114 protein-coding genes (2 of these 114 only partly in view) are annotated in these 113,759 nt (G+C 65.6%); 25 read left to right on the forward strand and 89 right to left on the reverse strand.

The genetic code is table 11. The features are described 5' to 3' along the window. Nucleotides 1-516 carry the 3' portion of a hypothetical protein gene (locus tag N2K98_RS12830; protein ID WP_255865072.1) on the forward strand. Its footprint begins 111 nt before the window's first position, so 516 of the gene's 627 nt are visible here — the last part of the coding sequence; its start codon lies beyond the left edge, outside the window; the stop codon is at nt 514-516. Nucleotides 517-923: 407 nt separating this feature from the next. On the opposite strand, the gene N2K98_RS12835 is transcribed toward N2K98_RS12830, so the two are convergent. The 5 genes from N2K98_RS12835 to N2K98_RS12855 all read right to left on the reverse strand — a co-directional run bounded on the left by N2K98_RS12835 (nt 924) and on the right by N2K98_RS12855 (nt 6,539). Continuing rightward, nucleotides 924-2,165, reverse strand: a complete 1,242-nt coding sequence (locus tag N2K98_RS12835) for a hypothetical protein (RefSeq protein ID WP_255865071.1) — start codon at nt 2,163-2,165, stop codon at nt 924-926. Nucleotides 2,166-2,532: 367 nt separating this feature from the next. Beyond that, complete coding sequence (locus N2K98_RS12840) at nt 2,533-3,099, reverse strand: hypothetical protein (RefSeq protein WP_146361237.1); 567 nt, start codon at nt 3,097-3,099, stop codon at nt 2,533-2,535. A gap of 352 nt (nt 3,100-3,451) precedes the next feature. Continuing rightward, nucleotides 3,452-4,537 carry a redox-regulated ATPase YchF gene (ychF, locus tag N2K98_RS12845; RefSeq protein ID WP_255865070.1) on the reverse strand — a complete coding sequence of 362 codons (1,086 nt, stop codon included), beginning with the start codon at nt 4,535-4,537 and terminating at the stop codon, nt 3,452-3,454. A 21-nt stretch (nt 4,538-4,558) separates the two neighbouring features. Further along, nucleotides 4,559-5,644: a 4-hydroxy-3-methylbut-2-enyl diphosphate reductase gene (locus N2K98_RS12850; protein ID WP_255865069.1), complete on the reverse strand. Its 1,086-nt coding sequence runs from the start codon at nt 5,642-5,644 to the stop codon at nt 4,559-4,561. A 67-nt stretch (nt 5,645-5,711) separates the two neighbouring features. Continuing rightward, nucleotides 5,712-6,539 carry a hypothetical protein gene (locus N2K98_RS12855; RefSeq protein ID WP_255865068.1) on the reverse strand — a complete coding sequence of 276 codons (828 nt, stop codon included), beginning with the start codon at nt 6,537-6,539 and terminating at the stop codon, nt 5,712-5,714. 146 nt (nt 6,540-6,685) lie between these two features. Here N2K98_RS12855 and xseA point away from each other — a divergent pair, with 146 nt between their 5' ends. Further along, entirely contained in the window at nt 6,686-7,954 is a 1,269-nt protein-coding gene (gene xseA / locus N2K98_RS12860; protein ID WP_229949866.1) for an exodeoxyribonuclease VII large subunit, read from the forward strand. Nucleotides 7,955-8,024: 70 nt separating this feature from the next. Next, nucleotides 8,025-8,261, forward strand: a complete 237-nt coding sequence (locus N2K98_RS12865) for an exodeoxyribonuclease VII small subunit (protein WP_229949868.1) — start codon at nt 8,025-8,027, stop codon at nt 8,259-8,261. A 32-nt stretch (nt 8,262-8,293) separates the two neighbouring features. Here the strand turns inward: N2K98_RS12865 and N2K98_RS12870 are convergent, their stop codons facing one another. From N2K98_RS12870 to N2K98_RS12905, 8 genes are all read right to left on the reverse strand, one after another. Beyond that, nucleotides 8,294-9,511 (reverse strand): pyridoxal phosphate-dependent aminotransferase, encoded by a 1,218-nt coding sequence (locus N2K98_RS12870; protein ID WP_255865067.1) that lies wholly within the window; start codon nt 9,509-9,511, stop codon nt 8,294-8,296. Between the two features lie 86 nt (nt 9,512-9,597). Further along, nucleotides 9,598-10,548, reverse strand: a complete 951-nt coding sequence (locus tag N2K98_RS12875; RefSeq protein ID WP_255865163.1) for an ABC transporter substrate-binding protein — start codon at nt 10,546-10,548, stop codon at nt 9,598-9,600. Then, entirely contained in the window at nt 10,548-11,309 is a 762-nt protein-coding gene (locus tag N2K98_RS12880; RefSeq protein ID WP_255865066.1) for an ABC transporter permease, read from the reverse strand. Before N2K98_RS12880 ends, N2K98_RS12875 begins: the two co-directional genes overlap by 1 nt. A 2-nt stretch (nt 11,310-11,311) precedes the next feature. Further along, nucleotides 11,312-12,079 (reverse strand): ABC transporter permease, encoded by a 768-nt coding sequence (locus tag N2K98_RS12885; RefSeq protein ID WP_255865065.1) that lies wholly within the window; start codon nt 12,077-12,079, stop codon nt 11,312-11,314. 1 nt (nt 12,080) lies between these two features. After that, nucleotides 12,081-13,193 (reverse strand): ABC transporter ATP-binding protein, encoded by a 1,113-nt coding sequence (locus tag N2K98_RS12890; protein WP_255865162.1) that lies wholly within the window; start codon nt 13,191-13,193, stop codon nt 12,081-12,083. A gap of 171 nt (nt 13,194-13,364) precedes the next feature. Further along, on the reverse strand, nt 13,365-13,802 hold the full coding sequence (locus N2K98_RS12895) for an NUDIX hydrolase (protein WP_255865064.1): 438 nt from the start codon (nt 13,800-13,802) through the stop codon (nt 13,365-13,367). After that, the gene (locus tag N2K98_RS12900) at nt 13,792-14,772 is read right to left on the reverse strand and encodes an N-acetylglucosamine kinase (protein ID WP_255865063.1); all 981 of its coding nucleotides are present in this window, start codon (nt 14,770-14,772) and stop codon (nt 13,792-13,794) included. Before N2K98_RS12900 ends, N2K98_RS12895 begins: the two co-directional genes overlap by 11 nt. Nucleotides 14,773-14,808: 36 nt before the next feature. Continuing rightward, nucleotides 14,809-16,056: an MFS transporter gene (locus N2K98_RS12905; protein WP_255865062.1), complete on the reverse strand. Its 1,248-nt coding sequence runs from the start codon at nt 16,054-16,056 to the stop codon at nt 14,809-14,811. A 133-nt stretch (nt 16,057-16,189) separates the two neighbouring features. On the opposite strand from N2K98_RS12905, the gene N2K98_RS12910 reads away from it, so the two are divergent. Beyond that, nucleotides 16,190-16,666, forward strand: coding sequence for an Lrp/AsnC family transcriptional regulator (locus tag N2K98_RS12910; RefSeq protein WP_229949877.1), 477 nt, complete (start codon nt 16,190-16,192; stop codon nt 16,664-16,666). 18 nt (nt 16,667-16,684) lie between these two features. Here the strand turns inward: N2K98_RS12910 and N2K98_RS12915 are convergent, their stop codons facing one another. The 4 genes from N2K98_RS12915 to galU form a co-directional block, all read right to left on the reverse strand. Next, a complete protein-coding gene (locus N2K98_RS12915; protein ID WP_255865061.1) occupies nt 16,685-17,884 on the reverse strand; it encodes a phosphotransferase in 1,200 nt (399 codons plus the stop codon). 68 nt (nt 17,885-17,952) lie between these two features. Further along, on the reverse strand, nt 17,953-19,026 hold the full coding sequence (locus tag N2K98_RS12920) for a hypothetical protein (protein ID WP_255865060.1): 1,074 nt from the start codon (nt 19,024-19,026) through the stop codon (nt 17,953-17,955). An 81-nt stretch (nt 19,027-19,107) separates the two neighbouring features. Beyond that, the gene (locus N2K98_RS12925) at nt 19,108-19,722 is read right to left on the reverse strand and encodes a GNAT family N-acetyltransferase (RefSeq protein ID WP_255797066.1); all 615 of its coding nucleotides are present in this window, start codon (nt 19,720-19,722) and stop codon (nt 19,108-19,110) included. 8 nt (nt 19,723-19,730) lie between these two features. Then, nucleotides 19,731-20,636 (reverse strand): UTP--glucose-1-phosphate uridylyltransferase GalU, encoded by a 906-nt coding sequence (gene galU / locus N2K98_RS12930; RefSeq protein WP_255797065.1) that lies wholly within the window; start codon nt 20,634-20,636, stop codon nt 19,731-19,733. A gap of 66 nt (nt 20,637-20,702) precedes the next feature. On the opposite strand from galU, the gene N2K98_RS12935 reads away from it, so the two are divergent. The 3 genes from N2K98_RS12935 to cpaB all read left to right on the forward strand — a co-directional run bounded on the left by N2K98_RS12935 (nt 20,703) and on the right by cpaB (nt 22,611). Further along, the gene (locus N2K98_RS12935) at nt 20,703-21,320 is read left to right on the forward strand and encodes a 5-formyltetrahydrofolate cyclo-ligase (protein WP_255865059.1); all 618 of its coding nucleotides are present in this window, start codon (nt 20,703-20,705) and stop codon (nt 21,318-21,320) included. A gap of 54 nt (nt 21,321-21,374) precedes the next feature. Then, entirely contained in the window at nt 21,375-21,674 is a 300-nt protein-coding gene (locus N2K98_RS12940) for an FmdB family zinc ribbon protein (protein WP_255865058.1), read from the forward strand. Nucleotides 21,675-21,867: 193 nt separating this feature from the next. After that, the gene (gene cpaB, locus N2K98_RS12945; protein WP_255865057.1) at nt 21,868-22,611 is read left to right on the forward strand and encodes a Flp pilus assembly protein CpaB; all 744 of its coding nucleotides are present in this window, start codon (nt 21,868-21,870) and stop codon (nt 22,609-22,611) included. A gap of 69 nt (nt 22,612-22,680) precedes the next feature. Here cpaB and N2K98_RS12950 read toward each other — a convergent pair whose 3' ends face one another. The 11 genes from N2K98_RS12950 to groES all read right to left on the reverse strand — a co-directional run bounded on the left by N2K98_RS12950 (nt 22,681) and on the right by groES (nt 37,460). Continuing rightward, nucleotides 22,681-23,046, reverse strand: coding sequence for a hypothetical protein (locus N2K98_RS12950; RefSeq protein WP_255865056.1), 366 nt, complete (start codon nt 23,044-23,046; stop codon nt 22,681-22,683). Nucleotides 23,047-23,049: 3 nt separating this feature from the next. Next, nucleotides 23,050-26,943, reverse strand: coding sequence for a DUF4011 domain-containing protein (locus N2K98_RS12955; protein ID WP_407079988.1), 3,894 nt, complete (start codon nt 26,941-26,943; stop codon nt 23,050-23,052). Nucleotides 26,944-27,042: 99 nt separating this feature from the next. Further along, nucleotides 27,043-28,632: a glutamine-hydrolyzing GMP synthase gene (gene guaA, locus N2K98_RS12960; RefSeq protein WP_255797061.1), complete on the reverse strand. Its 1,590-nt coding sequence runs from the start codon at nt 28,630-28,632 to the stop codon at nt 27,043-27,045. 82 nt (nt 28,633-28,714) lie between these two features. Continuing rightward, nucleotides 28,715-29,131 (reverse strand): DUF3817 domain-containing protein, encoded by a 417-nt coding sequence (locus tag N2K98_RS12965; RefSeq protein ID WP_227918609.1) that lies wholly within the window; start codon nt 29,129-29,131, stop codon nt 28,715-28,717. Further along, nucleotides 29,128-29,958 carry an SURF1 family protein gene (locus tag N2K98_RS12970; RefSeq protein ID WP_255865054.1) on the reverse strand — a complete coding sequence of 277 codons (831 nt, stop codon included), beginning with the start codon at nt 29,956-29,958 and terminating at the stop codon, nt 29,128-29,130. Before N2K98_RS12970 ends, N2K98_RS12965 begins: the two co-directional genes overlap by 4 nt. 67 nt (nt 29,959-30,025) lie before the next feature. After that, nucleotides 30,026-30,532: a PTS sugar transporter subunit IIA gene (locus N2K98_RS12975; protein ID WP_255865161.1), complete on the reverse strand. Its 507-nt coding sequence runs from the start codon at nt 30,530-30,532 to the stop codon at nt 30,026-30,028. A 74-nt stretch (nt 30,533-30,606) separates the two neighbouring features. Then, nucleotides 30,607-32,331 carry a glycerol-3-phosphate dehydrogenase/oxidase gene (locus N2K98_RS12980; protein WP_255797059.1) on the reverse strand — a complete coding sequence of 575 codons (1,725 nt, stop codon included), beginning with the start codon at nt 32,329-32,331 and terminating at the stop codon, nt 30,607-30,609. Nucleotides 32,332-32,395: 64 nt separating this feature from the next. Then, nucleotides 32,396-33,535 (reverse strand): GuaB3 family IMP dehydrogenase-related protein, encoded by a 1,140-nt coding sequence (locus N2K98_RS12985; protein ID WP_255797058.1) that lies wholly within the window; start codon nt 33,533-33,535, stop codon nt 32,396-32,398. Between the two features lie 203 nt (nt 33,536-33,738). After that, a complete protein-coding gene (gene guaB / locus N2K98_RS12990) occupies nt 33,739-35,256 on the reverse strand; it encodes an IMP dehydrogenase (RefSeq protein WP_230021053.1) in 1,518 nt (505 codons plus the stop codon). Between the two features lie 214 nt (nt 35,257-35,470). Then, complete coding sequence (groL, locus tag N2K98_RS12995) at nt 35,471-37,081, reverse strand: chaperonin GroEL (protein ID WP_255797057.1); 1,611 nt, start codon at nt 37,079-37,081, stop codon at nt 35,471-35,473. Between the two features lie 82 nt (nt 37,082-37,163). Next, complete coding sequence (groES, locus tag N2K98_RS13000; RefSeq protein WP_146361179.1) at nt 37,164-37,460, reverse strand: co-chaperone GroES; 297 nt, start codon at nt 37,458-37,460, stop codon at nt 37,164-37,166. A 335-nt stretch (nt 37,461-37,795) separates the two neighbouring features. On the opposite strand from groES, the gene N2K98_RS13005 reads away from it, so the two are divergent. From N2K98_RS13005 to N2K98_RS13020, 4 genes are all read left to right on the forward strand, one after another. Further along, the gene (locus N2K98_RS13005) at nt 37,796-38,737 is read left to right on the forward strand and encodes a siderophore ABC transporter substrate-binding protein (protein ID WP_255865053.1); all 942 of its coding nucleotides are present in this window, start codon (nt 37,796-37,798) and stop codon (nt 38,735-38,737) included. A gap of 67 nt (nt 38,738-38,804) precedes the next feature. Next, nucleotides 38,805-39,845 (forward strand): ABC transporter permease, encoded by a 1,041-nt coding sequence (locus N2K98_RS13010; protein ID WP_255865052.1) that lies wholly within the window; start codon nt 38,805-38,807, stop codon nt 39,843-39,845. Next, nucleotides 39,838-40,854, forward strand: a complete 1,017-nt coding sequence (locus N2K98_RS13015) for an iron chelate uptake ABC transporter family permease subunit (RefSeq protein ID WP_255865051.1) — start codon at nt 39,838-39,840, stop codon at nt 40,852-40,854. Before N2K98_RS13010 ends, N2K98_RS13015 begins: the two co-directional genes overlap by 8 nt. A 37-nt stretch (nt 40,855-40,891) precedes the next feature. Beyond that, entirely contained in the window at nt 40,892-41,650 is a 759-nt protein-coding gene (locus tag N2K98_RS13020) for an iron ABC transporter ATP-binding protein (protein WP_255797053.1), read from the forward strand. On the opposite strand, the gene N2K98_RS13025 is transcribed toward N2K98_RS13020, so the two are convergent. The 4 genes from N2K98_RS13025 to N2K98_RS13040 all read right to left on the reverse strand — a co-directional run bounded on the left by N2K98_RS13025 (nt 41,647) and on the right by N2K98_RS13040 (nt 45,169). After that, entirely contained in the window at nt 41,647-43,020 is a 1,374-nt protein-coding gene (locus tag N2K98_RS13025) for a hypothetical protein (RefSeq protein ID WP_255865049.1), read from the reverse strand. The genes N2K98_RS13020 and N2K98_RS13025 overlap by 4 nt on opposite strands. Continuing rightward, nucleotides 43,017-43,406, reverse strand: coding sequence for a hypothetical protein (locus N2K98_RS13030; protein ID WP_255797051.1), 390 nt, complete (start codon nt 43,404-43,406; stop codon nt 43,017-43,019). The genes N2K98_RS13025 and N2K98_RS13030 overlap by 4 nt, the downstream gene beginning before the upstream one ends. Nucleotides 43,407-43,493: 87 nt before the next feature. Next, a complete protein-coding gene (locus N2K98_RS13035; RefSeq protein ID WP_255797050.1) occupies nt 43,494-44,804 on the reverse strand; it encodes a hypothetical protein in 1,311 nt (436 codons plus the stop codon). After that, nucleotides 44,804-45,169: a DUF6507 family protein gene (locus tag N2K98_RS13040; protein WP_255865160.1), complete on the reverse strand. Its 366-nt coding sequence runs from the start codon at nt 45,167-45,169 to the stop codon at nt 44,804-44,806. Before N2K98_RS13040 ends, N2K98_RS13035 begins: the two co-directional genes overlap by 1 nt. Nucleotides 45,170-45,408: 239 nt before the next feature. Between N2K98_RS13040 and N2K98_RS13045 the strand changes: the two genes are divergently transcribed. Continuing rightward, nucleotides 45,409-45,711, forward strand: a complete 303-nt coding sequence (locus tag N2K98_RS13045; protein WP_255797048.1) for a hypothetical protein — start codon at nt 45,409-45,411, stop codon at nt 45,709-45,711. 10 nt (nt 45,712-45,721) lie between these two features. Here the strand turns inward: N2K98_RS13045 and N2K98_RS13050 are convergent, their stop codons facing one another. Next, a complete protein-coding gene (locus tag N2K98_RS13050) occupies nt 45,722-46,111 on the reverse strand; it encodes a hypothetical protein (protein WP_255865048.1) in 390 nt (129 codons plus the stop codon). A 53-nt stretch (nt 46,112-46,164) separates the two neighbouring features. After that, a complete protein-coding gene (locus tag N2K98_RS13055) occupies nt 46,165-47,340 on the reverse strand; it encodes a MalY/PatB family protein (protein WP_255865047.1) in 1,176 nt (391 codons plus the stop codon). Between the two features lie 54 nt (nt 47,341-47,394). Between N2K98_RS13055 and N2K98_RS13060 the strand changes: the two genes are divergently transcribed. Continuing rightward, a complete protein-coding gene (locus tag N2K98_RS13060) occupies nt 47,395-48,624 on the forward strand; it encodes a THUMP-like domain-containing protein (RefSeq protein ID WP_255865046.1) in 1,230 nt (409 codons plus the stop codon). A 30-nt stretch (nt 48,625-48,654) separates the two neighbouring features. On the opposite strand, the gene N2K98_RS13065 is transcribed toward N2K98_RS13060, so the two are convergent. Then, nucleotides 48,655-49,467 (reverse strand): shikimate 5-dehydrogenase, encoded by an 813-nt coding sequence (locus N2K98_RS13065; protein ID WP_255865045.1) that lies wholly within the window; start codon nt 49,465-49,467, stop codon nt 48,655-48,657. A gap of 160 nt (nt 49,468-49,627) precedes the next feature. Between N2K98_RS13065 and N2K98_RS13070 the strand changes: the two genes are divergently transcribed. After that, nucleotides 49,628-50,773 carry a glutamate--cysteine ligase gene (locus N2K98_RS13070; RefSeq protein WP_255797043.1) on the forward strand — a complete coding sequence of 382 codons (1,146 nt, stop codon included), beginning with the start codon at nt 49,628-49,630 and terminating at the stop codon, nt 50,771-50,773. A 107-nt stretch (nt 50,774-50,880) separates the two neighbouring features. Here N2K98_RS13070 and tsaD read toward each other — a convergent pair whose 3' ends face one another. The 13 genes from tsaD to uxaC form a co-directional block, all read right to left on the reverse strand. After that, the gene (gene tsaD / locus N2K98_RS13075) at nt 50,881-51,963 is read right to left on the reverse strand and encodes a tRNA (adenosine(37)-N6)-threonylcarbamoyltransferase complex transferase subunit TsaD (RefSeq protein WP_229949924.1); all 1,083 of its coding nucleotides are present in this window, start codon (nt 51,961-51,963) and stop codon (nt 50,881-50,883) included. Continuing rightward, on the reverse strand, nt 51,960-52,445 hold the full coding sequence (rimI, locus tag N2K98_RS13080) for a ribosomal protein S18-alanine N-acetyltransferase (protein ID WP_255865159.1): 486 nt from the start codon (nt 52,443-52,445) through the stop codon (nt 51,960-51,962). Before rimI ends, tsaD begins: the two co-directional genes overlap by 4 nt. A gap of 23 nt (nt 52,446-52,468) precedes the next feature. After that, the gene (gene tsaB / locus N2K98_RS13085) at nt 52,469-53,137 is read right to left on the reverse strand and encodes a tRNA (adenosine(37)-N6)-threonylcarbamoyltransferase complex dimerization subunit type 1 TsaB (RefSeq protein WP_255797041.1); all 669 of its coding nucleotides are present in this window, start codon (nt 53,135-53,137) and stop codon (nt 52,469-52,471) included. A gap of 221 nt (nt 53,138-53,358) precedes the next feature. Continuing rightward, a complete protein-coding gene (locus N2K98_RS13090; RefSeq protein ID WP_255865044.1) occupies nt 53,359-53,700 on the reverse strand; it encodes a hypothetical protein in 342 nt (113 codons plus the stop codon). A gap of 206 nt (nt 53,701-53,906) precedes the next feature. Beyond that, nucleotides 53,907-54,434 (reverse strand): tRNA (adenosine(37)-N6)-threonylcarbamoyltransferase complex ATPase subunit type 1 TsaE, encoded by a 528-nt coding sequence (gene tsaE / locus N2K98_RS13095; protein ID WP_255865043.1) that lies wholly within the window; start codon nt 54,432-54,434, stop codon nt 53,907-53,909. Continuing rightward, a complete protein-coding gene (gene alr, locus N2K98_RS13100; RefSeq protein WP_255865042.1) occupies nt 54,431-55,681 on the reverse strand; it encodes an alanine racemase in 1,251 nt (416 codons plus the stop codon). Before alr ends, tsaE begins: the two co-directional genes overlap by 4 nt. Further along, nucleotides 55,678-56,202: a GNAT family N-acetyltransferase gene (locus N2K98_RS13105; RefSeq protein WP_255865041.1), complete on the reverse strand. Its 525-nt coding sequence runs from the start codon at nt 56,200-56,202 to the stop codon at nt 55,678-55,680. Before N2K98_RS13105 ends, alr begins: the two co-directional genes overlap by 4 nt. Continuing rightward, nucleotides 56,203-57,249 carry an L-glyceraldehyde 3-phosphate reductase gene (gene mgrA / locus N2K98_RS13110; protein ID WP_255797036.1) on the reverse strand — a complete coding sequence of 349 codons (1,047 nt, stop codon included), beginning with the start codon at nt 57,247-57,249 and terminating at the stop codon, nt 56,203-56,205. It lies immediately after the preceding gene. 27 nt (nt 57,250-57,276) lie between these two features. After that, entirely contained in the window at nt 57,277-58,281 is a 1,005-nt protein-coding gene (locus tag N2K98_RS13115; RefSeq protein ID WP_255865040.1) for a sugar kinase, read from the reverse strand. Then, entirely contained in the window at nt 58,278-58,997 is a 720-nt protein-coding gene (locus tag N2K98_RS13120; RefSeq protein WP_255865039.1) for a bifunctional 4-hydroxy-2-oxoglutarate aldolase/2-dehydro-3-deoxy-phosphogluconate aldolase, read from the reverse strand. The genes N2K98_RS13115 and N2K98_RS13120 overlap by 4 nt, the downstream gene beginning before the upstream one ends. Further along, on the reverse strand, nt 58,973-60,496 hold the full coding sequence (locus N2K98_RS13125) for a UxaA family hydrolase (RefSeq protein WP_255865038.1): 1,524 nt from the start codon (nt 60,494-60,496) through the stop codon (nt 58,973-58,975). Before N2K98_RS13125 ends, N2K98_RS13120 begins: the two co-directional genes overlap by 25 nt. Beyond that, nucleotides 60,493-61,719 carry a D-mannonate dehydratase ManD gene (gene manD, locus N2K98_RS13130; RefSeq protein ID WP_255865037.1) on the reverse strand — a complete coding sequence of 409 codons (1,227 nt, stop codon included), beginning with the start codon at nt 61,717-61,719 and terminating at the stop codon, nt 60,493-60,495. Before manD ends, N2K98_RS13125 begins: the two co-directional genes overlap by 4 nt. A gap of 37 nt (nt 61,720-61,756) precedes the next feature. Then, on the reverse strand, nt 61,757-63,187 hold the full coding sequence (gene uxaC, locus N2K98_RS13135; protein ID WP_255865036.1) for a glucuronate isomerase: 1,431 nt from the start codon (nt 63,185-63,187) through the stop codon (nt 61,757-61,759). A gap of 216 nt (nt 63,188-63,403) precedes the next feature. Here uxaC and N2K98_RS13140 point away from each other — a divergent pair, with 216 nt between their 5' ends. From N2K98_RS13140 to N2K98_RS13165, 6 genes are read left to right on the forward strand one after another with little or no spacing between them, the layout of a single operon-like run. Beyond that, a complete protein-coding gene (locus N2K98_RS13140; RefSeq protein ID WP_255797211.1) occupies nt 63,404-64,456 on the forward strand; it encodes a LacI family DNA-binding transcriptional regulator in 1,053 nt (350 codons plus the stop codon). Next, nucleotides 64,443-65,666 (forward strand): extracellular solute-binding protein, encoded by a 1,224-nt coding sequence (locus N2K98_RS13145; RefSeq protein WP_255797030.1) that lies wholly within the window; start codon nt 64,443-64,445, stop codon nt 65,664-65,666. Before N2K98_RS13140 ends, N2K98_RS13145 begins: the two co-directional genes overlap by 14 nt. Then, nucleotides 65,663-66,796 (forward strand): ABC transporter ATP-binding protein, encoded by a 1,134-nt coding sequence (locus N2K98_RS13150; protein WP_255865035.1) that lies wholly within the window; start codon nt 65,663-65,665, stop codon nt 66,794-66,796. Before N2K98_RS13145 ends, N2K98_RS13150 begins: the two co-directional genes overlap by 4 nt. Beyond that, a complete protein-coding gene (locus N2K98_RS13155) occupies nt 66,793-67,728 on the forward strand; it encodes an ABC transporter permease (RefSeq protein ID WP_255865034.1) in 936 nt (311 codons plus the stop codon). Before N2K98_RS13150 ends, N2K98_RS13155 begins: the two co-directional genes overlap by 4 nt. Then, on the forward strand, nt 67,728-68,609 hold the full coding sequence (locus N2K98_RS13160) for an ABC transporter permease (protein WP_255865033.1): 882 nt from the start codon (nt 67,728-67,730) through the stop codon (nt 68,607-68,609). Before N2K98_RS13155 ends, N2K98_RS13160 begins: the two co-directional genes overlap by 1 nt. Then, nucleotides 68,599-70,137, forward strand: coding sequence for a mannitol dehydrogenase family protein (locus N2K98_RS13165; protein ID WP_255865032.1), 1,539 nt, complete (start codon nt 68,599-68,601; stop codon nt 70,135-70,137). The genes N2K98_RS13160 and N2K98_RS13165 overlap by 11 nt, the downstream gene beginning before the upstream one ends. Nucleotides 70,138-70,193: 56 nt before the next feature. On the opposite strand, the gene treZ is transcribed toward N2K98_RS13165, so the two are convergent. The 6 genes from treZ to glmS form a co-directional block, all read right to left on the reverse strand. After that, complete coding sequence (gene treZ, locus N2K98_RS13170) at nt 70,194-71,936, reverse strand: malto-oligosyltrehalose trehalohydrolase (protein ID WP_255865031.1); 1,743 nt, start codon at nt 71,934-71,936, stop codon at nt 70,194-70,196. Next, nucleotides 71,933-74,269, reverse strand: coding sequence for a malto-oligosyltrehalose synthase (treY, locus tag N2K98_RS13175; RefSeq protein ID WP_255865030.1), 2,337 nt, complete (start codon nt 74,267-74,269; stop codon nt 71,933-71,935). The genes treZ and treY overlap by 4 nt, the downstream gene beginning before the upstream one ends. After that, the gene (glgX, locus tag N2K98_RS13180; protein ID WP_255797023.1) at nt 74,266-76,446 is read right to left on the reverse strand and encodes a glycogen debranching protein GlgX; all 2,181 of its coding nucleotides are present in this window, start codon (nt 76,444-76,446) and stop codon (nt 74,266-74,268) included. The genes treY and glgX overlap by 4 nt, the downstream gene beginning before the upstream one ends. Before the next feature lie 74 nt (nt 76,447-76,520). Next, nucleotides 76,521-78,053, reverse strand: coding sequence for an NAD(P)H-hydrate epimerase (locus tag N2K98_RS13185; protein ID WP_255865029.1), 1,533 nt, complete (start codon nt 78,051-78,053; stop codon nt 76,521-76,523). 10 nt (nt 78,054-78,063) lie between these two features. Then, nucleotides 78,064-78,414, reverse strand: coding sequence for a holo-ACP synthase (locus N2K98_RS13190; RefSeq protein WP_229949943.1), 351 nt, complete (start codon nt 78,412-78,414; stop codon nt 78,064-78,066). A gap of 13 nt (nt 78,415-78,427) precedes the next feature. After that, complete coding sequence (gene glmS / locus N2K98_RS13195; RefSeq protein ID WP_255797021.1) at nt 78,428-80,314, reverse strand: glutamine--fructose-6-phosphate transaminase (isomerizing); 1,887 nt, start codon at nt 80,312-80,314, stop codon at nt 78,428-78,430. A gap of 123 nt (nt 80,315-80,437) precedes the next feature. Here glmS and coaA point away from each other — a divergent pair, with 123 nt between their 5' ends. Beyond that, complete coding sequence (gene coaA, locus N2K98_RS13200) at nt 80,438-81,418, forward strand: type I pantothenate kinase (RefSeq protein ID WP_255797020.1); 981 nt, start codon at nt 80,438-80,440, stop codon at nt 81,416-81,418. A gap of 40 nt (nt 81,419-81,458) precedes the next feature. On the opposite strand, the gene glmM is transcribed toward coaA, so the two are convergent. From glmM to N2K98_RS13375, 35 genes are all read right to left on the reverse strand, one after another. Continuing rightward, on the reverse strand, nt 81,459-82,829 hold the full coding sequence (gene glmM / locus N2K98_RS13205; protein WP_255797019.1) for a phosphoglucosamine mutase: 1,371 nt from the start codon (nt 82,827-82,829) through the stop codon (nt 81,459-81,461). A 393-nt stretch (nt 82,830-83,222) separates the two neighbouring features. Continuing rightward, nucleotides 83,223-83,720 (reverse strand): 30S ribosomal protein S9, encoded by a 498-nt coding sequence (rpsI, locus tag N2K98_RS13210; protein WP_227918696.1) that lies wholly within the window; start codon nt 83,718-83,720, stop codon nt 83,223-83,225. 39 nt (nt 83,721-83,759) lie between these two features. Beyond that, a complete protein-coding gene (rplM, locus tag N2K98_RS13215; RefSeq protein WP_227918698.1) occupies nt 83,760-84,203 on the reverse strand; it encodes a 50S ribosomal protein L13 in 444 nt (147 codons plus the stop codon). Nucleotides 84,204-84,523: 320 nt separating this feature from the next. Then, complete coding sequence (locus N2K98_RS13220; RefSeq protein ID WP_255797001.1) at nt 84,524-85,453, reverse strand: tRNA pseudouridine synthase A; 930 nt, start codon at nt 85,451-85,453, stop codon at nt 84,524-84,526. Nucleotides 85,454-85,491: 38 nt separating this feature from the next. After that, a complete protein-coding gene (gene rplQ, locus N2K98_RS13225) occupies nt 85,492-86,055 on the reverse strand; it encodes a 50S ribosomal protein L17 (protein WP_255865028.1) in 564 nt (187 codons plus the stop codon). 65 nt (nt 86,056-86,120) lie between these two features. Continuing rightward, complete coding sequence (locus N2K98_RS13230; RefSeq protein ID WP_146361126.1) at nt 86,121-87,131, reverse strand: DNA-directed RNA polymerase subunit alpha; 1,011 nt, start codon at nt 87,129-87,131, stop codon at nt 86,121-86,123. 181 nt (nt 87,132-87,312) lie between these two features. Then, the gene (gene rpsK, locus N2K98_RS13235; protein ID WP_049829160.1) at nt 87,313-87,714 is read right to left on the reverse strand and encodes a 30S ribosomal protein S11; all 402 of its coding nucleotides are present in this window, start codon (nt 87,712-87,714) and stop codon (nt 87,313-87,315) included. A 66-nt stretch (nt 87,715-87,780) separates the two neighbouring features. Next, nucleotides 87,781-88,158 (reverse strand): 30S ribosomal protein S13, encoded by a 378-nt coding sequence (gene rpsM / locus N2K98_RS13240; protein ID WP_227903828.1) that lies wholly within the window; start codon nt 88,156-88,158, stop codon nt 87,781-87,783. A gap of 201 nt (nt 88,159-88,359) precedes the next feature. Beyond that, a complete protein-coding gene (gene rpmJ / locus N2K98_RS13245; protein ID WP_012397712.1) occupies nt 88,360-88,473 on the reverse strand; it encodes a 50S ribosomal protein L36 in 114 nt (37 codons plus the stop codon). An 83-nt stretch (nt 88,474-88,556) separates the two neighbouring features. Beyond that, entirely contained in the window at nt 88,557-88,778 is a 222-nt protein-coding gene (infA, locus tag N2K98_RS13250; protein WP_055239372.1) for a translation initiation factor IF-1, read from the reverse strand. 300 nt (nt 88,779-89,078) lie between these two features. Next, the gene (map, locus tag N2K98_RS13255; RefSeq protein ID WP_255797000.1) at nt 89,079-89,903 is read right to left on the reverse strand and encodes a type I methionyl aminopeptidase; all 825 of its coding nucleotides are present in this window, start codon (nt 89,901-89,903) and stop codon (nt 89,079-89,081) included. 45 nt (nt 89,904-89,948) lie between these two features. Further along, nucleotides 89,949-90,521: an adenylate kinase gene (locus tag N2K98_RS13260; protein ID WP_255796999.1), complete on the reverse strand. Its 573-nt coding sequence runs from the start codon at nt 90,519-90,521 to the stop codon at nt 89,949-89,951. Next, entirely contained in the window at nt 90,518-91,828 is a 1,311-nt protein-coding gene (gene secY, locus N2K98_RS13265) for a preprotein translocase subunit SecY (RefSeq protein WP_255796998.1), read from the reverse strand. Before secY ends, N2K98_RS13260 begins: the two co-directional genes overlap by 4 nt. A 245-nt stretch (nt 91,829-92,073) precedes the next feature. Next, nucleotides 92,074-92,529, reverse strand: a complete 456-nt coding sequence (rplO, locus tag N2K98_RS13270; RefSeq protein WP_227918714.1) for a 50S ribosomal protein L15 — start codon at nt 92,527-92,529, stop codon at nt 92,074-92,076. A 1-nt stretch (nt 92,530) separates the two neighbouring features. After that, on the reverse strand, nt 92,531-92,743 hold the full coding sequence (rpmD, locus tag N2K98_RS13275) for a 50S ribosomal protein L30 (RefSeq protein ID WP_146361114.1): 213 nt from the start codon (nt 92,741-92,743) through the stop codon (nt 92,531-92,533). Beyond that, a complete protein-coding gene (gene rpsE, locus N2K98_RS13280) occupies nt 92,743-93,423 on the reverse strand; it encodes a 30S ribosomal protein S5 (protein ID WP_227918719.1) in 681 nt (226 codons plus the stop codon). Before rpsE ends, rpmD begins: the two co-directional genes overlap by 1 nt. Nucleotides 93,424-93,452: 29 nt before the next feature. Next, complete coding sequence (gene rplR / locus N2K98_RS13285; RefSeq protein ID WP_229949992.1) at nt 93,453-93,836, reverse strand: 50S ribosomal protein L18; 384 nt, start codon at nt 93,834-93,836, stop codon at nt 93,453-93,455. A 2-nt stretch (nt 93,837-93,838) separates the two neighbouring features. Then, nucleotides 93,839-94,375 carry a 50S ribosomal protein L6 gene (gene rplF, locus N2K98_RS13290; protein ID WP_227918724.1) on the reverse strand — a complete coding sequence of 179 codons (537 nt, stop codon included), beginning with the start codon at nt 94,373-94,375 and terminating at the stop codon, nt 93,839-93,841. Nucleotides 94,376-94,393: 18 nt separating this feature from the next. Then, the gene (rpsH, locus tag N2K98_RS13295) at nt 94,394-94,792 is read right to left on the reverse strand and encodes a 30S ribosomal protein S8 (RefSeq protein WP_146361106.1); all 399 of its coding nucleotides are present in this window, start codon (nt 94,790-94,792) and stop codon (nt 94,394-94,396) included. A 90-nt stretch (nt 94,793-94,882) separates the two neighbouring features. Next, nucleotides 94,883-95,452 (reverse strand): 50S ribosomal protein L5, encoded by a 570-nt coding sequence (gene rplE, locus N2K98_RS13300; protein ID WP_227918727.1) that lies wholly within the window; start codon nt 95,450-95,452, stop codon nt 94,883-94,885. Beyond that, on the reverse strand, nt 95,452-95,811 hold the full coding sequence (gene rplX / locus N2K98_RS13305) for a 50S ribosomal protein L24 (RefSeq protein ID WP_227918730.1): 360 nt from the start codon (nt 95,809-95,811) through the stop codon (nt 95,452-95,454). Before rplX ends, rplE begins: the two co-directional genes overlap by 1 nt. A 3-nt stretch (nt 95,812-95,814) precedes the next feature. After that, the gene (gene rplN, locus N2K98_RS13310; RefSeq protein ID WP_055239356.1) at nt 95,815-96,183 is read right to left on the reverse strand and encodes a 50S ribosomal protein L14; all 369 of its coding nucleotides are present in this window, start codon (nt 96,181-96,183) and stop codon (nt 95,815-95,817) included. Nucleotides 96,184-96,565: 382 nt separating this feature from the next. Then, nucleotides 96,566-96,871, reverse strand: coding sequence for a 30S ribosomal protein S17 (rpsQ, locus tag N2K98_RS13315; protein WP_279326965.1), 306 nt, complete (start codon nt 96,869-96,871; stop codon nt 96,566-96,568). Further along, nucleotides 96,868-97,197, reverse strand: a complete 330-nt coding sequence (gene rpmC / locus N2K98_RS17235; protein WP_146361098.1) for a 50S ribosomal protein L29 — start codon at nt 97,195-97,197, stop codon at nt 96,868-96,870. The genes rpsQ and rpmC overlap by 4 nt, the downstream gene beginning before the upstream one ends. Before the next feature lie 2 nt (nt 97,198-97,199). Beyond that, the gene (gene rplP, locus N2K98_RS13325; RefSeq protein WP_055239353.1) at nt 97,200-97,616 is read right to left on the reverse strand and encodes a 50S ribosomal protein L16; all 417 of its coding nucleotides are present in this window, start codon (nt 97,614-97,616) and stop codon (nt 97,200-97,202) included. Then, nucleotides 97,617-98,459, reverse strand: coding sequence for a 30S ribosomal protein S3 (gene rpsC / locus N2K98_RS13330; protein WP_227918732.1), 843 nt, complete (start codon nt 98,457-98,459; stop codon nt 97,617-97,619). Further along, nucleotides 98,460-98,825, reverse strand: a complete 366-nt coding sequence (rplV, locus tag N2K98_RS13335) for a 50S ribosomal protein L22 (protein WP_227918735.1) — start codon at nt 98,823-98,825, stop codon at nt 98,460-98,462. 38 nt (nt 98,826-98,863) lie between these two features. Beyond that, nucleotides 98,864-99,145 carry a 30S ribosomal protein S19 gene (gene rpsS, locus N2K98_RS13340; protein WP_104052734.1) on the reverse strand — a complete coding sequence of 94 codons (282 nt, stop codon included), beginning with the start codon at nt 99,143-99,145 and terminating at the stop codon, nt 98,864-98,866. Between the two features lie 12 nt (nt 99,146-99,157). Continuing rightward, a complete protein-coding gene (gene rplB / locus N2K98_RS13345; protein WP_146361090.1) occupies nt 99,158-99,997 on the reverse strand; it encodes a 50S ribosomal protein L2 in 840 nt (279 codons plus the stop codon). A gap of 30 nt (nt 99,998-100,027) precedes the next feature. Then, nucleotides 100,028-100,333, reverse strand: coding sequence for a 50S ribosomal protein L23 (rplW, locus tag N2K98_RS13350; protein WP_104052736.1), 306 nt, complete (start codon nt 100,331-100,333; stop codon nt 100,028-100,030). Next, a complete protein-coding gene (gene rplD / locus N2K98_RS13355) occupies nt 100,330-100,944 on the reverse strand; it encodes a 50S ribosomal protein L4 (RefSeq protein WP_227918737.1) in 615 nt (204 codons plus the stop codon). Before rplD ends, rplW begins: the two co-directional genes overlap by 4 nt. Nucleotides 100,945-100,948: 4 nt before the next feature. Next, the gene (gene rplC, locus N2K98_RS13360) at nt 100,949-101,605 is read right to left on the reverse strand and encodes a 50S ribosomal protein L3 (RefSeq protein ID WP_229947286.1); all 657 of its coding nucleotides are present in this window, start codon (nt 101,603-101,605) and stop codon (nt 100,949-100,951) included. A gap of 17 nt (nt 101,606-101,622) precedes the next feature. Further along, nucleotides 101,623-101,931 carry a 30S ribosomal protein S10 gene (gene rpsJ / locus N2K98_RS13365; protein ID WP_146361073.1) on the reverse strand — a complete coding sequence of 103 codons (309 nt, stop codon included), beginning with the start codon at nt 101,929-101,931 and terminating at the stop codon, nt 101,623-101,625. 509 nt (nt 101,932-102,440) lie between these two features. After that, the gene (locus N2K98_RS13370; RefSeq protein ID WP_255796997.1) at nt 102,441-102,572 is read right to left on the reverse strand and encodes a hypothetical protein; all 132 of its coding nucleotides are present in this window, start codon (nt 102,570-102,572) and stop codon (nt 102,441-102,443) included. Between the two features lie 324 nt (nt 102,573-102,896). Further along, a complete protein-coding gene (locus N2K98_RS13375; protein ID WP_255865017.1) occupies nt 102,897-108,032 on the reverse strand; it encodes a hypothetical protein in 5,136 nt (1,711 codons plus the stop codon). Between the two features lie 191 nt (nt 108,033-108,223). Here N2K98_RS13375 and N2K98_RS13380 point away from each other — a divergent pair, with 191 nt between their 5' ends. The 4 genes from N2K98_RS13380 to N2K98_RS13395 form a co-directional block, all read left to right on the forward strand. Continuing rightward, a complete protein-coding gene (locus tag N2K98_RS13380) occupies nt 108,224-108,394 on the forward strand; it encodes a hypothetical protein (protein ID WP_255865016.1) in 171 nt (56 codons plus the stop codon). Between the two features lie 637 nt (nt 108,395-109,031). After that, nucleotides 109,032-112,097, forward strand: a complete 3,066-nt coding sequence (gene aroA, locus N2K98_RS13385) for a 3-phosphoshikimate 1-carboxyvinyltransferase (RefSeq protein WP_255865015.1) — start codon at nt 109,032-109,034, stop codon at nt 112,095-112,097. Beyond that, nucleotides 112,094-113,332: an acyl-CoA dehydrogenase family protein gene (locus N2K98_RS13390; protein ID WP_255865014.1), complete on the forward strand. Its 1,239-nt coding sequence runs from the start codon at nt 112,094-112,096 to the stop codon at nt 113,330-113,332. The genes aroA and N2K98_RS13390 overlap by 4 nt, the downstream gene beginning before the upstream one ends. A gap of 7 nt (nt 113,333-113,339) precedes the next feature. Beyond that, nucleotides 113,340-113,759: the beginning of an oxidoreductase gene (locus tag N2K98_RS13395; RefSeq protein WP_255865012.1), read on the forward strand. It continues 1,593 nt past the right edge of the window; 420 of the gene's 2,013 nt are visible here — the first part of the coding sequence; its start codon is at nt 113,340-113,342; its stop codon lies off the right edge, out of view.

The raw sequence follows: 113,759 nt of genomic DNA on the forward strand, positions 1-113,759 counted from the left end.
CTCGGTTCGCTGTTCACCAGCAGTTCGAGCGAACGCGATTCGCAGGTGGTTCAGTCCGTCACGCAAATGCAAGAGGTTTCCCTGCTGAGCCTTCACATCGAGGGTATCGCCAGACAGGAAAGCAATCGCGAGATTTTCGGCGTGGCCGTACCCGCGAGCGAGAAAACGACGCTGATCCAGTACGAGTTCGACGCAAAATTAGGCATCGATGGGTCACAGGTGAAGATCGAGCCCACCGGCCCAGGGTCGTTTCTCGTGACTATCCCTGAATTCATCGACATCGGCTTTGACGATCCCGTGTTCAAGGACGCCCTCGAGGACAACAACGCGCTTAGCTGGCTGACACCGCCAGCGGTTCAAACTCGCATGATCAACAACATTCTCAGTGACGAGAACAAGCAGAAGTACATCAGCGAAAATGAAGCAGAATTGAAAGACCAGGCCAAAGTGACCTACTCCGGGATCATCGCAAGCGTCGATCCCGAGATCACCGTCGCCTTTGAGTTCGCAGGGTAGATGCCCGCAGCGCCGCGTCCTTGTTTAAATTAGGTTTTTCGGGCGCCTGCGGGGCGAGAAATCCTGGTTGGTGGTGTAAGCATCGTTGGCAAGCAGTCGAAGGTAACCGACTGGCGCCTGCCGGAATAGACACTTATCAAAGCTTGCCCCCGATATAGAAATGCCGCCCCACATTTGCAGGGCGGCATTTCTGCTGGTTCAGGCGAAAAATCTATACATTAAATCTAAACTCCACCACGTTCGGTAACCGAATAACCTTTGCTGATGCCATTCAGAGTACGCAGGAACGGCCATCCGCGGCGCCTCGGTGTGGATGAAGCACAACTAGGCGCGCTAGGCATCGGCGGGTCCGTGCACCCAAACGGAATGGCGTTGGTCAGTCAGACCAGTGAGCGCTTGTTGTCTGTCTAGCCGTGATGACCACTCTCCGAATCCAAGAGTCGCTCCGACTGAGTCTTGGCACCATCTCGACGCAGCGCCGCAACCAAGGCATCGAGGGAGGTGAAGACCGTTTCGTTTCTTCCAAGCGCTCTTTGGGCTTCTCGCAGTTGCGTTCCAGTGTGGTTCTCAGCGCAGACGTAGTCGGCGTACCCAGCCGCGCTAGAGAGATGGAAAATGTCAATTAGATCATTGCGCCGCCATTTATTCTGACGGTCTGTAAACCGACGCACAAATAGTTCAGACAGCAAACCCACCATCGGGGAAATCGACAGTAAGTTGGTCAACTCCCGATCACTGAACGTGGGGAAATCGGGGGAACAGGTTAATTTGCGGTACGGAGGAGTGTAAAAGCCGATATTTTCGTTCCAGTACCGCCGCTGGGCTAGTTGGCGGCGTCGCTTCTTTGGAAGGTTCTCTGCGTCCATCCGCGAGGTGATGCGGGTATGGTGGTCGATCCACATCGTGAGTGGATGCTTAGGCATTGGCTCTGGATCAATTAGAGACCCAAGGATGACATTTGGCATCGTGAGCATGGCCATGAGTATGGCGGTATCTGTCGCCTCCTTGGCGATTCCCAATTTAGTATCCGAGCCGAATAGCGCACCCGGCTCAGTCACGATGGGGTAAATACGTCCGACGATGGGAAGCCCAAGGTGGTCCCGGATAGTTAGTTCGGCTTCTTGCTTCCATAGGTCGAGTGGGTTCCGTATTTGCCATCCACCAGCCAGGGAAGCCATAGCTAGGCCCACTTCATAGCGCCGTTCATTGTGGAGGCCAGCTGTTTCCAGCATGTGGCCCATAGATAACGGCAAGACGATGCCCCCATCGAGGGCCAGTTGGATCAACTCTAGTGCGGCTCGACGCTCTCCAACATCGGCAACCCTCTCTGGATCGTGTAGCGCGTCAGCCACCGTCCGCCAGCGATTCTGGTCGAGATAGACGGTTGAGCGGCCATTGAGTGGAGGCGGAGAATCCGGATTGAATCCCTCAGTGATGATCCGGTGGCCACGCGTCGTTGTCGAAATTATCCACCATTTCTCCCAATCGAATGTCGAGCTGGCTATTTGGGAATTCTTTGGTGAAAACTCTGACGGCAGTGCCTCTTCTAGAATCTGGCCATCTTGGCAAACGATCTTAACGCGGCGCCTCTGGAAGTCGAGATGCCAGTATCTATATAACTCCGCCGATAGCACGACCGCTTCACCCATGTGAATAGGCTAGCCCGCTGGAGCAAAGCCAGTGCCGAGCCGATCTCACCCGCGCAAATAAAAAGGTACCGCCCCGACGTCACGCGGGGGCGATACCTTTACCAGAATCAGGCCCTGAGACTAGACGTTAAACCTAAATTCGACCACGTTCCGTAGCCAATCAACCTCTTACATTCGCAGTCAGATTACCTTCGAGGTAGGGGAAGCCGAGCGTTACGTCCCGGTTGATCTGAGGAATGTCTCCGGCGGCGGCAGCATGGGCCGCTGACGGAACCCCGCTCCCGCGCCGGAGGTCCTGCCGCCGGCGCGCGGCACCGGACCCTGCCAGCGGCGCCGCCGTCCTTTGCCACCTGGGCGCTTCTTGGTATCAGCGACTGGTTTGGAGTGCCTCAGTGTAGAGTTTCGGGTCGTTCCTGGTTTCAGCTGAGATGACAAGATGACTGCCGTTGAGACGCTGCGCAAAGTACCCCAAATAGGGCAGTACGATGATCGTCGTGAGCCCGTCTTGCCATGCCTTAACCAGCGCCGGAAGGCTATCTTGTTCGGACCGGGAAGGAAAGTTCGGCGTTGTCTGTTTATCCCACGTATTGAAGGCCACCAGATCTACCCCATCCTCGCCGTATTCGACGGGCCAGAACGGTGGCACAATCGGGTGGAGTTCCTGTCCAGGGCTCGAGAGTTTTTGCATCTCTTCCTGTGAGATCGGTTCGTTTTGAACTGTGCTTACGTTGAACCAGTCCCAGCTGCGGTCCCATTGCTGCTTCCAGCGTTCATCCCATACCTCACGGCTTGCTGACGCCGGGATCTTCGATGCACCCGTCGCAGGCACAGGGCTGAGTTCCGGAATTTCGATGTCCTGGGCGATCATCCATGCCTGTCGGATAAAGAGAAGCATCTTCAGGTTCTGCGCGTGGTCATCAATCCGGATGGTCATTTCCTTTGGCCAAACAGCCCGCCGTCTAAGCCCCATTCCCCACATAGTGACTCCTTGATTTGTCGGCCGGACGGAGAACAGCCGTTGGTGCCAAGCATCGCATTCGACCTGCCTTCAGTAAATGGTTCGCTCAAAGCTACAGGCCCCAATCGGAAATGTCCGCTGGGATCGGGGCCTCCGGAGGCGAACTAAGTCGTGACCCGTGTTGGCTATTCCTCTTCAAAGGCTCGTGGGCGGTACCGCACGAGATCCGCGAAGGCTGGTGACGATACAACCCTCGATCCGTAAACAAGAAATGCCGCCCTCAATGTTTCCGGTGAGGGCGGCATTTCTATTGAATCAGACGAAGAATCTATACATTAAACCTAAACTCGACCACATCGCCGTCGGCCATAACGTAGTCCTTGCCTTCGATGCGGACCTTGCCGCGGGACTTGGCCTCAGCCATGGAGCCGGCGTCGACCAGGTCGTCGAAGGAGACAACTTCGGCCTTGATGAAGCCGCGCTGGAAGTCGGAGTGGATGACGCCGGCAGCCTGGGGTGCGGTGTCGCCCTTGCGGATGGTCCAGGCGCGGGTTTCCTTGGGGCCGGCGGTCAGGTAGGTCTGCAGGCCGAGGGTGTGGAAGCCGACGCGGGCCAGCTGGTCCAGGCCGGATTCTTCCTGGCCGTTCATTTCCAGCATTTCGCGGGCTTCTTCTTCGTCCAGCTCCACCAGGTCGGCTTCGAGCTTGGCGTCGAGGAAGATCGCGTCCGCCGGTGCCACCAGTTCGCGCAGTTCGGCCTGGCGGTCCGGGTTGCCCAGCACGGCGTCGTCGACGTTGAACACGTAGATGAACGGCTTGGCGGTGAGCAGGCTCAGCTCGCGCAGGTGCTCCATGTCCAGCTTGTCGCTGGCCACGGAGGAGAAGATTGTGTCGCCGCGTTCCAGGACGGTGCGGGCGGCCTCCATGGCCGCCAGCTGCGCGGCGTCGCGCTTCTTGATCTTGACTTCCTTCTCCACCCGCGGGATCGCCTTTTCCAGCGTCTGCAGGTCAGCCAGGATCAGCTCGGTGTTAATGGTTTCCATGTCCGAACGCGGGTCCACCTTGCCGTCCACGTGGATGACGTCGGGGTCATCGAACACGCGGATAACCTGGGCAATGGCTTCGGCTTCGCGGATGTTGGCGAGGAACTGGTTGCCCAGCCCTTCACCCTCGGAAGCGCCCTTGACGATCCCGGCAATGTCCACGAAGGACACCGTGGCCGGGAGGATGCGCGCCGAACCGTGGATTTCGGCCAGCTTGGCCAGCCGCGGATCGGGAAGGGACACGACGCCGACGTTCGGTTCGATGGTGGCGAACGGATAGTTCGCCGCCAGCACGTTGTTGCGGGTCAGCGCATTGAACAGGGTTGATTTGCCGACGTTGGGCAGGCCGACGATGCCAATAGTAAGAGCCACGTTAGTAAATGATACCGGGCGCTAGGACTCGTCGGCACGACGGCGGCCGCCCAGGCCGCGGGAGGAGTCCCCCATGGCCTTCAGGGTGGCGCGGATTTCCTTCGGCAGGGAGAAGATGATGTCCTCTTCGGCCGTGACTACCTCTTCGACGTCGCCGTAACCGTACTGGGACAGCAGGTGCAGGACATCCTGGACCAGGTTTTCGGGAACGGAGGCACCGGACGTGACGCCGACCGTGGCCACGCCCTCGAACCAGCTTTCGTCCACCTCGTTGGCGAAGTCCACCCGGTAGGAGGCCTTGGCGCCGTACTCCAGCGCCACCTCCACCAGCCGGACGGAGTTGGAGGAGTTCGCCGAACCCACCACCAGCACCAGGTCCGCTTCCGGAGCGATCTTCTTGATGGCCGCCTGGCGGTTGGAGGTTGCGTAGCAAATGTCATCGCTGGGCGGGTCCTGCAGGGAGGGGAAACGTTCGCGCAGCAGGTTGACGGTGTGCATGGCTTCATCCACGCTCAGCGTGGTCTGGGAGAGCCAGATGACCTTGTCCGGGTCCCGGACGGTGACCTTGTCCACGTCTTCGGGACCGTTGACGATCTGCATGTGCTCCGGCGCTTCGCCGTAGGTGCCTTCGACCTCTTCGTGGCCTTCGTGGCCGATCAGCAGGATGTCGAAGTCGTCACGGGCAAAGCGGACGGCTTCGCGGTGCACCTTGGTGACCAGCGGGCACGTGGCGTCGATGGTCTGCAGGTTCCGGTCCTTGGCGGACTGGACGACGGCGGGTGAGACGCCGTGCGCTGAGAAGATCAGCCGCGCTCCCTCGGGGACCTCGTCGGTCTCATCCACGAAGATCGCACCCTTTTCCTCCAAGGTGGAGACCACGTGGAGGTTGTGGACAATCTGTTTGCGGACGTACACCGGGGGCCCGTAGGCTTCCAGCGCCTTTTCAACGGCAATGACCGCCCGGTCCACTCCGGCGCAGTAGCCGCGCGGTGCCGCAAGCAGCACGCGCCGCGGACCGAAAACGGGAGCGGCAGCTGCCACTTCCTCGGGGGTGCGGCGCCGCCGGGGCACGGTGGGCATAGGCACGGAGATAACTGTGCTGGTCATGCACCTATGCTATCGGCTGGGACTTGCGATCCCGTCCCCGTGGACGGTGGGTACGCTCACAGCAGACCTACCGCCGGGAGCCCGCCAGGACCCGCGCCAGCATCCCGGCCACGAAAGCGGCGGCCCCGGCCAGCATCAGGCCGATGGTCCAGGTGCGCAGGCTTGCCGCGGCTTCCCCGGCAAAGGCCTCGGCGAACGCGGATGCCACGGGACTGCTGAACTGCTGGGCAGAGACCTGGCCCGGCAGCATCCCCGCTCCCAGCCACAGCACTCCCCCGGCGAGCGCCACGCCCAGGCCGATCAGCGCAAAGGTGGTGGACCGGCGTCGTGCGGCGAGCAGCGCCAAGAGACCGGCGACGGCGGCAGCGAGCGCCAGCACGGGCCAGGCCTCGCCCGCCCGCCCGGCGTTTCGCAACAGCTCCGCGTGCCCGGCCCCGCCGATTTCCACGGGTACCTGCTCCACGGCCGGCACATCCACGGACAGTTCGTCCCCCACGCTGCCCGTGACAAGCGCGACCAGGGGTGCGACGTCGAGTGTCAGCGCCGCTCCCGTCCCCTCCGCGGCGTCCCCGAAGGTGAGCGCATGCGAGCGGCGCAGCGTTTCGCTCCACGCCTCGGGGTATTCCGGCAGAGTCTGGACCTGTTCCACGGCCGAGGTGATCAGCGGCTCCACCACAGAGGCCAGCGGAGCAGGCACGTCCACCGCCCCGACGGCCTCCGCGGACAGGGCCGTGGCAAGTTCCTGCTGGAAGGTCTCGTCCCGGGCCAGCGATTCGCCGAGCGAGGCAAAGCCGTTTTCCGAGACCACGTTCGTGTTCAGCCACGCCCCGCAGAAGGCCGCCGCGGTAAGCAGGACGGCGAGCAGGCCGAAGACGGCTGAGACGAATGTGCGCATAAAGAAGTTCCTTGTCCGATGGGATCCACAGGCGTTGAGGACGGCCTGCGGAACCGGACCGGGGGAAGCACCTGATAGACATTAAGTCTGGGCCGGTTCCTCCGCCGGCCCGAGAGCCAGTTCCAATCCACCGCGGGAGCATCTTCATGCAAGACGACAGCGGACCGTTGAGTCCCGAGAATACCCCGGAGCAGTCCACCCTGCCCGCCACTGCCGCGCAGACGACCCCGGAGAACCCCTGGCCGCTGGCGCTGCTTTCGAAGAACCTCAAGAGCTACATTGACCGTGCCCCCGCCACCTGGGTGGAGGGCCAGGTGATCGAGCTGAACCGCCGGGCCAACGCCTCCTACATCACCCTGCGCGACGTCGACGCCGAGGTCTCGCTCTCCCTGACGGCGTGGAGCGCGGTCATGAACCGGCTGGAGCTGCCGCTGGAGCGCGGTGCGCGGGTGGTGGCCCTGGTGAAGCCGGACTTCTGGGTCAAGACCGGACGGCTGTCCATGCAGACCCGCGACATCCGGCCCGTGGGGCTGGGCGACCTCCTGGCCCGGATTGAACGGCTGCGGCACGCCCTCGCCGCGGAAGGCCTCTTCCGGGAGGACCGCAAGCTGCCGCTGCCGCTGCTGCCGGGCCGGATCGGCCTGATCACCGGGCGGAACTCCGATGCCATGAAGGACGTGATGCGCAACGCCGCCCTGCGCTGGCCCGCCGTCGAGTTCGAGGTCAGGGAGGTGGCGGTCCAGGGCGTGAACGCCGTGGCCGAAGTGAGCCGCGCACTGGCGGAACTCGACGCCATGCCCGAAGTGGATGTCATCATCATTGCCCGCGGCGGCGGCTCGCTGGAGGACCTGCTGGCCTTCAGCCATGAGGACCTGGTCCGGGCGGTATCGGCCGCATCCACGCCGGTGGTCAGCGCCATCGGGCACGAAGCGGACCGTCCCCTGCTCGACGACGTGGCCGACCTGCGTGCCTCCACGCCCACCGACGCCGCGAAGCGGGTGGTACCGGATGTCGGTGAAGAGCTGGCCCGGATCCGCCAGTCCCGTCAGCAGCTTCGCAGGGTCCTCAACACCCTGGTGGGCAGGGAAACGGACCGACTGAACCACATCCGGTCGCGTCCCGCCCTGGCGGCGCCGCAGTCCATGGTGGAGCGGCGCCAGGAAGAGATCTCCCGCCTGCGCTCCCGGGCCATGTCCGCCATCACCGCAGAGGTCCGGCGGGACGCTGACCGGATCGGGCACCTGCGCGCCCAGGTCCGCGCGCTTTCCCCGCAGAACACCCTGGACCGCGGTTACGCGGTGGTCCAGTTGCAGGACGGCTCCGTAGTGCGCGACGCCGGCACGGTGCCGGCCGCCGCACAGCTGCGGATCCGCGTCGCCGTCGGTGAACTGACCGCCACCGAAGGCACCCGGTAGCCCGCGTCCCCGCCGCTCCCCTACTTACCAACCCCGCTTACCAACCCAGCAAGCCCGTAAAGGACAAGACATGAGTGAAACACCGGCAGTACCCGCAGTACCCGCAGACATCGAGGCCATGAGCTACGAGCAGGCCCGCGACGAACTCCTCACCGTTGTAGGCCGGCTCGAAACCGGCGGCGCCAGCCTGGAGGAATCCCTGGCCCTGTGGGAGCGCGGCGAGCACCTGGCCAACCGCTGCGAATCCTGGCTCGAGGGCGCCCGCCAGCGCCTGGATGCTGCCCGCAGCTCAGCCACCGGCGAGTAGTCCAGTCAGGGCAGGGGAGAGCCCGCCGCCCCTTACGGCTTGTAGCTGGCCAGGAACTCGCCCAGCCGCGTCATGGCGTCTTCGATGTCCTCGACGTTGGGCAGGGTCACCATCCGGAAGTGGTCCGGCCGCACCCAGTTGAACGCAGTGCCGACGGACACCAGGATCTTCTGCTGCTTCAGCAGGTCCAGGGCGAACTGTTCGTCGTCCTTGATCGGATAGACCTCGGGGTCCAGGCGCGGGAACAGGTACAGGGCACCCTGCGCCAGCTCACAGCTGACGCCGGGGATGTCGTTGAGCATCTGGTGCGCCTTGTCGCGCTGGGCCCGCAGCCGACCGCCGGGCAGGATCAGGTCATTGATGCTCTGGTACCCGCCGAGCGCGGTCTGGATGGCGTGCTGGGCCGGCACATTCGCGCACAGGCGCATGTTTGCCAGGAGGTTGATGCCTTCGATGTAATCCGCTGCGTCCTGTTTCGGACCGGAGATGGCCATCCAGCCGCTGCGGTAGCCGGCTATCCGGTAGGCCTTGGACAGGCCGCTGAATGTCAGGCACAGGACGTCGTCGCCGGTGACCGTGGCCGCGTTGACGTGCACGGCGTCGTCGTACAGGATCTTTTCGTAGATTTCGTCCGAGAAGATGATCAGGCCGTGCTTGCGGGCCAGGTCCACGATCGACTTCACCACGTGCTCCGGGTACACGGCACCGGTGGGGTTGTTCGGGTTGATCAGGACAATGCCCTTGGTCCGGTCGGTGATCTTCGAGGCCAGGTCTTCCACGTCCGGCCACCAGTGCTCGGATTCGTCGCACATGTAATGCACCGCCGTGCCGCCGGCCAGCGAGACCGAAGCGGTCCACAGCGGATAGTCCGGGGCGGGAACGAGGATCTCGTCGCCGTTGTTCAGCAGCGCCTGCAGCGAGAGCGTGATCAGTTCGCTGACCCCGTTGCCCAGGTACACGTCGTCGACGTCGATGTTGTTGATGCCGCGGCCCTGGTAGTACTGCACCACGGCGGTGCGGGCGGAAAAGATGCCGCGGGAATCGCTGTAGCCCTGGGCCTTGGGCAGGTGCCGCATCATGTCCACCAGGATCGCTTCCGGCGCTTCGAAGCCGAACGGCGCGGGATTGCCGATATTCAACTTGAGGATCCGGTGGCCTGCTGCTTCCATCCGCTGCGCGTGTTCGAGCAACGGTCCACGGATGTCATACAGGACGTTGTGGAGTTTATGCGACTGCTTGAATTCTGCCATTTCCTTAGGATGCCACAGGGCGGCGCCCTCGCAGCGTATGTTTCGCTGCGAGGGCGCCGCCGCCGTTCAACCGTTCCTGCCGCAGGTCAGGCCAGGCCCTTTTCCTCCAGCCAGTCCTGGGCGGCGTCGGCCGGGTCGAGTTTCTGGTCACCGCTGACTGCCTGGTTCAGGGCAATCAGGTCCTCCGTGGTCAGCTGCGCTGAGACCTCGTTGAGCACGTCCCGGGCCTCGTCGCTCACGCGGTCATCGGCGATCAGCGGGATGACCTGCTGGGCCGGCCAGTTCTGCTTCGGGTCTTCCAGGACCACCAGTCCGTTTTCCTCGATGGCGGGAGTGGTGGTGTAGATGTCGGCCACCTGCACGTCGTCGTTCAGCAGGGCATCAACGGTCAGGGGACCGCCGCTGTCGCCGATGGCGGTGAATTCCTTGAACTCGCAGCCGTACTTCTCCTTCAGCCCGGCCAGCCCCTGGGTCCGCTCCGCGAACTCGGCAGGCGCGCCGAGGGTCAGCTCACCGCACACCTTCGCCAGGTCCTCAATGGACTCGAGCTGGTACTTCTCGGCGGTGGCCGCGGTGACCACCATGGCGTCCTTGTCCTCGGCCTCGGAAGGCTCCAGGACCACCAGGTTCTCCGGCAGCTTCTCCCCGAGGGAATCCACGATCTCGCCGGCGTCCACCAGGTCCGTTTCCGGGTCCGCGTGGACCAGCAGGGCTCCGGTGTACTCGGGAATCAGGTCGATCGAGCCGTCCTCCAGGGCCGGGACATAGACCTCCCGCGACCCGATGCCGAGGCGGGTCTCCGCCTCGATGCCGGCCGCGTTGAGGGCCCCGGCGTAGATCTCGGCGATGGTGCTGCTCTCCGGGAAGTCCGCCGAGCCCACCACCAGCGTCTGCTCGGTGCTGCTGCCGGAGGCTTCCGCCGTGGTTTCATTCTCCAGCGGATCCCCTCCTCCGCTGCAACCGGCCAGGGCCAGGGCCATTCCGCCGGCCAGGACGGCCAGGGCCTTCCGCCGTGCATTGGGACGCGGGTGCTGCATCATTGTTTTCCTCCTTGTGCGCCGACGGCGGGGACTCCGCTGCCGGTCGGTTTGCCGGCCGCTTCTAGGCGGCCGAGTCCTGACGGGATCAGAAAGCGTGATCCCAACGCAATCACGGCATCCACGGCGAGCGCCAGCAGGGCAATGATGACCGCTCCGCCGAAGACCCGCCCGTAGTCCCCCACCGCCAGGCCGTCGATCAGGTAGCGGCCCAGCCCGCCCAGGTTGATCGTTGCCACCACGGCCGCCGTCGCCACCACCTGCAGGGTGGCCCCGCGCAGCCCGCCCAGGATCACCCGCATCCCGTTGGGAACCTCCACCCGGAACAGCACCTGCAACTCGCTCATGCCCAGGCTGCGGGCGGCGTCGACGACGGTCCGGTCCACCGAGGCGACTCCGGCGTAGGTGCCGGCCAGCAGGGGCGGGACAGCCAGGAGGACCAGTGACCAGATGGGCGGCATCAGGCCCAGCCCGGCCAGCAGGACGAACAGGGTGAGCATGCCCAGGGTGGGCAGTGCCCGCAGCAGCCCGGAGACTGCCACAACGGCCACCTGCCCGCGGCCGGTGTGCCCGATGAACAGGCCCAGCGGCACCGCGATGAGCGCGGCGATCAGCAGGGCCAGCCCGGTGTACTGCAGGTGTTCCAGGGTCCGTACCGGGATGCCGGCCGGGCCGGCCCAGTTGGCCGGATCCATCAGCCATCCCCAGCCCTGCCCGAGGGGGTTGGTGCTGGTGTAGTCGGTGCGCGGAATGCCGACCATGCCTATGCCCCCTTCAGTGCGACGTCGGGTGCGGCCGCCACCGGCGCCGGCCGGGCGCTGGGTGCCGGGCCTCCGCCGTCCGTGCCGCCGTTGCAGTTGGCGCGGCTCCGCCCGGCCCGCCCGGCGCGGCCGGATACACCGGCGCGGGTCCAGGGCGTGAGCAGCCGCAGCACCAGGACCAGGAGCAGGTCCATCAGGAAGGCCAGGACGAGGGTGGCGATGATCCCCACCACGATCTCGGTGAGGAAAAAGCGGCGCAGGCCGTCGGTGAAGAAGAACCCCAGGTTTTCGACGCCGATCAGGGCACCCACGCTGACCATGGAGATGTTGCTGACCGAGACCACGCGCAGCCCGGCGATGAGTACCGGAACGGACAGCGGCAGGTCCACCGTGAGGAACCGGCGCAGCGGCCGGTAGCCCATGGCCACCGCGGCTTGCCGGACGCCGTCGTCAACGGAGTCGAACGCGTCGATGCCCACCCGCAGCATCAGGGCCACGGCATAAATGGTCAGGGCCACGATGATGTTGGCGAGGTCCAGGATCCGGGTGCCCAGGATGGCCGGGAGGGTAACGAACAGGGCCAGCGACGGAATGGTGTACAGCAGCGAGCCTGCGGACAGGACGAAGCCCCGGACCTTCCGCCGGCCGCGCACCAGCTGTGCCAGGGGAAGGGCAATCAGGACGCCGAGAACCAGGGGCAGTACCGACTGGTAGAGGTGCAGCCCGCCGAGCCGGAAGACGTCGTCGGTGTGGGCCAGGAACCATTCCATCTCAGCTCCCGGTCCGCTGCAGGCGGGCTGCCTCGATCAGGGCCAGGATTTCCGTGGCCTGTACGACGCCGGTTACGCGCCCGTCCGCGTCCACGGCCACGCCCAGCCCGGACGGGGAGGACAGGGCAGCGTCCAGTGCGCGGCGCAGGCTTGTGCCGGCCGGGTAGAGGGAGCCGCCCGGCACCAGGTCCGCGGTGGTGGTGACTGCGTGGCGGCGTCCGGGCGGCACCCAGCCCAGCGGCGCGCCGTCGGCATCCACGCACAGCGCCCAGCCGCCGTCGGCCGCTGCACTCCGGTCCGCACTCCGGTCCGCCAGCCGGTCAGCGGCAATCACCTGCACCGGATGCAGGGGCACGGCGTTTCCGTCCTGGAAGGAGAGGTGCCGGAAGCCGCGGTCCCGCCCTACGAAACCCGCCACGAAGTCATCGACCGGCGCCCGGAGGATCTCCTCGGGAGCGGCATACTGGGCGAGCCTGCCGCCGGTGGCGAAGACGGCCACCTTGTCCCCCAGGATGGTGGCTTCGTCAATGTCGTGGGTGACGAAGACTATGGTCTTGGACAGTTCCTGCTGGAGCCGCAGGAGCTCGTCCTGCAGCTCGGCCCGGACCACCGGGTCCACGGCGCTGAAGGGTTCGTCCATCAGCAGTACCGGCGGATCCGCGGCCAGGGCACGGGCAACCCCCACGCGCTGCTGCTGGCCGCCGGAAAGCTGGGCGGGATATCTGGTCCCGAGGCTGGACGCGAGTCCGACGACGTCGAGCAGTTCCGCGGCCCGGCGCCGTGCGTCCCGCCGCGGGGTGCCGTTGAGGCGCGGCACGGTGGCCACGTTGTCCAGCACGGTGCGGTGCGGCAGCAGGCCGGAGGACTGCATGACGTACCCCATGGAACGCCGCAGCTGCGCGGCCTTGACGGTGGAGATGTCCTGGCCGTCAACTTCGATGGTGCCCGACGTCGGCTCCACCATCCGGTTGATCATGCGCAGGGAGGTGGTTTTCCCGCAGCCGGACGGGCCGACGAAAACCGTAATGGAACCGCGCTCAATGTCCAGGTCCAGGTTCCGGACCGCCGGCGCAGCATCGCCGTAGGTCTTGGTCACCGAACGGAACCGGATCATCGGCTGTCCGGCAGCGCTGGACCGCGTGCCGGGTTCGGTTCGTTGGCGGGTAGCGGGTTCTCGCGGCTCAGTCATGGTGCATGCCTTCCGTGGGGGCTCCGGTGTGCAGGGGCAACTCGCGACGTGCCGTGAAGCATCACGGTATTTCACACGTGCGGCGGTAGTCCAGCGTCAAGAGGGTCCGGCGTCCAGCAAGCGCAGTCCCGTATCAACCAGTTCGGTCCGGTCCAGGGCAGGAACCTGGTCCAGCGGTATCCAGGCGGCCTCGTCCGTGCTGCCGCCTAGTTCGTGGCGCAGGGAGCCGCCGGTGAGCGTGGCCCGGTAAATGATCCGCAGGGCATGCAGCATGCGGGGTTCGCCGCGCATGCGCTTTTCCGCGGGGATGAAAATGCTGTCCACTCCCAGCAGCCCTTGGAGCTGGGCCTCGTAGCCGGTTTCCTCCCGGACCTCCCGTACTGCCGCTACCGGGGCAGTCTCACCCAGTTCCAATCCGCCGCCAGGGAGGGTCCAGCGCCGGTTGCCGTGCTGGTTCCAGTGCGCCAGGAGCAGCTGCCCGTCACGGACGATCACCGCGTACGCCCCGACGCGGACGTCAAAGTCAGCGGCCATTGCCGTTGCCTGTGCCGGCGGCGCCGCGGCCCGCGGAACCGGGGCGGAGAGAGTCGGCGGAACCGTTCCCCAGCAGGTAAGCCACTCCGAAAACGGGATCGGCAGTGAGGAAGCGGATGTCCGTCAGCCCGGCTGCGGAGAGCCGGCCGGTCAGCAGTTCCTGCAGCAGCGGCTGGTGCATGCCAAGCCCGCCGCCGATCACTACGGGGCCGCCGATGTGCAGCAGACCGGCCACGTCGAGGATGAGCCCGGCCAGGTGTTCCGCGGACTCGTTGACGATCTCGATGGCCGGCTGGTTTCCTTCCAGCGCCGCCTTGAAGACCAGTCCCGCCTTCCCGGCCCAGTAGCGGCGGTCGGTGGCGCCGTGGAACAGGCCGATCAGCGCGTCGGGGTCCGCGACGCCGCAGGCGCTCAGCAGGGCAAGGCTGAGGGAATCCGGCGCGATTTCCAGGTTGCTGCGGCGGAGGGTGTGGCGGGCGGCTTCGCGGCCAATCCAGTAGCCGCTGCCCTCGTCTCCGAGGAGATAGCCCCAGCCTCCCGACCGGGCCTGCCGCCCGGAGCCGTTGATGCCCCAGGCCACGGAGCCGGTGCCGGCAATGACGGCAATGCCCTCCGAGGCTTGCCCTGCCGCGAGGATCAGCCGCGTGTCATGAATGACGTCCACGACGGCGCCGGGGACGTGCTCGGCGATGAGTGCGCGCAGGGCGGCTGCATCCTGCGCGGTGTCCACTCCCCCGGACCCGGCGATTACCCGGCCGACGCCGTCGGTTCCCAGCGCGGCGAAAACTTCCGCAAGGCACTCCCGTGCCGTCTCCACCGGGACGTTCTGCACGTTGGCGCTGCCGGCCACGAAGTCGGCTTTAACGGTGCCGCCGTGCAGGCGGATGCCGTGGGTCTTGGTACCGCCGATGTCGAGGCCGATGGTGTCGGGGCCGGCGTCGTTGGTGGCCGGAGGAGGGAATGCTTGCATTCGTCCACCCTACTTTCCCGCGGCCGCCGGGCGAACCTAGCCGGCGGTGCTCCGGCGCCGGTTCCGCCGCAGGCTCAGGACGGCCAGGGTCAGGCAGGCGGCGGTGATCAGTCCCGAGAACCAGGCCACCGAGACGTCCAGCCCCCAGATCCCGCCTGCCGCTCCTAGTCCCAGCACCGGGATGGCGCTGCCGAGGTAGGTGATGACATAGACCGTGCTGATGATCCGGGCGTGTTCGGCTGCCTCCACGGCTGCGGCCACTTCGTTGAAGACCACGCGGAACGCCATGCCCTGCCCGAAGCCGGCCATCAGGCAGGCAACGGTCAGGAGCACGAGGCTTCCGGTGGCACCGGCCACCGGAATCAACGCGATGCCGGTGCCCATGGCTGTCAGTCCGACGGGTGCCGTGTACCGCCCGCGGATCCCGGTGAGCTGGCTGACCGCGGACGCTCCGAGAGCAAGGGCGGCCAGCAGTCCGATGGCGGGCCGCCACGTGGTGCCCGCGATGGAGGAGAAGTAGGTGGGTGCCAGCGACAGGCAGAACCCGAAGGCCGCGAAGCTGAGGAACCCGGTGGTGGAGGCAATCCAGAACTGGCTGCGTGCGCGGTGGGAGACTGCGGGCTTGCGCGGACGCAGCATGGCCAGCGGCCCGCCTTCCGCCAGGGAAATGGCCGGGCGGGCCTTCAGCATGCAGAGCGGAATCAGGAGCACTGCCAGGACCGCCGAGTGGATCAGGAAGGGCGTCATGGTTGGCGCGGGCAGCAGGGACAGGAGCCCGCCGATGACCGGCCCGGCCGCCACGCCTCCTGCCGAAACCAGCAGGGTAAAGCGGGTGGCCCATTCCGGCCGGTGCGGCAGCAGTTCCCGCAGCGCAGCCGAGCTGGCTCCGGTGGCGAGGGCAACCGAGGCGCCTTGCAGCGCCCGCCCGAGCATCAGGGTGCCGACTCCGGTGGCGGTGCCGAAGATCAATCCGCCGGCAAGGGAAACAACGGCGGCCAGTACCATTGCGGCGCGGCGGCCGATGTAGTCGGACCAGTGGCCCACCAGCAGCAGGCCGGCAACCAGGACCAGGACGTAGGACGTGAACGCCATCGTCACGCCGAAGTAGGACAGGCCCAGGGACTGGCCGAGCAGCGGATACAGCGGGGTTGCGAGGTTGGCGCCGATCAACAGCGTGCTCATTACGGCCAGCGTCAGGAGCAGCCGGGGGCGGATGGCCGCGTCCCACTCCTTCCGCCTGGTGCGGGCGGCGGGCTGCATGCGCAGCTCACTGAGCACTGTCACGGGGCACTTCCATCCTATTTGTAGCTAATGCCTCTACAGGATGAAGTGTCTCGGAGCAGGGTAGGCACATTAGAGTGTTCTTTTGAGCGAATTGTTCAATATCGTTACGAGCAGCTGACAGGAGATGCGCGAGATGGCCAATCTGGACCCGCTGGACCGCAGACTGCTGCTGGAACTGGTGCGCGATCCCCGGGCACAGATCAGCGACCTCAGCGAGCGGCTCGGTGTGGCCCGCAACACCGCCCAGGCCCACGTCCGGCACCTTCTGCGGGCCGGGGTCATCCGCCGGTCGGGGCGCGACGTCGATCTGACGCAGTTGGGCTATGACGTGCAGGCATTCGTCACCATCGAGGTGAACCACCGTGAACTCGACGGCGTCATCTCCGGGCTCCGTACCCTCCCCCAGGTTTTGGAAGTGCATGAGATCTCCGGCCGCGGTGACGTGTGGTGCCGGTTGACCGCCACGGATACCCAGCAGCTGCAGCAGGCCCTGCGCTCCGTCCTTCGGATCAAGGGCGTGATCCGTACGGAAACGGTCCTGGCCCTGCATGAGCACATCCCGTACCGCACCGAACCGCTGCTGGAAAAACTGGTCCCGCCGGCCCCCTGAGTCCGGCGGCTGCCGCTGTTATCGATCAGCGGCACGAAGCAGTTGCTGCGCCGCTTCGAGCCGGATCCCGGCATTCCGTGTCCGGCTTCTGCCGTTCGCGGCGCGGGCACCGGACACGAGGGTCAGTACGACGCCGGCCGTCCTGGCGTTCAGCGCGGCCGGGTCCGCCGCGTCCTCGAAGACCCGGCGGAAATCGGCGAGTGCCCGTCCGAGCTGCGGGCGTGTTGGATTGGCTGCCGCCAGGACTGCCAGGTGCCCCAGCAGGCAGGCCAGATCGTCGACCCGGCGGCCGGGGCCCAGACCGTCAATGTCCAGCAGCCCGGTGACCCTGCCCCCGCTGAGCAGGAGGTTTCCCTCATGGAAGTCGCCGTGGACCGGCACCAGGGGGCCGGCCGGGGCCGATTCCACCACGCCCCGGATGCGCCGCGCCAGATCGAAGATACTGTTTTGCTCCCCGGGGAGGACTGCGGCGGCGGCTGCGGCATAATCCTCGGCCCGGTCGGCCCAGGACCGGCGCAGCGGCAGGTCCAGCGCACCGGACGGCAACGCCTCCAGCAGGTCCAGCAGGGCTTCGGGCCGCACCGCGGCTTCGGTATCCTCAACCAGCAGCCGGAAGAGGGAGGTGCCGGGCAGCGGGCTGAGGATGACCGCCTCACGGTCCGGGCCGGAAGCGCCGGGCAGGAGCCGCGGAGCCGGCACGCCGCTGCCCTCGAGGAGCCGGTGGCGCCGGCGCAGGGCAGGCAGTTGCTCCCGCGGGAGGAGCTTCAGATAAGCGGCTTCGTCAAAGTGCTGCGCCCGGATTACTGCCCGTCTCAGCGGCCGGTAGGCAACGAGCGATAACCTCGCCGGTTCGCCGGTACCAAACACGTCCCTCGCCACGGCATCGGCGTCGGTGGCCCAGGGCAGGGACCTAAGTACGGGGTCATGCGGGTGGAACCACAGGCGCAGGTCCAGCCCGGCAATCCGTGCCGTGGCGACGTCGGGTCCGGCGGCGACGTCCCCTGTCGTGGCACCGAGGTGCAGGGTCAGGGCGTCATCGGCTGCCGGTCCCGGCCCCGTCCGGCGGCACTGCACCCGGTAAAGGGCCGAGACAGCTCCTCCCGGCCGGTGGTGGCTCCGCAGGTGTTCCCAGCGTTGAAGCGCCAGCCCGTGGGACCGAAGCAGGTCCTGCAGGGGTCCCCGCATCGCCGGGCCCGCCAGGACGGCGACAGCTTCCACGGCCCGTCCGCGGCCGGACCTGGGCTCGACTGGCACGGCGGCGGGTGCCGTGGCCTGCGTCTCGGCGCCTAGGCCCGCCGGCGCGACAGGACGTCGTCGAGGTTGATCTTGCCGGTTTCCGGGCGCGCCTGCTGCGCATGCGCGGTGGCGGGAGCGGGTGTGGAGGCGGGACGCAGCGGTGTCTTGGTCAGGGGCCGGGGGGTTTCAGGAAGGACGATCGGTTCGGGCGCCGGTCGCTCTGCCTTGGGCGCATCTACGTAAATGGGTTTCGGGAGTTCTACGGGCTGCCACGGCGTGGTGCTGGGCTTGGCCGGGGGCTGGACGGGGGCTGCAGCCACCTTCAGGGCCTCCGTGCGCAGTTCCTCGGCAGTAACGCGGGCAGGGGGCGCTGTGCTTTCGTCAGGTACGGCAGCGGACTCGCGGTCAAACAGAACGGTTTCAGGCTGCGGCTCAGTTTCCGGTGCCGCGGGTGCCTGCACGTCGTCGGGCTCCGCGGCGGCCCGGTTCTGCGTATAGCGGGGCTCCGGGCCCATGGCGGCACGGAAAGCGTCTTCCACCCGACGCCTGCGGTCCCGCAGGGCGAGCGAGCGGAGCATCGCAACCACCGCGGCCACGACTGCCAGGCCGGCTACGGGAAGGAACCAGGATACGGAGGTGAAGGCTGCCAGCAGTGTGCCGACTACAACGGCAAGGATGCCAAGAAGGCCGCTGGCCGCCAGGACGGTCCGGCCGGTGCGGATCCGGAAAGCAGGTCCCGGCTGCTCCGGGCGAACGTCCGGCTGCTCCTGGCTCTGGAACTGTGCTGCCCCGCCCCCGCTGGGTGTAGTGCTGATGTTGTTCATGATGATCCCCTGGGACCCCTTGTCCGGTGAGGCGGGCGGGCGGATGGTGTTGGCGGCTGGACGGTCGGCGGTAACTGCCGCCCGTGCCGTAGACGGTGCTGCTGTCTGTGTTGTTGCCTGTGGTGCTGCTGTCTGTGCGATTGTCTCGGCCGCGGAAGTAGCTGGACGACGGAGGAAATACGGACCTACCCAAACCAGCCACAGTGCAACGGCCAGTGCCAGCACGAGTGAGCTGTTCAGTGAGCTGTTCAGTGACCCGGTCAGCGACCCGATCAGTGAGCTGTTAATAGGGAAGTCCACACTTACGACCGTAGAAGCTCCGGGCGCCCGGCACGTGCATTACGTCCGGTGTGTCGGCGTGTCTGCTGTGAAAGTTGTTGCCTAACGTGCCCGGCGGGACTTCCAGCGGTTCAACAGACCCTCGGGCACCTCCTCCGCGGTGAGCGCAAAGCTCCGGTGGTCGGCCCATTTTCCGTCGATATGCAGGTAGCGCTCGCGCAGTCCCTCGTCCCGGAATCCGAGCTTTTCAACCACCCGGAGACTCGGCCCGTTCTCCGGCCGGATGTTGATTTCCATCCGGTGCAGGGCCAGGGCCTGGAAACAGTGGTCCGTTGCCAGCGCCACCGCCGTGGGCACAATTCCGAGCCCTGCCCTTGCCTGGTCCACCCAGTATCCGAGGGTCGCCATGCGCGCCGATCCCCACACGATGGTGGACACGGTCAGCTGCCCCACAATTGCCGGCGGCCGCGCAGGATCCTGCCGCTCGGTAATGAGGAACGGCAGGGCAGATTCCTGCCGTGCCTGGCGGTTGAGGCTGCGCACCATGTCGCCGTAGGTCGGCGGTTCGCCGCCCGGGACGGGATTGCTGGCCTCCCACGGCCCTACCCAGCGGGCGTTCCGGGAACGGACCTCCGTCCATTCCCGCCGGTCCCGGTGCCGGATGGGCCGGAGAATGACATCGTCACTCTCCAGCGTCACCGGCCATGAAGCCCGCATGGGGGGAATTAATCTTCGAGCGTGCCGGTGAAATCCTTCAGCCAGTCCCGCAGGGCCGGGCCGAGGTCTTCACGTTCGGAGGCCAGGGACACCACTGCCTTGAGGTAGCTCAGCTTGTCACCGGTGTCGTAGCGGCGGCCGCGGAAGACCACACCGTAGACCCCGGCCCCTTCGCCGTCGGCTGCGGCCAGCGTCTGCAGCGCGTCCGTCAGCTGGATTTCGCCGCCGCGGCCGGGGCCGGTTTCTTCGAGCACTCCGAAGACCGAGGGGTGCAGCACGTAGCGGCCGATCACGGCGAGGTTGGAAGGTGCGTCGTCGACGTCGGGCTTCTCGACGAGTTTGTTGACCCGGACGTAGTCCTCGCCCTCGACAACGGAGATGTCCGCACAGCCGTAGGCACTGATCTGTTCCGGATCAACCTCGATCAGGGCAATGACTGAGCCGCCCGTCTTTGCCTGGACCTCGACCATCTTGCCCAGCAGCTCATCACGGGCGTCGATCAGGTCATCGCCCAGCAGGACGGCAAAGGGCTCGTCGCCGATATGCAGCTTGGCACGCAGCACCGCGTGGCCCAGGCCCTTGGGATCGCCCTGGCGGAGGTAGTGGATTTCGCCGAGCTCGGAGGCCGCCCGCACCATCGCAAGCTTCTCGTGGTCGCCCTTGTCTTCCAGCGTCTTCTCGATGAAGGGGACGCGGTCGAAGTGGTCCTCGAGGGAGCGCTTGTTCCGCCCCGTGATCATCAGGATGTCCGGCATGCCTGCATTAACGGCTTCTTCAACCACGTACTGAATCGCTGGCTTGTCCACCACCGGAAGCATTTCCTTCGGCATTGCCTTGGTAGCTGGGAGGAAGCGGGTACCCAGACCGGCTGCGGGGATTACGGCTTTGGTTATGGAGGGGCGTGACGTCGTCATAGTCGTAAGCGTACCTAAGAGGTCTTTGATTGCACCAAATAGGCACGCTTATAGACAATGGGGGCTATGTGTGCGCGTGCAAAGGACCAGGCCCGAAAGGACTTCCTGCGGCTGCGGCGGGAGTTGACCGCGGAGGACAGGGCCGAAGCCGCCCAGGGGCTGGCCCGCGTCGGACTACAAGGGGTTCAGCAGCGGGTACCCCGCGGCGGAACGGTGGCCGGCTATCTCTCCGTGGGGAGCGAACCGGGCATGGACGCGCTGCTCCCGGGTCTGGTAAAGGCCGGGTACCGTGTGGTGGTTCCGGTGTGTGAACCCGAATGGCAGCTGTCGTGGTGCGACTGGACACCGGAGACAGAGCTGGTGCCCGGGATGCATGGCTCCCTGCTGGAACCGGCCGGACAACGCTACGCCGCCTCCGACCTGCCGGAGCTGGGCCTTGTCCTTGTTCCCGCGCTGGCCGCCGATTCCGCGGGCGGACGGATGGGCAAGGGCGGCGGCTACTATGACCGGTTCCTGGCCAGGCTGCGGGCGGACGGCAATCCTGCCGCTGCCGTCGCTGTGGTGTTCGAGCACGAATACGTCCCCGTCGGCACCTTCGAAACCACTTCCCTGGATGCGCCCGTGGACGCCGTGCTTACCCCCGAAGCCTGGCGGGCGGTGCCGTCGGAGCACATGTATACTTAGCACTCAAGGCTTGAGAGTGCCAGCTTTGAGAGTGCCCCAAGGAGGATTACCAGAGTGCCCACGTATGCCTACGCCTGCAAGGATTGCTCCCATTCGTTCGATATCCAGCAGTCCTTCAGTGAAGACTCCCTGACGGTCTGCCCCGAGTGCGGCGGCCGCCTGCGCAAGAAGTTCAACAGCGTCGGAGTCGTCTTCAAGGGCTCCGGTTTCTACCGCACCGATTCACGCGACGCTGCCTCCACGGTTCCTGCTGCCCCCGCCAAGACCGAGAGCTCCACGGCACCGGCAACAACTTCCGGCAGCGGGACGTCCGCGCCTGCAGCCACCGCGAACTCAGGCGGCGCACAGTCCTAAGCCGTGCCGCCGGGCTTATGGCCCGCCGTCGCAGTTTCCCCTTCAGGCCTGCGGACCGGCGTTTTACCGGCCCGGGCTAACCTCGCACCCACTTTCCCTCCACACCGCCCCTTCCCACCGGGCGGCCCACGTGCGGGCTAAGGCCTGCGAAGCGCCGCCCCGGTTGCGCAGCGCCTGCGGCTAGCGTCGTGCCATGCCTTTTCGCCGCCTCTCAGCCAAGGTGTCCCCCGCCACCGCTGCCTACCGGGGACAGCCGTCAGTGTCCGGCAGTTCCTTCTCGAGGATGCGCCGCTTTATTGTCCGCCACCGCCGCCTCCTGGCTGCCCTGGCGTGTTGCGCTGCCGTCGGGTCTGCGGTCGAAGCGCTGGTACCGGCGGCGGCGGAACGGACGACGATCGTGAGTGCCTCCCGGGATTTGCCGGCCGGTACGGTGCTGGAATCCGGAACGCTGGAAACAGTACGCCTACCGGCTGAAGCCGTCCCTCCGGGTGCCCATGGACAGCCGGACGCACTGGTGGGCCGGCGGCTCGCTACGCCGCTGTTGCGCGGCAGCCCGGTCACGGACATTTCTCTGGCCGGTCCCGGTCTGCTGGCCGGTGCCCCGCCCGGTTCCGTGGCCGTGCCGCTGCGCCCGGCCGACCCCTCCGTCCTCGGTCTGCTGGGGCCCGGACAACTCGTCAACGTTATTGCGGGTGCCGACGCGGCGTGGACGGGCGGGGAGCCGGGACAGACCGCGCAGGACGGCAGCACCGCGGTGGTGCTGGCCTCCTCGGTACCGGTGCTGTGGGTGTCCGGCGGAGAGCCCACAGGAGACGGCTGGCCGGGCAACGGCGGCGGTGAGGGCCTGGTGGTGGTGGCTGCGGATCGAGAGAACGCAGCCCGCCTCACGGCGGCTTCCGGGAACGACGGGATCTACCTTGTCCTGACGGACGGCTAGCCGTACTGGGACAGGATTTTAGTTACACCGCGGCGCTAGTGCTCTACCTCCATAGCCGCGGGATGCCGCCTACCCCCAGTGCGGAGGACGCTGCTCCCGCAGCCAGGACTCGCTGTCTTCCGTGCTGTCGCCCCACGCCCGGGGGTCATCTTCCTTGGCGATGACGGGCAACAGCCCGGCAGGCCCGCCGGGTCCGGGCGAAACGGCCCGGCGGTTTCCACGCCTACGGGTGCCGTGCGTGGTGCCGTTTGTGGTCCCGTCCGTGCTGCCGTCCGTGCTGCCGTCCGTGGACGGATGTTCCCCCGCTGCTGTGACCTTGCCGGTCCCCTCGGCCGCCTTGCCGGCCCCCTCGGCCGCAGCTGCCGTTTCGCGGCTCCGCTCGGCCGCGGCGGTTTCCTCCGCCGCGGCCTTCCCGGGAACGGGTTCCTCAGTCATCGCTCACTCTCCTGCTGCGTCGTCCGGGACGGATCCCGACCTCCGTTCGCGCATCCGGCTGCTTCCGTGCGGAGTCACGGTTACCCGCGGAGCCGGGCCGGCAGCCTCATCCGTTTCCGTCTCTGCGGTATCCGTGCTGCGGGGAACGGGCTTCTGCCCCACAGGAGGATCCGGCAGCTCGAGGAAGCGGCTCACGAGGTCGGCGCAGGCGGACGGGTCGCTGAACACCTCGATGGTCCACAGCGGCATATACCGCCAGCCACGCCGCTCAAGCAGCTGCGGCCGGAGCCGGCTGCGTTCACGGACGGACATGGCACGGTACCGTTCGGTGCCGTCGGACTCGATCGCCAGCGGGGCCGGCGTGCCGGTCGGACCGGCCGAGTGGGGAGCCGCAGCGACAATGTCGATCGCGCCGTCGTAGTGGTCCCAGACCTTGGCGCCGCGTTCCCGCAGGCGGCCCACCAGATCCGCGACCAGCGGATCCTCCTCCATGATGCCTCCGGCAGCCGGGATTTCCTCCCTGGCGGCTTCCGGATCGAGCTCCCGCTTGATGAGTTCGTAGAAGTCCAGGGCGCCGTAGCCCAGCCGCGTGCGGTCCAGGTCTGCCGGCTGGAAGCAGGTCAGCACATGCTGCTTGTAACGTGCCCGGGTCATGGCCGTAACGAATTTCTTGCGTCCGTCCGGTGCCGACAACGGGCCGAAGTTATGCAGGGCACGCCCGTGCGGGGTGCGCCCGAACCCGAGGGAGAAGATCACGCTGTCCCGGACCATGCCCACGGCACGGTCCACCGGCACTACCCGGAAGGACTCGGACTTCGCCGTGAAGAAGTCCGCGGCCCAGGGGAAGTTGGCCATCTGGACGCGGATGGCCTCGGCTACCCGCACGGCGTGGCGCGGGCTGGCGGTGATGACGCCGAGGGACTGGTGCGGGCGGCGGCGGATGTGTTCGAAGACCAGGTCAACCACACGGTTGACCTCAGCTGCGACACTTTCCACGCCCTCATGGTCTGCGCTGGGCATACCGGTTCCGTCCGGCAGGTATTCCACGGAGAGTGCGCGGTGGCCGGTGGTGACCTCGTCTGCACTCGGGACCATGGAAAGGCGCCCGCCGTAGAAGGAGTCGCTCAGCTGGCGCAGCAGTGCCTTGTCGGTGCCGCGGTAAACGGTGGACAGGCAGCGTGTGGGCAGGACGCGTTCAAGCGCCTCGAAGGCGCTGAGCAGCTCGACGTGCTGCTGTGCTGCACCGGCCGGTTCAACACCGATGGTGAACGGTCGCGGTCCGCCCAGGCAGCTGTCACCGAAGGCAACAACCTGCGAGGCACGGGCCAGCGCCGGGACTGCGGACTGCAGGCTGGTGGACTCGGCATCGAGGAGGACCACGGTGTCGAAACGGCGGTGTTCGGGCAGTACCATCGGCAGCACCAAGGGGCTCGCAGCCCACACCGGCAGCAGCGAGGACACGAGTTCCTCGGACTGCAGGCTCAGGCTTTCCAAGGACAACTCGCCGTCCTTGAGCAGCTCGCGCAGGTCTTCGGCAGCACCCTTCGCTGCCTGAACGCCTGAGCGCCAGCGCGAAGCCAGGCTCCAGCGCAGCCGAGCTGCACCCGAGGCAATGTGGGCGTTGTCCGCCAGCCGGTACTCCGCTTCCAGGCGGCGCAGGCTGTTGCCGTCGGACATGGCAAGGTAATCGTCGCCGCTGATCATGGCTTCGAGGGCGGACTGCCACCATGCCAGTTCCAGCTCGTAGCCCACGTGGCGGGGCTGGACCTCGCGTGCGCTCAGGTCATCCAGCAGTTCACCCAGGCCCTGGGCCCGCATCTCGTCGAGCAGCAGGGTCCGTTCGGGCAGCGTTTCGAGGGTTTCCCGGTCCCCCGCCAGCTGGCTGAGCTGCTTCTCGAGTTCATCGAGCTGCAGGGATGCCAGGTCGGGGTGGAGCGGCGTCTCGGCCAGGATGCCGGTCAGGGTATCCAGCTGGCGCTTGACCAGCAGGTAGGAACGGTTGATCTCGGCCAGGCCGGTGGGCACCGAGGGGTGACGCTGGGTGGTGGCGTAACGGGTCCAGACGGCACGCTGCTGCTGGACCTCGGCCAGGGAGGCGTGCAGGTCGGAAATATGCACACCGGGCCGGACGTATTCCTTGGCCACGCGCCGCAGGCGGGAACGGGTCATGGAACTCATATCGATGCCGCGCTCCCGCCGCCAGGACGAAGACGCGGTTGCCGAGATCAGGTCAGTCACCGGGCGGTCGAAAATGTCCGGGGTGAACTTGTCCAGGCTTTCCCGCACGGCCACCAGCAGTTCCAGCTGTTCACCCCACTGGGCGAATGTTTCGCCGAGGCGGATTTCGGAGTGCTCGGCCACGTCCTGGACCTTGGCGCGCAGCGCAGGCAGGTCCGCCGCAAGGGTCTGGGTCAGCGCGTAGGCTTCTTCCGTTTCCTTGCGGTTGAGCAGCTTGGCTCCGTACCACGGGCTGGTGGTTGCTGCCCGGCTGAAGCTGCCGAGTTCGGCGGCCCGGCGCAGGCGGCCGGAGAGTTCGGTGCGGTCGGTGATGCTGTCCAGGACGCTCCGCTTGAGCCGGACCGTGGTGGCCGGCGCCGGGTTCATGGAGGTCAGCTCGGCCAGGGACTGCATGGCCTGGTAGGGCGAGCACCCCCAGCGGCGGCGGACGTTGTGCAGCGACTTCACATGGTCGCGGAGCTGGTGGCGGTTTTCGAGCAGGACCTTGTGCAGGCTATCCAGTTCGGGGGCCTGCGCCTTTTCGTTGCGCACGATGGCGCGGACCAGCTGGTCCTTCAACTGCTGCTGTGTGAGGCCGGCGTTGGCCTGCAGGACCAGGGAGCCCAGTTGCATCGCGTCCAGCTCGGAGACGAACTGGTTCAGGGTGCTGCGACGTTCCGCCACTACCAGGACGGACTTGCCGGCGTTGGCCAGCGCGGCAACCGCGTTGAGCGCCGTCTGGGTCTGGCCCGTACCGGCCGGAGCGGAGACGACCAGCGACTGGCCCGCGTTGATCAGGTCCAGGACTTCCTGCTGCTGGCGGTCGGCGTCGAGGATGAGCAGTTCATCCGCGGGATCCCGCTCGTCCAGTGCCGGCAGGTCCAATGGCTCGGGGATGGCCGGACTGGCAGACCCGTCCCGGGCGGCGTCGATCAGTGCGCGGAGGATCGGATGGGCCGGGTCCAACGCCGGATCCTCGGACAGGTCGGACAGGTCGGCGAAGGTGGAAACCAGCAGCCGGTGTTCAATGTTGATTCCACGGACGCTGCCGGTGACGGCGCGGAGCTTTTCCAGCACGGGGTGGGGATCAAAGCGGGCGGTGCCGTAGGCGAGGCGGGTAAGCGCGTCGACGTCGATGTCCAGGCCCTGCTCATGCTGCAGGTGGCGGACCAAAGCGGGGTTCAGCGCCGCCTTTTCGGTCAGCTGCAGCTCATAGTCATCCTGTGAGGCGTGGACCGTCAGCGCAACGGGCGTGAGCAGCACGGGAGCCGTCAGGGACTCGGGGCGCAGCGCTTCATCGGAGGCGTAGCGCCAGGATGCGGTACCCGCGGCCATATAGCCGACGTCGATGCCGCGGTCGGTGCCCAGCTCGTAGATCTTTGCGCGCAGCAGGCGCCCGGCCTTCATGGCGGCGCCGTACTGGTCCGGGTCCCGCAGCAGGGTCGACAGGCGGGTACGCCGGCCGGCGAGCAGCTGGGCCAGGCCGGACGGGTGCGCGTGCGTCAGGTCGATGCTGTTGGCGGCGGACGGCGTGAAATGGAGCAGTGTGTCCGTTCCGGCGTGCTGTCCCAATTGTCCCAGCCACGGCAGCAGGAAGTCCGAGGGATTCTCCCCGGTATTCTGCTCAGACACTAGTGCCCTCTTTTCTGCACTTCCGCGCGTTCTCGACCAAATTGGCATACCTTCAAAACTATCGCGTCGGGGAAGGTTTCCCGAACATAGCAACGCGGGGGACAAAACCGAGGACGGCCGAAACGGCCGTCCTCGGTCCCCTTTACGCTATTCCCACTCGATTGTTCCCGGCGGCTTGCTGGTTACGTCCAGCACCACGCGGTTGATTCCGTCCACCTCGTTGGTGATGCGGTTCGAAATCCGGGCCAGCAAATCGTACGGAAGCCGTGACCAATCAGCTGTCATCGCGTCTTCGCTCGAGACCGGACGCAGCACGATGGGGTGTCCGTAGGTACGGCCGTCGCCCTGGACGCCGACGCTGCGGACATCGGCCAGGAGCACTACCGGCATCTGCCACACTTCGTCGTCGAGGCCTGCACTGGTCAGTTCGGCGCGGGCGATGGCGTCCGCGCGGCGCAGCAGTTCCAGCCGCTCGTGGGTAACTTCGCCGACGATGCGGATGCCCAGGCCGGGGCCGGGGAAGGGCTGGCGGCCGACGATCTCGGCCGGCAGGCCGAGCTCGGCGCCGACCGCACGGACCTCGTCCTTGAAGAGCGCCCGCAGGGGTTCCACCAGTTCGAACTTCATGTCCTCCGGCAGGCCGCCCACGTTGTGGTGGCTCTTGATGTTGGCTGCGCCTTCACCGCCGCCGGATTCCACGACGTCCGGGTACAGGGTGCCCTGCACCAGGAAGCGGATCGGCTCGCCCTCGGCTTCGGCCTTGGCCATGATGGCCCGCTCGGCTTCTTCGAAGGCGCGGATGAACTCGCGGCCGATGATCTTGCGCTTGGTCTCGGGATCGGAGACCCCGGCCAGGGCGCTCAGGAAGCGTTCCTGCTCGTTGGCGACGTAGAGGTTGACGCCGGTGGCTGCCACGAAATCGCGTTCAACCTGCTCTGCTTCGCCTTCGCGGAGGAGCCCGTGGTCAACGAAGACGCAGGTCAGCTGGTCCCCCACGGCCCGCTGCACCAGGGCGGCAGCCACGGCGGAGTCGACGCCGCCGGACAGGCCGCAGATCACGCGGGCGTTGCCTACCTGGGCACGGATGCGTGCAACCTGCTCTTCGACGATGTTGCCGGTGGTCCAGCTGCGTTCGAGCTTGGCGCCCTTGAAGAGGAAGTTTTCCAGGACGGCCTGGCCGTGCGCGGAATGCTTGACCTCGGGGTGCCACTGCACGCCGTAAAGGCCTTTTGCCTCGTTGGCGAAGGCAGCGACGGGTGCGCCGGCGGTGCTGGCCAGGACGTCGAAGCCCTCGGGTGCTTCCTGCACGCTGTCGCCGTGGCTCATCCAGGTGTTCTGCTCGTCCGGGGTGCCTTCCAGGATGGACCGGGCGCCGCCGACGACGCGTGCGTCGGTGGAACCGTACTCGCGCAGCCCCGTCTTGGCGACCTTGCCGCCCATGGCGGCAGCCATGGCCTGGAAGCCGTAGCAGATGCCGAAGACCGGAACACCGGATTCGAACAGCTCTGCATCAACCTTGGGGGCGCCTTCGGCGTACACGCTGGAGGGTCCGCCGGAGAGAATAATGGCAGCTGGGTTCTTCGCGAGCAGCTGCTCGGTGCTGTAGGTGTGGGGAACCACCTCGGAGTAGACATCGGCTTCGCGCACCCGGCGGGCAATCAGCTGGGCGTACTGCGCTCCGTAGTCCACAACGAGGACGGGCCGCTCTTCAATGGGGTCTGTCGCGGGATTAGTCACGTTTCAAGGATAGTCGGCCCGCCCCCGGCCATGCACACCGGGCCAGGGTCCGCCGGCGGCGCGCAGCCGGCGGACCTCTCCCCTAGTAGCGCTTGGCCGCTTCAGGATGCGCTTCGAGCTCCGCCAGGACCTGTTTGTGGATCCGTCCCTCGACCACAAAGGAGAGGAACGGCACAACGCCGCCGAGCGCAATCAGGATGAACTTGGAGAACGGCCAGCGCATCAGCTGCCACAGCCGGAAGTCAGAGAGCAGGTAGACCACGTACATCCAGCCGTGCAGGATGAGCACGCCGATGGAGAGGTTGACGCTGCCGACGATGATCTCCGTGTCAAAGCCGTACTTGGCGATCATCTCCACGACGAGTGCGAGCAGCAGCACACCGGTCACGTAGGAAAAGACCTTGTAGAACTTCAGGGCCGAACGAATCTGGGCGTGGGTACCGCCGAACCGGCGCTTCTTTTTCCTGGGTGCCTTAGCGGTGCTTGCGGATTCGCTCACTTGGTTACCTCGTTGCTGGGATGGTCGTTGTCGGGTTCGGTTGCGTCGGTGGACTCGTCGTCGTACTCGTCGTCGTACTCGTCCTCATATTCGTCGTCCTCGAGGCTGCGGTTGTGCTCGTCGGCGACCAGGCGCCACCACAGGAAGACGGAGAAGCCGGCGAAGACGATCCACTCCAGTGCGTAGAAAATGTTGAGCCAGTTGACCGGGGTTTCCTCTGGCTGGGCACTCACGTCCAGGGTTTCCATGCTGCCTGCGTCGGCCGGGGCGCCGTCGACGGTGATTTCCGTAGCCGTGACGAACGCCGAGTAGGCGGGCGCGTCCCAGAGGTTGATCAGTTCGGCGGTGGAAAGCGCAGTAACCCGTCCGTCCTCCGGGGTCGCGGGCAGCGGTGCCTCGGAAGGCAGCAGGCGCCCGACGACGGCGGCCTCGCCGGCCGGTGGCTCCGTGACGTCTTCCGGGTCGGAGACCCAGCCGCGGACCACCGGGATGAATTCGCCCGCGGGTGCGCCGTCGACGTTGAAGGCAGTAACCGCCCAGTAGCCCATGTCGCCGTCCTGGAGCCGCTCCTTCACGAGGACGGACCGGTCCGGATCGAAGGACCCCGTGAAGGACACCATCTGGTCCGCTTCGGTTTCGTACATCGGCTTACCCGGGGTGAAGGCCTCTGTCAGCGGCCGGACGTCCTCGGTGGCCCGGGGCTCGCCGGACTCCTCCGATTCGGCACTGGAAAACTGCCATTGGCTCAACAGCACAAAGACCGTCGAGATGACCAGGGCAAAAAGCAGGCCGGCGATCCAACGCGGCTGCAGGGCAGTTTTGAGCACTCGTTAACGGTACTTCGTCAAGCTGTAGAAAACCCAATGCCGGTGTGCGGCCGCTCAGTGGTCAAACTCAGTGGTCGAAAAAGACCAGGGACGAATTGATCAGCTCGGCAATGACCTCTGCGTCATTGGCCCGGCGCAGGGAATCACGGAAGGAGGGCCGGAACAGGGACCGGGCCAGGGTGGCAAGGACTTCCAGGTGCTGGGAGAAGGAGGCCGCCGGCGTGGCAATGAGCAGGACCACTGTCGCCGGCCCGTCGGCTGCTCCGAAATCGACGCTGTGGCCGTAGCGGGTGATGCCTACTGCGATGGAGGTTTCGCGGACGTATTGGCTGCGGGCGTGCGGGAGACCGATCCCGCCCGGCAGGCCGGTGGCCATTTGGTGCTCCCTGGCGCTGACCTGTTCGAGGAACCCCTCGAGATTGCTGATCCTGCCGGAACGGTACAACCGCTCGGCCAGCTGCGCGGCGGCGTCGTATCTGTCTGCCGCCTCCATACCGAGGATCACCAGGTCGGGTTCGGTCAGCACCGCCCCGGCTTCGTTAAGGGTGAGTTCTTCATTCCGCGGTGGTTCCAAGGGGTGTTCAGCGTTCGGTGACAGGTGTTCGTTCAAGGGGCTTTTCTGCATTTCCGTTGGTCCGTGCTGCCGCACTAGATGCGCGGTGCTATGTCCTCGGCCGCCAGGCGGGCGGCGTCGGCACTCTTGTCATCCGGTTGTTCCTGGCTGCGGCGTTCGGCGTCGACCCGAGCAAGGTAGTGGGCAACTTCGCTTTCCACGCGTTCGAGGTCCCAGCCCAGCAGCGGCGCCATCAGTTCGGCGACCACCGGCGCGGCCGAGACGCCCCGGTCAAAGGTTTCAATCGAGATGCGGGTCCGCCGGGCGAGGACGTCCTCGACGTGCCGGGCGCCTTCATGGGTGGTGGCGTACACGACTTCCGCGCGCAGGTAGTCGTCGGCGCCGGGCAGCGGTTCCGCGAGGGACGGGTCCGCCTTGATGATCTCGAGCAGGTCCTCGCTCATGGAGCCGTAACGGTTGAGCAGATGCTCCACCCGCACCACGTGCACCCCGTACTCGTCCGCGGTGCGGTGCCGGCGGTTCCATGCCGCCTTGTAGCCCACGGCTCCCAGGAGGGGAATGGTGGAGGTGCAGCTCTCGGGAACCTTTTCATCCAGCGCCCGGGCTGCCTCATCCACGGCATCCTTGGCCATCACCCGGTAAGTGGTCCATTTGCCGCCCGCAACCACCACGAGTCCCGGTACCGGGTGGGCCACCACGTGTTCGCGCGAAAGTTTGGCAGTGGAATCGTTTTCCCCGGCGAGCAGCGGCCGCAGTCCCGCATAGACACCCTCAACGTCCTCGCGGGTCAGCGGCGTCTTCAGCACCAGGTTCACATGCTCGAGAATGTAGTCGATGTCCGCCGAGGTGGCCGCCGGGTGGGCCTTGTCCAGGTTCCAGTCGGTGTCGGTGGTGCCGATGATCCAGTGCCGCCCCCACGGGATCACAAAGAGTACGGATTTTTCCGTCCGCAGGATCATGCCGACCGTGGACTGGATCCGGTCCTTGGGAACCACGAGGTGGACGCCCTTGGAGGCGCGGACCTTCAGCTGCCCGCGGTCGGTCACCATGGCCTGGGTTTCATCGGTCCACACGCCCGTGGCATTGACCACCTGGCTTGCGGCGATGTCGAACTCGTTGCCGGTTTCCTGTTCGCGGACGCGGGCCCCGACCACGCGTTCGCCCTCGCGCAGGAAGTCGACGACGGCGAGCCGGTTCACCACTGCGGCACCGTAATGCGCTGCTGTGCGAACCATGTTGGCCACGTACCGGGCGTCATCCACCTGGCCGTCGTAGTACCGGATGGCACCCACCATGGCGTCATCCTTCAGGCTCGGGGCCATCCGCAGTGTCTGGCTCCGGGTCAGGTGCTTCTGCCTGGGCACCCCGCGGGAGTTTCCCGACGTCATGCCCATGGTGTCGTACAGGAAAATGCCGGCGCCCACATACGGCCGCTCGACGAACCGCTTCGTCAGCGGATACAGGAACGCCACGGGCTTCACCAGGTGCGGAGCAATCCGCTGCAGCAGCAGCCCGCGTTCCTTCAGTGCTTCCTGGACCAACGCGAAATCGAGCATCTCCAGATAGCGCAGGCCGCCGTGGATCAACTTGGAGGACCGCGACGACGTTCCCGACGCCCAGTCCCGGGCCTCCACCATGCCGACCTTCAACCCGCGCGTCACCGCGTCCAGGGCCGCGCCCGCCCCGACTACGCCGCCGCCGACGATCAGGATGTCCAGCTCATTGCCCGGGGCGGTGGTCGCCCGGAGCTTATCCATGGCATCTATGCGGTACTCGGGGCTCAGGGCGTCTGCAGTCATGGTCCAGGTTCCTCTCTAGGGTCCTGCCGTAGCTGCGTCCACTCTAGGGGCTGGGCGCCGGTATTTACAGGTTGTACTGGTAGGGCGACACCAGCACTTCAATGCGCTGGAACGCCTTCAGGTCCGAGTAGCCGGTGGTGGCCATTGCCCGGCGCAGCGCACCCATGAGGTTGGAGGTGCCGTTGGCGTGGTGGGACGGGCCCCAAAGGACCTCCTTCAGCGGTCCCACGGTGTCCAGCCGGACCCTGTCGCCGCGCGGCAGCTCGCTGTGGTGTGCTTCCTGTCCCCAGTGCCAGCCCTGGCCGGGCGCCTCTTCGGCACGGGCCAGCGCGGAACCCAGCATCACGGCGTCGGCACCCATGGCGAAGGCCTTGATGATGTCGCCGCTGGTACCCATGCCGCCGTCGGCGATTACGTGCACGTAGCGTCCGCCGGACTCGTCCATGTAGTCCCGGCGGGCCTCGGCGATGTCGGAGATGGCAGTGGCCATGGGGGCGTGGATGCCAAGCGCACGGCGGGTGGTAGTGGTCGCGCCGCCGCCGAACCCTACGAGCACGCCGGCCGCGCCGGTGCGCATCAGGTGCAGGGCCGGGGTGTAGCCGGCGGCTCCGCCGACGATCACCGGAACATCGAGTTCGTAGATGAACTGCTTCAGGTTCAGCGGTTCCACGGTCTTGGACACGTGCTCGGCCGAAACGGTGGTGCCGCGGATGACGAAGACGTCGACGCCGGCGGCGAGGACGGTCTTGTAGAACTCCTGGGTGCGCTGCGGGGTGAGCGAACCGGCAACCGTCACGCCGGCGTCGCGCATTTCGGCCAGGCGGGAGCTGATCAGTTCGGCCTGGATCGGTGCGTTGTAGATTTCCTGCAGGCGGCGGGTGGCTGCGGGATTGAAGTTGTCGCTGCCGAGGGCGGCGATTTCGTCCAGCAGCGGTTCCGGATTCTCGTACCGGGTCCACAGGCCCTCGAGGTTCAGCACACCGAGTCCGCCGAGCCTGCCCAGGGCAATGGCAGACGCCGGAGACATCACCGAGTCCATCGGGGCGCCGATGACCGGCATCTCGAACTGGTAGGCATCGATCTGCCAGTTGATGGACACATCCTGGGGGTCGCGGGTGCGCCGCGAGGGCACAATCGCTACGTCATCCAGGGAGTAGGCTCTGCGCCCATGCTTGCCACGGCCAATTTCTATCTCGTTACTCACGTTCCCTAGGTTATCCCAGTGCGCGGCGTCGGCCCGAAAGTCCCCGGTACCGGACGGCCGCCGAAAGTACAGATAACGGGCCTGTCGCCGCCGCATAGACCCGTCAGCTGTACTTTCAATGCCCAAAACCGCAGGGCCCTTAACCCCGAAGGGCAGCCCCGCTGCGCAGTACGCAGGGGCTGCCCTTCGGCGGGTAAGCCGGGTTAGCGGCGTCCGTAGTTCGGCGCTTCAGCCGTCATCATGATGTCGTGCGGGTGGGATTCCTTCAGCCCGGCCGGGGTGATCCGGACGAACTTACCCTTGGCCTTCAGCTCTTCAATGGTGCGTGCACCCGTGTAGAACATGGTCTGGCGCAGGCCGCCGACCAGCTGGTGGGCCACGGCGGAAAGCGGTCCGCGGTAGGGCACCTGGCCTTCAATGCCTTCCGGAATCAGCTTCTCGTCGCTGGGGACGTCGGCCTGGAAGTACCGGTCCTTCGAGTAGGACGTGTTCTTGCCCCGGGACTGCATGGCCCCGAGCGAGCCCATGCCGCGGTAGGACTTGAACTGCTTGCCGTTGACGAAGACCAGGTCGCCCGGGCTTTCCGCGGAGCCGGCCAGCAGCCCGCCAAGCATTACGGTGTCGGCCCCGGCCACGATGGCCTTGCCGATGTCGCCCGAGTACTGCAGGCCGCCGTCGGCAATCAGCGGGACGCCCGCCGGGATGGCTGCCTTGGAGGCTTCGTAGATGGCGGTGATCTGCGGGACGCCCACACCGGCAACTACGCGGGTGGTGCAGATGGAACCCGGCCCCACGCCTACCTTGATGGCGTCGGCGCCGGCGTCGATCAGGGCCTGGGCGCCTTCGCGGGTGGCTGCCTGGCCGCCGATGATGTCCACGTGCGCAGCTGCCGGGTCCTTCTTGAGGCGGGCAATCATTTCCAGCACGCCTGCACTGTGGCCGTTGGCGGTGTCCACCACGAGAATGTCGACGCCGGCCTCGACCATGGACATGGCCCGCTCGTAGCCGTCGCCGAAGAAGCCGATGGCAGCACCGACGCGCAGGCGGCCCTCGTCATCCTTGGTGGCCAGCGGGTACTGCTCGGCCTTGTCGAAGTCCTTGACGGTGATCAGGCCCTGCAGCTTGCCGGCGTCATCCACCAGGGGAAGCTTCTCGATCCGGTTCTTGCCCAGCAGTTCCATTGTTTCCGCGGCGCTGATGCCCACCCGGCCGGTGATGAGCGGCATGCGGGTCATGACCTCTTCGACCTTGCGGCTCGGGTAGTCGGCACGCGGAATGAAGCGGGTGTCGCGGTTGGTGACAATGCCCAGCAGGGTGTTTTCGGCATCCACCACCGGCAGGCCCGAAACGCGGAAATGCGCGCAGAGGTCGTCGAGTTCCTGCAGGGTGGCGTCGGGGGAAATCGTCACCGGGTTGGTGATCATGCCGGATTCGCTGCGCTTGACCCGGTCAACGTGCTCCGCCTGGTCCGCAATGGAAAGGTTCCGGTGGATCACGCCGAGGCCGCCCTGCCGGGCCATGGCGATGGCCATGCGGGATTCGGTCACAGTATCCATCGCGGCCGAGAGCAGCGGTGTCTGCACGGTGATGCGCTTGGACAGCCGGGAGCTGGTGTCGGCTTCAGAGGGAATGACATCCGTCGGGCCGGGCAGCAGGAGGACGTCGTCGTAGGTCAGGCCGACGAAGCCGAACGGATCGTGTTCTGGGTACTGCTGACTCAAAGCTGCGCCTCTTTCGGGGATGAGAGGAAGGAAAAGGCCCGATTTAGCCTGTACCTATCGTAAAACGAAAGCGGGCCCGCCCCTATTCCTCCCCGAGGGTATCTACCGCCTGTGAGGGATGCCACGGCCAATAGCAAAGGCCCCGCTCCCGGAAACTGGTTCCGGGAGCGGGGCCTGGGCCGATTTCCGCACGCACGGCGCGGATCAGGGCTGATTAGTGCTGGTGACCGTGGTCGTTGTCCTCTTCGGCCGGCTTCTCCACCACGAGGGCTTCGGTGGTGAGCACCAGCGAAGCGATCGAGGCGGCGTTGCGCAGGGCCGAGCGGGTGACCTTGACCGGGTCGATGATGCCGGCGGCAATGAGGTCTTCGTACTCGCCGGTGACGGCATTGAAGCCGTTGTTGACTTCCAGCTCACCGACCTTGGCGACGACGACCATGCCTTCGGAACCGGCATTCTCGGCGATCCAGCGCAGCGGCTGTGCCAGTGCACGGCGGACCAGGCCGACGGCGGTGGCGGCGTCGCCTTCCAGCTTCGTCACCTCCGGATCGGTGTCCAGTGCGCGGGCAGCGTGGACCAGTGCGGACCCGCCGCCGGCCACAATGCCTTCTTCAAGGGCAGCACGGGTGGAGGAAACAGCATCTTCGATGCGGTGCTTCTTTTCCTTCAGCTCCACCTCGGTGGCTGCGCCGACGCGGATGACGCCGATGCCGCCGGACAGCTTGGCGAGGCGCTCCTGCAGCTTCTCGCGGTCCCAGTCCGAATCGGTGCGCTCGATCTCGGCACGGATCTGTGCCACGCGGTCGGCGACGTCGGCTTCTGAGCCGGTGCCGTCAACAATCGTGGTGTTGTCCTTGGTGACCGTGATGCGGCGGGCGGAGCCCAGCACCTCAAGGCCAACCTGGTCCAGCTTCAGGCCGAGGTCGGGGCTGACCACCTGGGCGCCGGTGAGGGTCGCGATGTCCTGCATCATGGCCTTGCGGCGGTCGCCGAAGCCCGGAGCCTTGACGGCGACGACGTTCAGGGTGCCGCGGATCTTGTTGACCACCAGGGTGGACAGGGCTTCCCCGTCTACGTCTTCGGCAATGATGAACAGCGGCTTGGAGGTCTGCAGAGCCTTTTCCAGCAGCGGCAGGAACTCGGCGACGGAGGAGATCTTGCCGGAGTTGATCAGGATCAGCGCGTCTTCGAGGACGGCTTCCTGGCGCTCCGGGTCGGTCACGAAGTACGGCGAGAGGTAGCCCTTGTCGAACTGCATGCCCTCGGTGATGGCCAGTTCGGTCTGCGTCGAGGAGGACTCCTCGATCGTGATCACGCCGTCCTTGCCGACGGTGTCGAAGGCCTGGGCCAGCAGCTCGCCGATCTCGGTGCTCTGCGCGGAGATGGCCGCAACGTGCGCAACCTGGTTGCCTTCAACTTCCTTGGCGTTCTCCAGCAGGCGCTTGGCGACGGCGTCAACGGACACCTCGATGCCGCGCTTGAGCTGCCCCGGGGCGGCACCGGCGGCAACGTTGCGCAGGCCTTCCTTGACCAACGCCTGTGCCAGCACGGTGGCCGTGGTGGTGCCGTCGCCGGCAACATCATTGGTCTTGGTGGCTACTTCCTTGGCCAGCTGTGCGCCGAGGTTCTCGTACGGGTCTTCCAGCTCAACTTCACGGGCGATCGTCACGCCGTCGTTGGTGATGGTGGGAGCACCCCAGTTCTTGGCCAGGACGACGTTGCGGCCGCGCGGGCCGAGGGTCACCTTGACCGTATTGGCGAGCTTATCGACGCCGGCTTCCAGCGAGCGACGGGCGGAGTCATTGAACTCCAACTGCTTTGCCATGTGTGTGTCCTTTCCGACAACTACATCTGCACCTACATCAGAAAACCCCGGCCAGAATCGTGGCCGGGGTTTTCCAGGGGAACTACTTTACGACGACGGCCAGCACGTCGCGGGCGGACAGCACCAGGTATTCCTGGCCGCCGTGCTTGACTTCGGTTCCGCCGTACTTGGAGTAAATGACTACGTCGCCTTCGGCAACGTCAACCGGGATGCGGTTGCCGTTGTCATCAACGCGGCCGGGTCCAACTGCAACTACTTCACCCTCCTGGGGCTTTTCCTTTGCAGTGTCCGGGATAACGAGGCCGGAAGCAGTGGTCTGCTCGGCTTCGAGGGGGCGGACAACAATACGATCCTCAAGGGGCTTAATCGAGACCGACACTCGGGCTCTCCTTTGCGTAGTTTCTAACGGAATGGGGCCGTTGGTCTGGCGCTGGCCGTCGTCGCGGTGCCGGTTCGCGCTTTCCCTTCGGGAGTTAGCACCCTCACGTTCGGAGTGCTAACTCAGACTTTATGCAACGGTTAGCACTCGGTCAAGGTGAGTGCCAGTGCGCACCCCGTCCGCACCCCTCTCCCCCGTAATGGCAGGCAACCGAATGAGACAGGGGATTTGCTTAGGTTGTCCTAACCGGGATAGTTTTCATCTGCGCGCACCATTAGAAAACATTTCTGTGTCCTAATCCCCCGATAGGCACATCGAGTCTCACCGGAGCCCCCATGATCACCAAGTCCCGCCTGCTGGCCGGAACCGCCCTTGTGTCCCTCCTCGCCCTCAGCGCCTGCTCGACTGAAGCAGCAGATGCCGACGTCCAGTCCGCACAGGCCTCAACCATGACGGTTGAGCATGCCCAGGGAAGCACCGAAGTTCCGGTGAACCCGGAGACCGTCTACACCTTCGACCTCGGTGCCCTCGACACGATGGATGCCCTCGACATTGACGTCGACGGCGTGCCTGCCGCCAACTTCCCGGACAGCCTCTCCCAGTACGGCGCCGAAGAGATCACCAAGATCGGGAGCATGAAGGAGCCCGACTTCGAAGCGATCAACGCCGGCGCTCCGGACCTGATCATCATTTCCGGCCGGGTTGCCGATTCCTACGAGGAACTGAGCAAGATTGCCCCCACCATCGACCTCAGCGTCGACAACGCCGATTCCTGGAACTCCTTCAAGGAAAACACCCAGACCATCGGCAAGATCTTCGAGAAGGAAGACCTGGTTGAAGAGAAGCTGGGTGCCCTTGAAGGCAAGGTCGAGGACACCAAGGAACTGGCAGCCGACGCCGGCAACGGCCTGATCGTTATGACCAGCGGCGGGGAAATGACCGCCTACGGCGCGGGCTCCCGCTTCGGCATCATCCACGACGTCCTGGGCCTGGAACCGGCCGCCGAGGTTAAGGGCGAGGGCAAGCACGGCGAATCTGTTTCCTTCAACTACATCGCGGATACCAATCCGGACCACCTGTTCGTCATTGACCGCGACGTAGCCGTCGGCACCTCCGGCGAAGCCGCCTCCGCCGTGCTCGACAACGAGCTGGTCAAGAGCACCAAGGCTGCACAGAACGAAAACATCACCATGCTGGATTCCGCCAGCTGGTACCTGGTCGGATACGGCCTGAACAACGTGGACACCATGGTTAATACCGTCCACGACGCTCTCTAGCCGCACTTCTGCGCTCCGTGGCCCGGCACCGCTCGTGCCGGGCCACGGAGGAACTGGATACCGATATATGACTGCCCCCGCCGTGCCGGCTGAAAAGCCGGCCCCCGCGTCCGCCGCCGCTCCCCTGGAACGGCGGCGCTTTCTGCGTTCCACCGCAGCACTGGTCCTAGGGGTCTGCGTTGTCGTCCTGCTGGCGGCCGTGAGCCTTTTTGTCGGCGTCGGCGACCTTTCGCTCTCCTCGCTGATGTCCGGGGATCCCACCACGCACATGCTGTTCTGGGTCAGCCAGCTGCCCCGCACGCTCAGTATTGTCCTGGCGGGCATGGCCCTGAGCGTGGCCGGACTGATCATGCAGCTAATGGCCCGGAACAAGTTCGTGGAACCCTCCACCGTCGGCACGGTGGAGTCGGCCCAGCTGGGAATCCTGGCGGTGACCGTGCTGCTGCCGGGCGCCTCCATGTTCCTGAAGATGTCCACCGCTTCGGTTTTCGCCGCCGCAGGAACCGCACTCTTCCTGCTCATCCTGCGCCGGATCCCGCTGCGCAACACACTGATCGTGCCCCTTGTGGGCATCATGCTCGGCGGCGTGATTTCCGCCGTCACTACTTTCTTCGCCTACCGCACCGACCTCCTCCAGACGCTGAACAGCTGGATGATCGGCGATTTCTCCGGCGTCCTGCGCGGCCGCTACGAACTGCTTTGGATTGTCGGTGCCCTTACCCTGATCGGCTACCTTGCGGCGGACCGTTTCACGGTCGCGGGCATGGGGCAGGACTTCACCACCAACCTCGGACTGAACTACAACCGGGTCATGGCGCTCGGACTGGTCATTGTCTCGCTCATCAGCGCCGTGGTGGTGGTCAGCGTCGGCTCCATCCCGTTCCTGGGGCTGATTGTGCCCAACCTGGTGTCCCTGCTGATCGGTGACAACGTCCGCCGGGCGGTGCCCTGGGTCGCCGTTTTCGGAGCGGGCTTCGTCCTGCTCTGCGACATCATCGGACGCACCATCCGCTACCCGTATGAAATCCCCGTGGGCGTAGTGGTCTCCGCCGTTGGCAGCGTCATTTTCCTGTATCTCCTCCTACGCAAGCGCGGTTCCCATGCCTGAGACATCCACCAGCGCACTGCCCGCAGCCCTTACCGAGCACCGCAGGCGTCCCGTCCGGACCGTTCCCGCCGGGTTCTGGATCATCGTCCTCGGCGTCGTCGCGGCAGCACTGGTTGCGGTGTTCATGACCATTGAGCTGCGCGGGAACCTCGGCTATGCCCTGCCGCGCCGGGCTGTGAAGGTAGGCTCCATGATCCTGGTGGCGTACGCCGTCGGGGTCTCCACCGTCCTGTTCCAGACGGTCACCGCCAACCGGATCCTCACGCCGTCGATCATGGGCTTCGATGCCCTCTATGTGCTGATCCAGACGGTCCTGGTGTTTGCCTTGGGCGGCGGTGCCCTGCTGTCGCTGGGCGCGCCGATCCGCTTCTGCCTCGAAGTGCTGCTGATGGTCGGCTTCTCGTTCCTGCTCTACCGCTGGCTGTTTACCGGCGGCGGGAAGTCCCTGCACCTGATGCTGCTGGTGGGAATCGTCTTCGGCACCATGTTCCGCGGCTTCTCCTCGCTGCTGCAGCGGCTGATCGACCCGAGCGAGTTCATCATCCTGCAGGACCTCTTCTTTGCCAGCTTCAACAATGTCGACGCCGCCCTGCTGGGCTACTCCGCCGCCGCCGTCGCGCTGGTCAGTGCCGTCGCCTGGCGGATGCGCCACTCCTTCGACGTCCTGGCCCTGGGCCGCGAGACCGCGGTCAACCTGGGGGTGGACCACAAGCGGGCGGTGACCGCCACGCTGATCATCTGCTCGGTGCTCGTTGCGGTGTCCACGGCCCTGGTCGGACCGGTGACCTTCTTCGGGCTCCTCATTGCGTCCCTGGCGTACCAGCTGTGCGCGAAGTTCCGGCATGCCTCGGTGCTGCCGATTGCCGTTCTGCTGGGAATCATCGCCCTGGTGGGCGGGCAGCTGGTGCTGGAGCGGGTCTTCGACTTCGACACCGCGCTGAGCATCGTCATTGAGTTCGTGGGCGGCATCGTGTTCCTCATCCTGCTCCTGAGGGGAAACGTGAAATGACCCTCCTCCCCCTGCACCGCGCGAAAGGCCCCTCTTCATGATCTCCGTCAACGGCGTCACCAAGCGCTACTCCTCCACCGTCGTCGTGGACGGGGTGAGCTGCGAGATCAAGGAGGGCGGCATCACCTCGATCATCGGACCCAACGGTGCGGGCAAATCGACGCTGCTCTCCATGATCAGCCGGCTGCTGCCCATGGACTCCGGCTCAGTTGCCGTGGACGGGCTCGACGTCGTTTCCACCCCCGGCCGGGACCTCGCCCGGAAAATGGCGATCCTGCGCCAGGACAACCAGCTCACCGTCCGCCTGACCGTTCGGGACCTGGTGGGCTTCGGCCGCTACCCGCACAACGCCGGCCGGCCGGGACCCGAAGACAAGGTCCACATCGAGCAGGCAATGGCCTATCTGGACCTGACGGCACTGGCGGACCGGTTTGTGGACGAGCTCTCCGGCGGTCAGCGCCAGCGCGCGTTCATCGCCATGGTGCTGGCACAGGACACCGACTACCTGCTGCTGGATGAGCCGCTGAACAATCTGGACATGAAGCACTCCGTGGAAATGATGCGGCTGCTGCGCCGGCTCACGGACGACTTCGGGAAGACCGTGGTGCTGGTCATCCACGACATCAACTTCGCCTCCTGCTACTCGGACGACATCATTGCCATGTGTGACGGCCGGCTGATCCACCAGGGACCGCCGGCGGCCATCATGCAGCCGGACGTGTTGAAGGATATCTACGAAATCGATATCCGGATCGAAGAGATCGACGGAAACCGGATCGGCGTCTATTTCGCCTAGCCGTTGGTGCTGAAGTCCGGCAGCTCCGGCAGCATGAGGGGAATCCCCTCCACCGAGGCATGGATGAACCGGACCAGCACGTCCCAGACCACGTCCGAAGGCATAGGCTCCAGGCGGACGTTTTCCCCCGGACCCGGCGTCAGCCGATACTGACCGGCAGATCCGGCGTTCACCCAGCCGAACCATGCGCCTGTACGCTCCTCCAGCACCTCCCACTGCGTCCACGGCTGCTCCCACATCCGTGTTCCGGCCTCGTCCAGGTCCTTGGGCGCGATGGTCCGGGCGTCCTCAAGCCGGTCCAGATAATGCTTCTTCGGCAGGATCAGCGCCTGGTGCGGGAGGCTCCAGGCCGGAGACAGACCCGCCCAATCCGCTATCAGCTTCGGTACGGCATTGGCCTGCGTGAGGCGAACGAACAGTTCGTCGGACCCCAGCTCCGCATCGGACGGAAGAGAAGCAGAAAACAGCGACGGCGCCGTGGTGACTTTCGCAAGGCCGCCTCCGATCCACGCCTGCATCACGGATCCCCCGGCTGCACCCGAGGCTTCGATCAGGAACGCTGCTTCATTTCCCCGGGTGGGTGTCAGGAACTGCTCGCCGGCGGAGGTCAGCGTGCCGTCAGCGGTGAGCAGTCCGGCCGACTGCAGCTCCAGCGCGGCGGCGTCCTTCCGCTGGAACCGGCCCAGCCGGGTCCTGTCCGCGAGGGTGTCGAGCAGCTCGAGGGAGGCAATGGAAAATACATCCCCGGATTCACGGTACGGCTGCGCACCGGAGATCCCGGCCAGGTCCTCGACGTCGGCTCCCATCCAACGGGAGGCGAACTCGTCGCGCCGAGGTTCCTGCGGGGCGATGCGGTCCAGTTCAGGCTGTTGCCCGCTGTAGAGGCCGCCTTCCGGTACTGAGCCGTCGATTCTGATATCTGCGACCATGTGCTCGAACAGCAGCTTCATTCCGATGTGCTGGTCAACGGTGTAGCTGGCAGTTGCCTCGAGTGCGTATCCGCCGGCCAGCCAGATCCAGCGGTCCACGCAGACAGGATGAGGGCCTACCTGATGGACAAACCGCTGGCGGCGGCCCGTGACAGACGTACCGTCTGCCGTGGACTCCCAGAGATCATGGGAAACGATCCGCACATCCTCAAACTGTTCCAGGGTTGAGGCGAGAGCCGCTGTCGCGTACCGGGCAACCGACGCCCGCGCGGCGGGTGCCCACCTCAGAACCATATTCGGTCGGAAGGTTCCCGCCGGGACAGGTGGATGTGCAACAGCCAGCATGCCTCCCGGAGCCTCGATCCGCTCCCAGCCGTCCGGGCGCGGCAACCCAAAAGAATCGAGCAGCTCATAGCTGAAGCCCTCGGTGTCCATACTCATGATTTCCCTTCCCCGTTCAGGAACTCTCTGGTGAACCGGTCCTCCCCGCGGGCCATGAGCCGGTCCACTTCCTTCATCCACTCCGGTTGCATGAACTTGGGCATCCAGAGCCAGCCGAGCATGCCGATACCCTGGCAGGCAAACATGAGGAGGGTATAGGGAACCGACACCGCTTCGTTGTCCGGCACAAAGTGCAGGGCTGACACCAGCATCAGCCATGCGCCCAGATAGGTGGAGGCGAGGGAGGGCTTACCGGGGAAGAAACCGTCGAGGACAATCATTCCCACGAAAATTTTCCGGTAGACCAGGATTCCGCCCACAAAAAGCAGCAACCCGAACGGAAAAACGATGGCAAAGAATGCCCAATAGTTGGTTTCTGTTTCCAATGCCGTCCCCTATCTCGCCGCGCGGCAGCCCGTCACGTGGGTCTGCCGCCGGGTTGCATTGAAGTGCTCCCCATCACAAACTACCGGCTATTTGCCGAAAAGCTTATTCCAACAATCCCCTGCAGCTTCCGCGACATTGTCCGCTGCCTTGCGCGCAGCCTTGCCGGCATCAGACTTCATCAGGTCCGACTCCATGAAGTCATCGGCCGCATTCATGATCCCGTCTGCCGCGACATCCTTAATCGATTTGCCGCCCAGGAAATCAAACTCCACCGAAGTGATAACCGAAATCCCGATACCTATGGCGGCCCCCGCCACTGTTCCCACCGGTCCGCCTATGGCAGTGCCGATCATTGCACCTGCGGCAGCTGCGCCAAGGTCAATTCCCGCCTTGGTGCCGCCTTTCACTGCACCCATGGCGTCCGCGCGCTTGTCCAGTTCATCAGGGTCCATGCCGGGATTTGCCTGCAGGAGTTCGTTATAGGCATCCTGCCGCTCGTCCTTGACGGTCAAACCGGCCGTCACGAGAGTCAGCGCACCGCCGCCTATTTTGAAGCCCTTGGCACTGTTGGTCAGCTCTGAGAACTTACCCGGGGTGGTAGCCCATTTGGACGGGTCCGCATCCACCCTGTTCTTGTAGCCGTCCCAGGTGTTGTACAGCAGCTTGCTGGGTTGGGGCCTGAGCTCGAACGTATTCACGGAGGTGAGCTTCCATATCCCGTCGCTGACCCACCGTCCTCGTGCCATGTGCCGAATCCGCTCGGCGGACGTCTCGTAGCGGACGTAGACAGGCTTGGCTGTGGGAACTTTTACGACGGTCTGGCGTGAGGTCGCGAGCTTGGCAGCGGCACCCACAAATCCGGTCACGGCGGTGCCCCATTTATTAGTGACCTCATTGACGAACGCATCATCCCCGAGGACGACAGTGAGCAGTTTTGCCGCTGTTTCCTCCTCAAGTGCCCGATAATCGTTCGTGAGCGCCGCCACCTCGGCCGGCAGCAGCAGGTCGACCGGCGGCGACGGGGCGAGAGGGTCAGCGGGCGCCAGGCATTGGGTTGCTTCCTGCTCGGCACGGGAATCGGCCGCTTCCACCCGCACCATCAACTGATCCCGGCGGATTTGGAGCCAGCGGATGCCTGACGCGAAGGCCAGCAACGTATCGCCTGCTTCTTTGGCGGTCTGCTCCAGCAGCTCCGCGTGCGGTGTGACCGTCCTGAAGACGTCCACGATCTCGGCCGCGCCGTCGCCCTCGTAATGCGCGTTCAGCTGCCGCCAGGTGTCCGCAGCGTCTTCGACGCTCTGCAGGTAGGACGTGCCTCCCTTGCCGAGGGCCGGCGCGGCGCCTTCAATGGCATCCGGAGACGCCCATCCGAAGAGTCCGGAGGTATCGATCGACATCAGTTCCCGCCCTCCGGCTCAGGAGCCTGGAAAATACCGGACTGTGCTTCGGCAAGGCTTGCCCTGGCGGCGTCCGCCATTGACGCATCCGCTTCCGCGATGATGGACACAGCCTCGCGGACACCCGCCACGGCGTTGCCGATCCGGGCTTCTGCTGCCTCGGCCTGCAGCGCGAGGGTGTTCAGCCACAGCTCCCCCAACGCCTGGGCCACGGCGCCCGTGCCACCGGGTCCGCAGGCCGTCTGGGCGTCCGCCACTGCGTTCTGCAAAGCTGTCAGTGCCGCCGGGCGCCCCGGATCGCTTTCCACCTGCCCAAGAACCCGGGCGCACCCCTCCGGATTCACGTCGTAGCCGCTCAACGGCATAATCCCCACTCCCCCGTTATCCCGTAATGCTGAAGACTTCTGCACCCTAAGGTACAAGAAATAAAACATTGCGCCCATGGGGAGAACTACCCATGGACGGCCGGGGTTCCGCCGGAAAAAGAAGCGCGGACCAAACTGCGCCCGGGACGCAGCCAATATGGACCGGCCCCGTTGCGCCCTGCCGGAGGGTTCTCCTACGTTGAGAGACCCACACACCGGTCTCTTGGGAAGGACCTGCGATGGAGTCCAAACTGCGCGTAGCTGTCCGGCTTGATCTGGACGCGCGTCAGGCATGCCTTGAGGTGCATGGGCGGGTCACCGAGCAGAACTGCAGGGTCCTGTACGTGCTGGCCAGACGTGCCAACGCTGCCCTTCCCGGCCTGTTCGTGGTTTTGGACCTTCAGAAAGCCTCCGCAACCGACGGGGCACTGGCGGCACTGTCGCACAGTTCGGAAACCGGGCACCTGCCCGTGCTGACCGGCGGGCTGATCCAGGGAACGTTTGCACCCCGCCAGTTAAGCGTCCTCGCCCCGGCTGCATAGCCCCCGCCGGTTACCTACCGCCTCCGCTGGCCTGCCTCGCCGCTTCTTCCATGCGCCGACGCCGTGCGGCTCTCTTTTCATCTCGTATCCACTGCGGCTGGAGGAACGGCGGCATCCAGAAACTGCCCAGGACCCCCAATATTCCAGCAATGAACATCAGAAGGATCAAGAACATGGTCACCAGCGCGTTTAGCCCACCGTCCATGGCGAACTGCGTCAGCGGCATCAGAATAAAAGCCGCACCAAGGTACGTTATGGCAAGCGCCGGCTCCCCGGACATCACAATGTTGAGACCGGTCCGATAGTGGCGGAACCTGCCGTTGTAAACGAGGAGACCGCAAAGCATAAGAATGATTCCCATCGGAATCAGAATCAATGCCACGAGAGTATCGGCGTTCATCTATTCAGCACTCATTCAATTTGTTGTAACTCCAGGAGACACACGTGCGCGGGTCAGCCTAATATATTCCGCCGGCCCGCCTGGCCTGCCACTGCGGCGAGCCGCCCCACGGCCTCGGCCAGCACCTCCGGGGAGCAGGCGAAGTTCAGCCGGACAAATCCGGCGCCCTGGTGCCCGAACCGCGGCCCCGGCTCCAGCGCCACCCGTGCCTGTTCCAGGGCCACCGCCGCGGGATCGTCTCCCCAGCCCAGAGCCCGCAAATCCAGCCAGGCGAGGTAGCCGGCCGACGGCGGGCGGTACCCCACGCCCGGCAACCGCTCCGCCAAAAGCTCAGCCAACAGGCGCCGGTTCGCGGCCAAGGATTCCATCACCCCGGCAAGCCAGGCACCGCCGTCGTTATAGGCCGCCGCCGTGGCATGCAGGCCGAGGATGCTGGTGCGGGCGGAGACTTCCTCGGGCATGGACGCCAGCATCAACCGGGTCCGGTCGCTTTGGCCGATCATCACCGCGCACTTGGTACCGGCAATATTCCACGCCTTGCTGGCGGCCGTGACGCAGAGGCCGTATTCCCGTGCGTTCTCCGAGACGGTGAGGTACGGAGTGAACTCCCCGGGCGCGTAGGTCAACGGTGCGTGGATCTCGTCGCTGATCACGGCCACGCCGTACTTCGCTGAGAGGTCCGCGAGCGCCCGCAGGGTCTCGGCCGAGTGAACCAGTCCCAGCGGATTGTGCGGGTTGCACAGCAGCAGGGCGTCCGCGCCGCGGGCAAAGGCCCGCTCCAGCCCGGGCAGGTCCAGTTCCCAGCCCTCACCGTTCAACAGGAGCGGAACCTCCACCACCGAGGAGTCCGCTTCCAGCGGCAGCTCAAAGAACGGCGGGTAGACCGGCGGAGTGATGACCACGCTGCCTTCCGCGGGTACTGCCCGCCGCAGGCATTCCACAATCGCCACGCTCACATCCGTGGTGCTCCGCACGTCATCCGGATCCACCGCCCAGGCCCAGGTCCGGGCGGCAAACCCCGCGAAGGCCTGCGCCACCGGCGCAGGCCCGGCGATATACCCGGTGTCCGAGGCCAGCACCCGGTCGATGATGGCCCGCTGCACCGGTTCCGCCAGCGGGTAATCCATTTCGGCCACGAACAGCGGCAGCACGTCGGCCGGATAGGTCTGCCATTTGTAACTGGTGCGTGCCCGCAGTGCAGCCAGCGGCTCGGCGGCGATCTTCGTCATGCCGCCCAACCTACAGCTAACGTGCCCGCGGGCAGAACAACTAGGCTGGAGGGCATGCCCGATACTTCCCTTGCCCATGTTCTGACCCCCGAGGGATGGCAGCTGCTGAACTCGCTTCCCCCGTATCTCGAATCCGAGTCCCTGAAGCTGAACACGGATCTGCGCAAGGCCGGGCATTCCCCGGAGCTGGTGGCCGCTGTGCTGACCCAGGCGAAGCTGCGGATGAAGGCCCGGGCGAAGTTCGGCCCGTTCGCCGAGCACATGGTCTTCACGCAGCCCGGCCTGGAGCAGGCCACCCGGCTGAACGTGGCCGCACTGCACGCCCGCCGCTATCAGGAGGCCGGACTGGAGAAGGTGGCGGACCTCGGCTGCGGAATCGGTGCCGATTCCCTCGCCCTGGCTACCCTGGACCGGCAGGTGACCGCCGTCGAACTGGATGAGATCACCGCTGCGGCAGCCACCATCAACCTCATGCCCTGGCCGGAAGCAACGGTGGTCCAGGGCCGCGCCGAGGAATTCGACCTGACCGGGTTCGACGGCGTGTGGCTGGATCCGGCGCGCAGGACCACGTCGACGTCGGGCACCACCCGCATCTTCGACCCGGAGGCCTTCTCCCCTCCCCTGTCCTTTGTGGAGTCCCTGGCGGATTCCGGCCTCCCCGTCGGCGTGAAGATGGGTCCCGGCATCCCGCACGAAGCAGTGCCGGCCGGCTGCGAGGCGCAGTGGGTGTCCGTGGACGGCGACGTCACCGAGGCGACCCTGTGGTTCAACGCGCTGCGCCGCGAGGGCGTCCGGCGTGCCGCCCTGGTGATCGGTTCCGGCGGCGCAGCCGAGCTGACCTCCCCGGTGGACTACGACGCCGCCGCCCAGGACGTGGGAACCGGCCCCGCCGAGGGCTACCTGTACGAGCCCGACGGCGCGGTGATCCGGGCCGGGCTGGTGGCCGACGTCGCGGCCACCCTGGACGGGCATCTCCTGGATCCGCATATCGCCTACATCTGCGCCCCTGAACTGCGCGATACCCCGTTTGCCCGGGCCTACCGCATCCTCGAAGTCCGCCCGTACAACGTGAAGGCGTTGAAGGCCTGGGTCCGGGAAAACCGGATCGGTGTGCTGGACATCAAGAAGCGGGGAATGTCAGTGACGCCGGAGGAGCTGCGCAAGGCCCTGCTCACCGGCTCGGGGAAGGGGGGAAACCGGGGGGAAAAGAAAGCCACGCTGGTCCTCACCCGGATCGGCGAGGACCGCGTGGCCCTGGTGGTGGAACCGGTTCCCTCCGCATAGGCGGTGCGGGCGCCGGCTCGGCAAAACGGGTCAGGAACGGGAGAACTCGCTGGCTTCGCGCACCTGCTCCGGCGTCGGGCGCACCCCCGTGTAGAGCACGAACTGTTCCTCGGCCTGGATGGCAATGACTTCCGCTCCGGTGATCACCGGTTTTCCGGCGGCGCGGGCGGCAGCGATCAGCGGGGTTTCCGCGGGCAGCGCGACGACGTCGAACACCACCCGTGCGGCGGCCACGGCGTCGTCGCCGAAGGACTGCACGTCCTCGTCCTGCCCGGACATGCCCAGCGGGGTGACGTTGATGAGCAGATCCGCCGTGGACGTGCCGGGCTCCGCCTGCCAGGCGAAGTCGTAAAGGTCGGCAAGCGCACGGCCGGTGGCCTCGTTGCGGGCAACCACCGTGACATCGGAGAACCCCGCGTCCCGCAGGGCTGCGGCCACCGCCTTGGCCATGCCGCCGGATCCGCGCAGCAGCACCGAGTGCGTGGCCGGCACCCGGTGGTCCCGCAGCAGCCGGGCGATGGCCAGGTAATCGGTGTTGTAGGCGGTGAGCACGCCGTCGTCGTTGACTATCGTGTTCACCGATTCGATGGCCTTCGCGGACGGATCCATCCGGTCCACGAGCGCAATCACTTCTTCCTTGTACGGCATGGACACGGCGCAGCCGCGGATCGGCAGGCCGCGCACCCCGGCAATGGCCTGTGCCAGGTCCGCGGGGGCGAACGCCTTGTACACGTAGTTCAGGCCCAGCTGGTCATACAGGTAGTTGTGGAAACGCGTACCGATGTTGCTGGGCCGCGCGGCCAGGGAAATGCACAGGGTCATGTCTTTGTTCAGGATCGGCATTCCCCCATTATGTCTGCGGCTGCCCGCTGCGTTCGATTTCCCGGCGTGTTCGGGGCCGAGGCCCGGAGCAGGCGTCGCGCGGCTATAGGATTGGTACGGTTCTCAACGCAAAGATGCGGGTCCGAGTACTTCAGTGGTAACGCATAAAGCAGGAGACAGTTTGGAAATCGAGTTCGCCAAGTCGGCCCAGTCAACATTGGGAGTCGAGTGGGAGCTGGCCCTTGTGGACGGCACTACGGGAGACCTGGTCTCCGTGGCGGATGAGGTGCTGCGCGGCGTGAACGTCAATGACCCCGCCCTGCATGAAGATGACGAACATCCGCACATCAAGCAGGAACTGCTGGAAAACACCGTTGAACTGGTGACCGGGATCTGCGGCACCGTCGCGGAGGCCAAGGCGGATCTTGCCCGTTCACTCGCTGCGGTCCGGCGGGTGACCGACCCGATGGGCGTCGAACTGTTCTGCGCAGGTTCCCACCCGTTCAGCACACCGCGTTCGCAGCCGGTCACGGACAAGGAACGCTACGCCAAACTCATTGACCGGACCCAGTGGTGGGGCCAGCAGATGCTCATTTACGGGGTACACGTCCATGTGGGACTGGACAGCCGGGACAAGGTGCTGCCCGTGCTGGACGGGCTGGTGAACTACTTCCCGCATTTCCAGGCCCTGTCCGCCTCCTCCCCGTTCTGGTCCGGGGAAGACACCGGCTACGCCTCGCAGCGCGCCCTGATGTTCCAGCAGCTGCCCACCGCGGGCCTTCCGTTCCAGTTCGGCTCCTGGGCCGAGTACGAGTCCTACGTCCAGGACATGTTCACCACCGGTGTCATCGACTCGATCAGTGAAATCCGGTGGGACATCCGGCCCGTTCCGGGGCTGGGCACCATCGAGATGCGCGTCTGCGACGGGTTGGCGGACATCCAGGACGTGGGGGCCATCGCCGCACTCACGCAGTGCCTGGTTCACGAGTTCTCCTCGATCATCGACGCCGGCGGCACCATCCCCACCATGCCGCCCTGGCACGTCCAGGAAAACAAGTGGCGTGCGGCGCGGTACGGCCTGGAAGCCATCGTGATCCTCGATGCCGAGGGCAACGAAAAGCTGGTCACCGACCACCTGCTCGAGGACGTCCTGCCCCGGCTGGCACCGATCGCCGCCGAACTGGGCTGCAGCGCCGAACTGGCCGACGTCCGGACCATCATCGAGCGCGGCGCCGGATACCAGCAGCAGCGCCGGGTAGCGGAAGAGAACGACGGCGACCTGCGCGCCGTCGTCTTCGACGGTATCCGCCGGCTGCGCGGCGCCTAGGCTCCGTTTCCTGCGTACGAAAGGGCCCCGGCGGTATTCCGCCGGGGCCCTTTCGTCGTCAGGCGCCGGAAGCGTACGTCAGCCGCCGGACCCGCCGGACCCGCCGGTCAGGCGCCGGCCGCCGCCACGTGAATGCTGGTCACCGGGAGTGACGGATCCGTGCCGAAGCCGATCCCCGAGGGTTCGCCGCCGGCCATGACCACCTGCGCGCCGAGCGCGGCCACCATGGCGCCGTTGTCGGTGCACAGGGAAATCGGCGGGACCCGCAGTTTGATGCCCGCCGCGGAGCAGCGTTCCTCGGTCAGGGCGCGCAGCCTCGAGTTGGCCGCCACTCCCCCGCCCAGGAGCAGGTTGGTAATACCGTGCTCCGTGCAGGCCAGCACCGCCTTGGCGGTAATCACGTCCACCACGGCTTCCTGGAAGGACGCGGCAATGTCGGCCACCGGAAGGTCCTGCCCGGCTGCCTCATACTGCTCCACGCAGCGGGCCACGGCCGTCTTGAGCCCGGAGAAGGACCAGTCGTAGCGGTGCGGCCCCGGCGCTTCGGCAGTGCCCATGTACTTGGGCTGGGTCAGTCCGCGCGGGAAGCGGATGGCCTTCGGGTTGCCTTCCCTCGCCAGCCGGTCAATGGCCGGTCCGCCGGGGTAGCCCAGCCCGAGGATGCGGGCCACCTTGTCATAAGCCTCGCCCGCGGCGTCGTCGATGGTGGAACCGAGCAGTTCCACATCGCTCGTGAGGTCGGCTACGCGAAGGATCTCGGTGTGCCCGCCGGAGACCAGCAGCGCCCCGAGGTTTTCCGGCAGGGCGCCGCCGTCGAGCACGCCCACCCCCACGTGGGCCACCAGATGGTTGATGGCGTAGAGCGGCTTGCCCGTGGCCAGGGCCAGAGCCTTCGCGGCGCTGACCCCCACCATCAGTGCCCCGGACAGGCCCGGGCCGGAGGTAACGGCAATAGCGTCAAGGTCGGCGAGCGTCACGCCCGCTTCGGCCAGGGCCGCCTGCAGTGCCGGGACCATGGCGTCCAGGTGCGCGCGAGAAGCAATCTCGGGGATAACGCCGCCGAACCGCACGTGTTCCTCCATCGAGGAGGACACCGTGTTGGTCAGCAGATCGGTCCCCCGGACAATTCCGATTCCCGTTTCGTCGCAGGAGGATTCGATGCCGAGCACCAGGGGGTCGGTGCGGTTCATTTACTGTCCTTCGTTTCTGTTGCAGTCCCGGTAACCGTCGGAGCGCCGGACCACTCGGCCAGGGGCAGGCGCATGATCAGCGCGGAGGCGCCGTCGCGGTAATAGCGCGGCCGGACATGGATCTGTTCGAAGCCGAACCAGCGGTACAGGCGCTGGGCGCGCGGGTTGTCGTCCCGCACTTCCAGGAGCACGTCCTCGGCGCCGCGCTGCTTGGCTTCGTCCACCAGGGTGGTGAGCAGCCGCGAACCGATGCCGGATCCTTCGTTTTCGGGCACGACGGCGATGGTCTGGACGTCCGCGATCGGCAGCACACACATCAGGCCGGCATAGCCGATGACGGTTCCGGCCGGGTCCACCGCCACGTAATAGGAGCGGGTGGACGTCTGGGCCAGCTCGTCGTGGAACATCTGCAGCGGCCACGCGTCGACGGGAAACAGGCGGCGTTCCAAGGCATCGACGGCGGGAATGTCGTCGACGTCCATCTGCCGGATGCGCACCGGCCCGGTCACAGTGCGCGCTTCCGCGGGCCGGGGACCTTGGCGTCGGATTCGCGCAGGTAGAGCGGGGTGCTGGGCAGCAGCGGCAGCCCGCGGACCAAACGGACGACGGCGGTGCGTCCCAGTGCGGCGGCGGTGGGCTGCGCGTCGGCGAAACCCTCCACGGCGTGCAGGGTGTCCGGGTACAGGCCGGCTCCTGCTCCGTACACGGGGAGCGCGGGAACCTCGCCGGGGGCGGTCACGTGCGGCCCGTCCAGCAGTTCCGGCGTGCCGCCGGTGCTGCGGTAAGCCGCCCAGTAGACCTCTTTGCGCCGGGCATCGGTGGCGACGGCGAACTCGTCAATGCCCAGGCGCCAGGCATCCAGGGCTGCGTCCACGGCAATCGCGTCCAGGCTCATCACCCCGTGCAGCGGCTTGTCCCAGGCGAAGGCGAGGGTTCGGGCGGTGGCGATTCCGGCGCGCAGGCCCGTGAAGGGGCCGGGACCTACCCCTACGACCACTGCATCCAGGTCCTGCCCGGCCATCCCGGCTTCGGCCAGCAGGCCGGCGATGCCTGGGGCGAGGACTTCGGCGTGGGAGCGGGTGTCTTCGGTGGCGAACGACGCCAGGATCTCTCCCTCCCCGCTGAGCAGTGCCGCACTGGCGATGGCGGAGGTATCAATGGAGAGAATCAGCACGGTTCCTATTCTACGGCGCTGCCCGGCTTACCTTTTTTCTGCTGCCGGCCGGGTGGGAACCGGAGCCGTCACGCCCGCCAGGGCTGCCACGAGGGTGCGGTACATGGCACCCGCCGGCCACGCCCAAAGAACCGGACCCGATTCGCCGCGGGTGCTGCCGCACCGTCCCTCCGGTGTTTTCCCAGCCGGCCGGAACAGGCGGTTGCAGCGTCCGGTGTCGATCATGGCCGAAGTCCGTTCGCCCGTTCGGCGGCTTCCACCCAGCGTGGCACCATGAACCGGGGCAGCCAGAAAACGCTGATCAGCAACGTCCAGATGCCGGCAAGGAAGATCATCATCAACACAGCCAGGACCGGCCGCGGCAGGGAATCGGTGTCTGCTTCCACCAGGACAGTGCCCGCCAGCAGGCCGATTCCCCCGTAGAGCATTCCGAGCATGGGGTAGGCGCGGAGGCGGGGTAAGAGCCCTGGGTAGCCGATCCAGGTACGCCACCGGCCCGTGTACGCCCGCCAGCCCTGGAAAATCGTGGCCAGGCTCAACGCGAGTCCCAGAAGGAATCCCATATTTCCTGAACCTTCTCTCCACCCCTTCACCGCAAGCGGTCACGTTTCCCCAGTGTGCTCACCGCGGCAGCGCCCTGTGGTACTGCCGCGGCCGAGGTGTCTCCGTGTACTACCCCGGAACACTACCCTGACCCGGCTCCTTTGCCATGGGCAGAACTACCCATGGCCTGCACCGCGTCCGGCTGCCCCAGCCCAGGTGCAGGTTCTCAGCCCAGGTCCGGGGCCTTCGCCCAGCGCGGACCGTAGCCGGCCACCCGGATGGTGCGCTCTTCGTCGGTATCCTCGTCGGAGTAGTCCGTGCCCGGGGCACCCGGAGCGTCACCGCCCACGGCGCGGACCAGGGTCACTTCCAGCCGGCTGTCGGAGAGGTGCTCCACCAATCCGTGCCCCCACTCAACCACCGTGACCGAGCGGTCCATTGAGGCTTCGAGGTCGATGTCGTCCACCTCTCCTTCGGACCCCAGCCGGTACGCATCCACGTGGATGAGGTCAGGTCCGGTCCCGAGGTTCGGGTGTTCGCGGACCAGGACGAAGGTCGGCGAAATGATGCCCGGCCGCACCCCCAGCCCGGCACCGAGGCCCTGGGTGAAGGTGGTTTTACCGGCGCCCAGTTCGCCGGTAAGCAGCAGCAGGTCCCCGCGGCGCAGGACGCGGCCGAGGCGTTCGGCGAGCGCCTGGGTCTCTTCGGCACCGTTGGTCCGGAATTCAGCTTCCCAAGCAGGTTCCTGCGTCACTTGGCCTGTACCGCCTGTGCCTGTTCGCCTTCTGCATCCTGCGCTCCGGGCGCTGCTTCCAACGCGATGGGCGGGGCGGATGCGTCGTCGTCCGCTGCGCTGTCCACATACACGCGCTGGACCCGGCCGCTGATCCGGGTGATGATCTCGTAATTGATACTCCCGGCCGCAGACGCCCATTCATCGACGCTCGGCTGGCCCTCGCCGCCGAAGAGAACGACTTCCCGGCCCTCGAAGGAATCAGCTGTGCCGGCAATACCGGTCCGGTGCAGGTCAATCACCATCTGGTCCATGGCGATGCGTCCCACCACCGGGTACGTCTGTCCGTCCACCTGGACGGGTGCGCCGGTGGCAACCCGGGGGATGCCGTCGGCATAGCCCAACGGGATCAGGGCCAGCGTGGTCGGCTCCTTGGTACGGTAGTGCAGCCCGTAGGAGACTCCCTGGCCGGCCGGCACTTCCTTGCACGCAGCGATGGTGGTCTTCAGGCTCATGGCCGGGCGCAGGCCCAGCTCCGCGGAGGTCTGTCCGGCGAACGGCGACAGCCCGTACATGCCCAGCCCGATCCGGACCAGGTCAAAGTGGGCATCCGGGCGGGACAACGCCCCCGGGGTATTGGCGATGTGCCGTACCTCGCGGTCCACGCCGGCGTCTTCGGCCACGGCGACGGCCTCGCGGAACTTCCGCAGCTGCTCATCGGTTTCCGGACGGTGGGGTTCGTCCGCGACGGCGAAGTGGGAGAAGATCCCGACCACGCGCAGCAGGCCCTCTTCCTGATAGGCCAGGGCCCTCCCCACAAAGGCTTCCCAGAGGTCCTCCGGGCAGCCGTTTCGGCCCAGCCCCGTGTCTATCTTCAGGTGCACCCGTGCCGGCATTTCCAGTTCCCGGGCGGCTGCGACCACGGCGTCCAGATCCCAGCCGGAAACCCCGAGATCCACGTTGGCCCGGATGGCTTCGCCGAATTCGGCATTCCGCGTATGCAGCCAGGCAAGGACCGGTTCAGTGACGCCTGCGGCCCGGAGTGCCAGCGCTTCACTGATGTGCGCGACGCCCAGCCAGGCCGCGCCGGCCTCGACTGCGGCACGCGCGGTCTCGACGGCGCCGTGCCCGTAGGCGTCAGCCTTGACTACTGCCATGACGCGGGCGGGGCTGACCACGTGGGCCAGGTGGCGGACATTGTGCCGGATGGCAGCCAGGTCGATTACGGCAGCACGTTCGGCCGGAGGCCGGAATTCAGGGTAGTTCACGTCCCTATTCTTTCACTCCCCTCCAGGTCCAGGGTCCGGTGCATGATGTGCAGGCCGGTCAGCCCTTCGACAGGATGCCGGAAGGCTTCGGGCACGGTGGCGAGGATCGAAAAGCCGAGGGACTGCCACAGCGCCACTGCCCGGATGTTGGTTTCCACCACGGCGTTGAACTGCATTGAGCGGTAACCGCGGCGGGCTGCCTCGGCCAGCACGTGCTCGCCGAGTGCCCGCGCAACACCCTGGCCGCTGAACTCCGAGGCAGTCATGAAGGAGGCGTTGGCCACGTGGCTCCCGTTGCCGGACTTGTTGGGGTGCAGCTGCGCGGTCCCGGCTACGCTGCCGTCCTTCAGGGCAACGAACACCACCGTGGGAGCAGGCTCCAGCCACAGCTGCCGGGCCTGCTCCTCGGTGGTGCCGGTGTCCCAGCAGTAGGTTTCTCCGGCACGCACGATGGGTTCCATCAGGTTCCAGACGGCAGGCCAGTCACCGGGCCGGGCCTCCCGGATGGTCAGTGCTCCCATTTACGCGTCGAGGGCTGCTGCCCACAGGTTGATCTTGGAATCGACAGCGTATTCGTCGATCCGGCGCAGCTCGTCCGCGGTGAACTCCAGATTGTTCACGGCAGCCAGCGAGTCTTCCAGCTGCTTCACGCTTGAGGCGCCGATCAGGGCCGAGGTAATGGACGCACTGTCGGGCCGGCTGCGCAGCACCCAGGCGATGGCCATCTGGGCCAGGCTCTGGCCACGTGATTCGGCGATGCTGTTGAGCCCCCGCACCCGTTCCAGGTTCTCCTCCGAGAGCTGGGACTGGTCCAGGGACTTTCCGGCAGCCGCACGGGAGTCCTCCGGTACGCCGTTGAGGTATTTATTGGTAAGCAGCCCCTGGGCCAGCGGCGAGAAGGCAATGGAACCTGCACCTACTTCGTCCAGGGCCGCGAACAGGTCCGGCTGGCCGTCTTCCACCCAGCGGTTCAGCATGGAGTAGGAGGGCTGGTGGATCAGCAGCGGGGTGCCCATCTCGCGGAGAATCCGGGCCGCTTCGATGGTCTTTTCCGGCGAGTAGGAGGAGATGCCTGCGTAGAGGGCCCGGCCGGACCGCACTGCCGTGTCCAGGGCCCCCATGGTTTCCTCCAGCGGCGTTTCGGGGTCCGGGCGGTGGCTGTAGAAGATGTCCACGTAGTCCAGGCCCATGCGTTCCAGTGACTGGTCCAGGGAGGAGAGCAGGTACTTGCGGGATCCCCAGTTGCCGTAGGGGCCCGGCCACATGTCGTAGCCGGCCTTGCTGGAGATCACCAGCTCGTCACGGTACGGACGGAAGTCGTCCCGGAAGTGCCTGCCGAAGTTCGTTTCGGCGGAGCCGTAGGGCGGGCCGTAGTTATTCGCCAGGTCAAAGTGGGTGACGCCAAGGTCAAAGGCCCGCCGCAGGATGGCCCGCTGGGTTTCAAAGGGCTTGTCATCGCCAAAGTTGTGCCACAGTCCCAGCGAGACCGCCGGGAGCTGGAGTCCGCTCTGTCCGACGCGTCGGTAAGGCATGGATTCGTATCGGTTGTCCGCAGCAACATAAGTCATGGGCACCATACTGCCACTGTGTCCCGTTTACCGCTGAACACCTTCGGCAGCATCCAGCAGGCCGAGCTCGTTCCTGTGCGGCAGGCTCTCCCAGTCGCCCGGACCCAGGCAGGCAAAGGCACCGGTCCGGACAGCGGTCTGCAGCCGCGCCTTCGGCCCTTCCCCGGCAAGGAGTTCAGCCAGGTAACCCGCTACGAAAGCGTCACCGGCACCTACGGTATCGACCGCCTGGATCTGCACGGCGTCCTGCGCGTATTCGCTGCCGTCGATCAGTCCCAGGGCGCCCTCCGGCCCGAGTTTCAGCAGCACCTGGTCCGGCCCCATGCCCGCCAGCAGGGCAGCCATCCGTTCCGGCCGGTGCGGAGCACCGAGGGCAATGGCGGCCTCGTCCAGGCCGGCGAACAGTATGTCGGCGTCGGCTACCAGCTTCCGCAGCACCGGTGCGGCCTGCTCCGGGGTCCACAGGGCCGAGCGGTAGTTGAGGTCCAGTGATACCTGGGTTCCGGCGTCGTGCGCACAGTCGACGGCGAAGCGGACCGCCTCGGCAGCGGATGCGGAGAGCGCCGGCGTAATCCCCGTAATGTGCAGCAGGCGTGCCCCGGCGATGGCCTCGGCCGGCACATCCCCGACAGTGAGCCGGGAACCGGCGCTGCCGTTGCGGTAGTACCAGACTTTTACGGTCTCCTGCGTCCGCCGTTCCTTGATCATCAACCCGGTGCGTGCTTCGGGATCGATACGGGCCAGCACCCGGAGTCCTTCAGCCCGTAATTCCCTCAGCACCAGCTCGCCAAGGCTGTCAGCACCAACCCTTCCAACCCAGGCGACGTCCACGCCGAGCCGGCGAAGCCCGATGGCGACGTTGCTCTCCGCACCGCCGATGCCCGTGTCCATGCTGCGGGCATGGGCCAGCGGTCCCGGATGCTGCGAACGCAGCACGGCCATGGTTTCGCCCAGCGTGACTACCTCCGCGGGCTGGAATTCCTCCGGCCCCGCTGCGGCGGCGACCGGTCCGCGGGATGAAGGCGTGCTCACTGCCCGGTCCCGCTCCCGCGCGCTGCTGCCACTGCGGCAACGAGTTTCCGCGAGCGCTCCTTCAGTCCCGCCAGGCTGCCGCCGGCGAAGGCATCCTGGACCAGCGGACCGCCCATGCCCACGGCCAGGGCTCCGGCCCGCAGCCACGCATCAGCTTCCTCCGTTCCGATACCCCCGGACGGAATCACCTGGATATCCGGAAACGGTCCGCGCAGCTGCGAAACGTAGCCGGGCCCGACCAGCGACGCCGGAAACACCTTGACCGCCGGCGCACCCGCCTGCCAGCCGGCGTAAAGCTCAGTGGGAGTCAAGCCGCCGGGAACCACGGGAATGCCGGCGGCCGTGGCGGTAGCCACCACCTCAACGCTCATCACCGGGGTGACGAGGAATCCCGCTCCGGCCCCGATCAGGGTGCCGGCGGATACTGCATCCGTGACCGTGCCGACGCCGATCCTCGCGTCCGCGCCGTATTGGCGGACAAGGTCCCCCAACGCTTCCAGCACTCCGGCGGTGCTTAGGGTCAGTTCCACGTGCCTCACTCCGCCTTCCAGCAAGGCTTCCATCACCGGGGCGTACTCCGAGGCGTGCCGCGCACGGAGGACCACGATGAGCGGGGAAGCTGCCAGTTCAGCCAGCCAGGCCCCGGCATCCGGCGCCGGACGCCGCAGCGGCCCTGCGCTTCCCGCGGCGCTCACGTAACTGCTCCCAGCTGCCATGGCACAAACTCCTCTTGTCCGAGTTCCAGTTCTTCACTCACCGTCTGCCGGCCGGAAGCTGTTTCAAGAATCCGGGCGAAAATCCGGGCGCCCATTTCCTCGACACCCACACCTGAATCGATGATTTCGCCGCAGTTGATATCGATGTCTTCCGGCATCCGCCGGAAGAGTTCCGTGTTTGTGCCGAGCTTGATGCTGGGGGCGGGCCGGCAGCCCAGAACGGAACCCCTCCCCGTGGTGAAGCACACTACGTTCGCTCCGCCGGCGACAATGCCGGTGACTGAAACGGGGTCGTAACCCGGAGTATCCATAAACACCAGCCCCGGCCCGCGGATCCGTCCTGCGTAGTCGACCACTTCACGCAGCTCTGCCCGGCCTGCTTTGGCCACTGCCCCCAGCGACTTCTCCAGAATGGTGGTTAGTCCCCCGGCCTTGTTGCCCGGTGACGGGTTGTTGTCCAGGCTGCCCCCTCCATGCCCCGTGTATTCCTGCCACCATTGCAGCCGCTCGAGCAGGCGCTCGCCGACCGCCCGGGAGACCGCCCTGCGGGTCAGCAGATGCTCCGCCCCGAAGACTTCCGGAGTTTCCGCCAGTACCGACGTGCCGCCGCAGCCGATCAGGCGGTCGGACGCGACGCCCAGCGCCGGGTTCGCGGTGATCCCCGAATAGCCGTCCGATCCGCCGCAGTTCATCCCGAGCACCAGTTCGGCGGCATCGATCGGAATGCGCTGCAGCCGGTTCACCACCGGCAGCATCTGCCGGACCAGTTCGACGCCGGCCCGGACCGAGGCACGCACCCCGCCGGACTCCTGGATCACCAGCCGCTCCACGACGTCGGCCGATACGGTGTCGTCAATGAGCCGGTCTGCCTGCAGCATTTCGCAGCCCAGCCCAACCACAAGCAGTCCGGCGAAATTGGGGTGCCGGGCATAACCGGACAGGGTGCGGAACAGCACCTCGGCCCCGGGGCTCCCCAGCACCATTCCGCAGCCGCTTGAATGGGTCAGCGCCATCACGCCGTCGACATTGGGAAAGGCGTCCAGAACCGGTCCGCGGAACTGATCGGCGATCATCCGGGCGGTGCCGGCCGAACAGTTGACCGAGGTCAGGATCCCGATGTAGTTCCTGGTTCCAGCCAGACCGTTGCGCCGGCGGTAGCCCCGGAAGTGCCGGCCCTCCTCGGCCGGCGGCTGGAACCGGGCGGTCCCGAACTCGTAGGCCGCCGCTGTCTCCGCCATGGCGAGGTTATGGCTGTGGACGTGCCCGCCCGCCGCGACCGCCGACGTCGTCCGCCCGATGGCCTGACCGTACTTGTGGACCGTCGCGCCGGCTGGAAGATCCACCAGGGCGATTTTGTGCCCCTGCGGGATGTCGGCGGCCGGGATCAGGATTCCCCCGTCCGGTCCATTGAGCCCGACGCCGGCCGGCAACAAGCGCAGTGCTACGCCTACCTCGTCGGCGGGTGAGAGACGCAGGATGGAACCCTGGGACGCGCTCACCAGTCATGCACCGTCCCGTCCAGCAACCGGTTCACGGGCAGATAGGCCGGGGCGTAGTCGAAGGACTTGGCCAGCTCGTCGTCGTACTCCACACCCAGACCCGGCTGGTCTCCCGGATGCAGCAACCCGTCGGAAAACGCATAGCTGGTCCGGAACACCCGCAGCGTGTCGGCGGAGTGCTTCATATACTCCTGGATGCCGAAGTTGTGCAGCGCCAGGCCCAGGTGCAGCTGGGCGGCCTGGCCTACCGGGGAAATATCGGTTGGCCCGTGGAAGCCGGATTTGATCGAATACACCGCTGCGAAGTCCATCAGTTTCCGCAGGGCCGTGATTCCCCCCGTATGCGTGACTGCGGAGCGGACATAGTCGATGAGCTGTTCAGTGATCAGGGTCTGGTAGTCGTAGACGCTGTTGAACACTTCGCCGATGGCCAGCGGAACCGTGGTTTGGGACCGTACCCGCCGCAGGGCTTCCTGGTTCTCCGCCGGCGTGCAGTCCTCGAGCCAAAAGAGATCGTACGGTTCCAGCGTTTTCCCCAGTGCCGCCGCCTGGTTGGGGGTCATCCGGTGGTGGCCGTCATGCAGCAGGACGAGTTCGGGCCCGAACTCCCGACGGACGGCGGCGAAGACTTCCGGCACGTGGCGCAGGTACGCCCGTGTGTCCCACGCTTCCTCGGCGGGCAGCGGAGCCCGCAGCGCCGGCTCGTAGTCGTAGCGCTGTCCCGGCCGCTGGTCCGTGGCCACGCCGTAGATCTGGCCCAGGCCCGGAACGCCGGTCTGTACCCGGATTGCCTTGAAGCCCTCGTCCAGATGGTTCCGGATCGAGGTGAAAAGCGTATCCATGCTGCTGCCGGAGGCATGCCCGTAGGCCAGGCACCCCGTCCGTGAAGCACCGCCCAGCAGCCGGTAGAGCGGCAGCCCTGCCTCCTTGGCCAGGATGTCCCACAAGGCAACATCGACGGCGGCGATGGCCGCCATGGTGATTGGGCCCCGCCGCCAATACGCGCCGCGGTACAGGTACTGCCAGGTGTCTTCGATACGCCGTTCATCCCGCCCGATCAGCAGCGGCACCACGTGTTCCCGCAGGTAGGCGACTACTGCCAGTTCACGGCCGTTTACCGTGGCGTCACCCAGCCCGACGACGCCGGAATCGGTGGTCAGCCGCAGGGTGACAAAATTGCGGCCCGGGCTGGTGACCAGCACTTCTGCGGAGCGGATTGCCATGGTCTCTCCTTGGGTCAGGTGTTCGGCAGGCAGGGAATCAGGAGCGGGGCGCGTAGGACTGCAGGGGCAGGTGGTAGGCGAGGTCGGCACCCGTTTCCACCGCTTCATCGAGGCCGAGCTTGCCCTCGGCAACCAGCCGGGCCAGGAACCCCGCATCAATCCGCCGGGCCAGGTCGTGGCGCGCCGGGATCGAGGCGAGCGCCCGGGTGTCATCGACAAATCCGCTGGTGTTGTAGAAGCCGGCCGTCTCCACCGCCGATTCACGGAACCGGCGCATCTGCTCGGGGCTGTCCAGGAACCACCAGGGCGCGCCGAGCCGAAGCCCCGGATAGGCCCCCGCCAGCGGGGCAAGCTCCCGGGAATAAACCGTTTCATCAGTAGTGAAGACGACCATGCGGAAAGCCGGGTCCATACCAAAGCTGTTCAGCAGCGGCTGCAGTGCCCTGGTGAATTCCACCCGCACCGGAATGTCGAACCCCTGGTCCGTTCCGTACCGGGTCCGGATGCCCCGGTGGTGGTTGCGGAGCACCCCGGGATGCAGCTGCATAACCAATCCGTCCTCGGCGGACATGCGCGCCATCTCGAACAGCATTCCGCCGGCAAACGCGTCGGCCTGCGCCGGGCTGGCTTCTCCGCGCAGTCCTGCGGCGTAGATTTCCCGGGCGTCGGCAGGGTCCAGCGGCGTGGTGTCCGCACTCAGGTGCCCGTGGTCCGTGGCCCGTGCTCCTGCCTGCAGGAAGGCTGCCCGGCGCCCGCGCAGTGCCGCCAGGAAGGAGTCGAAGTCCCCTGCCTCGATGCCTGAGACTTCGGAGAGTTCCCGGATATCCGCAGCCCAGCCGGGCCTGCGGATATGCAGCAGGTCGTCCGGACGGAAAGTGGGAAGGACCCGCTGGCGGCCGTCGGTTTCCGCAAGTTTGCGATGCCCGGTCAGGGTGGATGCTGCGGAATCGGTGGTGGCGAGCAGCTCCACGTTGAAGGCGTCCAGCAGTGCACGGGGGCGGAATTCCTCCCGGGACAGGGTGTCCAGGAGGAAATCGTAGAGCTCATCGGCGGCCTCTTCCGACGGCGGCACCGGCGCACCGAAAACCACCGCCAGCTCATGCTCAAGCCAGTAACGGGTGGGGGTTCCGCGGAAAAGCTTCCAGTTCCGGCAGAACCGGCGCCAGATCTCCCGGGGATCGGTTTCAAAGGGTGTGCCGTCATGCGTGGGAATTCCCAGGTCCGCGGGACTTTCCCCCTGGGAAACCAGCATCCGGACCAGATAGTGGTCCGGTATGACGAACAATTCAGCCGGGTTCTCGAACGCAGAGTCCTGCACGAGCAGGTCCACTTCCACATGCCCGTGCATGGATACGATCGGCAGCCGGGACGTGGCCGCGTAGATTTCGCGGGCAAGTGCCCTCACACCGGGCTCGGCCGGCAGCGCACGGTCAGGGTCCAAGGTCCAGCCAGGGGGCTGCTCGCTCACGTTTGCCTCTCCGTTGAAACAAAATGCCGACGCCCTGCAGGGCCTGGTGCAGTCCAATATCCAGCCGAAGGACCGGGAATGCAAGGGTTTCCCCGGCCACGGTTACGGGTTTTGGTTTTCCTGAAAACAAGTATTGACACGGTTTGCAAACGATTGCAGTGTGTGGTCTACGCCACACCCTTGTGGCCTCGACAACGATGTTAGGCGGGAGCCACGATGGCCGGTGCGGTGACTGTTCGGGACGTGGCGAGGCTCGCGAGCGTCTCCGCTTCAACAGTTTCGCGTGCCCTTTCCGCGTCTGAACTAGTGGCACCCCACACCCGGGACCGGATCCTGGCCGCTGCCCGGCAACTCGGATACAGCGCCAACACTTCGGCGAGGAGCCTCATCACCGGGCGGACCAGTAACTTCGGCCTGGTTGTCCCGGACCTCGAGAATCCCTACTTTGCCTCCGTCACCAAGGGAGTCCAGAGCCGGGCGCTGAGCGAGGGTTTCGCAGTCTTCGTGGCCGACTCCGATGAAGACGTGCGCACGGAAATCGAGCTGGCGCGCAAGCTGGCCTCCCAGGTGGACGGCCTCATCCTGTGTTCGCCGCGTATGGGCAACCGGGATCTGGCAGCGGTCACTGAAAGCACCACGGTGGTCCTGGTGAACCGGCAGCTGCCGCAGGTCCACAGCATCACCGTGGACGACACCGAGATTGTGCGGCAGGCACTGGGCCATCTGTACGCCCTGGGACACCGGACGGTCGCCTATGCGGGCGGGCCCGCGACGTCGTGGTCCGACGGCCAACGGCGAAACGGTATCCGCAGTGCCTTGTCGGACCTACCGGGGCTCAAGGTGGCGGAAATCGGCTCGTTCCGGCCGGTGTTCGGCGGCGGGATGTCGGCAGCAGACCTGGCCGTGGCCACCGGCGCGACGGCAGTACTGGCCTACAACGACCTGATGGCCCTCGGCATCCTCTCACGCCTCCAGGCAAGGGGCATCAACGTTCCGGCGGACATGAGCGTTGTCGGGATCGACGACGTCAGCGCGGCAACCCTTGTTTCTCCCGCACTGACCACTGTCCGTGCACCGCTGCAGAAAGTCGGGACAGCGGCGGTGGATGCCCTGATCGACAGCATTTTCCCCGACCGCCCGCCTCTGCCGCCCGAGACCCTGCCCGTCGAATTGATTGTGCGTGCTTCCACTTCCGTTCCCAGCCGTCCACCCCTCACGTCCCGCGAAGAAGCCGGACTCGATGAAAGGTCAAGCAATGCGCACCAGTAAGAAAATGCAGATGCTTTCCGTTTTCGCGGCGGCCGCGCTGATCGCCGTCGGCTGCGGTGCACCCGGCAGCGACGCGGGCAGTGAACCGCTGTCCACCAGCGACGTTCCCGATGCCCCGTCCGAGGCGGTGACGTTGAACATCCTGGACGTTGCCGGCAACAAGCAACTGACGGAAGGGATCTTCAACGACTTCGTCAGCGAACATCCGGACGTCGTCTCCGGCGTGACATGGGAAACCGCAGGCGCCCCGGACATGGCCGGCAAGCTCAAGGCCCAGCAGCAGGCCGGGAACCTGCAGATCGACCTGGTGCTGACCGGCACCGACGGCCTCTCCGCCGGGATCAGCGAAGACCTTTTCGTGCCGATCGCTACGGATTACAAGGACCGGTTGTCCAATATGGATAACTATCAGGAGCCGGCCGCACAGATGCAGGAACTGGCCGAGGGCAAGGGCGTAGCTCTGACCTATTACCCCTCCGGCCCGCTGCTGGAGTACAACCCGGACAAGGTCCCCAACCCGCCCACCACCGCCGAGGAACTGCTGGCATGGACGCAGGAAAACCCGGGGAAGTTCGGCTACGCGCGGCCGGCCAACTCCGGACCGGGACGCACGTTCCTCATGGGCCTTCCCTACATCCTGGGCGATGACGATCCCAAGGACCCGGAGGCCGGCTGGACCAAGACCTGGGATTACCTCAAGCAGCTGAACCAGAACATCTCCTCATATCCCACGGGTACCGGCGTCACCATGAACAACCTCAAGAACGGCACCTGGGACATGGCCTTGACCACTACCGGGTGGGACATCAACCCGCGGGCGCTCGAACAGGTTCCGGCCAATTTCGAGGTCCAGGCACTGGAAGGCTTCACCTGGGTAACCGATGCCCAGTATGCGGTTGTTCCGAAGGGTGTTTCCGCCGACAAGATGTCTGCCATTCTCCAGGTCCTGCAGTATGCGCTGACGCCTGAGCAGCAGGCCAAGACCTACGACAGCGGCTATTTCTATCCCGGCCCGGCGGTGGAGGACGTGACCCTGGACATGGCTCCCCAGAGCAGCCAGGACATCATCAAGAAGTTCGGACGGCCGGAGTACGACGCCCTGATCGAGGACAATCCCAAGGCCACTCCGATCAGCGCGGAAGACCTCGTGACCGCGTTCAACACCTGGGACACCGAAGTCGCGAGCGGAAAGATTGAAGAAAAGAAATGAGCATCCACGCCACTGCATTCAAGACACTCGAACTGCAGCGGGTTGCCCGGGATTTCGGTGGGCAGTCAGCCCTCGCCAACCTCAGCCTCAGCATCAGCAGCGGCGAGTTCATCGCACTGCTGGGACCTTCGGGCTGCGGAAAGTCGACGGCCTTGAACTGCCTGGCCGGGCTCCTTCCCCTGACCGGCGGCCGGATCCTTATGGACGGGCGCCAGATTGACCGCCTGCCGCCGGAAAAACGCGGGTTTGGAATGGTCTTCCAGAACTATGCCCTCTTCCCCCACCTCACCGTGGAAAAGAACATCGCGTTCGGACTGGAAATGCGGAAGGTGCCCCGGGCCGAGATTAAGACCCGTGTCGCGGAGGCCATCGAGCTCGTCCAGCTGGGACCGCATGCCCGGAAGCTTCCCGGACAGATGTCCGGCGGCCAGCAGCAGCGTGTGGCCATCGCCCGCGCCGTCGTGCTGCGGCCGCCGCTGGTCCTGATGGATGAACCGCTCTCCAACCTGGATGCCAAGCTGCGGCTGGAAATGCGGACGGAGATCCGCCGGCTCCACCAGTCACTGGGCCTGACCACCATCTATGTCACCCACGACCAGGAGGAAGCCCTGTCCCTGGCCGACCGCCTGGTGGTCCTGCGGCAGGGCGAGGTACAGCAGGTCGGCACGCCGCAGGACCTGCACGAGCATCCCGCCAACTGGCACGTGGCCGATTTCATGGGCTACCGGAACCTGCTTGACGGCGTGGTTGAACAAAGCCGGGGAGGCTCCGCCACCGTGTCCGTGGCGGGCACCGGCATCACCGGCTCCACCAAAGATCCGGTGGCGCCCGGGGACGCCGTCAAGGTGGGAATCCGCCCGGAAGATTTCGATATTGCCGATTCCCTGACGGCGGCCGACAGCACCACCCAGCTTGAAGCGACAGTCGAAGTCGTTGAGTACCAGGGACGCGAGTTTGCAGTGGAGGCACGCACCGACGCCGGGCAGGCGCTCCATATCCGCACCCACCGGCGTGCCGAACCGGGCCAGCGGATCATCGTCTCAGCCCGCCACGAGCGGGTACTTGTCTTCGCCTCATCCATGGACAGCGGAACGCCTGCCGGACGTGAACTGCAGGAAGCCACGCCATGAGCGTGTCCACCGGCAAACCCGGCAAAACCCGCGGGTCCGGCGCCCCGACGCCCGGCTCCCGGCCGGCACTGTCCCACAGGCTGGCCGAACGGGGCATCGACCGGCTGCTCCTGCTGCTGGTGCCGGCCCTCCTGTTTGCCCTGGTCCTGTTCGTCTACCCGTTCGTCTACGGCCTGGGGCTTTCCTTCCAGCCCCGGGAAGGCGGGCTGTTCGGCGCCTACATCAAGTTCTTCACCGATCCCTCGATGCGCGGGCTGGAGTCCATCTGGATCACTCTCAAACTCGCCGTCCCGGCCGCGGTGTTCAATGTAGCGGCGTCCATTCCCCTCGCCTACAAAATGCGCGGAAAATTCCGCGGCAAGCGGATGCTGACCACTGTGCTGGTCATCCCCATCACGCTGGGCACGGTCCTCACCGCGGAAGGCCTGTTGAATTTCTTCGGCCAGCGCGGCTGGCTGAACCGGTTCCTTGAGTTGTTCGGAGTCGGTCCGCTTGACCTCGTCCAGAACTACTGGGGTGTGCTCTGGTCCCTCATCATTTCCGGGTTCCCGTTCGCTTTCCTGCTGATCCTCTCCTACCTCTCGGGCATCGATCCCTCCCTCGAAGCCGCAGCGCGGACGCTGGGAGCGGACTGGAAACAGCGGTTCCGCAAAATCACCCTTCCGTTGCTGGCACCGGGGCTTGCCATCACGTTCTGCCTGACCTTCGTACTGGCCTTCAGCGTTTTCCCCTCGGCCATCCTTGTGGGAGATCCGTCCGGTTCCACCCGGGTCATCGCCTACGTGGCCTACAACGCGTGGGGACAGCAGTTCGACTATCCATTGGCGTCCGCCGCCGCGATTGTGATGGGAGCGGTGGAGCTCGCCGTCATTGTCCTGGTGCTGCTGTGGCGCTCCCGGATGTACAAGGGAAGCACCGGAGGTAAGGGCTGATGAGCACCACCACAGTTAACGACAGGACACCGACGTCGCCGCCGCCCGAACGACGCCGCCTCAGGGCGACCCCGGGCACCTTCCTGGTCTGGGGCGGCATGGCCCTGTTCCTCATCCTGCTCTTCGGCGTGGTGGCCTCGGTAGTGGTCAATTCCCTGGCCGGCCAATGGTTCGACACCTGGTTCCCGTCCAGCTACACGGCGTCATGGTACGGCGAGGCCTGGCGGGAGTACGACCTGGGCCAGGTGGTCAGTACCACGGTGATTGTGGCCGTCGCAGTGGTGAGCCTGTCGGTGCTGATCGGGGCGCCGGCCTCGTACGTCCTGGCGCGCCGTAATTTCCCCGGCAAATCCCTCGTGATGCTGGTGTTCCTGCTTCCGATCATGATGCCGCCGATCACCTACGGCATCCCGCTGGCAACACTGCTGACGTACTACCACCTGGCACCGGGGCTGACCGGAGTGATCCTTGCCAATCTGGTGCCCTCGGTTCCGTTTGTCATCCTGACCATGACGCCCTTCATTGAACAGATCAACCCGTCCATCGAGTCCGCAGCACGGATGTGCGGGGCCAACATGACGCGCATGTTCGTCCGGATCCTCGCTCCCCTGCTGATTCCCGGCGTCCTGGCGGCGGCAGTGCTGGTCCTGGTCCGCACGGTGGGGATGTTCGAACTGACCTTCCTCACGTCCAACTCCGAATCCGACACCCTCGTCGTAGCGCTCTTTACCGCGATGACGGGGGCAGGGATCCGTGCCCAGCAGTCCGTGGACGCCATGGCAGTGATCTACATGCTCATGATGATGGTGCTGCTGGTAATCGCGCTGCGGTTCGTCAACCCCACCCAGCTGGTTTCGCAGGTACGCCAAGATGCGGACTGAGGCAGGCCTGGCCGCCGCGGCCGGGCAGGAGTCCGAACGGCTCAGCCTGTCCGCCCTCGCTGCGTTCGGAGCCGGTTCCGCAGCGGGACCCGCTGTGGAGCCGCGGAGTCTGCGCATCGGGATGGTCCATCTCGGACTCGGTGCCTTCCACCGTGCCCACCAAGCGGTCTATACGGAAGACGCAGCCGCTGTCTCGGGTGACGCCGGATGGGGAATCCTCGGCGTGACGGGGCGGACGGCCAAGGTAGCGGACGCCCTGCAGCCGCAGGACGGGCTGTACACCGTGCTGACCAAAGCCGCCGGCTCCCGGGAGGAGGACAGCAGTGCCCGCATCATCGGATCACTGCGCGGCGTTGCCTTCCCGGGCCGGGACACGCCGCGGGTGATCCAGGCGCTGGCGGCACGGGAAACCACGGTGGTCACCATGACCATCACGGAAAAGGGGTATCCCCGGGATGCCTCCGGGCACCTGGCGCTGGATAGTCCTGCCGTTGCGGCGGACCTGGCCGTCCTTGAACGGGACAGCCGCCGGCCGGCGAACTCCGACGACGCCGCCCGGACTCCGCTGGGACTGCTGGCCCGCGGGCTCTTCGCCCGGTACCGCTCATCGGGTGCTCCGCTGAATGTCATCTCGTGTGACAACCTCAGCGCCAACGGGTCCGTCACCCGCACATTGGTGACGGAAATGGCCGCAGCCGGCGGTGCCGGCTTCCGGGACTGGGTACGCGAATCCGTTTCCTTTCCGGACACCATGGTGGACCGCATAGTCCCCGCAGCCACCGAGGCTGACCGGCGGGAGGCTCAGACGCTGCTGGGCCTGCGCGACGAGGGACTGGTTGTCGCAGAGCCGTTCGGGCAGTGGATCCTGTCGGATGATTTCGCCGCACGGCGGCCGGCATGGGAGCTGGCCGGCGCGGTGGTGACCCGGGATGTGCGGCCCTTCGAAGCGGCCAAGCTGCGCCTGCTCAACGGCACCCATTCACTGCTGGCCTATCTGGGGGCGCTGCGGGGCTACCGGACCATTGCCGAGGCAGCCGCGGACGAGGAGCTGGCGGCCGCGGCTGCCGCACTGCAGGCCGAAGTCCTCCCAACGCTGAGCCCGCCCCCGGGTGTGGACCTGGCGGAATACGCCGCCGGGATCCTTGCCCGTTTCCGGAACCCGGCCTTGGGCCACACCACCCTGCAGGTGGCGATGGACGGATCGCAGAAGCTGCCTGTGCGGGCCCTGGGAGCGGTGGAAGACCTGCTGGCCCGGGGAGTGGTCCCCGAGGCACTGGCCCGGCTCGTGGCCGGGTGGATGGTCTTCGTCTACCGCGGCCGGGATGCGTTCGCCAACGAGCTGCCGCTCCAGGATCCGCTCGCAGAAGTCCTGGCCGGGAAAGCCCGGGGACCCCAGGGCGGCCTGGTGGACCGAATGTTCGAGTTGCCCGGCGTTTTTTCAGCCCCGGTGGCCGGGAACCCCGGCTTCCGCACCGCCGTTGCTGCCCACGCCGCGGAGTTGCTCGGCTCCCTGAGCCACTCACCTTAACCGGTCCGGCCGGGGTGGTTGCCTAACCACCCCGGCCGGATTCGTTTTCCTGCCTGCTAGCCGGCCAGGATGGCCGCACCGTATGCCGGCAGCTGCACGGCATCGCCGTAGAGCTCAACCGGCGCGGTTTCGAGCAGGACGTCCGCCTGCTTGCCGAACGGAAGCGGCACCTCGCGCGGGGTGTCGGCAAAGTTCAGCGCCACCGCCGTGGAACCGCGCTGCATAACCAGCCAGCGGCCCACTTCGTCATAGTCCACCCGGATGTTGCGCAGGTCCGGATCCATCAGGTCGGGGGTTTCCCGGCGCAGGGTCAGGAGCCTGCGGTACAGGTCCAGCAGCCGGCCGTGATCGCCCTCTTCCACCTCGGACCAGTCCAGCTTCGAGTTGGTGAAGGTGGACGGTTCCTGGGGGTTGGGAACCGTAGCCGGGTCCCACCCCATCCGCTCGAATTCCTTCAGGCGGCCCTCTGCCGTGGCCTTCCCCAGTTCGGGTTCCGGATGGGACGTGAAGAACTGCCAGGGCGTGGAGGCCCCGAATTCTTCACCCATAAAGAGCATGGGAGTGAACGGCGAGGCGAGGCTCAGCACCGCGCCGAGGGCAAGCTGCTCGTACCCCAGCGTCGCGCTCAGCCGGTCCCCGGCCGCCCGGTTGCCGATCTGGTCGTGGTTCTGGATGGCCGTGACCAGCTGGCGCGCGGTCACCACCTCCTTGTCCAGCGGACGTCCGTGACCGCGTTCCCGGAAGGAGGAGAACGTTCCGTTGTGGAAGAACCCTTCCTGCAGCACCTTCGCCAGCGCTTCGAGGGAGTCGAAGTCCTCGTAGTAGCCGCCGTTTTCACCTGTGAGGTTGGTATGGGCGGCATGGTGGAAGTCATCAGACCACTGGCCGGCAAGGCCGTAGCCGTTGACGTTCCGCGGGGTGATGAGCCGGGGATTGTTCAAATCCGACTCCGCGATGAGGAACAGCGGCTTCCCCAGGGCTTCGGCGCACTTGTCCGTGGCGGCTGCCATTTCTTCGAGGATGTGCACGGCGCGTTCGTCGTGCAGTGCGTGCACCGCATCCAGGCGCAGCCCGTCCACGTGGTAGTCGCGGAACCACATCAGGACGTTGTCCACAATGTATTCGCGGACAACGTCGGAGAGCGGACCGTCCAGGTTGACGGAGTCCCCCCAGGTGTTCGACTTCCCCTCGGTGAGGTACGGGCCGAACATCGGCAGGTAATTGCCGCTGGGTCCAAGGTGGTTGTAGACAACGTCCTGGATAACGCCGAGTCCGGCCTGGTGGGCCGCGTCGACGAACCGCTGGTAGGCCTCGGGCCCGCCGTAGGTTTCCTGCACGGCGTACCAGAGCACGCCGTCGTAACCCCAGTTGTGGGTTCCGTTGAAGGCATTGACCGGCAGGAGTTCGACAAAGCGCACACCCAGGTCCACCAGGTAGTCCAGCCGCCCGATTGCTGCGTCCAGCGTCCCCTCGGGGGTGAAGGTGCCCACGTGCATTTCGTAGATGGCGCCGCCGTCGAGCCCCGGGGAGACCCAGCCGGCGTCATGCCACTGGTAAACATCCGGGTCAAAGGTGCGCGAAAGGGCGTGCACGCCCTCGGGCTGCCGCCGGGACCGGGGGTCCGGCACGGGCGTCTCGGCGTCGTCTATCAGGTAGCCGTAGTCGATGTCCTCGGTGAGTTCGGCATGCTGGACGTGCCACCAGCCGTTCTCGCCGCGGGTCATCGACAGCCGCCGGCCGTCGGCCAGCAGCGTCACGGTGCCGGCCTTGGGTGCCCACACGTCGAAGTTGGTCCTCATTTGCCGTCCTCCCGTACAAGCAGCGCCACCGGATAGGTGCCGAACAGATCCGCAGCTGCCAGCCGGCCGCCGCTTTCGTGCGTTTTCCCGGTGATCACGTCACGGTAGGTGCCCGGAGCCAGGACGACGGCGGTGTCCTGCCATCCGCCCTGACGCTGCAGTCCCAGCGGCAGACGGGTCACCAGCGTGACCGCTCCGCCGCGGTCGAACCCGAAGAGGTGTTCTGCCGCGGATCCTTCCACCGCTACGGGGACGTACCCCGTGAACAGCTCCGGCCGGCCCCGCTTGAGCTGCAGCGCACGGGTGGTGATGAGCAGCTTCGCTGCCGCGTCCTCGTCCAGGGCGGGTGCACCGGCGTCGGCGAACGACGCCGCGACCTCGCGTCGCCGGGCGAAGTCCACTTCGCGCCGGTTGTCCGGGTCCACCAGTGACCGGTCCCAGAACTCGGTCCCCTGGTAGACGTCCGGCACGCCGGGCATGGTCAGCTGCAGGAGCTTGGCGGAGAGCGAATTGCTGTACCCCGCCTCGCGGATGCGTTCGACCAGCGCAGTGATCACCGCGGTGACGTCCGGATTGTCGAACGCCGCATCAACGGCTGCATGCATGCGCTCTTCGAAGTCCGCGTTGGGAGCCGTCCAGGTGGTGCTGCTGGCTGCTTCCCTCGAGGCCTTCTCGGCGTAGGCGTGTGCGCGTTCGCGGCTCAGCGGCCAGGCCCCGACGAAGGTCTGCCAGAGCAGGTTCGCCATCGGCCCGTCATTCATCGGAACAAGGGCATCGAGTCGCGTGAACGCTTCGCTCCACTTCTCCGGGATTTCCGCGAGCACGGAGATCCGGGCGCGGGTGTCCTCGCTGCGCTTGGTGTCATGCGTGGTCAGGGCCGTCATGGCCGCCGGCTGTTCCAGCTGCCGGCGGAGCAGCCGGGTGTGCATTTCAAACGGTGATACGGCGAAGTGTGCCGGGTCGGCGCCTACCTCGTTGAGAGAGGTCAGGCGGGAGTAACGGTAGAACGCCGTATCCTCGACGCCCTTGGCCATGACCATGCCGGAGGTCTGCTGGAAACGCACCGCCAGCTCACCCAGGCGGGAAAGCGACACCGTCTCAGCGGAGTCTTCATCCAGCAGCGGGTTCAACAGCGGGTGCAGGATGTCCAGCGCCGCCGCGAGATCCGGCCGGTGGACCTTGGCCGCGATGACGGCTTCGGTCAGGTGGTCGGCACCTTCGGGCAGGTAGCTGCGGTAAACCGGGAAGCAGGCCAGCAGTTCCGCAATCGCATCTGCAGCCGTTTCCGGGTCCAGCCCGCTGTCCGCCGGGAGCAGGCGCACGAGGCGCTGCACCTCGGAGTGCAGCAGGTTGTCCGCGATGACCCGCTTGGTGCCGTGGATCATCTGTGCGTACGGTTCCATCGGCACCAGTGCGGTCAGCGTGTCACTGCCCGCCGGGTCCACGAACAACCGGTCAATGTCGGCCAGCGCGTCGTAGCCGGTGGTGCCTTCGGTTTCCCAGTCAGCGGCGAGCTTTTCGCCCGGTTCCAGGATCTTTTCCACGAGGATGTACGCACCGCCGGTGATCTCGCGCAGCCGTGCCAGGTAACCCTTGGGATCGGCGAGGCCGTCCGGATGGTCGATGCGCAGGCCGTCCACGAGGCCTTCGTCGAACCATCGCCGGATTTCGGCGTGTGCCTCGTCAAAGACCCACGGTTCTTCCACTCGGATGCCGGCCAGGGTGTTGACCCCGAAGAACCGGCGGTAGTTCAGCTCATTGTCGGCGCGGCGCCAGTTCACCAGTTCGTAGGACTGGCGGGCGTGTACGTCCTGCGCGCTGTCGCCTTCCGCTGCGGTGCCTTCGGCCACCGGGAACCGGTGGTCGTAGTAGTGCAGTTCGTTGTCCGCCAGCTTGAGCTGCTCGAGCTCGTTGTCGCCGTCGCCCAGGACGGGCAGCCGCAGCTTCCCGTTCCCGGCGTCCCAGTCAATGTCGAAGGCTTCGGCGTACCGGGAGTTGCGGCCTTCGGCCAGCACGGACCACCACCACTTGTTCCGGTGCGGGGTGGCGATGCCCATGTGGTTGGGCACAATGTCCACCAGCACGCCAAGGCCTGCCGCGTGGGCGGCGTCGGAGAGGGCCTTCAGCCCCTCCGCTCCGCCGCGGGTCGGGTCGACGGCTGAAGGATCAGTGACGTCGTAGCCGTGGTCCGAGCCTTCTTCCGCCGTGAGGATGGGCGAGAGGTACACCCAGTCCACGCCAAGGTCTGCCAGGTACGGCACGAGTTCCGCGGCGTCGAACAGGGTGAAGGACGGGCGGATCTGCAGACGGTATGTGGAGAGGGGTGTCCTCATTCGGCAGCCTCGGTGTTCTGGGCGGCCATGGCCGCGAGGGACGCGGCTACGGAGTGGTCGTGCTCCTCTTCCTCTTCGTGCGCCCGCAGGACCACCATGGACTTGGCAGCCACGGTCAGCTGGGTGTCCGCGGCAACCGGCTCCGAGTCGGCGTACTCGCCGGCAGTGTCGATCACCGTGTCCCACATGGGTGCGTATTCCTTGGCCGGAAGGGTGACCTTCACAGCTTCGTCATGCGCGTTGAAGTACAGCAGGAAGTTCAGGTCGGTGATCCGCTGTCCGCGCGCGTCCTTGCCCGAGATGCCCTGCCCGTTGAGGAAGACGCCCAGGGAACGGCTGACCGGGGTGTCCCAGTCGTCCGGGGACATGGTGGTGCCGTCCTCGTTCAGCCATACGATGTCCGGCAGCGCCTCACCCTCGCCGCGCCGCACGGGGCGGCCGTCGAAGAACCGGCGCCGGCGGAACGTGGGGTGCTCGGCACGCAGGGTGTTGACCGCCGCGGTGAATTCCAGCAGCGGTGCGTCCATGGTCTCCCAGTTGATCCAGCTCAACTCGGAGTCCTGCGCGTAGGTGTTGTTGTTGCCCTGCTGGGTGCGGCCCAGCTCGTCGCCGTGGGCGATCATCGGCACGCCCTGGGAAAGGAGCAGGGTGGCGAGGAAGTTGCGCTGCTGGCGGGCACGAAGGGACAGGACCCCGGGATCGTCCGTGGGGCCTTCAACACCGCAGTTCCAGGAGCGGTTGTGGGATTCGCCGTCGTTGTTGTCCTCGCCGTTGGCTTCGTTGTGCTTCTCGTTGTAGGACACAAGATCATGCAGCGTGAAGCCGTCGTGGGCGGTGACGAAGTTGATGGACGCCACCGGGCGCCGGGCAGAGGACTCGTACAGGTCCGCGGAGCCGGTGATGCGGGAGGCGAACTCGCCCAGCGTGGAGGGCTCTCCGCGCCAGAAGTCGCGGACCGTATCCCGGTACTTGCCGTTCCACTCGGTCCACTGGGGCGGGAAGTTGCCCACCTGGTAGCCGCCGGGTCCAACATCCCAGGGCTCGGCGATCAGCTTGACCTGGGAGACTACCGGGTCCTGCTGCACCAGTTCGAAGAAGGCGGAGAGGCGGTCCACGTCGTAGAACTCGCGGGCCAGCGTCGAGGCCAGGTCAAAACGGAAACCGTCCACGTGCATTTCGGTAACCCAGTAGCGCAGCGAGTCCATCAGCAGCTGCAGGGAGTGCGGGTTGCCGACGTTGAGCGAGTTGCCCGTGCCGGTGTAGTCCATGTAGTACTTCTTGTCGTCTTCCACCAGCCGGTAGTAGGACGCATTGTCGATGCCGCGGAAGGACAGGGTCGGGCCCATGTGGTTACCCTCGGCCGTGTGGTTGTAGACCACGTCCAGGATCACTTCGATGCCGGCGAGGTGCAGGGCGCGCACCATGGCCTTGAATTCCTGCACCTGCTGGCCCTGGTCGCCGGTGGCGCTGTAGGTGTTGTGCGGGGCGAAGAAACCGATGGTGTTGTAGCCCCAGTAGTTCGACAGCCCCTTTTCCTGCAGGGTCGAGTCGTTGACGAACTGGTGCACCGGCATCAGTTCGATGGCGGTGACGCCGAGTTTCTGCAGGTGCGCGATCACGGAAGGATGGGCAACACCGGCGTACGTGCCGCGCTGGTCCTCGGGCACGTCGGGGTGCAGCTCGGTCAGGCCCTTGACGTGGGCCTCGTAGATCACGGACTGGTGGTACGGGACCTTCGGCTTCCGGTCTCCGTCCCAGTCGAAGAACGGGTTGATGACGACGCCCATCATCATGTGCGGAGCGGAATCCTCGTCATTGCGCGAGTGTTCGTCGCCGAAGTTGTACCCGAACAGCGCCTGGTCCCAGTCGATTTCGCCGGCAACAGCCTTGGCGTAGGGGTCCAGCAGGAGCTTGTTCGGGTTGCACCGGTTGCCGTTCTCCGGATCGTTCGGACCGTCCACGCGGTACCCGTACTTCTGCCCCGGCATAACCTGCGGCAGGTAGCAGTGCCAGACATACCCGTCGACCTCGGTCAGCCGGACCTGGTGCTCGGTGCCGTCCTCATCGAACAGGCACAGGGTTACGGAATCTGCCACCTCGCTGTAGAGAGCGAAGTTGGTGCCGTTTCCGTCGTAGGTTGCGCCCAGCGGATAGGCATCTCCCGGCCAAACTTCCATGTAGTGCTCCTGACTAGTTCCCTGACAACACGTAATTGATATGTCTACTTACTTTTTTACCCCAGAGTTGGAGCTTACTTGAATTTGCGGCGCGGCCGCCCAGTGAGATTTGCAACAAGTGAGCGGATCTGCGGTTCCAGCAGCGACGGCTGGACCGGCCCGTCAACGGCTGCAAGCGCGCCGGCACGGCCGTGGAGATGGGCAGCGGCCGCGGCCAGCCGCGCATAGTGTCCCGGTTCCCGCTCCGTGTCCGGAGTGCGGTCCGTCGCCAGGAGAGCGCCGAGGATGCCGGCGAGTGTGTCTCCGCTTCCCGCCGTCGCCAGCCACGGCGTTGCCTCGGCCTGGCTGTACAGTTCGCCGGTGGGAGCCGCCGCCAGCGTGGCCCAGCCCTTGAGCAGGACCGTGGCGCCCGTAAGTTGGGCGGCGAGGCGGGCGTAGCGGATGGGATCGGCTTCGATGTCGGCCCGCGATGCATCCTCGCCCAGCGAACGCAGCAGCGCGGTGAGTTCGCCGGCGTGCGGGGTGAGCACGACGCCGGGGTGCAGCCCCGCGCGGACCGCGGCGATCGCGTCGGCGTCGATCACTGCGGGCAGCCCGGACGCCATGGCGTCGCTGGCCCGGCGGCGCTGGTCCTCGTCGTTGCCCGCCCCGGGTCCGGCAACCCAGGCCTGCACATGGGTGTCCCCTACGGTCCCTGAGCCGCAGACCGCTTCGGGGTGCGCCAGGTTGATCAGCCGGGCGACGGCGCCGGGTCCCAGGTAACGGACCATGCCGACGCCGGTGGCGAGGGCGGCGCCCGTGGCCATCAAAGCGGCTCCGGGGTAGGTGTCCGAGCCGGCGGCAATGCCGAGCACCCCGCGGCTGTACTTGTAGTCCGCGGGCGTTGGAACCGGCAGGAGCCCGGCCAGGTCTTTTGCCTGCAGACGGTAGGCGGACGGGGCTCCCAGATGCGGGCCCAGCCCGATGTCGATGCAGCGGATTTCCCCGGCGGCCGCGGCACCCGGGCCGGCGAGCAGCCCGGTCTTGACGGCACCAAAGGTCACGGTGAGGTCCGCCCGCAGGCAGGTTCCCTCTACCTGTCCGGTATCGGCGTCGACGCCGCTGGGGAGGTCGCAGGCGACAACCAGCGGGCCCTGCCCCTGCAGCCGTGCCGCGTTCAGTGTCTCTGCGAGTAGGCGGACGGGGCCGCGCAGTCCGCCGCTGCCGCCGGTACCCAGGACACCATCGATTACGGCATCGGCCCCGAGTGCGGCCCCGGCGAGGGCTGCGGCGTTGGACTCTGTGAGTGCCAGGACCTTTCCGCCCTGCGCCCGGAACGCTGCCAGCGCCTCGGGGTGCGCTGTGTGGGAGGTGAGCACCGCCGTCGTCGCTGCTCCCCGCCGGGCCAGCCTTGCGGCGGCATAAAGCGCGTCTCCCCCGTTGTTGCCGCGGCCGGCGAGAACCGTCACCGCGGCTCCGTAGATCCGGCCGCGGCGGGCCGCCAACCGGTCCGCGGTCGCCGCGTACAGCCCGTAGGCTGCGAGCTGCATCAGTTCCCCGCCCCGGCCTTCGGCCAGCAGCGGGGTTTCGGCCCGGCGGACCGCGGTACCGGTATACGCACTGATCATGCGCTTTGTCCTAGCCTTCGGCGATGACCATTGCAGTAGCCATGTTGCCGTCATGGCTGAGGGAAAGGTGCCAGGTCTGCACGCCTTTGCCCTCCGCCACGGCGGCCACGGTTCCGTCGATCTGCAGCAGCGGCGCTCCGGCGGGATCCAGCAGGACCTGGCAGTGCTGCCAGTTCATGCCGGCAGGGGCGCCGAGGGCCTTGGCCACGGCTTCCTTCGCCGCGAACCGTGCAGCCAGTGACCGCAGGTTCAGTTCCCGTTCCGCCGGGGCGAACAGCCGGGCCCGGAGCCCGGGTGTACGCTCCAGCTGGCGGCCGAACCGCGGCACGTCCACCACGTCGACGCCGATTCCGATAATCACTGAAGCACGCTCCTTATTCCACCGTGACGGACTTGGCCAGATTGCGCGGCTGGTCCACATCGAAGCCCTTGGCCGTAGCCAGCTCGCAGGCGAAGATCTGCAGCGGCACGGTGGTCAGCAGCGGTGCCAGCAGGGTCGGGGTTTCCGGCACGTAGAAGATGTGCTCGGCGTAGGCCTTGACGGCGTCGTCGCCTTCTTCGGCGATCACGATCGTCTTGGCCCCGCGGGCCCGGATCTCCTGGATGTTGGAAACCACCTTGGCGTGCAGCGAATCCCGGCCGCGGGGCGACGGGACAACCACGAACACGGGCTGGCCTTCCTCGATGAGTGCTATCGGGCCGTGCTTGAGCTCGCCGGCAGCGAACCCTTCAGCGTGGATGTACGCCAGCTCCTTCAGCTTCAGGGCGCCTTCCATGGCCACCGGGAAGCCGACGTGGCGGCCGAGGAACAGCACCGAAGAGGCGTCCTTCATCAGCTGCGCCAGTTCCTTGATCAGCCCGGAGTTGTCCAGCACCTGCTGGATCTTGTCCGGCACCTTGCCCAGGTCTGCGAGGATGTCCTTGATCTCGCCCTGGAACTTGTTGCCGCGGAGCTGCGCCAGGTACAGGCCGAGCAGGTATGCGGCGGTGATCTGTGCCAGGAAGGCCTTGGTGGAGGCAACGGCGATTTCCGGTCCGGCGTGCGTGTACAGGACTGCGTCCGACTCGCGGGGAATGGTGGAGCCGTTGGTATTGCAGATGGCCAGGACCTTCGCGCCCTGTTCCTTGGCGTAACGCACCGCCATCAGCGTGTCCATGGTCTCGCCCGACTGGGAAATGGCCACAACCAGCGTGTTCGAGTCGACAATGGGATCCCGGTAGCGGAACTCGTGGCTCAGCTCCACCTCGACCGGCAGCCGGCACCAGTGCTCGATGGCGTACTTGGCCACCTGTCCGGCGTAGGCGGAGGTCCCGCAGGCGAGGACCATGATCTTGTTGACGTTCTTGAGGTCCTCGGGGCTGACGCGCAGCTCATCGAGGGTGAGTCGTCCGTCGATGTCCGACCGCCCCAGGAGGGTGTCCCCCACAGCCTGCGGCTGGTCGTTGATTTCCTTCTCCATGAAGGAGTCGTAACCGCCCTTTTCGGCGGCGGCTGCATCCCAGTTCACGTAGAACTCAGTGCCTTCGGCCACTTCGCCGAAGAAGTCGGTGATCAGGACCGAGTCAGGCGTGATGGTTACCACCTGGTCCTGGCCCAGCTCGACGGCGCGGCGGGTGAAGTCGATAAAGCCCGAAACGTCGGAGCCCAGGAAGTTCTCGCCTTCGCCCAGTCCGACGACGAGCGGGGAGTTGCGGCGGGCGGCAACCACGGTGCCGGGTGAATCGGTGTGAACGGCCAGCAGGGTGAACGCGCCCTCGAGCTGCTGGCAGGCAAGCTGCATGGACTTTGCCAGATCCGCGTTGCCGTCGCCGCGGTAGATGGAGGCCAGCAGTGCTGCGGCCACCTCGGTGTCGGTTTCAGAAACAAACTCGGCGCCGGCGTTCAGCAGTTCGGCCTTCAGCTCGGCGAAGTTCTCGATAATGCCGTTGTGGATCACGGCGAGGCGTCCGTTGTCGGCCAGGTGGGGGTGGGCGTTCTCGTCGGTCGGGCCGCCGTGGGTGGCCCAGCGGGTGTGCCCGATACCGGTGGTGGCCGGGGTCAGCGGAGCCGCTTCCAGCTCGGCCACGAGGTTGGCGAGTTTGCCTGACTTCTTGCGGTATTCGATACCCAAGGGAGTGAGCACGGCGACGCCGGCCGAATCATAGCCCCGGTATTCCAGCCGCCGAAGGCCTTCCATTACTACGTCGAGAGCTCCGTGCCCGCCGGCGCTAATACCTGCAATGACGTCCGGACGGCCTGCGTATCCAATAATTCCACACATAGCACTAAGCGTACCGGCCCGCGGACGGGATACCGAAAGCATGGTGTCCTTCAGCCTGTTGCACAGTCTTTGCGCGCTTCGGGCCGTTTGGGTTTGCCTGCTGTTCAGGGCAGAATTCCTAAGGTGACCGAACGCCATGTTAAGTCCTCCGCGGCCCAGCCGCCCGAGAGCAGTTTCACTCCCTTCGTCGAACTGGACCGCAAGACCTGGTCGCGGCTGTCACACGAGATACGCTCCCCGCTCAACCAGGAGGACATCCTCCGGCTGCGCGGCGTCGGTGACCAGTTGAACCTTGATGAGATCAGGGAGGTCTACCTCCCGCTCTCCAGGCTGCTGAACCTGTATGTGGCTGCCGCAGGCCGCCTGCACAGTGCCACCACCACTTTCCTTGGCGAGAAGACCACCCGTACCCCGTTCGTGATCGGCGTGGCCGGATCCGTGGCTGTCGGCAAATCCACCACGGCCCGGGTCCTGCGTGAGATGCTGCGCCGCTGGCCGGAAACCCCGAACGTGGAACTAATCACCACGGACGGTTTCCTGTACCCCAACGCAGAGCTGGAACGCCGCGGGCTGATGCAGCGCAAGGGCTTCCCGGAATCCTATGACCGACGCCGGCTGCTGCGCTTTGTCAGCGAGGTCAAGAGTGGGGCCGAGGAGGTCCGGGCGCCGAAGTATTCGCACCTGACGTACGACATTGTCCCCGGCGAGGAGATAGTGGTCCGCCGGCCGGACGTGCTCATTGTCGAGGGCCTGAATGTCCTCGCCCCGGCCCGGACACGCGCCGACGGGCGTTCCGGCCTCGCGCTGAGCGATTTCTTCGACTTCTCGATCTACGTGGACGCCCGCACCTCCTACATCGAGGAATGGTACGTCCAGCGCTTCCAGTCGCTGCGCACCGGAGCCTTCGCTGACCCCGCATCCTACTTCCACCGCTACGCAGACCTGACGGATGATGAGGCCCGGGCCACTGCCCTGGACATCTGGAGGCGGATCAATGAGCCGAACCTCACCACCAACGTGCTGCCCACGAGGGGCCGTGCCCAGCTGGTGCTGACCAAGGACGCCGACCACTCCGTGAGGCGGATGCTCCTGCGCAAGACCTGAGCCGGGTGCGGGACCCGGGTCCCGCACCGGCGCAGTGCTGCTAGACCGCCGCTCCGGCGCCTGCGTTTAGCGCCAAATGGGTTTCAACCGTTTCGGCGAGCCGCCGTGCGGTGTCTGCTGCCGTTTCCATGTCCGCGGCCTCCACCATGACCCGGACCACCGGTTCGGTGCCGGAGGGGCGGAGCAGCACGCGCCCCGTTTCGCCCAGTTCCTGCCCTGCCTGCTGGACTGCGAGCCGTACCGGCTCGTTGGTCTCGACGGCGGACTTGTCCACGCCCTTGACGTTAATGAGCACCTGAGGGAGCTTCTGCATAACGCCGGCCAGCTGCTTCAGGGTCCGGCCGGACCGGGCTACCTGTGCTGCCAGCTGCAGGCCGGTGAGGACGCCGTCTCCGGTGGTCGCGTATTCGGAGAAAATGACGTGCCCGGACTGTTCGCCGCCGAGGCTGTAGCCGCCGCGGCGCATACCTTCGAGCACGTAGCGGTCCCCCACGCCGGTTTCGATGAGCTCGATGCCGGCCTCGCGAAGGGCGAGCTTCAGGCCGAGGTTGCTCATGACCGTCGCCACCAGTGCATTGTCCTTGAGCTTGCCGGCTTCCTTCATGGCGACGGCCATGATCGCCATGATCTGGTCACCGTCCACCACGGTGCCTTCGTGGTCCACTGCAAGGCAGCGGTCGGCGTCGCCGTCGTGGGCGATACCGAGGTCGGCGCCGTGCGCCACAACAGCTGCCTGCAGCTGCTCGAGGTGGGTTGAGCCGTAACCCTCGTTGATGTTGAGGCCGTCCGGGTCGGCGCCGATGACCACTACTTCGGCACCCGCGTCGGCGAAGACCTGGGGTGAGCAGCCGCTGGCCGCCCCGTGCGCGCAGTCCAGGACAACCTTCAGGCCCTCAATGCGGTTGGGGAGGGTTTGCAGCAGGTGGACCACATACCGGTCCTCGGCATCGGCGAAGCGGTGGATCCGCCCCACCTCGCCTCCGGTGGGACGCATGCTGGGAAGCGCCATTTCAGCTTCGATGGCGTCCTCGACGGCGTCATCCAGCTTCTGCCCGCCGCGGGCCAGGAACTTGATGCCGTTGTCGGGGGCTGCGTTGTGGGAGGCGGAGATGACAACGCCGAAATCTGCGCCAAGGTCGGCAACCAGGTACGCTGCGGCCGGGGTCGGCAGCACGCCGGCGTCGTAGACATCAACGCCCGAGCTGGCGAGTCCGGCCTCCATGGCGGCGGAGATAAAGTCACCGCTGATGCGCGGGTCCCGGGCAACCACAGCGACCGGACGACGGCCCTGTTCCACCCGGCGATGGCCCAGCACCACTGCTGCGGCTTGAGCGAGTCCGAGGGCAACTTCGGCGGTGATCAGCCCGTTCGCCAGCCCACGGACGCCGTCCGTTCCAAACAATCTAGTCATTACGTATCCTCAAGCAGGTTGTAGCCACAGCGGGAGCCGCTCACGGGCAACTTACTGGCCCATTCTGCCACCGGTGCACCCTGGTCTCCGAAACGGGAAGGACCATTGCACGTACCAGACGGGTAAATACCGGCATCGGTGTGGCCAATCCAACTCTGCAGGCATCCCTTAACGCCAAAAGGCAGCCGCCGTAGCGACTGCCTTTTGGTGAAACCTCGGAACTGAATCAGCTGTTGTGTTCCCAAACACCCAACGAGCGCTTGTGGAGCCAAGCGCCCAACGAGCGCTTGTGCACCCATGCACCCAACGAGCGCTTGTGGAGCCAAGCGCCAATTCAGCGCGAGGGGACCCGGTCCCGCACGCGCCAGCGGGCGGGACCGGGGAAGCGCTGAATTAGCGCTTGGAGTACTGAGGTGCCTTACGTGCCTTCTTGAGACCGGCCTTCTTACGCTCGATGACGCGGGCGTCACGAGTCAGGAAGCCTGCCTTCTTCAGGGCGGGGCGGTTGTTCTCGCGGTCGATCTCGTTCAGCGAGCGGGCAACGCCCAGACGCAGCGCGCCGGCCTGGCCGGAGGGGCCGCCGCCGTGGATGCGTGCGATGACGTCGTACGCGCCTTCGAGGTCAAGAAGCTTGAACGGCTCGTTGACTTCCTGCTGGTGCAGCTTGTTCGGGAAGTAATCCTCGAGCTCGCGGTCGTTGACGATCCACTTGCCGGTACCCGGGACGAGGCGCACGCGGGCGATAGCCTGCTTGCGGCGTCCGACGGCGGAGCCGGGGACGGTCAGGGCGGGGCGTTCCTTGACATCGGCCTGGACCGAGTCAGAGGATTCCGAGGTGTAGCTCGAAAGCTCCTCGGTGTTTTCATTCAGCTCTTCAGTGTTCTGAGCCACGATTCTCCTTGAATTAATTTCTTAGTTGGCGGGCCAGAACTACTGGGCGACCTGGTTGATTTCGTAGGTCTTGGGCTGCTGAGCGGCGTGCGGGTGCTCGGCACCGCGGTAAACCTTCAGCTTGCTGATCTGGTCAGCAGCCAGGGAGTTCTTGGGCAGCATGCCGCGGATGGCCTTCTCAACTGCACGTACCGGGTTCTGCTCCAGCAGTTCGGCGTAGTTGACGGAGGACAGACCGCCCGGGTAACCCGAGTGGCGGTAGGCACGCTTCTGTTCGAGCTTGGCGCCGGTCAGGGCAACCTTCTCGGCGTTGATGATGATGACGAAATCGCCCATGTCCATGTGGGGAGCAAAGGTCGGCTTGTGCTTTCCGCGCAGCAGTGTTGCGGTCTGGCTGGCAAGACGGCCTAGGACAACGTCGGTGGCGTCAATGACGTGCCACTGGCGGTTGATGTCGCCGGGCTTCGGGGTGTACGTACGCACGGTGTTTGCCTTCGTTTCTTCTTCTTAGGTGGCGCGCCGCCCATGGATGCCATGGACAGTGCAGCTTCTCTATGCGTTACCGGATGGTCAGGTGAGGACTGAATTAACCAGTGGTCCTGAGATCTCGGCTATTTCCCCGGGGCCAGGTGGCTCTGCAACTGAGCCGCTCCCGTGGGCATAGGCCTATCGAGGTAGGACACGCACAACGACTATAAACAATAGCCTGCTTGCGTAGTCAGGTCAAAAGCTGTCCCCGCGTTATGGATCCAGCGCCGGATATTGGATTTGTCCCTATTTTAGGACCGGAAGCCGCTGATCGGCTATTCGCGCTGCGCCCGGGTCAGCTCGGCCCGCCGGGCCAGCTCTGACGCTGCCGGGTAGCGGACTTCCTCCAGCACCAGCGGGTGCGGCGGGGCGAGCAGGGACTTCGAGTCCCGGATCCGCGCGAACATGCGTTCGGCAAGCCATTGGGGGCGCCGCTCCCCCGAGCCGACCAGCAGTGAACCGCCCACCAGTGAGCGGACCATGTTGTGGCAGAAGGCATCCGCCTGGATGTGCGTGGTGATGATTCCGTCACCGCCGCGGTGGAAGCTGAACTCCAGGAGTTCGCGGGTGGTGGTGGAGCCGGTCCGCGGTTTGCAGAAGGAGAGGAAGTCCCGGATCCCCAGCACGCCGGCTGCGGCTTCGTTCATGCGGTCGGTATCCAGGGGCGCCTTGAACCACAGAGTGGTATGCCGGGTCAGCGGGTCCCGGTTTTCGGGAAGGTCGCAGATGCGGTAGCTGTACCGCCGCCAGAGGGCCGAGAAACGGGCATCGAAACCGGCCGGAGCCGGGACGGCCGACAGTACTTCCACGGCCCCGCCGAGGGCGTCGATGGCTCGGCGCTGGAGGCCGGCTTCCCGGGCCGACATGGTCAGCTCCTTGTTCAGCACCCCGTGCAGCCTGCGCCGCAGGGAGACTCCCGGATCCAGGTCCCGGCCCCTGGCCAGTCCGTACCACTCGGACGCGGTGAGGTCGAAGTGCACCACCTGCCCGCGGGCGTGGACACCGGCGTCGGTCCGCCCCGCCACCGTCGTCCGGACCGGACGGCGCAGCAGGACCGCCAACGCATCTTCCACCAGGCCCTGGACGGTCCGCAGTCCGGGCTGGGCGGCCCAGCCGGAGAAGGACGCACCGTCATAGGCGAGGTCCATCCGGACGCGGAAAGGCCCGCCATCCATTTCGGGGACGGCGGGCCTTTCAATAGTCATAGCACCCATATTAAGGGCACCGGGACCTCAGCGAAGAATTACTTCTTCTCTTCGGTCTCTTCGACAGCCTCATCAGCGGAGTCGGCAGACTCAGCAGAATCGGCGGACTCAGCGGAATCGGCAGATTCAGCCGACTCGGCAGATTCAGCCGACTCGGCGGAATCAGCAGACTCAACGGCAGGCGCCGGAGCGGCTGCAGCGGCAGCGGTGCTGGCTTCAGCCACAACCGACTGCTTGGCAGAAAGCGGTTCCAGGACCAGCTCGATGACAGCCATGGGAGCGTTGTCGCCCTTGCGGTTGCCGATCTTGGTGATACGGGTGTAGCCGCCGTCGCGCTTCTCGACTGCCGGAGCAATGTCGGTGAAGAGCTCGTGGACGATGCCCTTGTCGGAGATCAGGGCCAGGACGCGACGGCGGGAGGACAGGTCCCCGCGCTTTGCGAACGTGATCAGGCGCTCTGCGTAGGGACGCAGACGCTTGGCCTTGGTCACCGTGGTGGTGATCTGCTTGTGCTCGAACAGCTGCGCGGCAAGGTTGGCCAGCATCAGTCGCTGGTGTGCCGGGCTGCCTCCGAGGCGCTTACCCTTGGTGGGTGTAGGCATTACTTTTTCTCCTCAAACGGTGCCGTGCGGTGCTCAGTGGCCCGAACGGCAAGAATTTGCTTCAGTTAGAGCTCGTCGTCCGAGTACTCGGACTCGTCCTCTTCAATAGCTGCGGCACGGGCGGCCAGGTCGAACCCGGGAGGGGAATCCTTCAGGGACAGACCCAGTTCAACCAGCTTTGCCTTCACCTCGTCGATGGACTTCGCGCCGAAGTTGCGGATGTCCATCAGGTCAGCCTCGGAGCGGGCTACGAGTTCACCCACGGTGTGGATGCCTTCGCGCTTGAGGCAGTTGTACGAACGCACGGTCAGCTCGAGGTCTTCGATCGGCAGTGCCATGTCGGCTGCCAGTGCGGCATCCGTGGGGCTCGGACCGATTTCGATACCTTCAGCGGCGGTGTTGAGTTCACGTGCCAGGCCGAACAGCTCAACCAGGGTGGTACCGGCAGAGGCGACAGCGTCGCGCGGTGCAATGGCATCCTTGGTTTCAACGTCAACGATCAGGCGATCGAAGTCGGTGCGCTGCTCAACGCGGGTGGCCTCCACGCGGAAGGTCACCTTCAGGACCGGCGAGTAGATGGAGTCGACCGGGATGCGGCCGATTTCCTGGTCACCGGACTTGTTCTGGCTGGCCGACACGTAGCCGCGGCCGCGCTCGATGGTCAGTTCGAGTTCGAACTTGCCCTTCGAGTTCAGCGTGGCGATGTGCAGGTCGGGGTTGTGGAACTCCACGCCGGCCGGCGGAGCGATGTCCGCAGCCGTAACCACGCCGGGGCCCTGCTTGCGCAGGTAAGCCACAACGGGTTCGTCGTGCTCGGAGGAAACCGAGAGGTTCTTGACGTTCAGGATGATCTCGGTGACATCTTCCTTGACGCCGGGAACCGTCGTGAACTCGTGCAGCACGCCCTCGATGCGGATGCTGGTTACAGCGGCACCGGGAATGGAGGACAGCAGGGTACGACGGAGGGAGTTACCAAGGGTGTAACCGAAACCCGGCTCCAGGGGTTCAATGATGAACCGTGAGCGGTTGTCGGCTACGACTTCTTCAGTGAGGGTGGGGCGCTGTGCAATGAGCACTTGCATTTCCTTTCAGCGAGCATCCGCTATATGACGCAACACAAATGGTGGAAACGACGACGACGGGTCTTCCGCGGGCGTCTTGGACGGCTAACAGCCAGCCCGGGACCGGCGCCCTCCGGCGGGCAGCCCACTCGTGAAAGTGGGCTGCCCGCCGGGGAAACCGGAACCGCAGTGCTGCTTATACGCGGCGGCGCTTCGGGGGACGGCAACCGTTGTGTGCGCTCGGAGTGACATCCTGAATGGAGCCAACCTCCAGGCCGGTGGCCTGCAGCGAACGGATGGCGGTCTCGCGACCGGAGCCCGGACCCTTCACGAAGACGTCGACCTTGCGGACGCCGTGCTCCTGTGCGCGCTTTGCGGCAGCTTCAGCAGCCATCTGAGCAGCGAACGGGGTGGACTTACGCGAGCCCTTGAAGCCAACCTCACCGGCGGAAGCCCATGAGATAACAGCACCGGACGGGTCCGTGATGGACACGATGGTGTTGTTGAAGGTGCTCTTGATATGCGCCTGGCCGAGCGCGATATTCTTCTTATCCTTGCGACGCGGTTTGCGGACCGCTCCACGAGTCTTGGGGGGCATTACTTCTCCTACAAAGAGTTTGGTTTAGGTGGCCCGGATTCGGGCCGTGGCCGAAAGACCGCTTATTTAGCGGCCGGCCTTCTTCTTACCGGCAACGGTGCGCTTCGGGCCCTTGCGGGTACGAGCGTTGGTCTTCGTGCGCTGACCGTGGACGGGCATGCCGCGGCGGTGCCGGATGCCCTGGTAGCTGCCGATTTCAACCTTGCGGCGAATGTCGGCGGCCACCTCACGGCGGAGGTCACCCTCAACCTTGAAGTTGCCCTCGATGTAGTCACGCAGCTGAACGAGTTCAGCGTCGGTGAGGTCCTTGACGCGAGTTTCCGGGCTGATGCCGGTCTCTACAAGGGTCTGCTCTGCACGGGTCTTGCCCACGCCGTAGATGTAGGTAAGCGCAATCACTACCCGCTTTTCGCGGGGAATGTCAACGCCAGCGAGACGTGCCATATCGGCGGTTCTCCTTTGGTTATTACCGGAGGTCTGAAGCAGTGCGTCCCTGTTGCCAGGTCCCCGGCCTCCGTACCGGGGGTATGCGTCACGCGTATAGACGCTGCACTGCCATATTGAATTAACTACGCGTGGGCTGATCCCTGAAATCAGGGGCCCTCTTACCGTTGTCCTTTCGGACCCCGGAGCTAGAGAAGCTGATTAGCCCTGGCGCTGCTTGTGGCGCGGGTTCTCGCAGATCACCATGACTCGACCGTTACGGCGAATCACCTTGCACTTATCGCAGATCTGCTTGACGCTCGGCTGGACCTTCATGGTTTTCCTTTGCGTGGTTGCAGGGTTGAGCTTGAACGGTCAGTGAACCGGCAATGCGGTCCGCTGTCCGTCTTTGCAGCGGTTTATTTGTAGCGGTAGACGATGCGACCCCGGGTGAGGTCGTACGGGCTAAGTTCCACCACAACGCGGTCTCCAGGGAGGATGCGAATGTAGTGTTGACGCATCTTTCCCGAGATGTGTGCGAGCACAATGTGGCCGTTGGCCAGCTCAACGCGGAACATCGCGTTGGGCAGGGCTTCGTTTACCGAGCCCTCGATCTCAATGACGCCGTCTTTCTTGGCCATATCCTCCGCTAACGTCTGTGTCGCCGGCTTTGACGCCGGCAACGGTTTTTCGAATGTGGCCGTCACCCCGGCCCAGCCAACCGCATCGGCACACAAGGCATCGAAAGCGGTCAATCCGGGCACGAATGTAGAGACAACCAACAGATAACTCTACGGGAAGACCCCCCATAAGTTAAATCGCTCCCGCTGTCCAGTTCCCGCCGCGGCACTTTGGTCCGGCTGTTTCGGCTCCCCCAACGCCGGCAGGCCCCGGTCCGGAAGGGAACGGGGCCTGCTGGTTCGGTACATGCGAAGGATTCCCTAGGGAATCGGAACCGGGGTGACACCCAGCGGTTCCAGCCGGGACGCGCCGCCGTCGGGCGCCGTGAGCACCCAGATCCCCTTTTCATGGATCGCGACGGAGTGCTCCCACTGGCTGGAACGGCTGCCGTCCTCGGTGACAACTGTCCAGTCATCATCGAGCGTGCGGGTGAGGATCTTGCCGCGCACCAGCATCGGCTCAATGGCCAGGCACAGGCCCGGCCGCAGCTTCGGTCCCCGGTGTCCCGTGCGGTAGTTCAGGACGTCAGGTGCCTGGTGCATTTCAGTGCCGATGCCGTGGCCGACATAGTCCTCGAGGATTCCCAGTTTCCTGCCCGGGACGCTGTTGACGTAGTCGTCCACGGCGTCGCCGATATCGCCCACGAACTTGCCCTTCGCGGCAGCGGCAATGCCGTGCCACATGGCATTCTCGGTGACGTCCGACAGCCGCTGGTCCTCCGGATCCGGCGTACCCACGATCACGGTACGCGCGGAGTCCGAGTGCCAGCCGTTCACCACTGCACCGCCGTCGATGGAAATGATGTCGCCGTCCTGCAGCACCCGGTCCCCCGGAATGCCGTGGACAACTTCTTCATTCACGGACGTGCAGACCGTGGCCGGGTAGTCGTAGTACCCCAGGAAGTTGGAGGTAGCTCCCGCTTCCTTGAGCACCCGGGCAAAAACCGCATCGATTTCGCGTGTACTGACGCCGACGTCGGCGGCCTTGACCGCCGCGTCGAGCGCTGAGATCAAAACAAGGCCGGCTTCGCGCATGATGCGCATCTGCTCGTTGGTTTTGTATTCGATTCGAGGCTGGCCGAACATGTGTCTTCTAACTTCCTAGCGGATAACTTTTTGCGCCGGTCTTTCTTAGCGCAGGTCCTTCAGTGCTTCCATGACGCGCTCGGTGACGTCGTCGATGCCGCCGAGGCCATCCACGCGGGTCACGATTCCGCGGTCCTCGTAGCGGGCGACGACGTCGCCTGTCTGCTGCTTGTACAGGTCCAGGCGGTGCCGGATGACGTCTTCGGTGTCATCGCTGCGGCCTTCGAGTTCCGCGCGCCGCAGCAGGCGGGCAACGAGTTCGTCGTCGTCAGCCGTCAGCAGGAGCACCGCGTCGAGCTTCTGGCCATTGCCGGCCAGGATGTCGTCGAGTTCCTCGACCTGCGCCACTGTGCGCGGGTAGCCGTCCAGCAGGAAGCCCGATTCGACGTCGTCCTCGGTGAGCCGGGTGCGGACCATGTCGTTGGTGACGGAATCCGGAACGAAGTTGCCGGCGTCGATGTACTTCTTTGCTTCCACGCCGAGCGGAGTCTGCTCCTTGACGTTGAAACGGAAAATGTCGCCGGTTGATATTGCCGTGACACCGAGCCGGTCCGAGATCCGAGCGGCCTGAGTTCCTTTACCGGCGCCGGGAGGCCCGATAATGAGCATTCTTGTCATCGCAATAACCCTTCGTAGTGACGTTGCTGGAGCTGCGCGTCAATTTGCTTAACCGTTTCCAGTCCCACACCAACCATGATGAGGATTGACGTTCCGCCGAACGGGAAGTTCTGGTTAGCTCCAACCAACACCAGAGCAATCAGCGGGATCAGGGCGACAAAGCCCAGGTAAAGGGCGCCGGGCAGCGTGATCCGGGAGAGCACGTACTGCAGGTATTCGGCGGTGGGGCGGCCGGCCCGGATGCCGGGAATGAAGCCGCCGTACTTCTTCATGTTCTCCGAAACTTCGTCCGGGTTGAACGTGATGGAGACGTAGAAGTAGGTGAAGAAGACGATCAGCAGGAAGTACACCAGCATGTACAGCGGGTGGTCGCCGCTGACGAGGTAGTTGTTGATCCAGACCACCCATCCCGGCGGCGTGCCCTGCTCGGGCGTATTGAACTGCGCCAGCAGGCTGGGCAGGTAGAGCATGGAGGACGCGAAGATCACGGGGATCACGCCGGCCATGTTGACCTTGATCGGGATGTAGGTGTTGGTGCCGCCGACCGTACGCCGGCCGACCATGCGCTTGGCGTACTGCACCGGAATGCGGCGCTGCGACTGCTCCACGAAGATGACCAGGGCCACCGTCAGGATGCCGACGGCAATGACGGCCAGGAAGATGGTCCAGCCCTGCGCGCTGAGGATCGCGCCAAGGGCGCTGGGGAAGGACGCCGCGATGGAGGTGAAGATGAGCAGCGACATACCGTTGCCCACACCCTTTTCCGTGACGAGCTCGCCCATCCACATGATGACGCCGGTACCGGCGGTCAGCGTGACGATGAGCAGCAGGACGGTGACCATGTTGTCGTCCGGGATGATCGGCAGGGCGCACTGGTTGTTGAAGAGCGCGCCCGAACGTGCCAGGGAGACGACGGTCGTGGCGTTGAGCAGGCCCAGCGCGATGGTGAGGTACCGCGTGTACTGGGTCAGCTTCGACTGGCCCTGCTGGCCCTCGTCGTAAAGGGCCTGGAAGTGCGGGATCACGACGCGCAGCAGCTGAACAATGATGCTGGCGGTGATGTAGGGCATGATGCCGAGGGCAAAGATGGAGACCTGCAGCAGCGCACCGCCGCTGAAAAGATTGACGAACTGGTAAATACCACCGGAGGTGGCACCCAGATTCAAGCACTGCTGCACATTGCCGTAGTCAACACCCGGGGCCGGGATAAAAGCACCCATGCGGAAGATAGTGATGATTCCCAGCGTAAACAACAGCTTGCGTCGCAGGTCTGGTGTCCGGAAAGCCCGGCCAATAGCGCTAAGCAAGCGTCCTCCTGAAGTTTGGAAAGTCCGTTCCGGACTTGTGACAGAAACAGAGTCTAGCCGCTCGCGGCCCGTACTGCGTTAACGCCGTACGGGACGCGGTAGTTGCCTTAAACGGAACTGAACTCCCGGCGGACCGGATAGGGTCCGCCAGGAGTTCAGTGGTGAAACGTTGGATCGTGCGCCCCTCCCCCGCCGGTATACGCAATGCGTCCGGACGGGGAGGGAAACAGACCCGCCACGAGGTCTTAGACCGTGGTGGTGGATCCGCCGGCTGCGGCGATCTTTTCTGCAGCGCTGGCGGAGAAGGCGTTGGCGGAGACATCAACCTTGACGGTGATGTCGCCGGAGCCGAGAACCTTCACGGGCTGGTTCTTGCGAACCGCACCCTTGGCAACCAGTGCTTCGATATCCACGGCGCCGCCTTCGGGGAACAGCTCCGAGATCTTGTCCAGGTTTACAACCTGGAACTCGACCCGGAACGGGTTCTTGAAGCCGCGCAGCTTCGGCAGACGCATGTGCAGCGGAAGCTGCCCGCCTGCGAAGCCTGCCTTGACCTGGTAGCGGGCAGCCGTACCCTTGGTACCGCGGCCTGCCGTCTTACCCTTGGAACCTTCACCGCGGCCTACGCGGGTCTTGGCCGTCTTGGCACCGGGTGCCGGACGCAGGTGATGGACCTTCAGAGTTCTGTTTTCTTCGGGCATGTTACTTCGCCTCCTCAACCTTCACGAGGTGCGGAACCGTGTTGATCATGCCAACGGTCACTGCATCAGCAGTACGGACGACGGAGTCGCCGATGTGCTTCAGGCCCAGTGAACGCAGCGTGTCGCGCTGATTCTGCTTACCACCGATGGTGGACTTGATCTGAGTGATTTCCAGTCGAGCCGTGCTAACGGCGACGTTCTTCGGAGTCGACATCAGGCACCTGCCTTCTGCATGTTGCGGAGCATCGCGTAGGGAACGACCTGGTCGAGCGGAAGGCCGCGGCGTGCTGCCACTGCCTGGGGCTCTTCGAGGCGCTTCAGCGCATCAACCGTGGCGTGCACGATGTTGATGGCGTTGGAGGACCCGAGCGACTTGGACAGGACGTCGTGGATACCGGCGCATTCGAGAATGGCGCGGACCGGACCACCGGCGATAACACCGGTACCCGGGGAAGCCGGACGCAGCAGGACGACGCCTGCAGCAGCTTCACCCTGGACGAGGTGCGGGATGGTTCCACCGATGCGCGGGACGCGGAAGAAGGTCTTCTTGGCTTCTTCAACGGCCTTTGCGATGGCGGAGGGAACTTCCTTTGCCTTGCCGTAGCCAACGCCGACCATGCCGTTGCCGTCACCGACAACAACGAGGGCGGTGAAGCTGAAGCGACGGCCACCCTTGACCACCTTGGCAACGCGGTTGATGGTCACGACGCGTTCAATGAACTTGTCCTTCTCATCGTTGCGTCCGCCGTCGCGGCCACCGCGGCCACCGCGTTCGCCGCGGCCTCCACGGTCGGAGCCGCGCTGCTCGCCGCGACGTCCGCCGCGGCGGTCGTCGGTACCGGTGGCTGCGGCTTCCTTGGTCTCAGTTGCCTCAGCAGCTGTAGCTTCAGTCACCTGATTTTCCTTTTCCTTGTTTACCTCGGTCACAGTGCCAGCCCACCTTCACGTGCGCCGTCTGCAACTGCGGCAATACGGCCGTGGTAGCGGTTACCACCGCGGTCAAAGACAACGGCTTCGATGCCGGCGGCCTTGGACCGCTCAGCAACGAGTTCGCCGACGCGCTTGGCCTTGGCGGTCTTGTCGCCGTCCAGTGCACGCAGATCCGCTTCCATGGTGGAGGCGGAAGCCACGGTTACGCCACGGGTGTCATCGACAACCTGGACGAAGATGTGGCGGGCAGAGCGGTTGACCACGAGGCGCGGACGAACCGCGGTTCCGGAAATCCGCTTGCGGATACGCAGCTGGCGACGGCTGCGCAGGGCAGACTTGCTCTTGCTGTTTCGCTTCTTATTAATGCTGATGGCCATGGTTACTTACCAGCCTTTCCGACCTTGCGGCGGACAATCTCGCCGGCGTAACGAATACCCTTGCCCTTGTACGGGTCGGGCTTACGCAGCTTGCGGATGTTGGCGGAAACCTCGCCCACCTGCTGCTTGTCGATACCGGACACGGTGACCTTCGTCGGGGCGACCACGGTAAGCGTGATGCCTTCGGGGGCCGCGACGGGGACCGGGTGGCTGTAGCCCAGGGCGAACTCGAGGTCCGCACCCTTCGCGACTACGCGGTAACCGGTACCAACGATTTCCAGATCCTTCTTGTAGCCCTCGGTCACGCCGGTGATCATGTTGGCGATCAGCGTGCGGGTCAGGCCGTGGAGGGAGCGGGATTCACGCTCGTCGTTCGGGCGGGTAACGGTGATGGTGCCGTCTTCAAGCGTTGCCGTGATCGGGCTGGGCACAGTGTGGCTCAGCTCGCCCTTGGCGCCCTTGACGGATACAACGTTGCCGTTGATGGCGATATCTACTCCGGCAGGAACCGGGATGGGCAGACGTCCAATACGTGACATTTTTCTTTCCCTTCCCTGCTACCAGACGTAGGCGAGGACTTCCCCACCTACACCCTTCTTGGCGGCCTGGCGGTCGGTCAGAAGACCTGACGACGTCGACAGGATTGCGATACCCAGACCACCCAGCACGTGCGGCAGGTTGGTGGACTTCGCGTAAACGCGCAGACCGGGCTTGGAGATGCGGCGAACGCCGGCGATGGAACGCTCGCGGTTCGGACCGAACTTGAGGTCCAGGGTCAGCTTCTTGCCGACCTCGGCCTCTTCTTCCTTCCAGCCGGCTATGTAGCCCTCGGCCTTCAGGATGTCAGCAACGCGCGCCTTGAGCTTGCTGTAAGGCATGGACACGGAATCGTGGTATGCCGAGTTTGCATTGCGCAGACGCGTGAGCATATCTGCGACAGGATCTGTCATTGTCATTTGGGCTCTTGCCCTCCCTCGTAACGGTTTCCTGCAGGATCCCCGTGCGGCGTCGCCTCACGGATCTCCGTCGGACCTGTTACGTAGTAATTAATCTTCGGATTTGAACGGGAAGCCGAGCGCCTTCAGCAGCGCGCGTCCCTCGTCATCGGTCTTTGCGGTGGTAACCACGGTGATGTCCATGCCGCGTACGCGGTCGATCTTGTCCTGATCGATTTCGTGGAACATCGACTGCTCGGTCAGACCGAACGTGTAGTTGCCGTTGCCGTCGAACTGCTTGCCGTTCAGGCCGCGGAAGTCACGGATACGGGGCAGTGCCAGGGTGACCAAACGGTCCACGAATTCCCACATGCGATCGCCGCGCAGCGTAACGTGCGTACCGATCGGCATGCCTTCGCGCAGCTTGAACTGGGCGATGGACTTGCGTGCCTTGGTGACCTGGGGCTTCTGGCCCGTGATCTGGGTGAGGTCGCGTACCGCACCGTCAATGAGCTTGGAGTCCTTAGCGGCATCTCCAACACCCATGTTCACAACCACCTTGACGAGGCGGGGAACCTGGTTGACGTTCGAGTAGTTGAATTCGTCCTGCAGGGTCTGCTTGATCTCCGCTGCGTAGCGGGTCTTCAGACGGGGGACGATCTTGGTGACAGTCTCAGTCATTAGAGGTCCTTCCCAGAGCCCTTGGCCACGCGGATACGCACAGTGCGCTCACGGCCATCTTTTTCGACGGTTTCAGTGCGGAAGCCAACGCGGGTCGGCTTCTTGGTCTCCGGGTCGACAATGGCGACGTTGGAAACGTGGATCGGGGCTTCAACAACCTCGATGCCGCCGGTCTTGGAACCGCGGGAGGACTGGCCAACCTTGGTGTGCTTGGTGACGCGGTTGATGCCTTCAACGAGGATGCGGTTGCTCTCGGGGAAAACCTTCAGAACCTTGCCCTGCTTGCCGCGGTCTCCGCCGCGCTCAGCCTTAGCACCGGTGATGACCTGAACGAGGTCACCCTTCTTGATTTTTGCCATGGACTAAAGCACCTCCGGAGCCAGCGAAATGATCTTCATGAACTTCTTGTCGCGAAGTTCGCGGCCGACGGGCCCGAAGATACGGGTACCGCGGGGGTCGCCGTCATTCTTCAAGATCACTGCAGCGTTCTCATCGAACTTGATGTAGGAACCGTCCTGGCGGCGGCGTTCCTTCTTGGTACGGACGATGACGGCCTTGACCACGTCGCCCTTTTTGACGTTGCCGCCGGGAATTGCATCCTTGACGGTGGCAACAATGGTGTCGCCAATGCCTGCGTAGCGACGGCCGGATCCACCGAGAACGCGGATGGTCAAGATTTCCTTGGCACCCGTGTTGTCGGCGACCTTCAGTCGCGACTCCTGCTGAATCACTTATTACTCCTGTCGTCGCGCCGGTTCTCGAAATGAGCCTTGCGGAACGGATATGGGTGGACCCCGTAATACTGGTACTCAACGCCGGGCGGGCCGGCCGCACGCCAGTGCAGCCGCCTTACGCGGCGTCGAACAAGATTATCGGGCTTTTGTCTCATTCGGCGGTGAGGAAGTGCGTACCGGGGACCCGGTTCGAGACCGGATTATGGACACACTTCCGCACCACACAGACAAGATTTCAAGTTTATCGCGAAAAGGCCCCGGAAGCGAAATCGAAGATGATAACGCGGCCGGGGCCCTCACGCTGTGGACGGTGCCGGTGTGTTCTCCGCTTGCCGCGGAGATCACACCGGCGGGCCGGCCGGTACTTCTTACTACTAGGTTACTTGGCCTTTTCGAGGATCTCGACCAGGCGCCACCGCTTGGTAGCGGACAGCGGCCGGGTCTCGGCGATCAGCACGAGGTCGCCAATGCCGGCAGCGTTCTGCTCGTCATGTGCCTTGCGCTTCTCGGTCCGGCGAATAACCTTGCCGTAAAGGGCGTGCTTCACGCGGTCTTCAACCTGGACGACGATGGTCTTGTCCATCTTGTCCGAGACCACGTAGCCGCGTGCGGTCTTCCGGTACCCGCGGGCATCGGCGCCGTTTGCGTCAGTTGTCACTGCTGCCTCATTCTTGTTTTCGCTCACTTGGCATCATCCTCAGCGACCTTGGCTTCAGCTTCAGACTTGTCAGCCTTCTTCTTTGACTTCTTCGGTGCCTCGGGTGCTGCTTCCTCAACGGGAGCGACAACCTCGGGACGAATGCCCAGCTCGCGCTCACGCAGCACCGTGTAGATGCGGGCGATATCGCGCTTGACTGCACGCAGACGACCGTGGTTTTCCAGCTGGCCGGTGGCCGACTGGAAGCGGAGGTTGAACAGCTCCTCCTTGGCCTTGCGCAGTTCTTCTACGAGACGGTCCTTATCGAAGCCGTCCAGCTGCTCAGTTGTCAGCTCTTTTGATCCAACTGCCATTTCTATTCACCACCCTCGCGACGCACAATGCGTGCCTTCAACGGCAGCTTATGGATCGCCAGGCGCAGGGCCTCACGAGCTACCTCTTCGGAAACACCGGAGAGTTCGAACAGAACCCGGCCCGGCTTGACGTTTGCAACCCACCACTCCGGAGAACCCTTACCGGAACCCATACGGGTTTCAGCAGGCTTCTTCGTCAGCGGACGGTCCGGGTAGATGTTGATCCAGACCTTACCGCCGCGCTTGATGTGGCGTGTCATGGCAATACGCGCAGCTTCAATCTGGCGGTTGGTGACGTAAGCAGGCGTCAGAGCCTGGATACCCCACTCGCCGAAGCTGACGGCGGTGCCGCCGGTTGCAGCGCCGGAGCGACCCGGGTGGTGCTGCTTACGGTACTTGACTCGACGTGGGATAAGCATTTAAGCCTGTCCTCCTTCTGCTGCGGGGGCAGCTGCCTCAGCGGCCGGAGCCTCTGCAGCAGCAGGCGCGGCGGCTTTGTCGCCGCGCTCGGGACGACGACGGCGGTCGCCGCCACGGTCACCGCGGTCGGCCGGGCCGCGGCCCGGACGGTCGTTGGAGCGTCCGCGGGACGGTGCAGCAGCCTGCTGTGCAGCCAGTTCCTTAGCGGTAACGTCGCCCTTGTAGATCCAGACCTTCACGCCGATGCGGCCGAAGGTGGTCTTGGCTTCGAAGAAACCGTAGTCGATCTGCGCGCGGAGGGTGTGCAGGGGCACACGGCCTTCGCGGTAGAACTCGGAACGGCTCATTTCAGCGCCGCCCAGACGGCCGGAGCACTGGATACGGATACCCTTGGCGCCTGCACGCTGTGCGGACTGGATGGCCTTCTTCATCGCACGGCGGAAAGCCACGCGGGAAGAGAGCTGCTCTGCAACACCCTGGGCAACCAACTGTGCTTCCATCTCGGGGTTCTTGACCTCGAGGATGTTCAGCTGGACCTGCTTGCCGGTGAGCTTTTCGAGCTCGCCGCGGATGCGGTCTGCTTCGGCGCCGCGGCGGCCGATCACGATGCCCGGACGTGCGGTGTGGATATCCACACGGACACGGTCACGGGTGCGCTCGATCTCAACCTTGGCGATGCCGGCGCGGTCCATGCCGGTGGACATCAGCTGACGGATCTTGATGTCCTCGCGGACGAAGTCCTTGTAACGCTGGCCCGGCTTGTTGCTGTCAGCAAACCAGTGCGATACGTGGTCAGTGGTGATGCCGAGTCGGAACCCGTGCGGGTTTACCTTCTGTCCCACTTAGCGTTCCTCCTCGATCGTAGGGGTTGCGACTACCACGGTGACGTGGCTGGTCCGCTTGTTGATGCGGTAGGCGCGGCCCTGGGCCCGCGGCTGGAACCGCTTCATGGTGGGTCCTTCGTCAACGAATGCTTCGCTGACAAAGAGGTCACCCTCGTCGAAGGCCACGCCGTCACGGTCCGCGAGGACACGTGCATTGGCCATAGCCGACTGAATTACCTTAAGTACCGGCTCCGAAGCTGCCTGGGGGGCAAACTTCAGAATTGCCAGAGCCTCATTCGCTTGCTTGCCACGAACAAGGTTGACGACGCGCCGGGCCTTCATAGGCGTTACGCGGATATGACGCGCAATTGCCTTGGCTTCCATTGCTTTCCTTCTCTCGTCTTCTGCCGAAAGAGCAGCGCCTAGCGGCGCTTGCCCTTGCGGTCGTCCTTCACATGGCCGCGGAATGTCCGCGTCAGAGCGAATTCGCCGAGCTTGTGCCCGACCATCGACTCGGTGACAAACACCGGAATGTGCTTACGTCCGTCGTGTACGGCGATCGTGTGCCCGAGCATGTCGGGGATGATCATCGAACGGCGGGACCACGTCTTGATGACGTTCTTGGTGCCCTTTTCGTTTTCGGCCGCTACCTTGAGAAACAGGTGCTGGTCGACGAAGGGGCCTTTCTTCAGGCTGCGTGGCATGTTTCCAGGCTCCTATCGCTTGTTCTTGCCGGAACGACGGCGACGCACAATGAGGTTGTCGCTCTCTTTATTGGGACGGCGGGTACGGCCTTCGCGCTTACCGTTCGGGTTGACCGGGTGGCGTCCACCGGAGGTCTTACCTTCACCACCACCGTGCGGGTGGTCGACCGGGTTCATGGCGACACCACGGACGGTCGGGCGTACGCCCTTCCAGCGCATACGGCCGGCCTTGCCCCAGTTGATGTTCGACTGCTCGGCGTTGCCGACCTCGCCGATGGTGGCGCGGCAGCGCACATCAACGTTGCGGATTTCGCCGGAGGGCAGACGCAGCTGGGCGAAGCGGCCTTCCTTGGCGACAAGCTGAACGGATGCACCGGCGGAGCGGGCCATCTTGGCGCCGCCGCCCGGACGCAGTTCAACGGCGTGGATGGTCGTACCCACGGGGATGTTACGCAGGGGCAGGTTGTTTCCGGGCTTGATATCAGCGCCGGCGCCTGCCTCTACGAAGTCGCCCTGCTTGAGCTTGTTCGGAGCAATGATGTAACGCTTGGTGCCATCAACGTAGTGCAGCAGCGCAATGCGGGCGGTACGGTTCGGATCGTATTCGATCTCGGCAACGCGTGCGTTGACGCCGTCCTTGTCGTGGCGGCGGAAGTCGATCAGACGGTACTGACGCTTGTGTCCACCACCCTTGTGCCTGGTCGTGATCTTACCGGTGTTGTTACGGCCGCCCTTTTTGGGCAGCGGACGTACCAACGACTTTTCCGGCGTCGACCGCGTGATTTCGGTGAAGTCGGCTACGCTCGAGCCGCGACGGCCCGGGGTAGTCGGCTTGTATTTACGGATTCCCATTATTTATTCCTCGTTAAAGTGGTCTCCGCCCTAGCTGAGCGGACCGCCGAAGATGTCGATTGTGCCGTCCTTGAGGGTGACAATTGCGCGCTTGGTGTTCTTGCGCTGTCCCCATCCGAACTTGGTGCGCTTACGCTTACCGGCACGGTTGATGGTGTTGATCGAGTCGACCTTGACGGAGAAGATTTTCTCCACGGCCAGCTTGATCTCGGTCTTGTTGGAGCGGGGGTCGACCAGGAAGGTGTACTTACCTTCGTCGATCAGGCCGTAGCTCTTTTCCGAGACGACGGGTGCAAGCACTACGTCGCGCGGATCCTTAGCGGTGGTCGCGCTCACTTGGCGTCCTCCTTGACTGTGTTCTTGCCGACGAACTCGTCGTAGGCAGCCTTGGTGAAGACCACGTCGTCGGCAACAAGCACGTCATAGGTGTTCAGCTGATCTACGTAGATCACGTGAACAGCCGGAACGTTGCGCACTGAAAGTGCGGCAACATCGTTGGCGCGCTCGATAACAACGAGCAGGTTCTTGCGGTCGGAAACCGAACGCAGGGCGCTCAGTGCGTCCTTGGTGGAGGGCTTGGTGCCTTCAACCAGGGATTCGAGGACGTGGATACGGCCGTTGCGTGCCCGGTCCGACAGGGCGCCGCGCAGTGCAGCAGCCTTCATCTTCTTGGGGGTGCGCTGGCTGTAATCGCGGGGCGTCGGTCCGTGGACTACGCCGCCGCCGGTCATGTGAGGAGCACGGATGGAGCCCTGACGAGCCCGGCCGGTGCCCTTCTGCTTGAACGGCTTGCGGCCTGCGCCGCTTACCTCGGCGCGCGTCTTCGTCTTGTGCGTACCCTGGCGGGCGGCTGCAAGCTGAGCAACTACCACCTGGTGGAGCAGCGGTACGTTCGTCTGAACGTCGAAGATCTCTGCGGGGAATTCAACAGTGGTTTCGTTAGCCATGAGACTAATCTCCCTTCACGGCAGTGCGTACGAGGACGACCTGGCCGCGGGCGCCGGGAACGGCACCCTTGATCAGCAGGAGCGACTTCTCGGCGTCCACACCGTGAACCGTGAGGTTCATGGTGGTGTGACGGACGCCGCCCATGCGGCCCGCCATCCGAACGCCCTTGAAGACGCGGCCCGGGGTGGATGCGCCACCGATGGAACCCGGCTTACGGTGGTTCTTGTGTGCACCGTGGGAGGCACCAACGCCATGGAAGCCGTGACGCTTCATGACACCGGCAAAGCCCTTGCCCTTGGAGGTTCCGGTGACGTCGACCTTCTGGCCGGCTGCGAACATCTCAACAGAGAGTTCCTGGCCCAGCTCATAGGTGTCGGCGTCTGCGGTACGCAGTTCAACTACGTGGCGGCGCGGCGTGACGCCGGCCTTTTCAAAGTGGCCGGCCAGCGGCTTGGTCACCTTGCGCGGGTCGATCTGGCCGTAGCCGATCTGAACGGCGGTGTAGCCGTCCTTTTCCGCGTTGCGCAGCTGCGTGATGACGTTGGAGTCAGCCTGGACGACGGTTACGGGGATGAGCTTGTTGTTCTCGTCCCAAACCTGGGTCATGCCGAGCTTGGTGCCCAGCAGTCCCTTTACCTGGCGTGTAAGTGAAGTAGACATAAGTATCCGCTCCCCCCCTACAGCTTGATTTCGATGTTCACGTCTGCAGGCAGGTCGAGACGCATCAGCGAGTCAACGGCCTTAGGCGTGGGGTCAATGATGTCGATCAGGCGCTTGTGCGTGCGCATTTCAAAGTGCTCGCGGCTGTCCTTGTACTTGTGCGGCGAACGGATAACAACGTAAACGTTCTTTTCCGTGGGCAGCGGCACGGGGCCTACTACCGTTGCGCCTGCACGCGTGACCGTCTCAACGATCTTCCGTGCTGATACGTCGATGACCTCGTGGTCATACGACTTCAGCCGGATGCGGATTTTTTGTCCCGCCATGGCGTCGTGCCTCTTTCTTCGAGTAATGCTCTCTGTACAGTTTTTGCGCCGAACTGCCTTACGGCCTGGCGCCCCTCCAACAGACTGAATCCGGATAATTCCGGGTTCCTCACCCTGCCGAGGCTCCGACCCCCGCGCTCGGGCGTGTCGCGGTGTTGAGACCAACGACGCCGAGCAAGAATAGGGGCGGGTTATATATGGGCTCTTTCCCTGAAGGATCCGACCCTGCATCAGGCATTATCCTGACCGGGACGAAATCTCACCACTGCCTGATCCCTGCTGTTCGCAGGAACATGGGCGCGTGTGGGCACAAAAGCGCTTGAACAACTTCTCTAGTCTGCCAGACTCGGGCACAGATGGCTAATCAGGCATCTTCCACCGGAGGTCTCCCTCCGGGGTCCCGACGCCGCGCTGCCCAAGTCCGTTCACGCTGCCTCAGGGGTAAACCCCTCAAGGGGCGGCGCTTTAACTTCCACCAGTCTAACGCACCGCCGGCGGCACCTTGAAAGTCAGGATTCGCCGTCCCGGTTGGCCCGGCGGATGCGCCTGGCCCGCTCAATTTCAGGGCGGAACCGCTTGCGGGACCACCCGACGCCTGCAGCCACTGCGGCCACGATCACCAGAAGGATAAGGAATTCCATGGTCCGAGCCTAGCGGAGCCTTTGTCCCGGTGTCAGAGGGCACAGTACTCCTTAGCCGGTGCACGGCAGTCGGGGCACGGCACTCAGCGCATTGTCTGGCCTGTCTTGGTCCCGGCTCCCCGCTTCCGGCCCGGCTTGGCTTGGCGGGCTTGGCCGAGCCGGGCAGAGCCGGGCCAGGCCGGGCCGGGCAGAGCCGGGCCAGGCCGGGCCGGGCCGGGCAGAGCCGGGCCAGGCCGGGCCGGGCAGAGCCGGGCCAGGCCGGGCCGGACGACCACCGCTCTCCCCTGCGCTGCACGCATCCAGGATTCAGGATCCACCGGCACGTCAGCGCGTGCGGTCCTCCTCCGGGGCCTGCATGCGGCCCGGAGCGTTTGTGTCCGCTCCAGGTCCGGCGTTGCCGCCCGGTACAGGTCCCGCTCCATCCGCACTGCCGGTGTTCGAGGGGCCGGACACCGCCGGCGCATTGCCGGTGTTCGAGGGTCCGGACACCGCCGGCGCACTCCCCTGCGCCGGGTACACCGGCACCGGCGGTGCCGAACCGGTTGCCGGCACCGGAAGGGCCGGGTCCCCCTGCGCAGTTTGAACAGGTGGATTCCCCGGTTCCTCGGTCCGCACACGGGTGAGCCGCCAGACAGCCAAAGCGATCAGCCCGATGCCCAGCAGGGCCAGGAGCAGGAACGTGTAACCGCGCAGGTACCAAAGCACCGCCAGCACCACACCGGCCGCGCCCCACAGAGTGAACAGCCTTCTGCTCGCCAGAAGACCGAAGGCCAGGAGCCCGGCGTGTGCCACCAGCGCCCAGAGCTGTTTTCCGCCTCCACCGAAGATGACCGTGGACAGACCGCTGGATGAAAGGATGACGGCCGAAACCCCCAGGACCATGGTGCCCCGCTGGTCGCGTTTACGAAGGAACTCGTAAGCTGCGAATCCGGCCAGGACAGCTGCCCAATACTGCAGGGACCAGAATCCGCTGACGTTGCCCAGAACGAGCCAACCCATTCGCTGCACCGCCAATGCGGTCACCAGCACGGCGGCCTGCACGGCCGGCTCACGGAACCGGGCGGGAACCTCGACGAGGGCCAACGCCAAAGCAGCAACCACGGTCAGTGCGCCGGCTGCGGCTGACGAGTCAGGGACCATTGCCGGTATCGCCGCCAGTGCCAGGATCAGAGCCGAAGCCGAGCCCAGGATGCTCCGGCGGAGCTGCGAGGGCGAAGTGGCTCCCGCCGCGCCGCCCGGCCGCGATGATTCCACCGAACGGAGCGGGGTGAGGAGACGGAGGGCCTGGAGAACAGCCGCTGTCACCCAGAACGGCAGCAGCGAAGCAAAGCCGGCATCCCCACTGCCTGCAAGGACAGTATCGAAGAGTCCCCGGAACAGGGCCATCATTCCCATGGTGAGCAGGACCGGCGTCCCGACGGCCAGCCACGCAAGGCTGCGGGCAGAGGAGACAACCAGGAAGATTGCCGCACCCAGAACGAAGGCAGCAGCCAGCAGGAAGCTATTGTCTATGGCCAGGCTGATCACAAGGACAGTGGCGGTATAGCCGACGGCAGCTACCAGCAGTGCCGTACGGGTGGGTTTATCGAGGGACCTGCGCGCTTCCCCGCACAATGCCGCCGCTGCGAGGACGAGCAAAACCGATCCTGCCGCGCCGCCGTCGAGCAGCCCTTCCCGAAGCGATCCCCGGCTGCTGAACTGCAGCAGGTTGCTGAGGACCAGCGGAAGTGCACCCAACGCGTACACGGCGGGATAGACAACCCAGGCTGACCTGGGGTGCCGCTCCGCACGGCGCTGAGTGAACGCAGCCGCAGCCGTGATGAGGAGCAGGAGCAGATGCAGCGCGACGACGTCGCGTTGGTTGGCCGTTCCGGCAAGGAAGCTGTAGACGATCGGAATCAGGGCCAGCAATGCGATGCTCAGCCACTGCGACGTTTCGGAGTATCCCATGTCGTCGAGTCGGCGATGCAGCAGGGTACGGAACAGCTGCTGTATTGCCAGTGCTACGGCGCCGGCAATGAACAGGCCGTGCATACCGACGCCGAGGTCGGCAGCCACGAGCACCGTCTGGACCACCACCAGGCCCTGCACGCCGAGGAGGTAGAGACCGCGGTTGCTTTCTGTGCGCTTCAGTGCGAGATGCACAAAGTAGGCCAGGGCTGCCAGAACCAGCAGTTCGTAGCCGCGCAGCCCCAGCACTCCGGCACCTACCGCCGCCGCAGCGGCGAATCCTGCCAGTGCCGCTGCTTCGTACCGATCGGGAAGCAACAGCGAGGTGGCAACATTCGCGGCCAGCGCGATCCAGAGCAACGCCAAGGTCCAGCCGGCCCAGTGTCCCTCGACTGCCCGGGATGCGGCAGTAGCCAGCAGCGCCACCAATGCGGCGGCGGCGAGGAACTCGGCAGCGAACCTCAGCGGCCTACCCCTCCGCACGCGGATGACGGCGGCCAACTGGCTGAACACCGCCACGGCGGCGGCACAGAGGACAAGGAACATCAGCATGCCGCTTTGCGCGGCCGGTCCCTGCAACCCGACATATGCCAGGGGAACTCCTGCTGATGCAGCCAGACCGCCCCACCGTGCCCATGATGCAAGCCCCAGCGGCTCCAGCATCCCGGCAAAGAAGGTCCGCAGCACCTGCCCGACGGCAATACCGACCGCCACGGCAGCGAAGACCTGATGAACGTCCCCGGTCAGGTCGGCCGCCACCAGCCCGGCCAGGATAACCGCCAGGATCTGGACGGCCAGGAGATAGGCGCCGCGGAGGGGATTGCTGCGGCCCAGAACGAGGTACGTGCAGTAGGCAAGGGCTGCCAGCACCAGGATCTGGTACCCCCTGACCCCCAGGACCCCCGCGCCAACGACGGCGGCGGCGGAGAAGCCGGCGGGTGCAGCCAGTGCGGGCCAGCTGCGGCGAAGCATCAGTGCAGTAAACACATTGACGGCAAGCGCCGCGGCGAGGACGGCCACGGTGGCAACTGCTCCGTTGCCTTCCGCCGCCCGCACGCCGGTCACCAGCAGCAGCACCAGTCCTGCTGCGGCGGCGGCTCCAACGGAAGCCTGGGTACCGGGAACACGCTTACGTCCGGTGACGCCGGCGGTTCCGCTGGAAGCTGCGGTAGAGGACCCCGGCGAACCGGTATCGGCCGCAACGTGTTCACCGAAGCGCGTCCGCCCTGCCGCCCCAAGCGTGTATGCGCCCTGGGTGAGGACCGCGGAACCGGCGCCGATGAGCAGCAGGACAACTCCGGTCTCCGAACGTGCTGCGGTGTAGGTAAGGATGTAATAGAGCGGGGGCAGCATCGCCAGCACGGTGACGGTTGCCCACAGGAGCGTCTGGGCGAGTCCGAGCCCGCGGAGTTTCCGGTCCAGGAAAATCCGCAGAAGGTGCTGGGCAGCCAGGCAGGCCGCCATGGCAATAAAGATCCCGTGCACCCCCGCTCCGAGGTCTGCGGCAATCAGGGCAGCCAGGGCAGTCAGTTGGGTCTGTCCTGCCGCCAGGTAATAGGTCCGGTGCGTCTTGGGCGCGAGCTTCCAGGCCAGGACGGCACAGTAGCAAAGAGCAGCGGCTGCAAGCAGTTCGTAGCCCCTGATGCCCAGGAGGCCTGCACCCATAAGTACAGCAGCCGCGAAACCGGCCGGTGCAGCAAGGAGGTACCTTCCGCCGGGCCGGAGGACGGATGTCAAAACGTTTCCGGCCACAACGGTCCACAGGCCCACCAAGGTCAGGGTTAGCCCCGGCGATTCCTGGAAGCGGAGCAGCAGCGTCAGGACCACCGCGGCAGCAGCCGCAGTGGTAATGGCTGCCCCCGGGAAGCGTTCGGGCTTTGCGCGCCGTGTACGGACAACCGAAACGGCCTGATTGGCCGTCAGCGCGAGCACCGCGGTGACGAGGGCCCAGGCTCCTGCATTCACCCCGGACACTCCGACAAGGGAGGCGAGGACGGTCAAGGACACCAGCAGGACGGCCGCAGCGCGTGCGGCGAGGACGAATACCAGACGTTCCTCCGCGCCGCCCCGCACCGCACGGATCACCAGATAGCCTGCGAGGACTGCGGTGGCCAGGACGCCCGGCCACAGTGCGTCGCCGGGCATCAGCGCATTAGGCACAAAGGCGAGGGCGGCCGGCATGGGCACCGCATACTCAAGGCGTCCGCCCAGTTTCCAGGCGGCGGCGAAATACGTCAGCAGGACTACGACGACGGTTCCTGCGAAGGCAACGGAACTTCCCGAAGACTGCCACTCGCGAACCACGTACCAGAGTCCGGCTACCAGTGCGGTGCACGCCTGCAGGACCAACAGGGCGGCCACATCGACGCGGAAGAATCTACGCGCAGCTTCTTCGGGGGCAGCCGCAGGCTTCTTCTTGAGGCTGACGGTTGCCGCCATTGAAGCCGCGGATTCGGATGCCGGGGCGGGAGATGACGGGACCGGTGGTGCCGGTTGTGCCGGTTGTGCCGGCACGGGCACAGGCTTGTTGCCCTGTGCCGCAGCCGGTGCCTGCGGATCGGAAGCCCCTGTTCGTACAGTTCCCGCCTCCGGGCGGGAACGCTCGTCGACGTCCCGGTCCAAAGGCAGCCCGGTGCTCTTGGCGGCCACCTGCAACAGGGCTGCTGCACCGTACATGGGGCGGCGTGCCAGGACCCCTGCCGTCTGGACCGCAACCTGCACCGCGAAAGCGAGCAGCGTCAGCTGGGTGCTGTCCGTAACGGAATAGAACAGGGACGTAAGTCCCACGGTGCCGGCCGCCCGCAGCCCATAGCTGTTGACGAGCTGGTGGCGGGCGGGGCCCTGCCAGAGCATTACGGCGTAGTAGAGGGCGAATGCGAGGAACAGGATCCCCAGCTGCGCCGAGCTTAGCTGGCCGGAGATCTGGACGGAGGCGATGGCCGTAGCCGGAACCAGGTAGCGGTGGGAGCGGACAAATGCATCTACGTAGAGATTGTTCAGCCAGCCCGGACGCCGGACCGCAGCGAGGCTGATCAGGGTGGCCAGAATGACCGTGAAGAGGAAGTACCAGACGATTCCCCAGCGCAGTGCCGCACCGGAAGCCAGGCCCGAGGACAGCAGGAACGTCAAGGCAAGATAGGTGACTACCCGGCTTTCAATCTTTGCGGCGGCGTACGCAAACGCCGCGGTTCCAACCACCGAGGTGACCAGCCAGGCCGCAGGTCCGTCCGGAAGCACAAAATTGAACAGGGCTAGTCCGACCACGGGGATCAAGGCCAGGCCGGTACCCGTAAATGCTACGGCTGCCGGCCGAAGGCGGGCGCTTCGGGCATGTATGACCAGTCCCGAGATATAGAACAGGGCCGTGACAGCGACAACTCCGAAGAAGCGGGCCTCTGCCGGGATGGCCAGCCCGATGAACAGTGCGGCAGCAGCCACCAGCAGGAGGCTGGCGGAGTAGAGCGTGATGTTGATGTTGCGCAGGTCCCGGCGTCGTTTTTCTTCCTTCAACTCGGCTTCGGTCTTGACCAGCGGAACCGGTCGAGGCGGAACCGGTCGAGGCGGAACCGGTCGAGGCGGAACCGGAACGTTCCGGTTCGGGGCACCGGGCGCTGGGACGGCAACCGGCGGGTGGCCGCCCGGCACTCCGACAGGAGGCACAGCGGCTGACGGAGCATGGGACTGAGACGACGGAACCGTGTATGAGGAGACATACGAAGCAGTGGGGGCCGGTGCGGCAGCGGGGGCAGGTGCGGCAGCAGGGGCAGGTGCGGCAGCAGGGGCAGGTGCGGCAGCAGGGGCCGGTACAGCAGCAGGGGCCGGTACAGCAGCGGGAGCAGGTGCGGCAGCGGGTGCAGCAAGAGCCGGCGTGACGGCAGGAGGCCCAGCAGGGGCCGGCGCCGCGGCAGGATCCGAAGCGGCGGGAGCAGGTGCCGCGGCGGGTTGCTGGAAGCGCAGTGCTGCGTCGTTGAATCCCGCCCGGTAACCGTCTTCGTAGATTTGGGCCGGCGGCGGCAGCGGCCTGCCCTGGCTGTCCACGGGGCGGGCGGCTTTTTTACCTGCCGACCGCCCTATGGCGAAACTGGCAGCGGCTGCTGCCAGGAAAAAAAGAAAGACCCCCATGAAACTGCTACCTTCCGGTTCGAGTTCGACTGGAGACCATCCTAGGGTGCTGCAGCTCACATGCTGGTAACTGTTCGATCCCGGTGGGTACAACATTCCGTGCCGGCCGCACCCAGGCGTCCTGTGCAGGAATAGTGCCTGACTGCCTGCGGGCACAGGGCAGGCCGCGTGGCGGCGCCCGGTCCGGTCCGGCACCGGCAGGCGGCGCAGCGCCCCCAGCCGACCCGCAGCGGCCCCCAACCGACCCCACAACCTGCCCCCGGCGGAAATGTGCCCCGCCTGCCGATCTGCCGCAAAGGCTGTTCCAGCCCGGATAACAAACTGGTAGCGTCGGCGCACTAGGGGTCAGGGGGAAGGCGCCACACGAACGGAAAGGGCCTTGCGGCCATGTATCTTTCGGTCCTTGGAACGCACTCCGGCATCACCGGTTCGGTGCAGGTTCCCAACTCCAAATACCACGCCCACCGGGCGCTGATACTGGCTTCCCTCGCTCCGGGGACCAGCCGCATTTCCGGTCTGACCGATGCCCGCCATGTGCAGTACACGGTGGCCGCGCTACGCCAGCTCGGTACTGCGATAGACGTGCAGGATGACACCTTTATTGTCCACGGCGGCCCGTACCGCCCACGGCGTGCCGTTGTCTCCGCCGGCAGCTCCGGAACCACGCTGTACTTCATGGCCGGACTCGCCTCGCTGGGGACACGCGACGTCGTCGTCACCGGGCAGAAATACTTCCAGCGCCGCCCCATCGGTGCCTTGTTGGCTGCCCTCCGCGAGATGGGTGTGGACATCGCCTCGAACGGCGGCTGCCCTCCCCTGCAGGTTGCCCACGGACGGCCGCGCGGCGGCGAAGTCCATATCTCCGGGACCCTCTCACAGTGGATTTCCGGCCTGCTCCTGCTGGCACCGTTTGCCCGTTCCGAAACGACGGTGCTGGTGGACGGCCCGCAGAATGAAACCAGCTATGTGGAACTGACCCTCGCCATGATGGCCCGCTTCGGATTGCAGGTGGAGGCCTCCGAGGACCTCAGGCGCTTCCGCATCCCGGCGGACCAGCAGGCCGTCCCCGCGGACCTGCGGCTGCCACCGGATATCGGGTCGGCTGCCTTCGGACTCGCGGCGGCGGCCCTTCATCCGGCAGATATTTCCCTGACCGGGCTGAGCGCCACCTCCTCGTCCGGATCCGACCATCCCGAGGCTGACTTCCTGGACCTTGCGGCGCAGATGGGGGTGCCCATGGACTACGACCAGGCAGCCGACGCGGTGAGGGTCCGCCATCAGGGCCTGGACCTGCAACCCGTCGACGTCGACTGCCGGCGCGTGCCGGACATGCTTCCGGTGCTGTCTGTGATGGCATGCCTCGCCGCGGGCCGGAGCGTTTTCCGCAACATCGACCACGTACGGATGAAGGAGTCCGATCGGGTGGCCGCCATGCTGCAGCTGAACTCAATGGGCGCGGACCTCACCGTGGAGGGCTCTACCTTGACGATCCGCGGAGTCGGCAGCCTGGGCGGCGCGGATCTCTCCTCCTTTAATGACCACCGGGTCCTGATGTCCCTGGCCGTGGCGGCTTCCGCCGCAGAAGGACGCAGTACGCTCACTTATCCAAACGCCTACCGCATTTCCTACCCCGAATATCTGGCGGCCATGACCACTTTCGGGCTGCACATGAAGGTCGAAGACGGCGTGCTCCAGCGTCCCCGCCCCAGCCGGCCGGCCCGAACCGCACGCGGAAGCCGCCCCCGGAGCATTTACGGACCGGCCGCAGTAGAGGCGGCAGCGGCCGTCACCGGTCCGGACTGGGTACGGCGCTGGGCTGCGGAACGTCCCAATGAAACAGCGGTGGTCGACGGCGGCCCGCGGATATCGGGGCACCTCACCTGGTCCGAGCTCGACACGCAGGCCCACCGCGTCGCCGCAGCACTGCTGGAGCTGGGGGTGCGGCCGGGTGACCGGGTGGCTTTCCAACTCCCCAACCGAAGCGAGTTCGTTGTCCTCACCGTGGCTGTCCTGCGCCTGGGCGCCGTCGCCGCGCCCGTGATGCCGATCTTCCGGGAGCGGGAGGTCGCGCTGGTACTGGACCGGGCCGGTGCCCGCGTCTTCGTTGCCGTGGAGGAGTTCCGCGGACGCCATCCGGCGGAGGAACTGGCCGGGCTGCTGCAGCGCGCGGACCGAACCGATGCGGTGCCCGCCCCCAAGGTGGCGGATGTTCTGGTGCTGCGGAATGCCGAGTCGCCGCGCCCCCTCCCCTCTGTAGCCGGCGGCCCGCGGTTCCACGACTGGGACGCCGTGCTGAACCGCGTGCACCCCGCGGCTGTGCTCCCTCCCGGTGCTGCGCCAACCGTCGGGGACCCTGCACAGTTGCTTTTCACGTCCGGCACCTCCGGGGAACCCAAGGGGGTGGTGCACCGTCATGGGGCGCTTAGCCGCGCTGCGGCCATGGAGGCGGCGCATCTGGGCCTCACCAGCGATGACGCCGTCTTCATCCCCTCACCCCTGGCCCACCAGACCGGTTTCCTGTACGGAATGTGGCTCTCGTTCGTACTCGGCTGCCCGCAGATCCTGCAGCCGGTGTGGGACGCGGAACGGGCCGTGAAACTCATGCGGGGGTGGCGTGCCACCTTCGTCCAGGCTGCCACCCCGTTCCTCACCGACCTGGTTGCCGCCGTGGACGCGGGAACCGCAGCTCCGCCCAGCCTGCGCATCTTCGTCGCGACAGGTGCCGCCGTCCCCCGGCACCTCGCCGAGCGTGCCACACGTGTTCTGGGTGCGGGCATCTGCGGTGCGTTTGGAACCACTGAAACCTGTCTGGCCACCCTGGCGTCACCCGGGGATGAACCGGTAAAGGTGTGGGGCACCGACGGGCGGGCGTTGGAGGGGGTGCGGACCCGGATTGTCGACGACGACGGCCGCCTCCTGCCGCCCGGCGTCGAGGGCAACTTCGAGCTTCTCAGTCCCACCGTCTTTGACGGGTACCTTGACCGTCCGGACCTGACCAAGGAAGCCTTGACCGAAGACGGCTGGTACCGCACGGGAGACACCGCCATCCTTGATGATGCCGGGTACCTGCGCATCACCGGACGGGTTCGCGACATCATCAACCGCGGAGGGGAGAAAATCCCGGTGGCCGAGATCGAGCAGCTCCTCTACCGCCATCCCGCCGTGCGGGATGTTGCCCTGGCGGCCATGCCCGATGATCGGCTGGGCGAGCGGGCCTGCGCCTTTGTAGTCCCCGTGGAGGGGTCGCGCCTGCAGCTGGCGGATCTCACCGGGTTCCTCGACCGGCACAGCGTCTCCAGGCATTACTGGCCTGAACGCCTCGAGCTGGTCGACGCACTCCCCCGCAATGCCGTGGGCAAAGTGCAGAAGTTCCTGCTGCGGGACACGGCCCGCAGCTTCGCCGCCGGCGGCGGACCGCCCGAACCCGGAACACCGGATTGGAGCAGCCAGTGAGTACTGCAGCCATCGCAGCCGACGGACGGGGCAGCAGTATCCCGGACCCGGAATACAGAGACCTGCTCGCGTCCGTTACCGAGTGGGTCGAGGGCCCCGGCGAGGAATGGGCCGACCGCATCGAAACCGGCGGCACCGTGCCCGACGCCCTGTGGAAGGAGCTCCGCGAGGCCGGCTTCCTTTCGCTGGCGGCACCGGCGGAACTCGGCGGCCGGGGGCTGAGCTTTGTCCAGTGGATGGGCCTGATGGAAGTCTTCTCCCGTTCACACGCCTCGGTCCGCATGATCGTGCACGTGGTCAACGGCACCTGGCGTGCCATGAATCCGCATGCCGACGAGGTGCAGCGAAGGAAGTTCGTCCTTCCGTCCGTGGCAGGAGACCTGGTTGTTGCTTTCACCCTGACGGAACCCGGCAACGGCACGGGAGCGGACATCACCTCGAGTGTCCGGCGGGTCGGTGACACCTATTACCTCACCGGCCGCAAGCACCTGATCACTTTCGGTGTGCGCTGCGACTACTGGCTGCTTTTTGCCCGGTTGGAAGGCACCTCCGGCAGTGCAGGAACGGTGGCGCTGCTGGTGGACCGGCATGCGCCCGGCGTCGAAGTGGAAGACACCTCGCAGACCATGGGGGTCCGCGGCACCGACCATGCCTCCCTGGCTTTCCGAGATACTCCCGTCCCCGTTGCCGACCGCCTCGGAGCGGAGGGAGATGGACTCTCCATTGCCCTCGGCGGCTTCCTCACCCCCAGCCGGATCTCCGTGGCGATGAGCTGCGTCGGGCTGGCCCAACGCGCCCAGCAGCTCGCAGTCGACCATGCCCTGGAGCGCACCACCTTCGGGAAACCGCTCGCCGCGCGGCAGGCCATCGCCTTTGCCCTGGCGGAAAACGCCGCCGATATCGAGGCGGCCCGCGCCTTGACCCTCCATGCAGCCTCGGCTTGGCAGGACGGTGTTCCCGATGCCGGTTCCCTGTCCTCCATGGCCAAGCTGACCGCAGTGGACATGCTCACCCGGGTAACGGACAAGGCCCTGCAGGTCCACGGCGGCATCGGGTACTGGAAGACCGCACCCATCGAACGGGTGTACCGCGACGCGCGGGCGCAGCGCTTCGAAGAAGGGACCAATGAAATCCAGAAAACGGTGATTGCCCGCGGTATCCTGCGCCAGGCCCAGGGCCCGCGGGCCGACGCCGCCCCGGCCGATCCGTCTGCGGCATCCGCCGCCCGCCTCTGACACCGACATGCTTGACCGGGTCTTCTCCCCCGTTTCCCTCGGGCGGCTGAAGCTGGACCACCGGATCATCATGGGGTCAATGCACCTGAACCGGGAGGATGACCCACGTGCCCTGGCCGCGTTCTACGGCGAACGGGCGGCCGCCGGCGCCGGGCTGATCGTCACGGGGGGCGCGGCAGTGAACCGCGCCGGCGCCGGCGGGCCCAACTACCTGCTGATCAATGAGCCCGAAGCCGCCGCCCGGGTCTCCCCGATGCTCGATGGGGTGCATGATGCGGGCGGCAGGCTCGCCCTTCAGTTGTTCCACGCGGGACGCTACGCCCGGGAAAGCACGTACGGGCTGCGTCCTGCCGCGCCGTCGGAGGTGTATTCCGACTTTTCACGCGCTCTGCCCCGCGCGCTCACGCCGGGGCAGATCGAGGACACG

Origin of the sequence: Arthrobacter jinronghuae, assembly GCF_025244825.1 — a bacterium.
Classification (GTDB): domain Bacteria; phylum Actinomycetota; class Actinomycetes; order Actinomycetales; family Micrococcaceae; genus Arthrobacter_B; species Arthrobacter_B jinronghuae.

Coding starts and splice junctions, on each gene's coding strand:
- N2K98_RS12835 (WP_255865071.1), bottom strand. CDS start 2,165: ATGGGTGAAGCGGTCGTGCTATCGGCGGAGTTATATAGATACTGGCAT.
- N2K98_RS12840 (WP_146361237.1), bottom strand. CDS start 3,099: ATGACCATCCGGATTGATGACCACGCGCAGAACCTGAAGATGCTTCTC.
- N2K98_RS12850 (WP_255865069.1), bottom strand. CDS start 5,644: ATGACCAGCACAGTTATCTCCGTGCCTATGCCCACCGTGCCCCGGCGG.
- N2K98_RS12855 (WP_255865068.1), bottom strand. CDS start 6,539: ATGCGCACATTCGTCTCAGCCGTCTTCGGCCTGCTCGCCGTCCTGCTT.
- xseA (WP_229949866.1), top strand. CDS start 6,686: ATGCAAGACGACAGCGGACCGTTGAGTCCCGAGAATACCCCGGAGCAG.
- N2K98_RS12865 (WP_229949868.1), top strand. CDS start 8,025: ATGAGTGAAACACCGGCAGTACCCGCAGTACCCGCAGACATCGAGGCC.
- N2K98_RS12870 (WP_255865067.1), bottom strand. CDS start 9,511: ATGGCAGAATTCAAGCAGTCGCATAAACTCCACAACGTCCTGTATGAC.
- N2K98_RS12875 (WP_255865163.1), bottom strand. CDS start 10,548: ATGCAGCACCCGCGTCCCAATGCACGGCGGAAGGCCCTGGCCGTCCTG.
- N2K98_RS12880 (WP_255865066.1), bottom strand. CDS start 11,309: ATGGTCGGCATTCCGCGCACCGACTACACCAGCACCAACCCCCTCGGG.
- N2K98_RS12885 (WP_255865065.1), bottom strand. CDS start 12,079: ATGGAATGGTTCCTGGCCCACACCGACGACGTCTTCCGGCTCGGCGGG.
- N2K98_RS12890 (WP_255865162.1), bottom strand. CDS start 13,193: ATGATCCGGTTCCGTTCGGTGACCAAGACCTACGGCGATGCTGCGCCG.
- N2K98_RS12895 (WP_255865064.1), bottom strand. CDS start 13,802: ATGGCCGCTGACTTTGACGTCCGCGTCGGGGCGTACGCGGTGATCGTC.
- N2K98_RS12900 (WP_255865063.1), bottom strand. CDS start 14,772: ATGCAAGCATTCCCTCCTCCGGCCACCAACGACGCCGGCCCCGACACC.
- N2K98_RS12910 (WP_229949877.1), top strand. CDS start 16,190: ATGGCCAATCTGGACCCGCTGGACCGCAGACTGCTGCTGGAACTGGTG.
- N2K98_RS12925 (WP_255797066.1), bottom strand. CDS start 19,722: ATGCGGGCTTCATGGCCGGTGACGCTGGAGAGTGACGATGTCATTCTC.
- galU (WP_255797065.1), bottom strand. CDS start 20,636: ATGACGACGTCACGCCCCTCCATAACCAAAGCCGTAATCCCCGCAGCC.
- N2K98_RS12935 (WP_255865059.1), top strand. CDS start 20,703: ATGTGTGCGCGTGCAAAGGACCAGGCCCGAAAGGACTTCCTGCGGCTG.
- cpaB (WP_255865057.1), top strand. CDS start 21,868: ATGCCTTTTCGCCGCCTCTCAGCCAAGGTGTCCCCCGCCACCGCTGCC.
- N2K98_RS12950 (WP_255865056.1), bottom strand. CDS start 23,046: ATGACTGAGGAACCCGTTCCCGGGAAGGCCGCGGCGGAGGAAACCGCC.
- N2K98_RS12955 (WP_407079988.1), bottom strand. CDS start 26,943: ATGCCAATTTGGTCGAGAACGCGCGGAAGTGCAGAAAAGAGGGCACTA.
- N2K98_RS12980 (WP_255797059.1), bottom strand. CDS start 32,331: ATGACTGCAGACGCCCTGAGCCCCGAGTACCGCATAGATGCCATGGAT.
- groL (WP_255797057.1), bottom strand. CDS start 37,081: ATGGCAAAGCAGTTGGAGTTCAATGACTCCGCCCGTCGCTCGCTGGAA.
- N2K98_RS13005 (WP_255865053.1), top strand. CDS start 37,796: ATGATCACCAAGTCCCGCCTGCTGGCCGGAACCGCCCTTGTGTCCCTC.
- N2K98_RS13010 (WP_255865052.1), top strand. CDS start 38,805: ATGACTGCCCCCGCCGTGCCGGCTGAAAAGCCGGCCCCCGCGTCCGCC.
- N2K98_RS13015 (WP_255865051.1), top strand. CDS start 39,838: ATGCCTGAGACATCCACCAGCGCACTGCCCGCAGCCCTTACCGAGCAC.
- N2K98_RS13020 (WP_255797053.1), top strand. CDS start 40,892: ATGATCTCCGTCAACGGCGTCACCAAGCGCTACTCCTCCACCGTCGTC.
- N2K98_RS13025 (WP_255865049.1), bottom strand. CDS start 43,020: ATGAGTATGGACACCGAGGGCTTCAGCTATGAGCTGCTCGATTCTTTT.
- N2K98_RS13035 (WP_255797050.1), bottom strand. CDS start 44,804: ATGTCGATCGATACCTCCGGACTCTTCGGATGGGCGTCTCCGGATGCC.
- N2K98_RS13040 (WP_255865160.1), bottom strand. CDS start 45,169: ATGCCGTTGAGCGGCTACGACGTGAATCCGGAGGGGTGCGCCCGGGTT.
- N2K98_RS13045 (WP_255797048.1), top strand. CDS start 45,409: ATGGAGTCCAAACTGCGCGTAGCTGTCCGGCTTGATCTGGACGCGCGT.
- N2K98_RS13050 (WP_255865048.1), bottom strand. CDS start 46,111: ATGAACGCCGATACTCTCGTGGCATTGATTCTGATTCCGATGGGAATC.
- N2K98_RS13055 (WP_255865047.1), bottom strand. CDS start 47,340: ATGACGAAGATCGCCGCCGAGCCGCTGGCTGCACTGCGGGCACGCACC.
- N2K98_RS13060 (WP_255865046.1), top strand. CDS start 47,395: ATGCCCGATACTTCCCTTGCCCATGTTCTGACCCCCGAGGGATGGCAG.
- N2K98_RS13065 (WP_255865045.1), bottom strand. CDS start 49,467: ATGCCGATCCTGAACAAAGACATGACCCTGTGCATTTCCCTGGCCGCG.
- tsaD (WP_229949924.1), bottom strand. CDS start 51,963: ATGAACCGCACCGACCCCCTGGTGCTCGGCATCGAATCCTCCTGCGAC.
- rimI (WP_255865159.1), bottom strand. CDS start 52,445: ATGGACGTCGACGACATTCCCGCCGTCGATGCCTTGGAACGCCGCCTG.
- N2K98_RS13090 (WP_255865044.1), bottom strand. CDS start 53,700: ATGGGATTCCTTCTGGGACTCGCGTTGAGCCTGGCCACGATTTTCCAG.
- N2K98_RS13105 (WP_255865041.1), bottom strand. CDS start 56,202: ATGGGAGCACTGACCATCCGGGAGGCCCGGCCCGGTGACTGGCCTGCC.
- mgrA (WP_255797036.1), bottom strand. CDS start 57,249: ATGACTTATGTTGCTGCGGACAACCGATACGAATCCATGCCTTACCGA.
- N2K98_RS13120 (WP_255865039.1), bottom strand. CDS start 58,997: ATGGCAGCTGGGAGCAGTTACGTGAGCGCCGCGGGAAGCGCAGGGCCG.
- manD (WP_255865037.1), bottom strand. CDS start 61,719: ATGGCAATCCGCTCCGCAGAAGTGCTGGTCACCAGCCCGGGCCGCAAT.
- N2K98_RS13140 (WP_255797211.1), top strand. CDS start 63,404: ATGGCCGGTGCGGTGACTGTTCGGGACGTGGCGAGGCTCGCGAGCGTC.
- N2K98_RS13145 (WP_255797030.1), top strand. CDS start 64,443: ATGCGCACCAGTAAGAAAATGCAGATGCTTTCCGTTTTCGCGGCGGCC.
- N2K98_RS13150 (WP_255865035.1), top strand. CDS start 65,663: ATGAGCATCCACGCCACTGCATTCAAGACACTCGAACTGCAGCGGGTT.
- N2K98_RS13155 (WP_255865034.1), top strand. CDS start 66,793: ATGAGCGTGTCCACCGGCAAACCCGGCAAAACCCGCGGGTCCGGCGCC.
- N2K98_RS13160 (WP_255865033.1), top strand. CDS start 67,728: ATGAGCACCACCACAGTTAACGACAGGACACCGACGTCGCCGCCGCCC.
- N2K98_RS13165 (WP_255865032.1), top strand. CDS start 68,599: ATGCGGACTGAGGCAGGCCTGGCCGCCGCGGCCGGGCAGGAGTCCGAA.
- treZ (WP_255865031.1), bottom strand. CDS start 71,936: ATGAGGACCAACTTCGACGTGTGGGCACCCAAGGCCGGCACCGTGACG.
- treY (WP_255865030.1), bottom strand. CDS start 74,269: ATGAGGACACCCCTCTCCACATACCGTCTGCAGATCCGCCCGTCCTTC.
- glgX (WP_255797023.1), bottom strand. CDS start 76,446: ATGGAAGTTTGGCCGGGAGATGCCTATCCGCTGGGCGCAACCTACGAC.
- N2K98_RS13185 (WP_255865029.1), bottom strand. CDS start 78,053: ATGATCAGTGCGTATACCGGTACCGCGGTCCGCCGGGCCGAAACCCCG.
- glmS (WP_255797021.1), bottom strand. CDS start 80,314: ATGTGTGGAATTATTGGATACGCAGGCCGTCCGGACGTCATTGCAGGT.
- glmM (WP_255797019.1), bottom strand. CDS start 82,829: ATGACTAGATTGTTTGGAACGGACGGCGTCCGTGGGCTGGCGAACGGG.
- N2K98_RS13220 (WP_255797001.1), bottom strand. CDS start 85,453: ATGACTATTGAAAGGCCCGCCGTCCCCGAAATGGATGGCGGGCCTTTC.
- rplQ (WP_255865028.1), bottom strand. CDS start 86,055: ATGCCTACACCCACCAAGGGTAAGCGCCTCGGAGGCAGCCCGGCACAC.
- rpsK (WP_049829160.1), bottom strand. CDS start 87,714: ATGCCCCCCAAGACTCGTGGAGCGGTCCGCAAACCGCGTCGCAAGGAT.
- rpsM (WP_227903828.1), bottom strand. CDS start 88,158: ATGGCACGTCTCGCTGGCGTTGACATTCCCCGCGAAAAGCGGGTAGTG.
- rpmJ (WP_012397712.1), bottom strand. CDS start 88,473: ATGAAGGTCCAGCCGAGCGTCAAGCAGATCTGCGATAAGTGCAAGGTG.
- infA (WP_055239372.1), bottom strand. CDS start 88,778: ATGGCCAAGAAAGACGGCGTCATTGAGATCGAGGGCTCGGTAAACGAA.
- map (WP_255797000.1), bottom strand. CDS start 89,903: ATGTTCGGCCAGCCTCGAATCGAATACAAAACCAACGAGCAGATGCGC.
- N2K98_RS13260 (WP_255796999.1), bottom strand. CDS start 90,521: ATGACAAGAATGCTCATTATCGGGCCTCCCGGCGCCGGTAAAGGAACT.
- rplO (WP_227918714.1), bottom strand. CDS start 92,529: ATGCCCGAAGAAAACAGAACTCTGAAGGTCCATCACCTGCGTCCGGCA.
- rpmD (WP_146361114.1), bottom strand. CDS start 92,743: ATGTCGACTCCGAAGAACGTCGCCGTTAGCACGGCTCGACTGGAAATC.
- rplR (WP_229949992.1), bottom strand. CDS start 93,836: ATGGCCATCAGCATTAATAAGAAGCGAAACAGCAAGAGCAAGTCTGCC.
- rplF (WP_227918724.1), bottom strand. CDS start 94,375: ATGTCACGTATTGGACGTCTGCCCATCCCGGTTCCTGCCGGAGTAGAT.
- rpsH (WP_146361106.1), bottom strand. CDS start 94,792: ATGACAATGACAGATCCTGTCGCAGATATGCTCACGCGTCTGCGCAAT.
- rplE (WP_227918727.1), bottom strand. CDS start 95,452: ATGACTGAGACTGTCACCAAGATCGTCCCCCGTCTGAAGACCCGCTAC.
- rplX (WP_227918730.1), bottom strand. CDS start 95,811: ATGGCAAAAATCAAGAAGGGTGACCTCGTTCAGGTCATCACCGGTGCT.
- rpmC (WP_146361098.1), bottom strand. CDS start 97,197: ATGGCAGTTGGATCAAAAGAGCTGACAACTGAGCAGCTGGACGGCTTC.
- rplP (WP_055239353.1), bottom strand. CDS start 97,616: ATGCTTATCCCACGTCGAGTCAAGTACCGTAAGCAGCACCACCCGGGT.
- rplV (WP_227918735.1), bottom strand. CDS start 98,825: ATGGAAGCCAAGGCAATTGCGCGTCATATCCGCGTAACGCCTATGAAG.
- rpsS (WP_104052734.1), bottom strand. CDS start 99,145: ATGCCACGCAGCCTGAAGAAAGGCCCCTTCGTCGACCAGCACCTGTTT.
- rplB (WP_146361090.1), bottom strand. CDS start 99,997: ATGGGAATCCGTAAATACAAGCCGACTACCCCGGGCCGTCGCGGCTCG.
- rplD (WP_227918737.1), bottom strand. CDS start 100,944: ATGGCTAACGAAACCACTGTTGAATTCCCCGCAGAGATCTTCGACGTT.
- rplC (WP_229947286.1), bottom strand. CDS start 101,605: ATGTCTACTTCACTTACACGCCAGGTAAAGGGACTGCTGGGCACCAAG.
- rpsJ (WP_146361073.1), bottom strand. CDS start 101,931: ATGGCGGGACAAAAAATCCGCATCCGGCTGAAGTCGTATGACCACGAG.
- N2K98_RS13370 (WP_255796997.1), bottom strand. CDS start 102,572: ATGGAATTCCTTATCCTTCTGGTGATCGTGGCCGCAGTGGCTGCAGGC.
- N2K98_RS13380 (WP_255865016.1), top strand. CDS start 108,224: ATGAGGAGACATACGAAGCAGTGGGGGCCGGTGCGGCAGCGGGGGCAG.
- aroA (WP_255865015.1), top strand. CDS start 109,032: ATGTATCTTTCGGTCCTTGGAACGCACTCCGGCATCACCGGTTCGGTG.